The organism is Dyadobacter sandarakinus, assembly GCF_016894445.1.
Lineage (GTDB): Bacteria > Bacteroidota > Bacteroidia > Cytophagales > Spirosomataceae > Dyadobacter > Dyadobacter sandarakinus.
This window is the reverse complement of the sequence record NZ_CP056775.1, coordinates 5,265,001-5,380,343: the sequence shown is the minus strand read 5'-3', so window position 1 is coordinate 5,380,343 and position 115,343 is coordinate 5,265,001. Positions and strand designations below refer to the sequence as shown.

Sequence of the window (115,343 nt, the reverse complement as noted above, 5' to 3'; positions counted from 1 at the left end):
ATCCCGCTCTGCTTTCCGCTTCGATTCCTGTAACGAAACAACCTTGTTTTCTCTGGCTTCCTTAAATTCAGCCAGGGTTTTAACCAGTGTTTTCAGTTCTCCGTCAGTTTTCAGACGCTGGCTGTACTTATCTTTTACCTGCTCAATAATCTTTGGATTGACTTTGTTGGTCAGCTCGTACTTGGACGATGCAATCTGATCCCAGGGCAAAGCACTTGGCTGAGATCCTTCACCGTACTCATTTACCTTGAATGCAGTAGGAAGTTCCAGATCCGGCACAACACCTTTCAGCTGCGTACTGCTTCCATTAATCCGATAGAATTTCGCAACGGTAAGTTTAACCTGTCCAAGCTGATCCGTTTCTTTCGGCACCCACTGGTTCAGGTCGATCAAAGTCTGAACAGTACCTTTTCCATATGTTTGCTCACCTACGATCAAGCCTCTTTTATAATCCTGAATAGCTGCGGCAAATATCTCAGAAGCCGAAGCGCTGAAACGGTTCACCATGACGGCCATCGGTCCGTCGTAAGCGATGGTAGGATCATTATCAGACTGTACTTCAATCTCGCCCTGGCCCTCTTTTACCTGAACCACCGGACCGCGGTTGATAAACAATCCTGTCAATGATACCGCCTCGGTCAGTGACCCGCCTCCATTATTACGAAGGTCAATCACCACTCCGTCCACATTGGCCTGCTGCAACTCGCCGATCAGCTTTTGTACATCGCGGGTAGTGCTCGAAAATTCTTTTTCACGATGCTGTGCACCTTCAAAGTCACGGTAAAACAGGGGAATGTCGATCACCCCGATTTTGTAAGCTTTATTACCCGAATTGATGGATACAATCTCACTTTTTGCACGCTGCTCTTCCAGCTTGATCTTTTCCCTTACCAGCCGGTACTCTTTCGGAGCTGCTCCGGGCAATGCATCGGCCGAGATGACCTGCAAGCGTACCACAGTTGATTTCGGGCCTTTGATCAGCTTTACAGCATCGTCCACAAACCAGCCGACAATGTCAACCATTTTCCCTTCGTCACCCTGTGCAACCGCAACAATCTTGTCCTCTTTTTTAAGCTGTTTTCCTTTAAATGCAGGACCACCTGGAATTACCTCCACGATCTTGATGTAGTTATCCTCTTCCCTCAGAAGTGCTCCGATACCTTCCAGTGACTGACTCATTTCCTGCTTGAAACGGTCTGCGGAGGTAGGCGCCATGTAACTGGTGTGAGGGTCCATGGATTCCGCATAAGCATTCATGAACATCTGGAAAACCTGCTCGGTACGAATGCGGCCCAGCGCACGGTCACGGGTTTTGTAGCGGTCACGCAGCGTACTGATGACGGCTGTATCCGCTTTACCTGACAATTTCAGGTCCAGCGCCTCGCTTTTCAGGTACTTGCGCCAGGTATCATTAAGCTGGTTCGTATTGGTTGCCCACGCAGCTTTTTCACGGTCTGTATCCATAGACTCGTCTGCTGTAAAGTCAAATGGCTTGGGCTCTTTCAACAACGTCTGGATATACTCACTGCGCTCTTTGTAGCGCTTTCTGAATACATTGTACATCTGAAAGGGAACATCCAGCTCCTGGTTCAGCAGGTAGTCGTCAAAAGAATTTTTGTACTGGTCAAAATCCTTGATATCCGAGCTGAGATAGTACAGCTTGCCATGATCTATGGCATCAATGTACTTATCAAAGATCGCTGCCGAGAGCGAATCATTGAGTTTTGTCTTTCTGTAATGGTAGCCTGATAAAATACGCGTAGTCAATCCCTCAGCTTTGAACTGAGCCGGTATTGGCTTGATATCCTCATCCATTGAAACCTCCACGGCAGGGCGAAGCGCTGCTTGTTCGTGAACAGGGCCGCGCTGCCATCCAAGCAAAACAACCGGTATAAGAGTGATTAGGTACTTTTTCATTAGCTGAACGTTGCTATTTAACGATTTCTAATAGTTCGACCTCAAAAACCAAGGCTGAATAAGCGGGGATCTGAGGTCCTGCTGCCCGCTCGCCGTACGCCAGCTGATAAGGAATAAACAACTTCCATTTGGAACCTACCGGCATCAGCTGCAATGCTTCGGTCCATCCTTTAATCACACCATTCACAGGAAATTCCACCGGCTCTCCGCGATCTACCGAACTGTCAAAAACCGTTCCATTGGTAAGTGTTCCGTGGTAATGTGTTTTTACTTTATCCGTGGCAGCCGGTTTGGGGCCGTCACCGGTTTTGATTACCTGGTACTGCAGTCCGCTTTCGGTAGTCACCACACCAGGCTTCGTCTTATTTTCTTCCAAAAACTTTTCACCTTCTACCCGTACTACGGCACCTTTTTCCTCCATCATTTTCTGGAAATATCCTGCAATGAAACGGTTGGCATCCTCAGGGTTAAAAGCTGTCTTCTGCCCTTTAAGCGCCGCTGTAATGGTTTGGGTAAGCACATCGGTATTGATATCTGTAATTCCCTGAGAAGTTAACGAATTGGAAAAACTAACGCCGATTGCAGCACACAGGGAGTCAGCCTGGGTTTTGAGAACTGCCGGTCCCTGAGCAGTTTTAGTTGCTGAGCTTGTAGCGGTTTTTTTCACCGGAGTAGCTGGCTTCACTGTTTTTTTCGTAGTTTGAGCAATGCTTTGTCCTGATAGTGCTGCGATGAATAAAGCTGCAAAAATTGTTTTTCCTGATGTGAACATTAGACTGAGATGGTCGGTTAATTGATTCGTTTAACGTAAGTGATATTAACGAATTCAATTACAACAAAAACACAATTACTACCTAAAAAAGTTTTAGAAATGTTTGTCTGAATGCATGAACGGTAGTATGGAGTGGACGAAAACCAGCGGGTACGTCACCTTGGAAAAATCTAATTTTCAGCTGTATGTTTTAATTAATTTATACTTCAATAACCAAAATAAAGCCCTACCTTTGCGGCAGTTTTCGAAAAACTTACTACTATACTCTAAATAAGTTAATTATACTATGGTATCTGTCAGACCGGATGAAGTTTCGGCCATCCTGCGCGAACAACTTGCAGGCGCTCGATCAGAAGCAGAACTTGAAGAAGTAGGAACAGTCCTTCAGGTAGGTGACGGTGTCGCCCGTATTTACGGTCTTTCACAAGTACAGGCGGGTGAGCTGCTTGTGTTTGAAAACGGCCTTAAAGCACTCGCGTTGAACCTTGAAGAGGATAACGTCGGCGCCGTTTTGCTTGGGGACTTCAGTGATATTAAAGAAGGTGCAACTGTAAAACGCACCAAGGAAATCGCCTCTGTTAAAGTGGGTGACGGAATTATCGGTCGTGTTGTAAACACACTGGCTGAGCCGATCGACGGTAATGGTCCCCTTACAGGTGATCTTTATGAAATGCCGATCGAGCGTAAGGCACCCGGTGTGATTTTCCGCCAGCCTGTTACCGAGCCTCTTCAGACAGGTATCAAGGCGATTGATGCAATGATCCCTATCGGCCGTGGCCAGCGCGAGCTGATCATCGGTGACCGTCAGACAGGTAAAACTGCCGTGGCGATTGATACGATCATCAATCAGAGAGAGTATTTTGAAAAAGGTGAGCCGGTTTTCTGTATTTACGTAGCCTGCGGCCAGAAAGCTTCTACCATCAAGGGAATTGAAGGAACGCTTCGCAAGTACGGTGCCATGGATTACACGGTGATCGTTGCTGCGGGTGCTTCCGATCCTTCTCCAATGCAGTTTTATGCGCCATTTACAGGTGCTGCAATCGGTGAGTACTTCCGTGACACCGGCCGCCCTGCCCTGGTTATTTATGATGACCTTTCAAAACAAGCTGTATCCTACCGCGAAGTTTCCCTGCTGCTCCGCCGCCCGCCGGGTCGTGAGGCTTATCCGGGAGACGTGTTTTACCTGCACAGCCGCTTGCTGGAAAGAGCTGCGAAGGTGATCAATGACGATGCAATTGCTGCAACCATGAACGACCTTCCTCCTTCACTGGTAGGAAAAGTAAAAGGTGGTGGCTCACTGACAGCGCTTCCGATCATCGAGACACAGGCAGGTGACGTTTCGGCTTATATTCCTACGAACGTGATTTCAATCACTGACGGACAAATATTCCTGGAATCCAACCTGTTCAACTCAGGTATCCGTCCTGCTATCAACGTAGGTATTTCGGTATCCCGGGTGGGTGGTAATGCACAGATCAAATCCATGAAAAAGGTTTCAGGTACACTGAAACTGGATCAGGCGCAGTTCCGCGAGCTGGAAGCATTTGCAAAATTCGGATCTGACCTGGATGCTGCTACCAAGCTGGCTATTGACCGGGGTCGCCGCAACCAGGAAGTACTGAAACAGCCACAATATGCTCCTGTACCTGTTGAGATCCAGGTAGCAACGGTTTATGCATCTACCAAAGGATTGCTGGATACTGTGGATGTAAATAAGGTGAAAGAATTTGAAAAAGACTTTAACACCGTCATGGCAGGTCAACACAAGGAAACGCTGGCAGCCCTGCGTGCAGGCAAGCTCGACAACAGCGTAACCGACGTGATTGATAAAGTTGCCCGTGAAGTTGCTTCCAAATACCGTTAATCTGCGTTACGTATGGCAAGTTTAAAAGAAGTACGTAACCGGATCGTATCTGTCAACTCCACGCAGCAGATCACCAAAGCGATGAAAATGGTGGCTGCAGCCAAGTTGCGCAGGGCGCAGGATAACATCCTGCAGATGCGTCCTTACGCGCAGAAGCTGGGCGATATGCTTGCAACAGTCTCGTCGGGAGCTGAAACTGCGGCAGACAGTCCTCTGAAAACAGTAAGAGCGGTGGAAAAAGTGCTCATCGTTGTCGTGACATCTGATCGCGGTCTTTGCGGTGCTTTTAATACCAATATTGTGAAAGCAACCTTGCAGCTGATTGAGCTGAAATATGCCGCACAGGCCCGCAGAGGGAATGTGGAGATCTTTGCAATCGGTAAAAAAGGTGCAGAAGCTTTCGCACGCCGCGGATACACTGTCCACACAACGTATGCCGACCTTTTCGGAAGGCTGAGCTTTGTGGCTGTGAAGCAGGCGGCAGAAGAAATCATGAGAGATTTCTCCAGCGGTCGCTACGATGCTGTGGATGTTGTTTACAATGAGTTCAAAAACGTTGCTACTCAGATTATCCACGCTGATCCTTACCTGCCGATCGCACAGGAACAAAACGATGCAAAAACCAAAGGTCCGGAAGTGAACTACATTTTCGAGCCCGGTGAGGAACAGATTCTTGAAGAACTGATCCCGAAATCGTTGAAAATACAGTTGTACCGCGCAGTACTGGAATCAAATGCCTCTGAGCAGGGTGCCAGGATGACAGCTATGGATAAAGCAACTGAAAATGCGCAGGAGCTTTTGAAAGACCTCAAACTGGTTTATAACCGTACGCGTCAGGCTGCGATTACCAAGGAAATCCTTGAAATCGTAGGTGGAGCGGAAGCTTTGAAAAACTAATATTTGAAGTTTTAAGATCATACAAAACGAGCAGGAATCTCTCCTGCTCGTTTTTTTTATTTTACCAAAAAAAGGAAAATCCGCAATATTCACCCATTACGCAAGTTGAACTTTAAACAACTTAGACAACCTCATGATCCGGCCACGCCTTCTGACCTTACTCTTTTTACTGCTCTCTTCTGTTACATTCACCCAGGCCCAGACAATAGATGAAATTGTCAGCAAACATGTTGCTGCCATGGGCGGGGCCGATAAGCTTGCCAAGCTGCAAAGTGTCAAAATCAATGCGGAAATGGACGTGATGAACATGAAGGTGCCCATCCAGACTACGATCGTTCACAATAAGGGATTCAGGAGTGAAACCATCATACAAGGTATGACTATCGTGCAGGCTGTGAACAACACAGGTGGCTGGACGATCAATCCCATGACCGGCCAGACCAAGGCTACTGCCCTGCCCGAGGAAGCTGCGAAGTCCATGGTGGCCGAAACTGATCTGACCGGCCTGTACAACTACAAGCAAAAAGGTTATACACTGACACTGGACGGAGAAGAGGACCTTGCGGGAGCAAAGGTTTATAAGATAGGAATGACATTGAAAAGTGGTGTAAAAAGGGTCAACTATATTTCAAAAGACACTTTTTACATTCTCAAAATGGTAGTGCAGGCCAATATCAACGGGCAGGATATTATGTCTGAAAACAAGCAGTCGGACTTCCGGCAGGTGGACGGCATTTACTACCCCTTTACTTCCGAAGTAACTACCTCTGCGATGCCGGGGGCAACCATGGCGCTTAAGATCAGTTCACTCGAAGTAAATCCGAAGGTGGACGACAGTATTTTTCAGATGCCGCAGTAACATGATGATTTAAAATATAACTTCCCGGAGAAAATTTCTCCGGGATTTTTTTTGATTTAAGAAACTAATTCAGAAATTTACATGTATATACATTAAATGTATTTACATAAAAATTTACAGCACGATGGCAACTACAACTTGGGCGATTGACCCCACGCATTCCGAAATACAGTTTAAGGTAAAACACCTTGTGATTTCAACCGTAACCGGTTCATTCAAAAGCTTTCAGGGAACTGTGGAAGCAGATAATGAAGATTTTGACGGTGCTACTGTGAAGTTTGCTGCCGATGTGGCAAGCATTGATACCAATCAGACCCAACGTGATGAGCACCTCAAATCAGCCGACTTTTTTGACGCTGCTACGTACCCGCACCTGTCGTTTGAAGGTAAGCTGGCTAAAAAAAGCGGAGATGCCTATACTTTGAAAGGCGACCTGACAGTAAAACATATCACCAAACCATTTGAGTTTGATGTAGAGTACGGCGGTAACATGACCGACTTTTACGGCAACAACAAGTCAGGTTTTGAGATCGCAGGTAAAATTAACCGGAAGGAATTCGGCCTGGAATGGAGCGCGGTAACTGAGGCCGGCGGCGTGGTAGTAGGTGACGAAGTAAAACTGATCGCCAACGTGCAGGTAGTAAAACAATAAATATACGTAAACGCTCCTCTGACAGCGCGGATGTTTTCACACCGCGCTTTTTTTATGCATATCGTTTTCTTTTCCTTCAGAAATTGCAATCAATTAGAAAGTAAACCATAAGGGGAAAGCCGCTTTACATCGTCATAGATTTATATTCCGGTCCAAACAAAAGCTACATTGATCATTGAAACACGTGCCTATGCCCGCGCGGGATTGTTAGGCAACCCTTCTGATGGTTTTTTTGGAAAAACAATCTCCATTTCCGTAAGAAACTTCGGTGCGTCCATTTCCCTGTACGAGTCGCCCGAGCTGCATATCGAAGCCCAGCCACAGGATGTCAGTACATTCAAAAGCATATTTCACCTTCGTGACTCAGTAAGTATGCTTGGGTACAACGGAGGCATTCCGCTGATCAAGGCAGGCATCAAAAAGTTTGGTGACTACTGTGAAAACGAAGGTATCCGCCTTCCCAACCGCAACTTTACGGTCCGGTACCGCTCCTCGATTCCGCGGCAGGTGGGCATGTCAGGTTCCAGCGCGATCATCGTGGCTTTGTTCCGGGCATTGATGCAGTTTTACAAAGTGGAAATTCCACTGGAAATCCTGCCCCAGCTTGTGATGGTGACAGAAACGGAGGAGCTGGGCATTACAGCCGGCTTACAGGACCGCGTTATCCAATGTTACGAAGGCTGCGTGTATATGGATTTTGACAAAGAGATGATTCAGGAAAAAGGCCATGGCAGGTACGAGCGCATTGACCCTGCTTTACTCCCCAACCTGTATGTCGCCTACAATACCAATCTCAGCAAAGTATCCGGCAAGGTCCACAGCGACGTACGTACCCGCTATGACCGGGGTGAGCAGGAAGTAATGGATGTACTGAACCAGATCGCAGGAAAAGCTGAGCAGGGAAAACAAGCCCTTCTGGAAGGCAGGGCGCACGACCTACACCAGCTGATGAATGAAAACTTTGATCTCAGGTGCAAAATTTACAATGTGCCCGAATCCAATAAAAGGCTGATCAATGCAGCCCGCTCATGCGGCGCGTCGGCTAAGTTTGCCGGCTCAGGCGGTACGATTATCGGCATTTATCACAGTGACGACATGCTCAACCAGCTTTTTGTGGAACTCAAAAAGTATGGAGCCAGGGTTATCAAGCCGTTTGTGGTTTAGGCAGTCGGCAGTCGGCAGTTAGAGCAAAATAAACTATCAACAGATTCTTACTTATTCTTTCAAAATAGAAAAGGCCCGAAGCGAAAGCTGAAAGCCAAAAGTCACTCATGATTCGTAAAGCCGTAATACCCGCAGCAGGACTAGGAACCCGCTTTTTGCCCGCTACCAAGTCAATGCCCAAAGAAATGCTCCCCATCATCGACATTCCCACCATTCAGTATGTGGTACAGGAAGCTGTCGACTCGGGCATTGAAGATATTCTTATTATTTCCGGAAAGGGAAAACGAGCGATCGAGGACCACTTTGACCGGAATGTGGAGCTGGAAAGCCGGCTGGAAGAAAAGGAAGATCTGATGTGGTTTAATGAAATGCGGCGGCTTGCTGATATGGCCAATGTGCATTTTGTGCGCCAGAAAGAGGCAAATGGGCTGGGAGATGCCATTTACTATGCGCGCCACCATGTGGGCAACGAACCATTTGCCGTCCTGCTGGGGGATACGATCATGGATTCCGTGATCCCTGTCACGCAGCAGCTCATGGATACTTATGAGCAATATGGCGGGTCGGTGATTGCCGTTGAGCAGGTACCTGCCGATAAGGTTAACCGCTACGGAATTGTGGGTGGCAACGCACTCAGCGACTCGATTATGGAGCTGAGTACGCTTGTGGAAAAACCAGCGATTGACCTGGCACCGTCCAACCTTGCGATCGCAGGGCGATATGTACTTACGCCGGAAATATTCAGCACCATTGAGCAGACACCCAAGGGCAAAAACAATGAGATCCAGCTGACTGACTCTCTTTTGCTGCTTTTAAAAAGAGAAAACATTTACGCCCACCATATTGAAGGCAAACGTCATGATATCGGCGACAAGCTCGATTACCTGAAAACGACCGTAGAATTTGCATTAAAGAGAAAAGAATTTGCCGTACCATTCCGGCAGTTCCTGGACGAACTGCTTGCCAATACAAACCATTGACATCATGCAAAAGCAGATCCTGCTCACCGGCGCATCGGGCAATCTTGGTCAGGCAGTCGTCAGTAAACTTTTGGGGTTGGACTACGGACTGCATGTAAGTCTTCGTTCCGGCAGGGAAAGTATTTTTGCAGGACAAAAAAACATGCACACCTACCCTGCCGACCTTACGTCAGTTGCAGAGGCCGGCAATTTTGCGGCAGCTGCAATTGCTGCGGCTGGCACGATTCACGCAGGTGTTTTTCTGGCGGGCGGATACGCTGCCGGCAAGCTGGAAGATACTACCGATGAGGATATTACCAGCATGCTGAACATCAATTTCTTCACAGCATTTCACCTTATCAAACCACTGTTCGAACATTTCAAAGCGAGTGGCGGAGGGCAGTTTGTCCTGGTTGGAGCACGCCCTGCAATCGTAGCAGAGCAGGGAGCTTCGAGCTTTGCTTACGCTCTTTCCAAATCGCTGCTTTTCCAGACAGCTGAAATGATCAATGCTACGGGAGAAGAGCATGACATTACAGCTACGGTAATCGTGCCGAGCATCATTGATACGCCGGACAATCGCAGCGCCATGCCGGATGCAGATTTTTCCAAATGGATCCCGGCAGCGGACATGGCCGAGGCAATTGCATTTACATTGGGAGCAACCGGAAGTAAAATGCGCCAGACCATACTTAAGCTTTACAACAACGCCTGAGAGGCATCCTACGACCGGCGATATGTATTTCAAACACCTGCTTACGCTGGCAACAACCTTGATGCTCTGCGGTTTTAATGCGCCGGGCCAGGATATTTATGTAGCGACTTCGGGTAATGATGCCAATGCCGGTACCCTATCGGCACCTTTGAAAACACTTGCCGCAGCACTTGCCAGAGTGCGCGTGCGTAAGTCTGCAAACGTTACCATACAAATCAGGCAGGGAACTTACTACCTTAATGAACCCCTCGTCATCACACCTGAGGTGACGCACTCCAAAGTCGTCACGATTCGTAATTACCAGAATGAAAAGGTGGTACTGAGTGCCGGCAAACGCATTACTGCGATATGGAAACAATTCAGCGGGCCGATCTGGATGGCCCAAGTCGAAGCGGATGCATTTGAAATGCTGTTTGTAAACGGAAAACAGCAGCACCTGGCACGCTATCCCGATTATGACAGTACCGCGAGGGTTTTCAACGGTACTGCTGCGGATGCACTATCGCCGGCAATTACCAGCAGGTGGAAAAGCCCAGCCGGTGGGTACGTACATGCCCTGCACTCGGGAGAATGGGGCAGCTTTCATTACAAAATCAAAAGCATTACGAATGGTACACCGGAGCTGGAAGGTGGCTGGCAAAACAATCGTCCCTCGCCGATGCACCCGAAGGAGCGCTTTGTAGAAAATATTTTTGAAGAACTGAATGCGGCCGGAGAGTGGTTTTTTGATCAAAAGAAAAAAATCCTCTACCTGATCCCGGAACCCGGAACCGACCTTAACAAAGCTGTCATTGAAAGATCAGACCTGAAACACCTTGCCGAGCTCAGAGGCACCACCACACAGCCCGTCAGAAATGTTACGCTTGCCGGTTTACAGTTTATGCATACCAAGCGGACGATCATGGAGCATTATGAACCACTCCTGCGCAGTGACTGGATGATTTACCGCGGGGGTGCAATCGTTTTGGAAAATACAGAAAACTGCCTGGTAAAAAATGCGGCCCTGACAAACCTGGGCGGGAATGCGGTGATGTTTACCGGTAAAAATAAAAAGTCGGGCATCATAGGGTCACACATTTACCAGATCGGGTCAAGTGCAATTTGCTTTGTAGGCGACAGCTCAGCGGTGCGATCACCCGCATTCGGGTACGAGCAATTTATTCCGGTTGATCAGATAGATAGAACGCCCGGCCCTAAAAATGACCACTACCCGCTCCAATGCTTCGCCCGGGACAACCTGATCCACGACATCGGGCGTGTAGAAAAACAATGTACAGGCGTGCAGATCGAAATGGCTTCGGAAATCCGGGTGAGCCACAATACAATCTACCGCGTGCCCAGAGCCGGCATTAACATTGGTGACGGAGCGTGGGGCGGGCATGTTATTGAAAACAATGACGTGTTCGACACGGTACTTGAAACGGGTGATCATGGCGCATTCAACTCCTGGGGCCGCGACCGGTTCTGGCATCCCGACCGTAAGACCATGGACAGCCTCACTGCCCTGCATCCTGAGCTGATCCTGCTCGATGCACAAAAAACGGTCATAATCCGCAACAACCGGTTTCGCTGCGATCACGGCTGGGACATTGACCTGGACGATGGAAGCAGTAATTACCACATCTATAACAATGTATTACTCAGCGGCGGACTGAAATTCCGGGAGGGTTTTTACAGGACAGCAGAAAACAACATCCTGATTAACAACTCTTTCCATCCGCATGTATGGTTTAACAAAAGCGGCGATATATTCAGGAAGAACATTTTGATGCGTCCGTACTTTCCCATTTTGGTAAAACAATGGGGCAAAGAGGTAGATTATAATCTTTTTCCCAATGAAAATGACCTGAAAGCTGCGCAACTGAATGGTACCGACAGCCATAGCATAGCAGGCGATGCCGGCTTTATGGATTCTGAGCATGGAAATTACCAGGTCAGGCAGGGCAGCCCCGCATTGACCACAGGCTTTCAGAATTTCCCGATGAATGATTTCGGAACACGCATTGAAAGCTTAAAGAAGATTGCCGCGAAGGTGCAATACCCAGTACTGCTCAATGCGGAGCTGGAAAAGAACATGCACGAAATGACGTGGCTGGGCGTCAAAATCAGGAATGTGCAGGGCCTTGGCGACCGTTCGGCATTCGGGTTGCCCGATGAGAAAGGCATTGTAGTCATGGACGTTCCTGCACAAAGCCTTTTGTCCGCCAGCGGATTGCAGAACAATGATGTAATCATAACCGCCAATCAGGAAAAGGCGGATAACATTGTCAGGCTCGAGGGTATTCGCCAGCAAATTAACTGGACGGGCCGTATGGAGGTGGAAGTAATGCGCAACCAGCAGAAGATCCGGCTGACGCTCAACCTAAAATAATCAGAAAATACCCGGCGACTCGATCGCGGCAATCTTCACTTGCGTGATGGTACTACGCTGTCTTTTGAGAATGGTAAACTCGTAGTGTTTGGTTTTCAGCTTTTCTCCAACAGCAGGGATACGTCCGAACTTCCAGATGAGATATCCGGCCAGTGTTTCATATTCTTCGGCTTTTTCAATGTCGTGCGGCAGGCGGTCGTTAAGGTCGGTGATGGAGGCTGAACCCAGAACCGTGTAGGTTTTATCACCCTCATTTTTGATGACGGGTACTTCATTGTCGTACTCATCCTGGATTTCTCCTACGAGCTCTTCCAGAATGTCTTCCATCGTCACAATACCGTCTACACCGCCATATTCATCCACGATCACGGCCATTTGCTGGCGGCTCAGCTGAAAGTCGCGCAGCAATGCACCAATGGGTTTGGATGCGTGCACGGTGGAAATAGGCCTGACCAATTCCTGCAATTTGATCTCTTTCCCCTGCCGCATTTTAAGTAAAAGATCCTTTAAATGCAGCACACCCACAATCTGGTCCAGCGTATCCTCATAGACCGGAATGCGTGAGTACCCTTCCTCGATGATCTTTTCAAGCTTGGTTTCATTAAAATCATTGATATCAATCCCTACAATCTGCGGGCGCGGGATCATGATCTGCCGGGCAAGGCGCTCCGAAAAGTTGAATGCGTTTTTGATCAAATCATAATCCGCCGCCTCAATCATTCCGCTTTCCTTTTGCTGCTGTACAAGGTACCTGAGCTCGTCGCTGCTATGCACTTCGCTGCCGTGCGAAGGTGTGATACCGATGGTTTTCAGGATCACATTAGCTATGCCGTTAAGCAGCCAAACCACTGGCCGGAACACCAGGAAAAATCCGTGCAGGGGATAGGATAAGGCGAGTGTAGTCGATTCAGGCCGCTGGATTGCAATGGATTTGGGAGCCAGTTCTCCAAAGACAATGTGTAAAACCGTGATAATGGCAAATGCAGTGGGCAATGCAATCTGGTGTGCAAGTTCGGGGTCCAGGCTGATGCCTACCAGCTCCATGCCACTAATCAGTATTTTGGAAACGACCGGCTCACCGATCCAGCCGAGCCCTAAGCTGGCCAGTGTGATACCAAACTGGGTAGCTGCCAGATATCCGTCCAGGTTTGAGACAATCTGCTTGGAAAGTATGGCCATTTTGTTGCCCTCCTGTGCCTTTTGTTCCAGCTGTGATGCCCTGATTTTAACGATTGCAAATTCGGCAGCAACAAAAAAACCATTGAGAAGAACGAGAACGAGTGTAATAAGTACCTGTAAGGCCATTCAGATTGTGGATGTTTGGTAGTAAGTTCGATGTGCATTTTAGCAAAAATCCGTACCACTGAGAAATTAAAAGCATATTGCCTAACTTTCAAATACGAAAAGCGGCCATGCGGAGTTGCATAGGATGAGGGAAAAGGGCCTGTTTAAGGGGAGCTTCCCTACCAATGCTATCACAGGAGCAATCAACATGGAAGGTAGCCGCACAGCTTCCTGCAAGTATCAGCTGCCCGGCAGCTTGCCGGAGTGGCAAAATAGCTTTCCTTTTAGTAAGTTTACCAGAGACAGTAAAACTCAATTATGATACTTCGTTCCCCATCATCGGTATTACCAGGTTCTCTTGAAGCATTCCTTCAATGGGAGCCGCTTGACGGATTCAAATATGAATGGAATGACGGAGAAATTATCAGATTTGAGAAAATGAAGAAAAAACACCTGTTTCTTATCAGAAAATTGCAGCAACTGTTTTTTCGAACTTCTTCTTTTTCAAAAGGTGCTGCTTTGATTATGGAGCAGGATGTAATGCTTACCGGCATCCAATTGCGAAGACCGGACCTGGCTTTTTTCAGCGGTACTCAGATTGACAATTCCGAAAGTTCAAATCAGGAGCCTATACCTGAATTTGTTATTGAAGTAATCTCCCCCAATGATGATGCCGAGCAGGTTGAGGAAAAGCTGGCGGAGTACTTTTTAGCGGCAGTGCGTGTAGTTTGGCACATCTACCCTGAAAATGAGGTAGTATATGTTTATACATCTCGTAAGAATGTCAAGATTTGTACAGATTCTGATACCTGTTCTGCAGCACCCATAGTTCCGGATTTTGAAATTACAGTAGAACAGCTGTTTTCAAAAAACCCCAGCTAATGCATAAGAGCCTGCCATAACATTCCCTCAATTATTTATTTACCAAACCTATAATAAGGAATTACTAATCCCTTAGCATCAAATTACTTTCAATGCGTTCCAAAAAACTACTTAAAAATCCCTTTTTCCTTTTGGGTACTACCGCTATCGCAGTAGTATCCTGTATGAAAATGGCACCATCCGGGCCCACGAGCAAGACCAACAGCACCGCCCTGGTCGTGCGGGAAGATGCAGCAACCGGTAAAGCCCGCGCCAAAGAAATTCGTGAGAAAACCGTTGTAAAACTCGCTGATGGCCTCAAACTCGACCTTTGGGCATCCGACTCCCTGGCCCCCGACCCCGTAGCAATTGCCATGGACGATCAGGGACGTGTGTACCTCAACCGGACAAACCGCCAGAAAAATTCTGAATTTGACATCCGCGGACATCAGAACTGGATGACCGAATCCATCGGATTGCAGACCGTGGAAGACCGCCGCAAGTTTTTACATAAGACCTTTGCTCCCGAAAAAAGCACGGAAAATTCATGGCTTAAAGACCTTAATGGTGACGGCTCGCACGATTGGAAGGACCTTGCCGTCGAGAAGGACGAGGTCTGGCGCATTGAAGACACTGATAATGATGGTATTGCCGACGTATCCACGCGCATTCTGAACGACTTTTTTGATGAAGTAACCGATGTAGCGGGAGGCTTGCTGATACGGGCTCACGATGCATTCGTAACTATTGCTCCGGATGTATGGCGCTTGAAAGATACCAATGGTGACGGCGTACTGGACGAAAAAACCTCCATCAGCCACGGCTATGGTGTGCACATCGGATTCAGTGGTCACGGCATGTCCAATCCCATTGAAGGTCCGGATGGTAAAATATACTGGAACATTGGCGACATCGGCGCCAATATCACGACCGCAGACGGGAAGAAATACGAACATCCGAACTCGGGCATCATCGCCCGCGCCAATCCGGATGGCAGTGACTTTGAGATATTCGCACACGGACTCCGCAATACCCACGAGTTTGTTTTTGATGAGTACGGAAACCTGATCAGCTCCGACAACGATGGTGACCACCCCGGCGAGAGTGAAAGGCTCGTGCACGTGGTGGAAGGCTCCGATGCTGGCTGGCGTTCCAACTGGCAGTACGGAAAATATACCGACCCGAAAAACAACAGCTACAAGGTGTGGATGGACGAAAAATTGTTCAAACCCCGCTGGGAAGGTCAGGCAGCCTACATCATTCCTCCTATCCAGAACTTCCACAATGGTCCTACCGGTATGCAGTACAATCCGGGTACAGCTTTGGGCTCTGCCTGGAAAAACAAGTTTTTTCTGGTTGAATTCGTAGGGAACCCTGCGCGTTCGCCCATCTGGTCTTTCGGTCTGAAACCAAAAGGTGCCTCGTTTGTCGTGGACGGAGAAGAAAACATCCTGACCGGCATTTTGCCTACCGGTATTCGCTTCGGGCCGGACGGTGCATTGTATGTTGCCGACTGGATCAATGGCTGGGACACCAAAAATTATGGGCGCGTTTGGCGGCTTGATGTAACCGATGCCAAAAACGATCTTAAAGATGTTCGTGCAATCACCAAGCGCCTCATGCAGCTTGACTACGAAAAGCAGACCGACGACATGCTGCTGACATTGCTTTCCAATGCAGACATGCGCATTCGCCAGAAAGCGCAGTTTGAACTGGCAGCGCGCGGTGCGAAAGGCGCTCCTGTCCTGAGTAAAGCCATTGCACAAACTGGCAACCAGCTGGAACGTATCCATGGTATCTGGGGAATGGGCCAGCTTGCCCGTCAGGATAAGTCCTATGCCAATGTGCTGATGACCCTGCTGAAAGATTCGGATCAGGAAATCATTACGCAGGCAGTCAAAGTGCTGGGTGACGCGCGCATTGCAGAGGCTGGTCCGCTGCTTATCCCTTTGTTGTCGAGCAAAAATCCCCGTGTACAGTTTTACAGCGCGCAGGCGCTGGGCCGCATCAGCTACAAGGATGCCGTAAACCCGCTCCTGGATATGGTGAAAGCCAACCATGATGAAGATGTCTACCTGCGCCACGCCGCCGTGCTGGCATTGTCGCGCATCGGAGAGGTGGAACCCATTGCTGCACTGGCCAGCAATTCCGACAAATCATTGCGCCTGGCCGGAGTACTGGTTTTGAGAAGAATGAAAAATGAAAAGATCAGCCTCTTCTTACAGGACAAAGACGAGTACATTGTAACTGAGGCTGCGCGGGGCATCAATGATGACCTTTCGATTACGCCTGCATTGCCGGCTTTGGCAGCAGTATTGAAAGAAAAAAGGTTTACCTCTGAGCCGCTCATCCGCCGCGCTATTAATGCTGCACTGCGCGTAGGTACCGACGAGCAGATCGATAACCTGATTGCGTTTTCGCAGCGCGGCGATGTTGACAAGGAGCTTCGTGCAGAAGCCCTGGCAACATTGGGTACTTGGGCCAGTCCGTCCGTGATGGACCGTGTGGACGGCCGGTACCGCGGGCCTCTTGAGCATGATCCTGCCAGGTTGAAATCAAAAGTTCAGCCTATTATCAGCGGACTTCTTGCTGACAGTGATCCTGCCATACTGATAGCAGCAGCCCAGCTGCTGACCAGCCTGAACATTGCCGACAATAACGCTGCACTTTCCAAGATACTGGACTCCAGCAAAGATCCGAAAGTACGCGCAGCCATGCTGATTGCATTGAAGGACCTGAAATATGCAGACATGGAGACGGTAATGAAAAAAGGAATGACCGACTCCGACGCGGATGTGCGCACTGCTGCATTGGGTATGGTAGGGAGTGTCAATATGTCCAAATCAGCACTGGAAGATATTTCCAAGGCGATTTTCGAGAAGGGCAGCGTAAAAGAGCAGCAGCAGATGCTGAAAGTACTGGGCCGCATTCCGGTAGACAAAACAGAAGGTATCTTCAGTAACCTGATTGACGAGCTGTCTGCTAAAAAGCTGTCACCAAGCCTCGCCCTCGATCTTGGAGAAGCTGTGGATTCTACCAAATCAAGTACATTGATAGCCCGGCTTTCGCCCCTGCGGACTGCCGGTGCCACGGTTGCCGACTACCAGGATGCGCTGTACGGCGGCAATGCACAAGTGGGCCGCAGGTACTTTATGACGAGCTCAGCAGCAGAATGCGTCCGCTGTCACTCCATTGGCGGACAAGGCGGAGAAGTGGGTCCTAACTTATCCAACATTGGCAATGTACTTTCGCGTGAGCAGATTCTGCAGGCATTGATTGAGCCGAGCGCACGCCTTTCGCCCGGGTTCGGGATGGTGATGCTGACGTTGAAGGATGGTACCAGCGCTGCGGGTATCCTTAGTCAGGAAAATGAACACGAGCTGGTTCTGAAAACCTCGGAAGCCGAACCTCTCAAAATCGCCACATCACGCATTGCCAAACGCGAGAACGTACCATCCAGCATGCCACCGATGGGTAATATCATGACCAAGCGGGAAATCCGAGACGTTGTCGAATTCCTTTCCAATCAGAAAAAGAGATAAACCACACAGCATCAGTCCGGAGCCAGTCTCCGGACTTTTTTGCTTTAAGGCAAGAACTGACATACGTTTTGGAATGTATATATTTGAAAAAAGCGAAGCTGGAAGCTGTTTTCAACGATAAATTAGAAGCTTTTAACTAACACCATCCTAATCACACTATGGAACTGGACAAGAAAGAGGCGGAAGTGATTGGTAATGCCATACAATACTGGCAAGAATCCGCACGGATCAGCCCGGAGCTGGCCAAAGAGCTCAGAGGCAGCTACCAGCTCAAAAACTCCAACATGGACGCCGTAGCTGTGTACTCGCTCATTGCCGCCATATCCTGCGGACTGCTGGCATTCGGCGCGCTGGTTATTGATGAAAAATGGATTGAGCTGCTGCGAAAACGCTGGGGATTCTCGGAAACCGTCGTGGGAGTTGGATTTACTGCACTCGCCGGGTTGTTTGTTTACCTTGCAAAAAGACGCCAAAACCGCATTGGCGCAGCCCGCTCCGGTAGTGAAACCTATCACATTGCTATTGTGCTGGCCGTGGGTGTGGCAATTACTTACTGGACCAGAAGTCTGGGCGGCTTTGATGGCAACTATGCCCTGCCCCTGTTTATTGCTGCGGCTGCATATGGAGGCATTGCCATTTTCCTGCGCTCGACACTCCTGTGGACCGTGATGATTATCGCACTGGCGGGCTGGTGGGGTGCGCAAACCTACCTGTGGTCGCAGGGTGGCTATCGCTTTCTCGGCATGAACTACCCGCTGAGAATGACCTTCTTTGGGCTGGTAATCTGGGGATTGTCTGCATTGCTGGCTTACGTGCGTCCGCTGGCGTTTGTCAGGGAAGTCACCTACAACATCGGCATATTCCTGTTTTTACTGGCGGCCTGGACACTCTCCATCTTCGGCAACTACGACGACCTGGCCGGCTGGAAGGTTACACGACAAAGCCATTTCTGGTTTTGGGCAGCCAGTTTTACGCTGGTGCTGGCAGGACTTATTTTTTATGCATTCAAATACAAGCAGGATACCTTGCGTGACCTTTCTCTCGTGTTTTTCCTGCTCAACATTTATACACGCTACTTCGAATATTTCTGGGACCGTACCAACAGCGGCATTTTCTTTGCGCTGCTGGCACTCTCGTTCTGGTTTGTGGCGCGAAAAGCTGAAAAGTGGCGGCGGGCCGAGCAAGCAGCATCCGCTGGTACGCAATAGTTATTTTTTTATTTTTTACCAAAATGAAAAACCTCCGTCCTATCCGGGAAAATGAAAAAGAGCTGATCTATTTCCTGCTGGAACAACTGAATTTTGACCCGATTGATTACCCGTTCAATACCATGGTAGATGAGTATGAGGGTGGCAAGATGGGCAGTATAAGCCTGGGCGGCGACCCTAATTCGTATGCCGGGGATCTTATACAAGTTGAGTATGAAGACTCGGATGGTACCCCGGTGGTAATTACCCTCACTAAGGATACTCGTGATCAGCTGCTTGATCTTGATTTCTGGAAAACGGATTTCTCTAAATTATTGCTCTATCCTTCTCCTGACCAAGTCACCGTCATGAAAGTAGGTGACTAAATCGTCTCCTGGTAGTCGAGGTCCTTTCCGTAGGTTTCCTCCATTTTCCACCATGAAAGCAATGCAAGTGAAAAGCAGATGACGCCTATCGCCGAGCCAGCCTGCAATACACCCCAATGCGGTTTAAGGTATTGGAAGAGTGGCAGGGTGAGTAAGGTAGTAGCGCGGACATTGTTGGCCACTGAGGTTGTGACCGTAGCACGCAGGTTGGTACCAAACTGCTCGGCCGTGGTGGTCAGGAACATGGCGATGTACCCGATCGAGAAGCCCAGCCAGCCGTAGCAGGCATAAAGCAGAGCCGGTGTGGATATGCCTCCGAATAACAGCCATAATACTCCCGCCAGCGTCATCAGCATCATGATCAGAATAGCCTGCTTGCGTGATCGCAGCCACTGGCTCAGAATTCCACTGAAAAAATCGCCTGTTACAATGCCTATATAGGTGTACAGCACGCAGGTACTTGCCTGTACATCGGCAGGAAGCCCCAATGCTTTTGCAAATTCATTCCCGAAGGTTGCATAAATACCAATGACCATATAGGTTGGTAATCCAATACCCATACACCTGATGTACCGGAAAAATACGGACGACCGCGTAAAGATCGTCCACCAGGGAACTGCCCTGATCATGCGATTCTGCCGGCTTTTTTCAAACAATGCAGATTCCAGGACATTGATCCTGAGAATAAGCAGGATAATACCCATGCTGCCTCCTATAAAATAAGCCGTGCGCCAGTCTGTGAGCTTTACGGCAAAGAATGCTGCAACAGCACCCGCCAGTCCCACACTGGCTACGACGGAAGCACCGTAACCACGGAGTTCTTTGGGCAGTATTTCGGCAATAAGCGTGATGCCCGCACCCAATTCACCTGCCAGTCCCAGTCCGGCTATGAACCTGAGCATGGCATATGCATCCATATTATAGGTAAATCCGCAGGCAAGATTGGCCAGTGAGTACATCAGGATCGAACCGAAAAGCACCGATCTGCGCCCGAACTTGTCGCCCAGAATGCCCCACATGAATCCACCGATCAGCAAGCCCGCCTGCTGCCAGTTATAAATCTCCGCCCCGATGGTTGAAATCTGATCCTCGCTCAGTCCGAGATCTTGGAGGCTGGGCACACGGACGATGTTGAACAGCAGCAAATCATAAACATCCACGAAGTACCCAAGTGAGGCAACAATGACTGGTAACGTAAGAACCGCGCTGATTGTGGGTTTTTGTGCAGCAAGCATAGGTTTGTAAAAGCAATATTATTCTTCAAATGTCTTCTTTCTGGAAGATTTTACGGCCGAGCGCCGCTGTTTGGCCTGCATGCGTTCGAGCTGCGAGCCTAGGGTCGGCCTGGTAGGTCTACGAAGTTTCTGCACTTCAAATGCTTTGCGGATAAGTTGATCAAATTTGGCAATAACCTTATCGCGGTTGGCAAGCTGGGAGCGCTCGGTCTGGTGGTAGAGTATCAGTACCTTTTCATTGGTGAGCTTGCTGGCAAGTTTGCCGTAAAGTATTTCCTTTTCCGTTTCGCTTAACATGGCCGACGCAGGAATGTCAAACCGCAGCTCCACCTTCGTTTCTACCTTATTTACATTTTGCCCTCCTTTCCCGCCGCTCCGGGCTGTCTGGAAGGTTAATTCAGTGTGTAAAATTTCGGGATTGATCATCCGTCTGAAAATATTGTTAATATGTTGTTAACAGAAGCTAATGAGCTGTAAAGTTCGTTAAACCAAATACAAATCAATATGTCAAACTGTCGATTTTACCAACTGACAACCATTTAAATCTTATAGCCATGAACATACAACGGGCGCTTCGGATTTTCGGCTTATCTGTCATACTGCTGGCAGGAATTACCATTTCGGAGCGTGCTTCTGCACAACCGGGCGTGAACATCAGTTTCCAGACTTTTTACGACGACCTTTCTCCTTATGGCAGGTGGGTGCGCAACCCGCAGTTCGGATCGGTATGGGTGCCTGATGTTCCCTCGGGTTTTCAGCCCTACTCTACCAACGGATACTGGGAGGTAACCGAGTACGGCAATACCTGGGTTTCCGATTATGACTGGGGCTGGGCGCCTTTTCACTATGGCCGCTGGTCTTTTGATGACTATGTAGGCTGGTTTTGGGTACCGGATTATGAATGGGGACCGGCCTGGGTCAACTGGCGCTCGGGCGGCGGATACTATGGCTGGGCGCCGCTGGGTCCGGGGGTGAACATCAACGTTGCTGTCAATATTCCTTCCTTCTGGTGGGTATTTGTACCACAGCGATATATTACAAGCCCGAGGTGGAACTACTATTGCGCACCCCGCAACCGTGTTTCGCACTATTATAACCAGACCGTGATCATTAACAATTATTACCGGAGCAACAACCGGACCTATGTATACGGCCCGCGCCGTGACGAGATTGAGCGGGTTACCCGCCGGGATGTGCCCATACGCACCATTGATGCATCACCCCGTGGTCGCGGCAGGGTAATCGTTGCAGAGTCGGGAAGAGGTAACCAGCGCAATGACGCGGGATTTGGTGAAAGGGGTAATGACCGTTATGATAACCGCGGAAGAGTAGCTGAGAGCAACCGCACTGGCAGAGATGCCTATCCGAGCCCGGGCTACCGCAACGAACGCCCGGATTATGACCGGAGTGATCGCACCGGAAACGAGGCCAGCCGACGCGGGATCCCGTCCAATAACCGGTATGAGAGCCCATCCAACAATGACGGTGGCAATGACCGCTTCGGACGCGATCGTAGTCCGGCCCCTGACCGCGGCGGATTTGAAAACCGTAACAGTGAGCGCAGCCGCCCGTCGGAGCCGGCCCGGGAACAGCGGGCTCCCGTTTACACTCCTGAACGCAACAACAACCGTCAGGAACGCCGGAGTGAAGCTCCTCAGATGCGCGAAAACCGGCAGGAAAGATCGTCTGAGCCAAGAGGCAATGACCGGGGTAATGGCGGCGCACGTGAAAGCCAGGGACGCAGCTCGGGTGGTGCAACCGAACGCAGCAGCCGGTCGCCCCGGTAAGCATATGTGATTTTGATATTAAACCCGCCTGGAAAAGTAGTATTTTCCGGCGGGTTGTTTTGTATATATAGTGCCGGTATACTGCTGGCCGAGGCAACCAAAACCCGCAACCTTAAATGGAAATCCAGTTTGACATTGAATTCAAGGAGAGTGCCCCCAAGTACATGCAGATTATCAAGTCCCTCCTTCAGGCGATCAGTAAGGGAAAGCTGAAAAGAGGTGACAAAATACCGTCCATTAACCAGTTGAGTGAAGAATACTTGCTCTCGCGGGACACGGTGGAAAAGGCTTACAAGCACCTGATCAAGGATGGTGTACTGATCTCCGTGCGGGGAAAAGGATATTTTATCAATCGTGTGGACATTGAGACGAGCGTGCGTATTCTGCTTGTTTTCAATAAGATCAGTAATTATAAAAAGCAGATTTACAATGCATTGGTGGAAAACATAGGGCGCAATGTAAATGTGGACCTGCATATCCATCATTCCAATACCAATATTTTTAAAAACCTGATTAAAAACAGCCTTGGCGAGTACGACTACTACGTGATCATGCCGCATTTCTATGAAAAATCGGAAGAGGCTGTTGAAATCCTGAAAATGATCCCGCCCGAAAAGCTCATCCTGATCGACAAGGATGTGGAGCTGAACAGCAAAAAGCATTCATCGGTATACCAGAATTTTGAGAAGGACATTGTTTCAGCCCTGAATGAGGCCGTGGACCTGCTGAAAGTGTATAATAAGCTGATCCTTATTTTTCCAACCCTTATCCCCTACCCTAAGGAGATTATTAAAGGTTTCCGCATTTTTTGCATACAGCACGAGTTTCAGCATGAAATTATTTACGATTTCAATGAAAACAGTACGGTGGTACCGCGTACTGCATATATCGTGGTAGAGGAAAATGACCTGGTGAACCTGATCAAGAAATGCAGGGAGCAGCAGCTTGCAGTAGGAAAAGACGTGGGCATCATCTCCTATAATGAAACTCCTCTGAAAGAAATTCTGCTTGACGGCATTACCACCATCTCCACGGACCATGAGCAAATGGGCAAAACCGTAGCCGAGCTGATCAAGGAAAACAAGCGGGCGATTGTTAAAAATCCTTTTACCCTCATCAAAAGAAAATCGCTTTAAACAAAATGTTCAAAGCGATTAAGAAACAGACCTAACTAAATTATTGATTTTGATATCATAAACCCGTTGCCACGGTTATTTTGCCTCTCTCGTTCATCAGTTCCGAGCGCACACCGACCTGCCTGAACAGTCCGACAGGATCAATGGCCCCGCCGCTCTGGCGCATGGCCTCTCTTACCAGCGGGCGCACGTCCGTTCTGAATGCATTTTGTAAAATCTGCTGCGCAAGAACCACATCATTGACGCTCCTGGCTTGTTCCAGCTTTTTCCTGTCTACCAGCAAAGCCTCTGCATAGGAGATCAGAATCGCTTCCACAGATTGCAGCAGGTCTTCCAGGGGATCCTTCACATTGTGGCTCGCATCGATCATCCAGGCATAGCTGCTGCTGCCGCGATTGGCACGACGCATACCGTCTACCAGCTCCACGAAGATCAGAAAAAGCATATACGGACGGATGCTGCCCACTGTGAGGTCATCGTCGCCGTACTTGGAATCGTTGAAATGAAACCCGGCCAGACGCCCTTCCATCATCAGGGTAGCCACAATCTGCTCAATGTTTGCATTAGGCAGATGGTGGCCCAGATCCACCAGCACATCAGCCTTAGGACCCAGTTTCTGACAAAAAAGTAACGAACTACCCCAATCCTGAATAACGGTTGAGTAAAAGTTGGGCTCATATGCTTTGTACTCCACGTATACTTTCCAATCATCGGGAAGTGCGGCATATATTTCCTGCAGCGATTCCAGCGTATACTGAAATGCCTTGACAAAGCTGGACTGTCCCGGAAAGCAGGACCCGTCTGAAAGCCAGACAGACAATGCCTTGGAACCAAGCTGCTCGCCGTATTTTATAACTTCAATGTTATGGTTAACCGCCTGCTTTCGCACACCGGCATCCACGTGGGACAGTGAACCGAACTTGTAGGAAAGCTCCTGATTTTTCTGGTCCTGAAAAGTATTGGAATTGACTGCATCAAAAGTCAGCCCGAGTGACGATGCCAACTGGATGGTCTCCTTTGGCTGCTCGGGGATATCCCAGGGAATATGCAGGGAAATAGATCCGCTTGAACGATTAAGCGCATGCAGCAAGCCAACATCTTCAATCTTTTCTTCCAGAGAGCGTGGTTCACCTCCGCCGGAAAACCGTCCGAAACGCGTGCCTCCGGTACCCAAAGCCCAGCTGGGAATAGCTACCTGGAAGTCCTGCAGCGCTTTTACAACTTCATCCGCATAAATACCCTGCTCCCCGAGCAGCTCTTTGGTATATACGTACTGGTTGTTGTGACTGGACAGCAGGCCGTCATTATGCTGGTCAATCTGATATTGCTCGATCTTCATGGTTCAGGGGTTTAGCATGAAAAGGTTTTCCTTCCTGGTTACATTCCGGAAAACCTTTCACCCGGCAAATTGACTATTATCTTAAGAATGCCGCCGGAACGCCGCCATCCACGTTGATGACGTTTCCAGTGCTTTTGCTGAGCAATCCGCTCACAAAAATGTACACACCGTTGGCAATGTCTTCGGTATGGATCTCGGCATTCAGTACTGTTCTTTTAGCGTAGTAGGCAGGCAGCTCTTCCACTTTGATGCCATAGGCTTTGGCCCGGCCCGCAGCCCAGCCGCTCTCCCAGATTTTGCTTCCTGCAATCACAGCATCAGGGTTCACCACATTGACGCGGATCCTATCCGGGCCAAGTTCTGCTGCAAGCAGGCGTGTCATATGCTGCTGGGCAGCCTTGGCAGTACCGTAAGCCACATTATTAGGCCCCGATACGATACCGTTTTTACTTGCAATGTTAACAATATCACCTCCCAGGCCCTGCTGGCGCATGATGGCAACAGCTTCCTGCGAAACCAGGAACTGACCTTTTACCAAAACATCCTGCAAAATATCCCAATCCTTGATGGTGGTTTCGGCCAGCGGTTTTGAAATGGACAAGCCGGCGCAGTTGATGACGATATCCACTCCTCCGTATTTCAGCTTGGTTGCTTTCAAAGCCTCTTTGATCTGGTCTACTTCAAGAACATTGGCGATGGTTGTATCGGAGAAATCCTTGCCATATTTTGCATCAAACTCAGCTTTGGTCTCAGCAAGTGCATGCTGGTCAATGTCAGAAATAACTACGCAGGCACCCTCCTGGAGTAACTTGGCAGCGATGGCTTTGCCGATGCCGCCCGAGCCGCCGGTTACAAATGCAACCTTGCGGGACACGGATTTTTCTTTGGGCATTCTTTGCAGCTTGGCTTCTTCGAGCAGCCAGTATTCAATGTCAAATGCCTCCTGCTCAGGAAGGGATACATACGACGAGATTGCCTCTGCACCTTTCATTACATTGATGGCATTGATATAAAACTCGGCTGCTACGCGCGCTGTCTGCTTGTCTTTTGCAAAAGAGAACATCCCCACACCCGGCAAAAGGATGATCACAGGATTAGGGTCACGTACGGCAGGACTGTTGGAATGCCGGCAGCGATCATAGTATGCCTGGTAGTCAGCGCGATATGCCTCAAACTGAGGGCGGATTTTATCCAGGATTTCCTGTGGGGTGGCATCCAGCAGCTCAAATGGAAGATCCAGTACGAGCGGGCGGATCTTGGTACGCAGGAAGTGGTCGGGGCAGCTGGTACCCAGCGGCGCCAGCTTGTCCAGATCGTGACTGCCGATGAATTCGAGTACACGGGCATCATCCGTAAAGTGACCGATCATTGCCTGCTGCTCGGAAGCCAGTCCGCGGAGGTAAGGTGCCAGTTTACCGGCAATATCACTCCTGCGTTCTGCCGGCTCACTTTCCAAGCGCTGGCCGCCAAATACAGGCCGGGCTTTTCCGTAATTTTCCTGAAGGTACTCGGAAGCAGCCTCAATGGTATCCAGTGTATTGATGTATGATTCGTAGGCGGTATCACCCCAGGTAAACAGGCCGTGGCCGCCCAGTACGATGCCGCGAATGCCCGGATTTTCGTTCAGCGCCTGTTCAAGTTTCAGACCAAGGTCGAAACCCGGACGCTGCCAGGGTACCCACGCCAGCTCGCCTTTAAATAGTTCTCTGGTAATCGCTTCGCCGTCCTTTGATGCTGCAATGGCAATCAGAGCATCGGGGTGAAGGTGATCAATATGTTTAAAAGGAAGTAATCCGTGCAGTGGGGTATCAATGGAAGGTGCTTTGGATTTGAGATCATAAATGCAATGGTTGAAGAGCTCCACCATTTCGTCCTCAAACTGCAGTCCGCGGTATATGTTTTTAAGACTATGCAGCCGATCCACGTACAAGCCGGCCAATCCGCTGCGGGTGAGGGTACCAATATCGCCGCCTGAACCTTTGATCCACATTACCTCCACGGGGTTACCTGTGAGCGGGTCTTTTTCAATGGTCTTGCAGCTGGTATTCCCGCCGGCGTAGTTAGTGAGGCGCAAGTCGGCACCCAGCAGGTTTGAACGGTAAAGAAGAAGCGCTACCTGATCGTCCCCGAGCGAAGCCGCTTTCTCCTCATCCCATAAATAACTTACATACTTGTACTGGGTTTCTTTAATGCTGTCCATATTTCCGAGTTGATTTTTTATCTTTTCCGTGGTTGAGCGTATTATTCCTGAAAGACTTTTCCGCAGTGTGTGTTACTGCCTCAGGGTCTCACAAGATTAGAAAACTTCCCTATACGCACCGTCCTGCCGTATCCTGCATTTGAAATAAATGGAGAATAAATGTGAGATAAGGAAGTTGTAGAAATAAAAGCCTAATTCTGGATCAGAAGCTTTCTGGGAACGTTGCCAATCATTAGCGTATAAAGGCCCGCGGGTAGTCCGGAAATATCAAAAGTTTTTTTTGAAGACAAGGCCTTACGGGCAACTGCTGTACCATTGGAATGATAAATGCCGACAGCATGAGTATCCGTGTGACCGGAAATTGTTACCACTGAACTTGCCGGATTAGGGTAAATGGAAAGACCATACCCTGCATTCTTCACGGAAACCGTGCCCGAATATTGAAAACTTCCGTCATGATCAAGCTGTTTCAGGCGGTAGTAGGTCGTTCCGGACGGATCCTGATCCAGATACCGGTAGTGGTGGTTTTCTTCAGAGTCACCGTTACCATCGACAAAGCCGATTTTTTCAAAAATCTTTGCGTCACGGCTGCGCTCAATATCAAAGCCGGCATTGTCCAATTCGGCTGCGGTATGCCAGGTAAGGAGATTACCTGATGGAGATTCCCGCCCTGAAAATGATACGAGTGTAACTGGTAATGACTGCACCGTGTAGTCATAGCTCCGGAGCCTCAACTGAGGAACATTACTGTTGGTAATCTCAAGGCGGTAAGTACTGTTGAGTATATACGCAAAAAAATATTCAAACTCGGCAGTCTGGCCGGAGGCTTGCAGAACATTGTCCTTGAACCAATAATAGGTATTACCGGATTGACGAAAACTGTTGGGTACTTCCATAATACCCCCTGCTCCCGACGAGCCGGAGAGTGGCACAATGATCCGGGCATTAAAGATTTTCTGGGGACTATATACATCCAAAACCGGCAGATTTTGCGGCAATCCTGCAAATGAGAACTGGTTGTCGCTGATATTGATCGTTGCGCTGACCGCCAGCGTTGTAAGGTCCGGGACGGTGCCGCTCAATGCATTATCTGATAAATCAAGCAATTCCAGGTTTGTCAGATTGCCGAACGTCGCAGGGATACTTCCTACCAGGTTCCCGTGCCTGGCATATAACACTTTCAATGCTGCCAGGTTGCCGATCGCTGCCGGAAGCTGCCCCTGCATGTTTCCGAGCCGTAATTCTTCCAGGTTTACCAGCTTTCCGATATTACTATCCAGACCGTCCCGATATTTAATACCAGACAGCACCAGTTTTTTTAGCTTGGTAAATTGGTAAACGACTTTGGGAAAGGATATCTCAGGTGAACTCGGAAGCGGTTCCAGATTTGCCAGAATACAACTTTCCAGATTGACAAGACCACTCCATGCATCCGGAATTTCCCAGTAAGGGGTTATTTCCAGGATGCGCAGCTTCGTCAGCTTGCCGATAACACTTATATTTTCTTTGTCAAACGTATTACCGGACAGGTACAGCTCTTCAAGGTTGAGAAGGTTTCCCAGCTGCACCGGAATGTTGCCTTGCAACGGCATCAGTTCTGCTCCTGCACCCGTCATGTTCAAAACCCTCAGCTCGCTCAGGTTGCCGATTTCGGGCGGAATCACACCAAACAGATTGTTGATTGAGACATCCAGTGTTGTTACACGCCCGCCGGTACAGCCCACCCCTTCCCAGCCGCAAGGATTGTCGCCCGGCTTGCCCGGCACGTTCCAGCCGTTTTTGGCAAACCAGTCGTCACCATTATTCGCATTGTAAATCGCAGCCAGCGCCTGCCGGTCACCTTCCAGTGAGCCCTGGGCAAAAACAGCGCCTGAAAAAGCCTTCAGGAACAGGCACGCGAATACAATGAATTTCATGGCAGGTATGATTTAGGGTAATTATTTCCAGGTCAATCCCATATTCGCAAACATAAATGCATAAATATCAGCCTGCGTTTCAAGTGCCTTTTTCGTATTGCTGGCACCGTGACCGGAGTTGGTATCAATGCGTATGAGCAGCGGGTTGGTCGAGCTGGCTCCTGCTTTGGCCTGCAACTCGGCGGCGTATTTGAAAGAGTGAGCCGGTACTACGCGGTCGTCGTGGTCAGCGGTGGTGATGAGTGTTGCCGGGTACCGGCCACCCTCTTTGATGTTGTGCAAAGGTGAATATTTATAAATCGCCTTGAATTCTTCGGCATTGTCGCTGCTGCCATAGTCCGCGATCCAGTTCCAGCCAATGGTAAACTTGTGAAAACGCAGCATATCCATTACGCCCACGGCCGGAAATGCAACTTTAAACAATTCGGGACGCTGGTTCATCACGGCTCCCACGAGCAATCCTCCATTAGAGCCTCCCTGTACAGCCAGCTTTTCCGAAGAAGTGTATTTTTCTTTAATCAGGAACTCGGCAGCGGCAATAAAGTCATCAAACACATTCTGTTTTTTCAGCTTCATACCCTGCTCATGCCACTTCTCGCCATACTCACTGCCGCCACGCAGGTTGGCCTGCACAAACACACCACCCTGATCCAGGAAAGGAATGCGGGTCGGACTAAATGCAGGCGTGAGGCTGATGTTGAAACCTCCGTAGCCATACAGGATCGTGGGGTTGCTCCCATCCAGTTTCAGCCCTTTTTTGTAAGTGATAAATGCAGGCACTTTGGTACCGTCCTTGCTGGTATAAAAAACCTGTTTGGTCTCATAATTGTCGGGCCGGAAAGAAACTTCAGGTGCACGAAACACCACGCTCGACTTTTCGGCCAGGTCGTACCTGAAAATGGTAGGCGGGTAGGTGAAGCTTGTAAATGTGTAAAACACAAAAGTATCCTCTTTCTCTCCCCCAAAACCACCTGCCGACCCTAAGCCCGGCAGCTTCACTTCGTTTTCGAGCTTGCCTGCAAAATCATATACGTAAGCCCGGGTGGTCACATCCTTGGCATACGTCACAAACAGTTTACCACCCGCAGTACCACTGCCCTGCAAGGGCTCCGGTTTTTCCGGGATTATTGTTTTCCATTCCGCACCTACAGTATTATACAGCATGATTTTGCTGTTTGGTGCGTTTTCATTGGTTTCGATGAGGAAGTTGCCGGCCACGTTCTCGATCACGCCGTAGCTGAAATCGGTAATTTCCTTTACGATGGGGACAAACTTACTTTCGCCTTTTTTCAGCACCCAAAGTCCGTTGCCGTCCTTACCCTTACCCCTGTCACTAACGCTGAGTATGGCATACTGCTCATCTTCCGTGGTACCTACGGTATGGAAGCGCTGCGGATTGGCCTGGTCTTCAAAGATCAGCTTGTCGGCAGACTGGGGTGTGCCGATCTGGTGATAAAAAACCTGGTGATTTTCATTTTTGGCGGCCAGCGCACTGCCTTCCGGCTTGGGGTAGCTGCTGTAATAAAATCCATTACCCTGCCAGGCTGCACCCGATACCTTCACCCACTCTACTTTATCGGAAAGCATCTGGAGGGTTTTCATATCCATCACCTGGTACTCCTGCCAGTCGGACCCGCCCTTTGAAAAGCCCATCACTGCATGGTCTCCGCTTTTGGAAAGACTGAAAACCGTGAGCCGTGTAGTACCGTCAGCGGAGAGCTTATTAGGGTCAAGAACTACCTCCGGCTTGCCGTCGAGGCCCTTTTGCCGGTACAGTACAGACTGGTTCTGTAGGCCGTCATTCTTGTAAAAATAAAAGTACGCTCCCTTTTTCTGCGGCGCCGAGTACTTGGGATAGTTGTATGCTTTTTCAAGATCGCTGAAGATTTTCGCCTTGAATGAAATTTTGTCCAGATAACCGAAAGTGACCTCATTTTCTGCCTTCACCCAGGCTGCGGTTTCCTCGGAGCGGTCGTCTTCCAGCCAGCGGTACGGATCGGCGACTTTTACGCCATGATAATCATCAGTTTGTTCGGTTTTCCTGGTTTGCGGATATTTAATCTCCTGCGCAGAACCATCTGCCCCGATCAGCGTCGCAGCGATTACATTCATGAAAATCAGTTTTTTATACATAAAATATTATTTGATTACTTCCACTTCAAGTGCACTTGCTGCACCTGACTGGTGGTAAATCGTCTGTTTTGCAGTAATAAAATCGGCTTGTTCGGCCTTGTAAATGTTCTCTACGTACTTCTGAGGATTACGGTCAAAAAGCGGAAATGCGGTACTTTGCACCTGCACCATGATCCTGTGGCCTTTTTTGAAGGTATGCAGCACATCCTGTAATCTGAAATTGATATCGGTAACTTGCCCGGCTACAAGCGGCTCCGGTTTTTCAAAACTCTTGCGGAACCTGGCACGCATGATCTCGCTCCTCACCATTTGCTGGTAACCCGCCAGCACGGTACGCGGATTGGGCAGGTAGTCGTGGTTGGGCTCATTGTCAGGATAAACATCAATCAGCTTAACAAAAAAATCGGCATCGGTGCCAGTGGTGCTGATTTTCAGCAAAGCCGTGATTTCGCCTCCGAGCGTCATATCCTCTTTCAAAGGCTCCGTTTCAAAAACGAGCACATCAGGCCTGACAGCTGCAAAGCGCTGGTCTTCGGACATGTACTCAAAAGGCGTAAAACCCGCCATTTGCTTGTAATTGTCAGTATAAGGCACGGGCTTCATGGGGTCACTCACGTACTCGCTGGCTGAGGCGCTTTCTTTGGGCTGGGTAAAGTCGAGCTTTCCTTTTGCATGAAAATAGAGCTTGCGCTTTTCGGCAGAAGGCAGCGGCCATTTATCGTAGGTTTTCCATTGTTTTTTACCTGTATCAAACAGATAAGCCTCCGGCAAACCCGTCTTTCCGTCTCCTGCTTCTTTGAGAAAATGCCTGAAAAAAGTAGCCTCAATATTGTTCTGGTAAAAAGTAGCAATGCTGTCGCCGAAGTAAATGTCATTGTGCATTGTATGGCCAGTCTCCCGGCTCCATCTTCCATGCCCGAAAGGACCTACCACCAGGGTATTGTAAATGGAAGGGTTGTTCTTCTCAATGGTTTTGTAGGTATTCAGCGGCCCGTAAAGATCTTCGGCATCAAACCAGCCTCCAACCGTCATGAATGCATGTTTCAGTCCTTTCAGATGCGGAAGTATATCCCGTTTCTGCCAGAACTCGTCCTTGTTGGGATGGTTTACCGTTTCCTGCCAGAAGAAGTTTTTGGAGTAATACTTATCATAGTTTTTCAGCGGCCCCATTTTCATATTGAAAGTATAGCCATCAGGCTCAGGGTGTATCATTTCAGGCGCAAACCACGACTGGGTGGTAGGCTTTGGCGGCTTGATCCCGAAAACAGGGAACGTTGTATAATATGCCTGGGTAAACGCACCATTGTGGTGGAAATCGTCAAAAAAGAAGTCCGAAATAGGTGCCTGAGGTGAAGAAGCCTTTAAGGCAGGATGCTGGGCCAGCGCGCTGGCAGTAGTATAAAAGCCAGGATAGGAAATGCCCCACTGACCCACGCGGCCATTGTTTTCCGGAATGTTTTTGAGGAGCCATTCAATGGTATCGTACATGTCGGACGCCTCGTCCACGTCGGTTTTCGCTTTTTTATCATCAATGTGAGGCGTCATATTGGTCCATACGCCCTCACTCATATAGCGGCCGCGCACATCCTGGTACACAAAAATAAATTTGTCGCGCATCAGCGCCGGGCTCGGACCCAGGCGCGGCGGATACTTGTCGGCACCATAGGGTGCGACGCTGTAACACGTACGCTGCATCAGAAAAGGATACTTTTTTTCAGACGACGCATCTTTGGGCTTATATACAATGGTATGCAGCTTAATGCCGTCACGCACCGGGATATCATATTCGGCTTTTGTATAATTTTCGCGGATAAATGGTTCGTCGGACTGGGCTGCCGAAAACAATGAAATCAGCAGCAATACAGGCAGGAGGAAATGTTTGAGCATAAGAGACTATTTTCTTTTGTAGTAATTCAATGAAACACCGGCGGACTTTCCTTTTTCGCTCAGCGTATAAAAACCCGCGGCTGACTGGTCGAAGCAAACACTCTCCCCCTGCGGTTCCAGCTCCACCAGAAACTGGCGTACAGAAGGTTTCAGCAAGGTTTGTGCAATACTTTCATCCGCCTTTTTCTTCCAGTAATATACCGCAATGTAAGTGCGTACCAGGATTTCTGAACCATCGGGAGAAATGTCTGCGGACGTGGCAATGGCCACATCGGGAACATTGCCCATCTTTTCGGCGACGATTGTACCGTTGGTAGATTGCGGATAGGCAAGCCGGTACAGACCGGTAGTATTACTTTCTTTTGAAATAATCAGGATATCCCTGGTAGCAGGGTCTACCATTACAGCCTCCGCGTCGCGCAGACCATCGGGATAGCTAAATGTGATTTTGTCAGCAATACCAAATGCAGCCGTAGAATCGACGATTTCGGGTACGCGGTAGATGGTGTTGGTGGGCGTGACAGGACTGTTATTGTTGCCGGTGTCTCCTATATAAAGGTAATTTACCCCCTGAACCGGACCCGGCCCCATGGCTACATCTTCCCAGTCGTGGTTTTGCGCACCCGGAATGTTAAACGTTTTAATCCTTTTTCCGTCCGGACTGATCAGGTACAAGGCAGGAGGCGCGCCCGAATCCTGGTGTGTCCACAAAAAACCGGGCATACTTTTACTCGCCGCCAGACCAGACGCCTCGTCTACGATGCCGGGCTGGATGGGATACTTCCGGGCTTTGGTTTCAAAATCGGCGGGTGTTTCAACCGCAGGGTCAGGATCGGGACCACAGGCGCAGGTCAGGCAGAAAACCAGCAAATAGAAGAATAGACCAATCTGACTGCCCTGCTTTTTGTATAGGCTCATGAAAAACTCAGCATGTTAGATTTGCTAAAAATACGTAGTTTTGCGCCATTTATTATCAGGCGTTTTCACAATATCAGCATTAAAAAAGTTATATGTTACGTACACATACCTGTGGGGAGTTAAGCTTAAAAGATGTAAATCAAGAGGTTGTATTGTGTGGCTGGGTCCAGCGTGTGCGGGACAAAGGCGGTATGATATGGCTGGATTTGCGGGATCGCTACGGGCTTACCCAGCTTCTTTTTGAAGAGGGAAAAACTCCCGCGGAAGTACTCGACATAGCACGTTCGCTGGGGCGTGAATTTGTGATTTCTGCCAAAGGCGCCGTCATTGAGCGGCTATCCAAGAATGATAAAATCGCTACCGGCGATATAGAGATACGTGTCACGAAGTTGCAAATCCTGAATGCAGCCAAGCTGCCTCCTTTCCTGATCGAGGACGAAACGGATGGAGGGGACGATATCCGCATGAAATACAGGTACCTTGACCTTCGCAGAAATGCGGTGCGTAAAAACCTTCAGTTGCGCCACCAGGTTGCACGTCACACGCGTGCTTACCTTGACAATCTGGATTTTATCGAGGTAGAAACGCCAGTACTGATCAAATCAACTCCGGAAGGTGCACGGGACTTTGTGGTACCCAGCCGCATGAACCCGGGCGAGTTTTATGCATTGCCGCAGTCGCCGCAGACTTTCAAGCAGTTGCTGATGGTGGGCGGATTTGACCGTTATTATCAGATCGTGAAGTGTTTCAGGGATGAAGATCTCCGTGCCGACCGCCAGCCGGAATTTACGCAGATCGACTGTGAAATGTCATTTGTGACGCAGGAAGACATTCTGAACACGTTTGAAGGGCTGATCCGCAGTCTTTTTAAAGAAGTAAAAGGCATTACCCTGGATGAAGTGCCCCGCATGACCTATGCGGATGCCATGCGCCTGTATGGTTCCGACAAGCCTGATACCCGTTTTGCGATGCAGTTTGTGGAATTGAAAGGCCAGGAGCAGGATCTCACATCGGGCAAGGGTTTTGGTGTGTTTGATAATGCAGGCATGGTTGTGGGCATTGCGGCACCGGGTTGTGCCGAGTACACCCGCAAGCAGGTGGACGAGCTGACTGAATGGATGAAGCGCCCGCAGATTGGTTCCAAAGGGTTGGTATATGTACGCTACAATACCGATGGATCAGTGAAATCATCCGTTGACAAATTCTATTCGGAAGAAGACTTAAAAAAGTGGATTGTTGCATTCGATGCAAAGCCTGGCGACCTGATCCTGCTCGTGGCGGACAATGCCGACAAAGCACGCAAGCAGCTCAATGAGCTCCGGCTGGAAATGGGATCACGGTTGGGCCTTCGTAATCCGGACGATTATAAGGTACTCTGGGTGCTTGACTTCCCGCTGCTTGAATTTGGCGAGGCTGAAAACCGCTGGTTTGCGATGCACCACCCGTTTACAAGTCCAAAGCCAGAGGATATTGACCTGCTGGACACTAACCTGGGCCAGGTTCGCGCAAATGCTTATGATATGGTAATCAACGGAGTGGAAGTAGGCGGAGGGTCCGTGCGGATTTTTGCAAAAGAACTGCAGCAAAAAATGTTCGAAATCCTCGGATTTTCAGCGGAAGAAGCGCAGGAACAGTTTGGGTTTCTGATGAATGCATTTGAATTCGGGGCTCCTCCGCATGCCGGCATTGCCTTTGGATTTGACAGACTTTGTTCTATATTCGGCGGGGCAGACTCGATCCGGGACTTCATTGCTTTCCCGAAAAACAACTCGGGACGTGACGTCATGATCGACTCGCCTTCGCATATCTCGGACGGTCAGCTGAAAGAGCTTTCTATCCGGGTTGACCAGGCATAATCACGGGAATATCGCGGAACCGGACTTTCAACATGGAGTCGGTTCCGCAGTTTTTAAAAACCTTAACATATAACCCGACGATGTCCGGAAACGGTTATTGTCCTATGTAACTAACCACTACATGCATTACAGACCTTTTTTTGGACCACGTTGCAAGGGCTTTATTCTTATTCTGCTTTTTACGCTCAGCTTTGCTGCATTTGGCCAAAATACCAGTACTCAGCAACCTACCCAGCCGCAGACAACCACTACTCAGCCGCAGACAAATCCTCAGAACAACAATACAACCACGCCGACTGACCCTAACCAGGTATCCAATCAGCAGGCAGTAGAGTTTTACAATCGCGCGAAATCGGCAGGTATGACGGATATGGACATTGAGCGGGCTGCCTTGCAGCGCGGCTATACGCTTGATCAGATTTCGGCCATGCGAAAGCGTTTGCAGCAACCTAGCCAGCAAACCCAGCCTGCGACCACGACCAACCGCGGCGAGCAGGATGAAAGCCGCCAGCAAGGTAACCAGCAGGAGCTGGAAGCTGATATAAATCAGAAAGATTCCATTAAAACGGAGACAAACCGGACGCCGGATAAAACCTTCGGATCATCATTTTTTGCAAGGGCTTCAAACACTTTTGAACCCAACCTGCGGATTGCAACTCCGAGGAATTACATTCTGGGGCCTGATGACGAAATCATTGTTGATATCTACGGGAACTCGGTAGACAATTTCAGGATGAAGATCAGCCCGGAAGGTACTGTCAAAATGCTGAACCTTGCGCCGGTTTACGTGAATGGACTTACTATTGAGCAGGCCAGCGAAAGGATTGTAAACAGGTTACGTCAGGCATACTCCTCATTGAACAGGCCAGGGTCAGGCACTTACTCTTCGATTACGCTGGGCGGAGTCAGGAGCATTCGGGTAATGGTGACGGGTGAAGCATTGCAGCCCGGCTCTTACACGGTTTCGTCGCTGGCCACGGCCTTTAATGTACTTTCTATTTCGGGCGGTCCGGGCATCAATGGTTCCTACCGCAACATTGAAGTGATTCGTAATAACGGGGTGATCCGTAAAATAGATTTATACCGGTTCCTGGTAGATGCTGACCTGCGTGACAACATTGCACTGCAGGATCAGGATATCATTCTGATCAGACCGTTTGACAGCCGCGTGGAGTTGACCGGGGAGGTGAAGCGTCCGGGAATTTTTGAGGCAAAAACCGGTGAATCGGTGATGAGCCTCATTCGTTACGCCGGCGGATTTACACCTGAAGCATTTACCAAAAACATTACGTACCAGCGCAACACAGGCGCTAACTATGTGATCGGAACCCTGGACTCTGCTCAGATAGCAAGCTTTACGCCAAGAAACGGGGACGTAATTAATGTAAGGAAGATTCTCGACGTGGTAGCAAATCAGGTGGAAGTGCAAGGTGCTGTTGTTATTCCGGGTGCATACCCGCTGGAAGAACGCTGCAATACAGTTCTGAAACTGATTCAAATGGCGCAGGGACTAAGTCCAAGGGCATTTTTAAACCGCGCCATTCTTGAAAGACCTGCTACCGATGTTCAAACCAGCATTGTATCCATTGATCTGGGCAAGCTGGTGAAAGGAGAAATTGCTGACATTCCACTATTACCCGGAGATGTTCTGACGATCAAGTCGGTAGACGATCTGAAAGAGTTTGCATACCTCTCTGTTTCAGGGTCGGTCATGAACCCCGGTAACTATTATTATTATAAAGATATTACCATTGCAGACCTGATATTCCAGTCAGGAGGCTATACAGACGGCGGTATTCCCTACCGGATTGAAGTCTCGCGACGTGTTAAAAACGACACACTGGACCTGCCTACTGCGCAAAATGTCAGGATTTTTACGATAAACGTGGCCGAAAACCTGGTACTCAGTCCCGAAGATCAGAAGTTCAAGCTGCTGCCGCATGACATTGTCATTGTACGTAAGTCACCACGATACGAGGAGCAAAAGACTGTTACGATATTGGGTGAAGTAACCTACCCGGGTAACTACACAATCATTAACAATTTTGAACGCATTTCGGACCTTTTTCCCAAAGCAGGAGGAATCAAAAAGGAGGCATACCTGGCAGGCGCTCGTTTTTACCGGTCGCGGGAGCTGATTGCGGTAGATATTGAGGCTGTACTGAACAAACCGTCACTGGCATCAAACCTTTTGCTGCTGAACGGAGACACACTGATTATCCCTATGCGTTCAGAGACGGTCAGAATACAGGGAGGTGTTCATAATCCGTCGGTGATGAACTTTGACGGTCAGTTCAGTTTCAACGATTATATTTCCCAGGCGGGTGGTTTCAATGAGTACGGATGGAAAAAACGGGTTTATGTTTCCTATCCGAACGGCCGGACACACAGAACCAAAAATTTCCTGTTTTTCCATAAATACCCGAAGGTAGAGCCCGGATCGGTAGTGACAATTCCTATCAAAATCCAGGAGCCTCAGCGGGAAAGAACGCCCGGCGAGCGCGTAGCCTTGTTTTCATTCATAGCCTCTCTTGCCAGTACCATTACACTGGCAGTCATCACTTTAAGCCGCAACAACTAATAACTATGACAACGTTGCCGACAGAAGACGCGAGGGCTAAAAGTGGGAGTAATGTGCTTGAAGTGGGATTTGCAGATATCATCCTGTTTGTCCGGCGATATATCAGGCTATTCTTTATTATTGCTGTAGTTTCAGGTATACTAGGATTCGGGCTGAGTTTTTTCGTAACAAAAATGTTTGAATCCCGTATTGTCGTACTCCCTGAGTATGGTACGAGCAGGAGAAGTTCTTTTGCATTTCTCGCAGCGGGATTGAATTCAGATGGTGCAGAAAAGCTGCTGCCGGAGTTATATCCTACTATTCTTCAAAGTTCTCCGTTTGGCGCATTTGTGCTGAAGCAGCCGGTTAAGGATCAGCAGAATCATAGTTATCCGAGTCTGGAAGCTTTTTTGAACAGAAATGCTAAAGAAAAATCTCCCGGCTTTTTGAGCAGGATATTTTCAGGTTCAAAGAAGGAAGCACCGAAAGCTTTTAACAGATTATCGTACACCGATGTGCTTTCTTATTCGCCGGAGGAACAAAGTAATATCGCCAGAGCAATTTCTCTTTTCAACTCCACTGTTGATCAAAAAACGGGTATCATACAGATTAGTGCTGAAACGGAAGATCCATTTGTATCTGCTATCATCGTTGAGATTGCCAAACGCTATCTGATGCAATATGTTGAAGATTACCGGACGACCAAGGAGACGCAGAATGTCAAGATGCTTAATGAACGCGTCAGGGAAGCAAAAAAGAGGTTAGGTAATGCAGAGCTGGCGTTGCAAAGCTATCGTGACCGGAATAGAAACACGTTTTCCAATGTGGCGCGCATCGAAGAACAAAGGTTACAAGCAGAATATGTACTTTCAGAATCGTTGTACAGCTCGTTAGTTCAAAAGTTTGAGCAGGCAAAAATCAGTGTGAAGGATGAAAAGCCGGTATTTAAAGTGTTGGAACCAGCAAAAGTTCCTCTCGCAAAGAGCAGCCCGAAAAGGTTCAGATATGGCGCCATCACTGCAATCGTGAGCGTATTCATTACCCTGATTTATGTTTTGATTAAGAAAGAAAGGATTATTGACCACCTCACGGGCACTTACAGGCAGCAAGACTGAGAGCCCCTACTCAACGGATTACACTGAAAATTACCACACTATGATATACACACATGTTATTTTCTGCACAGTTAACCAGGCTGAAATCCGACATTAGAAGCCCCCTGGTGCAAAATGTATTTTGGCTGGCTTTTGACAAAGCCCTCAGAATTATTATCGGATTACTGGTCGGAATATGGGTTGCCAGGTACCTTGGTCCCGCGCAATGGGGAAAGCTGAATTACATCCTCGCGATAATTGGCATTCTTATTCCGCTATGTAATTTGGGAATGGATGGATTTTTAGTCAAGTCCATTGTTCAAAACCCCCAGGCCCGCAATGAGCTGCTGGGCACAGCATTCGTTTCCCGCATCGCGATCTTGCCTATTGCCTTTGGAGCCGCTTCGCTTTTTCTGTTTGCATCCGGGGCTGTTTTTGATGATTTCCTATTATTTGTATTACTCTCGTGTAACTTCCTGATTGCACCCTTTGACCTGATCGACATTGAATTTCAGGCCAGACTACAATCCAGGTTGACCGTCATCTCCAAAAACACGGCCTACATCATAGGTGCGGCTGGCAAAATTTACCTGATCACAAGCCATAAACCCCTATTCTGGTTTGCTGCTATCATGGGGCTGGAAACGCTGCTTTCGTATGCTTTTCTGGTTTTCATTTATCAAAAACGGTACAACCTGCGTGATTGGAAATTCAGTTCTGCCATCGTAAACGACTTCGTACGTACCTGCTGGCCGTTTGTAATCTCCAATGTCGCTATTATCCTTTATATGCGTGTCGATCAGCTGATGATTGAACAACTGTCTGGCACGCGCGAGCTTGGCTTGTTCAGTTCGGTGGTGAGGCTGAGCGAATTATTCTTATTCATCCCGGTTGCGGTGTGCAGCAGTTATATGCCCACCCTGATAAACCATCAAAAGGAGGCAAACAATGCCAAATTTCTCTCTGGCATACAAACGCTGATGAACTGGATGACACGAATCTCACTTGGCTCTGCCATCGTAGTAAGCCTGTTTGCTGATCAGATTATCCATTTGCTGTTTGGTCCCGAGTTCAATGGTGCATCCGATGTACTTATCATCTATATCTGGTCCATTATCCCTGTGTACCTGGGAGTTGCCGCTTCGCAGTACCTGATTATCGAGAATCTGCAGAAGTATAGCTTATTCAAAACACTCTCAGGATTGATCATGAATATCGTGCTCAATCTGTTGCTGATTCCTTGGTACGGCGCCAAGGGAGCTGCAATCGCAACAGTAATCTCCTACTCCGTTTCTGCGATTTTAAGTAATGCATTTTTCAATGCGACCAGGCTGGTTTTCCGATATCAGCTCGACAGTTTTTCAATGCTTTTTAAAGTGACAAAATAATCCGATCAAACATCTAAAAAGCTATGCACATCAACCATTTCCGTTATCTTCTTTCAAGAAAAACTTCCTATGCCCAACATGGAGAAGATATGCTGCTTGTCTCGTTTTTTAACTACAAACGAGGCGGATTTTACATTGATGTAGGCGCGCATCATCCATTCAGGTTTTCCAACACTTATTTATTTTATAAAATGGGATGGAGCGGCATCAACATTGATGCGAAGCCTGGTACCAAGGAACTCTTTGACTTTTTCCGGCCCAGAGATATCAATCTGGAGACAGGGATTGCGCAACAGAATGGCAGTATGACTTACTACATGTTTGATGAGCCCGCCCTGAACGGTTTTTCAAAAGAACTTTCTTTTGGGAGGGACAAGCAAACGAGCTATAAAATTACCGGATCAACAGACATCCCGGTGCAGCGGCTCGATGGCATTCTTGAAACACACCTCCGTGCAGAAACTCCCATTGACTTCCTGACAGTTGATGTGGAAGGGCTTGACCTTGAAGTATTATCCAGCAACAACTGGCTTAAATTCCGTCCGAAGATGGTTGTTGCCGAAGATGTGAACCTGGATGTTGAAAAACTGAGCGATTCGGGGATTTATAACTTCCTGCGGTCAAAGGACTATGTCATGGTTGGAAAAACGCTGACAAGCCTGATTTTCAAAGACCCGAGGTAACCCTGCCAGCCCTCACACGCCTACCTTTTTTTACACACTATATATGTACAAGATGTATGTACAAAACCCTCTCCCCTGTTCTTTTCATTGTATTTAACCGGCCTGACGTAACTGCTCTTGTTTTTGACAAAATCAGGGCCGTACGGCCACAAAGGCTTTATATAGCAGCTGATGGTCCGCGACCTGATAGGGAAGAAGATGTTTATTTATGCCAGCAAACCCGGGAGCTGATAAATGTTGACTGGGATTGTAAAGTTTATATGCTGTACCAGCAACACAATCTTGGATGCAAGGCTGCTGTCAGCGGAGCGATCAAGTGGTTTTTTTCCAATGAACCGGAAGGTATCATTCTGGAAGACGATTGTCTGCCCAATGAAAGCTTTTTCAGGTTCTGCGACCTGCTTTTGGAAAAATACCGCTTTGATACGCGGATCGTACATATCAGCGGTGCATGCCTTGGTCATGAAAAGAAGTTCGGCCGGGCCAGCTACTACTTTTCAAAAATTACCAATATCTGGGGTTGGGCATCATGGAGACGTGCCTGGCAGAACTACGATGAGAACCTCATGCTTCTGGAAAACTTCCTGAAAGATGACCTTTTCAAATATGTGTATGAAAACAAGGCGGTCACAAACAGGCTTATAGAGTCACTGCACCAGGTTCATACCATGCAGCTGAACACCTGGGACGTGCAATATGCCTTTCTTAACTTCTGGAACAACGGATTATGCATCAATCCCAATTTCAACATGGTGAGTAACATTGGATTTGGTCATCTGGGAACGCATACCAAGGACAGTACGAGCAAGTTTGCAAACTTACCTCTGGAAGAAATAGGCCAGCTTGTGCATCCTGACTTCTTTGTTCCGATTGTGGAGGCTGATTATTACGTCTACAAGAAGGAATTACCAACCATTGCTGAACGGGTCAGTAACAAGCTGAAAAGGTTATTAGGTCTTGCCTTACTCTGATGGATAGCCGACTTTTCCTATTTTTACATGATATTGACAATGTTTTCGTGAGAATTTGGCTCCTGCTGAGTTCCACGTACCTACATAAACAGCAATTCATGCGACAAGGCAGTATTCTAAGTACGGTTAAAACTAAAATTCGTAATCCGGTTTTTCTTAACATATTCTGGCTTTCATTCGACAAGGTTTTCAAGCTGGTAGTTGGCCTTGTTGTAGGTATCTGGGTAGCAAGGTATCTGGGGCCGACTCAATGGGGAGAACTGAACTTTGTCAATGCATTTGTGACCATTATGATTGCCATCGCAAAGCTGGGTCTGGATGGCTTTCTGGTAAAAGAATTCCTTCAACATCCGGAAGACAAAAACGCAATACTAGGTACCAGCTTCACTACCCGATTACTAATCAGCCCCATACTGATCATTGCAGTTGCTTTATACTTCTATTACAGCGGGCTCGACACACACTATTACTGGCTACTGGCATTTTTGTCCCTGAACGTCCTGATCACACCTTTCGACCTGATCGATCTTGATTTTCAATCCAAGCTGCAATCCAAGTTAACGGTGATATCCAAAAACGTCGCCTACGTTCTTGGTGCATTTGTGAGGGTATATTTTCTGATTGCCGGCAAATCACTGATCTGGTTTGCCGCTGCCATGGGTATTGAGGCGGTTCTCTCCTACTTTCTTCTGACCTTGTTTTATCAGAAGGAGAATAACATTTTTGCCTGGAAGTTCAGTTTCAACTTAGTCAAGCGGCTTCTGTCCAAGGGCTGGCCTTTTACCATTGCCAGTCTTGCCATTGTGATTTACATCCGTATCGACCAGATTATGGTGGGTTCTATGGTTGGGGAAGAGGAGCTCGGCCTGTTTAGCTCTGCAATCAAGATCTCTGATATTTTCACCTTTTTACCCATGGCCGTAGCAGGGAGCTACCTGCCTTCGTTAATGGCAGCCAGAAGCAGAAGCTGGGATGAGTTTATCACAAAAATGCAGAACTTCCTTAACTGGATGGCCAGGATTTCCATCCTAACTGCCCTACTGATTTCACTATTTTCCGATGTGATTATCAGACAGCTTTACGGGGAAGAATATATGCTGGCGAGCCCAATTCTGATTATCCATATCTGGTCACTGGTACCCATATTTCTAGGCGTATCTACAACTCAGTACTTGGTTATCGAAAATCTGCAGAAGTTTAGCCTGTACCGGACATTGATCGGCCTGGTTACAAATCTGTCCCTTAATTTCATTATGATACCTGCATACGGAGCATACGGAGCAGCGATCGCGGCCACCATTTCGCAGCTGGTGGCATCGGTATTCAGCATGTCTCTTTTTCCTAAAACAAGAAAACTGTTTGGAATGCAGATGAAGAGCGTGCTGATGATTTTCAGATTCAGTTAAGAAACTGCAATGGGGATAATCATGCTAAAACAAAATGCTTTAAGTGCTCAGTTTCCGGAGGCAACATTCAGGCCGGCATTCCCGACAACTCTGTTGTTCTCTCCCAACTACATATATTTACTTCAACGTTAACTAACCAAACTGGTGGCTCCTGGGTCTGACAGGAAGCAAGCCGCTTTTATTATACAATGGATCATGATTATGCTCCGGTACTTGTTTTTGTTTACCGGCGTCCTCAACAGACGCTGCAAACCCTTGAGGCTTTATCCAGGAACATGCTTGCAAGCGAGTCGGTGCTATACATTTATGCCGATGGCCCTGGAAACGTGCAGGATGATGCGGAAAAAAAAGGCATAGAAGAGGTACGGCGTGTGATCCGGAAGGAAAAATGGTGCGCGGAAGTAAACATCATTGAAAGCAAAACCAATAAGGGACTGGCAACATCTATTATCGACGGTGTTACGGAACAGGTCGGCAGGCACGGGAAGGTTATTGTTCTGGAAGATGATCTCGTCACCAGCAGGGGCTTTCTAAGGTATGCCAATGATGCCCTCGACAAATATCAATTTGAAGAGAAAGTAATGCAGATATCCGGATACCAGTTTCCTATTGATGATCAGGAGGAGGGCCAGTCACTTTTTATGGATCTTACTACTTCATGGGGATGGGCAACCTGGAAGCGGGCCTGGGAAAAGTTTGATAAGACAGCATCAGGATATGAACAACTGAAATCAGACCGGGGGCTTGCTTCTAAGTTCGATATCAACGGCACCTATCCCTATTCCGATATGCTGATTGATCAGATGGAAAAAACAAATATCAACTCCTGGGCGATCAGATGGTGGTGGTCTGTTTTTGTAAATCAGGGGATTACGTTATTTCCGGACAAAAGTCTCGTCAAGAACATAGGATTCGGACCGGAAGCATCGCATACGAAAGGAGCTAATCCTTTTTTTGATAATAATTTTAATCCGGATTACGAAGTTACTGCCTTTCCCGCCGACGTTGCTGTTGACCAGGGAAAGATGCAGGCACTTGAAGCCATGCTGACACATGTAAAGAGCACTTCACAAAGGCACGCATCCCCAATGTATAAGCTGATCAGAAAGATGAAGCAGATCCTGGAAAAACTTACTACTAAAACCTCCTGACATTGGCACTCAAATCTTTGTTCAAAAAAGCCTTACGACAGTTTTACGACCCGTCAGCTGCTGCGTTAAAGGCATTTGTAAGGGTGGGTGACCGATCAGACATCAAGGGTGCATCCATACAAATACGTGACCAAAGCAGGAAAGAAGTTCGTCTGGAAGTAGGAACAGACAGCATTTTGAATGGTTCTTACGTTTTTGAACGCGGAAGTGGTACCATCAGGATCGGTAACCGGGTATTTATTGGAGGCTCAACCTTCATCTGCGTTGATGCCATTGAAATCGGAGATGACGTTATGATATCCTGGGGATGTACGATTGTTGACAACAACTCGCATTCCCTGGTTTCAGCCGATCGGCAAAACGATGTTCTTGATTGGAAAAAAGGTTTAGACGAAAATAAGACAGGCTTTTATAAAGACTGGAAAAATGTAGCGTCAAAGCCGGTCATCATTAGAGACAAAGCCTGGATCGGATTCAATGCAATTATATTAAAAGGAGTTACCATCGGCCAGGGAGCAGTAATAGCAGCCGGAAGTGTAGTTACCAAAGACATTCCGGACTTTGCAGTTGCCGGCGGAAATCCTGCGCGGATAATTAAATATACAACATGAACTGGCACGATACCATACTATCAATCAGGCAGCAACCCAAGTATGCCGACCTTGTGAGACTGGCCTACTTTGATGCAGACCTTCAACTGAATGTAACGCGTTTTGGCGAGAGTGAGGAGTTTAGCGAAACGTTAAAGCTGCTGAGCACTTATGCACCAAATGCAAAAACGATACTCGACATTGGAGCGGGGAATGGGATCAGCTCGATTAATCTTGCGCTCAAAGGATATACGGTAACCGTCGTGGAACCTGACCCAAGTGATACCGTCGGAGCCAATGCGATCCGGATACTGCAGAATGCCTATCAGCTGGACAATATGCAGATTCATGAGAACTATGCGGAAGAAATAGGCTTCCAGTCAGGCAGTTTTGATGTGGTGTATGTACGGCAGGCGATGCATCATGCCTACGAATTAAAAAAGTTTGTCTCCGAATGTGCCCGGGTATTGAAGCCCGGGGGTATTCTGCTCACTGTCAGGGATCATGTGATCTATAATGAAAGTGACAAAAAGTGGTTTTTAGAAATGCATCCATTGCACAAGTTCTACGGGGGTGAAAATGCATTTACCACCGATGAGTACAAAAATGCAATGAAGGAAGCAGGCCTTCAGCTGGAAAAAGAGCTCCGGTTTTACGATTCGCCTGTTAATTATTTCCCTATTACAACGGAAAGTGTACTTGGCTTTCAGGAAAACCGCCAGCAGTTTTATAAATCAACACTGCGCAAGAAAATCGGTTTTCTGGCCGATATACCAGGCGCTGCGTTCCTGTACGGACTGAAAATAGGTGACTCAATCTTCGATGAAAAGAATATTCCGGGGCGCATGTATAGCTACATATCCCGGAAAATTTAAGACGCTCATCCTGGTAAGTTTAAGCAAACGAACAATATAATGCGAATACTGGTAATAGGTTCATATGGTTTTATCGGAAAAAGTCTTGCCCGCTTTATTCAGGAAAAAGAAGGCTATGAACTGCACGAATGTGATGTAGTAGCCGAATACGGGAAGGCTAACTATCACATCATCGATGCCACCAATGCTGACTATCACAGTATTTTCCAGAGTATCCAGTTTGATGCCTGCATCAACTGCTCCGGTGCAGCAAGCGTGCCGGACTCCATCCTGCATCCCCTGCGCGACTTTACCCTGAACACATATAATGTTTTCAAATTACTTGATGCGATCAGGCTGTATCAACCCGGATGCAGGTTCATCAATCTTTCAAGTGCGGCGGTCTATGGCAATCCTCAGGAACTTCCAATTGTCGAAACCTTTGCTCCTGCCCCAATCAGCCCCTATGGCATTCACAAGATGCAGGCTGAGCAGATTTGCAGTATGTTTCATGAACAATACAAGATACCTACCTGCTCTTTAAGAATATTTTCTGCCTATGGCCCCGGCTTGAAGAAGCAACTTTTCTGGGACTTGGCAGAGAAAGCAAAAAAGTCGGATTCGATAATGCTTTTTGGCACAGGCAATGAAACGCGCGACTTTATTTACATCGACGATGTGGTACAAGCCATTTTTTGTTGTTTAAATGCAGCCAGATGCATGGGTGAGCACATTAATGTCGCAAATGGAGAGGCCATCACCATTCATACGGCTGTTAATACGCTCCTGCAGTTTTTCACGGTCACCAAATCTTTTGAATTCAATGGGTCCGTCAAAGCCGGAGACCCGCTTTACTGGGAGGCAGATGTCTCACTTTTGAAGTCAATGGGGTATCGTCCTGCATTCAGCCTTCAGGACGGCCTTAAAAATTATTACACATGGATCAGCAAGCTATAGCAAGAAAGTCAATCGGATTACTTTTCCTCTCAGATTATGAAAAATGGTCTGGCGGGATGATTTACATCTTAAATATCGTACGGGCACTTAATACCCTGGAAGATGCACTTAAACCAAAGCTGGTGATCATTCATGGACCTACCAGCCCGATAGAGGATCTTTTTGCCACTCAATATCCTTATCTGGACCTTATTCCCGCAGATCTGAATCCTTCGTTTGCGAAAAAAGCATTTAACAAGATCAGAAAAATAGTTACGGGTAAATCCATTTATTATCATCAGTTACCCGAAACCGTATATCCATACAATGAAAGTATCTGCCTGGGTAAGAAGCCGTATTACTGGATACCGGACTTTCAGGAGTGGTACCTTCCTGAGATGTTTCCTGATGAGGAAGTAAAGTCCAGGAAACACAATCAGCTGGTGATATCTAAAAGCGGCAGCACCGTCGTTTTCAGCAGTGAAAGTGCCAGGAAGGATTTCGTGAAGTTTTTCCCAAAGCATACATGTAATCTGAAGTTGCTGAGATTTGCATCCGCACTCCCTCCTTTTTCGCATGTGGATCTTGCGGGTTTGAAATCAAAGTATGGTATTGACCGGCCGTTTTTTATGTCGCCCAACCAGTTCTGGAAACATAAAAACCACATCGTGATCCTCAAAGCCATCAAGGCACTTAGCAAAGAAAACCTGGACTTTCAGGTGGTGTTTACCGGAAGTGAAAACGATTACAGGAACAAGGATTACTTTCAGACGCTCAAAACTTACATTACCGAGAATGGTCTGGAAAGGTGGATCAGGTTCCTGGGCTTTATTCCCAGGGCAGATCAGCTGGTGCTCATGTCCAATGCAATTTCAATCATTCAGCCTTCCTTGTTTGAAGGATGGAGCACCGTGGTGGAAGATACCAAAGCGCTGAGCCAGTTTATTTTGCTGAGCGACATTGATGTTCATAAAGAACAGATCCAGCAAAACTGCATGTTTTTTCCGGCCCATTCCGACACGGAGCTTGCAACCAGAATGAGAGAGCTGCTGGTCAGCGGCGCTCCCCGGAAAGAGATTGATTACAATAGCAACATTTACAACTTTGGCAAAGATATCCTTGATGTGCTGGCCTGATAGCCAAATGTCGCTTGCTAACTTACAAGGATACACCCGATACAAATGAAAGACCACCTGTATCCCAGAATTTCAATCATCACTGTAGTTTATAATGCGATTGAAACCCTGGAACATACGATTAAAAGCGTTTTGTCGCAGACTTATGGCAACATCGAATATATTATTATCGACGCCTGCTCTACGGATGGATCAAGTGAACTGATTCAGTCATACCCGGATCGCATCGCATTGCATATCAGGGAAAAGGATAATGGTATTTATGATGCCATGAACAAGGGACTGGATCATGCCACGGGAGACTGGGCCTATTTCCTGGGAGCAGATGACCTGCTGCTTACTCCAACCGTGATTGAAGAACTGGTGATGTATTTTAAAACACCTGAGTCGGTGTACTATGGCAATACTTATCTGAAAGGAAGTAACAAAATATATCAGGGTAAAATAAACCTGATGCGCTTCTCACTCTGTAACATCTCTCACCAGGCGATCTTCTATCCAAAGTCTGTTTTCAGGACCAAGAGGTATAATACGCGGTATAAGTACTTTGCCGATCACGTTTACAACCTTGAAATATATGCACAGGATCCTGCCAGGTTTGTGTACATTCCCGTACTGATTTCAGTATATAATGATCAGGGACGAAGTTCGACGTTGTCCGATGACCATTATGCAGAAGATATTGTGGCAATTATGAATCGTCAGTTTGGACCGGCACTTGCTGGCTATGTCTGGCTGAGAAGGCGAATTTCAGGATTAAAAAAATCGATACAAGGTGAGAGCTAGTGAACTTTTCTCTTTGTTATTTGACAATCTGCAACTATTCACCATTGTATATGGAGCATTCCTGCTTTTATATTTTGTGGTGTATAAAAAGGCTTACTGGGGCATTCTTGATCCTATGTTCCTCACGGTCATCAATTTTGCAGGAGGAGCATTTTGTGTCTGGCTGCTGTGGTATATGGACACCCTTAAACCGGAGTATGGGCTATCGTTCATTTATACAGAAATTGCGATCCTGGCAGGAATGATTGTCTCTCACCAGTTACCTGTTTTGAAGGTATATAATGACAAAATACCTGAGTTCAAACCAGATGAGCAGGTGGGCACGGACGAATTTGAGGTCTTTGTTTTCCTGGTATGCTGCTTTTATATCGTATTCGAAATTGTATCACTTGCCACAGTAGGGCTTGTTATTGTAAGCGATAGTGAAAGCCATGTTACCGCTTTCAGTGATCATAGTGTGTTACGGGTGTTCATATCTTCATTCCGCAGTCTGGCGATTGTAAGTCTGTTTTATAAAAGGATTGTCAGAGGAAAAAAATGGAACATGCTGGAAGTCCTGACGCTGATGCTTCTCCTTGTGGGAGTACTTAGCAGCGGCGCCAAGGGGGCAATTGTGATCTTCATCCATTCCTACTTCATTCTAACTTTTCCGATGATCAGGACGGGGAAAATGCAAAAAATCAAACTTTCTCTGCCTGTTATTCTGCTGATTGCCAGTTTTCCGGTGGCAGTGCTGATTATAAAGGTAGGTGCCGGGGCTGAAAGTGCATTGCAGCAGCTGTACCTCAGGTTTATGTCCAGCGGAGATGTATTTTTATTAGGGTACTACGAAAATGTGATGAATTCGATTACAGAAACCTCATTTTTCAAGTATGCCTTTTACCCGGGATGGGGTACCGTACTTAAAAATCTTGGCTTCGACATTACGCCGCCCCGCCTCATTGGCAGTGATATTTTTGAATACTATACGAATATGACGAGTGGAGGCGGGCCCAATGCCAGGCACAATTTTATAGCCTATTATTTCTTCGGTTTGTATGGGGGAATCGGATATTCGTTCTGTGTGGGCCTCTTTGTAGGATACATGCGAAACATATACAAGTACGTACACCCTTTCAAAATGAGCTATGCAACTTATCTGTTTTTTGCATTGATCGCTTTGAAAGTCCCAACATTGATCGACGATATCAACGTTTACAGCAACTTCATCTTCTGGACGATTTTATTTTTGTTTGTCTGCTATATACTTGCCAAAGTCATCTTTCTGATCCTGCAAAATGCACACAGGAACAAAGTGACACTTGCTCCTCCGACATCGTAGTTACAACTGACTCCGTACATCACGATCTCGTGCCCAGGCCCATGCTGTGAAATGGACTGAAAAATATTTTAACACGCCCAGATAAAAGGACTGCTTATGGCCATCACAATAACGACCACTACCGGATTACATAAAAAGTACCTGCTCGACCGGTCCAATGCAATTTATCCGGCATTTGTGGACAACATGCCTTATGAATCATGGAGTTTGACTGAGAAATTTGAGTACTTCCAGCTTAAAGCCACAGGAGGAACCGATATCAAATGGGCCCTGGCAGGTGGTCAGCTACCTCCGGGACTGAAGTTGAGCGCTGATGGAAAAATCACGGGTACGCCTACCAGAGAAGGGGATTTTAATTTCACAGTGAAGGCTACTTCCGGAAATGATTCAGTGACCAAAGCATTAGGGCTTACCGCGCATCCATACCGCGCCAAATGGCATGCTGAGGCAAAGTTTGGTGCCTTTCTGACCTTTGGACCATATCAATATCCAATCCGGTACACGAAGGAAGGCATTGCAGAATTTGAAGCAGAGGCAGTAAAGTTTAATGCAAAACAATGGGCCGCTCAACTCAAAGCGATGGGCGCGAAAATACTGAACTACTCTGCCTTTTCCACTGACTCAATCAGGATGTGGCCGAGTAAAACACCTACACAGAAGGAGTTAAAGACGAAAAGAAATTATCTCCAGGAACTGATTGATGCGTGCCATGAACAGGATATAAAGGTCATGGTGTACTTCTCGGCAGACAGTATTTATAATGATCCTGTGGATGAAAATGGCAAGAAAATTCCTGGTAAAAGCGGAGTGAATGCCGACCCAAGTGACAAATCGGGCTGGGGACCCCGTAATACCGGGCTTGTCACAGAGCTCTCCCTGATGAACATTGATGGGTTTTGGTTTGATGTTGGCGCTAGTGACCCTGCATTGTATCCCAAAGGTGCTATTGAACCCGATTTTTTTCGATGGAAGATCAATGCGCCGATCATGCGTCATAACAATCCCTGGCACATCATCGGTGTTAATCCCGGCACTGCCGCAATGGGTAACCTCTGGCAATACCCGCTGATCGATTACACTATTTTTGAAGGCCGGGCCTACACGCTTCTGGAAACGACCCTGGTGGATGGATTCCGGCCCAAAACAAAGAAGAAGATGTCGGCCGAAGCACTGAACCTGCTAGACACTATCTATACGATCAAGAAAAAGTCGGAAATGGAAGATACCCAGTTCAAACCGGCCGAAATGATCATCAGAAGCATCAAAAGAAACTGGGCGGCGGGTGCAACTTTCATACTCAACTGGCCTACCCTTCCGGACGGTACAATGATACCTCCGGTTTATAAAGATGTGCTGAAAACAATAGGTGATTTTGTAAAAGCAAACCGGGGCAAGGCAACACCACCGCCAACTGCCGTCGCCGCTAATGCCAGGCAAGCTGCACCAACAGCGACCAGGAATTCACTGACCAGTTTCATTAAATCTCCCGTAAGTGGTGACAGCCCGGCAAAAGAAGCAAATGATTACTACCGCGGGATGGTGTTCGTTGTTGGTGACAAACCATTGCAATTGTACCAGGTAGGCAGAAAAGGCACAAAACCAGGCGCTGACAAGAATCTGATTATCAAGAAATACTGGAATAACTATCCGGTACTCAGCGAAACCTTTAAAGGAGATTCAAAGACTTTTGTCAATGGGTACCAATACACTGATCTGGATCCGATACAACTGGATGCCGGCATGGTATACTACATTGGTATTCAGGAAAATGAGCGGGAAGACTATGCATCCAGTACCTTCGACCAATTGCCCAAGACGGAGCATATCCGTATTACGGGTAATATGATTCTGAATGCAAATGGTGACATTACACCTGTCAAGAAAGATAACTTCGGTCAGATCATTGATTTAAAATTCAAGGTTCTTCCAAGTAAAACAGGTGACATCGCCCTTGGAAAACCTATCAACTTCCAATCTCACGTGCCGCCTTACAAGGAACTTGGGCCCAATGCGGTAGTGCTCTATGCATTCAATATGAATGATGGGGATCCAGACTCGGCGGGTGGTGCTTCCGGTGATTACCAATGGGTTTCCGCCATTGATCTCTTATATGTCCGCAAGATCACCAAAGTGGTCGTGAAGTTTCACAGACAAGGATTTGCCACAGAAATGAAGCTCACTACGGGGCTTACCAAGAATCAATTCAATGAGACTGCCGTGATCAAGGATAATGAGAGCAAAACAATTACCTATCACATCAAACCTACCGAAGCCCAGTTTGTACACCTCTGGATCGTAAAGCCCGACGGACCAAACCAAAAAGGCAGCGGCGTTACGATAGCAAGTATTGAAGTTTATTAAAACGAATTATTCTCCGGAAGAGAGCAGATGATGAGCGGTCATTTGCTCTCTTTTTTTATGTACCTGTATGGTATTTGATCCAAAATATTTGCAAAATTTAATGTAAGCATATGCCCCGGAGCTATATGATGTCTTTGTAGTAGAATACAGGCAAAGCAAATATTCTCACGGCACAATCTCCATTGTCACGTAAAAATATTTCTATTTTACATTAAAACTTATTTGTAAAAATCTGCGTTATTCATGCGGTTTGTCTGACAGGATCTTAAAGACTTGTGTGCTATATGACTAAACATTCGATCAGCAGCAAAATGATTAAACTCTTCTAAAATGCCATATTTAGATACATACACTGAGAAACTTACCGCACATACCGCAGCCCACCTGCTCCGGAGGGCTACTTTTGGCCCTACGAAGCAGGAAATTGTAGACTTTACCGGACTGACACCAGCCGCAGCGATTTCCAGGTTGATGGACAATGTTGCCGTAACGCTCAATCCTGCTCCCCCGGTAGACTACGATGAATCAAAACCGACCGCGGGTCAGCCTTTTCTGAATCTCACCTACGACAATGCACGCCAGAATACCTTTAACGTATACATACGCTACTGGTGGGTTGGACTGATGTGCGAGCAAAATGGCAAGCCTTCCGTTTTAGAAAAGCTTACTGCTTTCTGGCAAAATCACTTTGTGGTCAGCCAGGGCATTGTCGGGGATTACCGTAAATCGTACAAATTCCTGACGCTGCTGAGAACAGAAGGCCTGAAAAGCTTTCGCGACCTGATCATTGCCATGACGAAGGATCCCGGAATGCTGGTTTTTCAAAATGGAAACGTGAATCAGGCCGGGAACCCCAACGAGAATTATGCGCGGGAGCTGCAGGAGCTTTTTGTTGTTGGACAAAAGAACTTTGCAGGTGAGCTGAATTATACCGAAGATGATGTAAAGGCCGCTGCCAAAGTTCTTACAGGATGGGTGGTAAGTACGCAGCCAAACAGTTTCGGAGCCAGCTTTGACCCTGCCCGGCATGATACAACCAACAAGAAGTTTTCAGACTATTATGGTGCCAAAACCATCACCGGCCGTAGCGGAGCAACCGCCGGTGATACGGAACTTGGCGAGCTGATTGATATGCTTCTGGCTCACCAGGAGGCGCCAAGGCACATTGTTCGCAAGCTTTACCGGTGGTATGTCAATCCGGAAGTCACCCAGGAAATGGAAACCAACGTGATTGTCCCACTGGCCACCTACTTTGTACAGCAGAATTTCAGCATTCAGAAAGTACTGGAAAAGCTTTTTACCAGTCAGATATTTTATGACCAGAAAAACATTGGCGCCATCGTCAAATCTCCCACGGAGTTTGCGATCGGTATGGTCCGGTTTTTCGGTCAGCGCATTCCGGATCGCACTACCGACTATGTTGCATTCCGGAAGCTGATGGAGTTTGTGCACTGGAACATGGCCGGCCTGCAGCTCGACCTGCTTAACCAGCCGCTTGTTTTTGGTTCAATTCCTTATTATCAGACAGGGTATTCAAAAAACTGGATCAATGGAAATACGCTGGGGATCCGGGGCACGCAGATCGACAAATTTGTGCATCCCTACATTGAAATTGCACCCGGCGACCTCATAGGCATCGACTTTCTTGCCTGGGCAAGAGCATTGCAGCCCAACTTTTCCGATGTGGCCGGAACGCCCTCGATCACTGCGGACTACTTCTTTGAAGAAATGTCGAGAAACCTTTTTGTGTTTCCATTAAACGATGCACAAAGGAACTTCCTGATCGACACAATCATGATGAAAAGCCTGCCTCGAAATACTTTCGTGGGTGAGATGAACCGGTACCGTACCGACCCCTCAAACATCAACAATCAGAATGCAGTAAAGTGGAGAGGCCAGCTGGTGATGCGGTATATGATGAGAATGGCCGAGTACCATATTTTTTAAACAACACTATGAAAAGAAGAGAATTTATAGCCGCCGCTGCTTCGTCCATGATCCTGCCGCTGACCGTTAATGGTCTGGGTGTGAAAAGTTTTAACGAAAATTCTTCGCTTGTAAAATCCATTATAAAAACCAATGCGGCAGTATCAGACCGTATTCTCGTCATCATTTATCTCAATGGCGGCAACGATGGTCTTAATACTGTTATTCCGCTGGATCAGTATTCCAAATACTACAACCTCCGGAGCAACATTGCAATCCCGGAAAGTAACGTGCTGAAACTTTCGGGCAATCTGAAAACGGGTCTCCACCCGTCGATGACCGGCATGCGGGACATGTATAATGACGGAAAGCTGGCGATTGTCCATTCCGTATCCTACCCCAATCCCAATCAGTCGCACGTCAGGTCTACGGATATTCTGATGACCGGCGTGAGTGCCGATAAATACTCAGAAACAGGCTGGGCGGCGAGGTACCTCGAAAACAGATTTCCGGGATTTCCTGCCAACTACCCGAATGCACAAATGTCTGATCCGCTGGCCATTCAGATCGGGTATGTGGATACGACTACGCTGAAAGGTTCTGTGCAGCCGATGAATGTCTCTTTTGAAGATCCCGTCAAGTTTTATCAGATGATGGGACAGCTGGGAAGTGTATCCTCCGAGGGGCTCCCCTGCTGCGATGCGGGTGAGCTGATCCAGTTTATAAAGCAGCAGCAGGTACTTTCAATCGGGTATTCTTCGCGGATTAAGCAGGCTGCGGATACCGGCAAGACGCTCGCTACTTACCCGACTGCCTCTGCCACCAATGATTTGTCGGAACAGTTGAAAATCGTAGCCAAGCTCATTCATGGCGGGCTACAGTCCAAGATTTACTTTGTAGAAATGGGTGGATTTGATACCCACGCCGGACAGGTTGGAACCACTCCGCTGGAAGGTATGCACGCGGTGCTGCTTAAGAAAATGTCTGACGCCATTGCCGCATTCCAGAATGACCTGAAACTGCAGGGAACCGAAGATAAAGTGATCGGAATGACATTTTCAGACTTTGGAAGACGGGCTACCTCCAATACTTCCAAGGGTACCGACCATGGTATTGCGGCACCTATGTTTGTGTTCGGAACCAATATCAAACGCCAGGGCGTAGGGACTAACCCGGATCTGACGAGCGATATGGAGCCACCTACCACAACCTCGGGTAATAAAAATCAGGATATCAAAATGCAGATCGATTTCAGAAGGATTTACACCGATATTCTGACGGATTGGTTTGGAGTAACCACTGCCACTACGAATGCCGTCATGTTCGGCAACCATAAAACAACCTCAATTTTCTCCAATGTGATCGAAAGTACAGGCTCGGGTTCCTGGCCCGACCGTGGTATCTGGACTGCCGGCAGCATGCCTGCGACCAGTGATTATGTCAGGATCAAGGCAGGGCACATTGTGGATGTGGGCCAGGATCTTACGGTCAGGAACATTCACGTTGAAAAAGGAGGTGAGTTGCGGCTCCTGGGAAATTACAATATTGTAACCACCGGCTGACCTGGTTGAAATTCATTTTACTTACAAATAATTTCATCCTGCTTTCCGGCCTTTACTGATGGTAGCAAAAGGCTTTAGGTGCAGAAAACCGGTAAATCAACGCATCTTTTACAAATAGCGTCATAAACTACCATTCGGTCAGGCAAGTGGCCAGCAGATAAACGATTCTCTATTTACCTTTTCATTTCAGCTATTGGCCGGTATATTTGAAGGCCCGATGCAATAGAGATCACCAATTTCTACAAAATTGTTTGCTTTTACTGAGCAAGCCCTGACCTCTTCCGGCATCGGAAGAGGTTTTGATTTTGGGGAGTGTCACATTGCATTGGTCAATCAGATATTAAACAATACTTTTATCGGTCAGTACCGTATGTGCTGCCTGACAGCAGGTTCCATGCAGATACACCCAGGTTCGGTATGGAAGTGCTGATATACTTAGAAGGAAAATTGAATTGAGTTTATGGGAGTTCCCAAAAAGCTGGCAGTCATTGGATTTAGCGGATTGAGCGGTGCCACTCAGGTTGGTATAAACTATGTAAAAGGCATTGAGATTCCGCAAGAAGACATTGTGTTCATATTTCATGGGAAAACAGCTGGCGTAACACCGTCTTACCTGGATGAACTTAATGCTTTGAAGGTCGAAACCTGCTTCGTCCGGAAAAAATCCGGACTGGTTGATCTGGAATCGCAAATCGGCATTTACCGCCAACTGCAGCACTACAAGCCCGAAAACGTTCTGGTAGTATCTGCATCTCCGTTTATAGGAATTTCGGCCTACAAACTTGCTAATTCAAAAGCCACGATCGTGGTCGTGGAACAGCATCCGCTGAATCTGATTTCATTTAAAGAATACGTGCATGCCTATGCAGCCCTGGCATTTTACGATCACGTAGTTCCTGCCTCACGCACCTATGCCGACGGATACATCAAATCCATGAAGCCGCTTTCCAGCATTTTTGGCAAAAAGATCAGGGTCATCCCAAATGGGCTTGACGTTCCTCTGAGCAGTACTCCGGCAACCCACCAGGAGATTGCGCTAAATACGGTTACGCTTGGAATGGCTGCAAGGTTTGACGATGTCAAGGATTACGACACGGTGATCCGCGCACTTCACATGCTCAACACAACCCATACCGGAACCAGGTATGTGTTCAAAATGGCTGGTGACGGCCCCAACCGGGCGAGAACCGAAAACCTGGTAAGGGAACTGGGCCAGGAAAGTAATGCTGAATTTTTAGGATTGATCAACAAGCCCGAAATGGAAGCGTTTTATAACAGCGTCGATATTTACATACAATCCAGCAAAGGAGAAGCAATGAGCTTTTCTATGATGGAGGCGATGGGTCATGGCAAGGTGTTCCTGGGAACCAGCGTCCGCGGAGTAGAGGAATTTATTGTAAACGGAGAAAATGGCCTTCACTTCCGCTGCGGAGATCCGGCGGATCTTGTACAAAAAATCTCATTCATATACGAGAATCCGGCTATCGCTGAAAAACTATCGAAAGGTGCCAGGGCATACTATGACAAATTTTTCAGTTTGTCTGCGATGGTCCGCGAATATTCCAGCCTCATGAGCTGGACGAAACTGGAAGGGCAATCTAAAAGCATTTAAATCAGGTCATTTGAAAAAAAAGCTCCTCTACATTCTCCATGACATTCACATTGGCGGAGTAGAAGTCGCCTTACTTTCCGCAATTCCGGAACTTCACCGTCAGTTCAACCTGAAAGTACTGGTACTGGGAAAGGTGGACCAGAAGATGATTGCCCATTTCAGCGAGGAGGAAAAATCCTGTTTTCACGCTTTTCCTTCGCCCCTTCTTCACTATCCGGCAGCCATTTTCCGAATGGTTTCCTTTGCACTTCAGTTTAAACCCGACGTAATGATATGCTCGCTATGGCGGGCTTCCATGATCGGGATCATTGTCAAGCGGCTCAGGAAACAGGTTACTTTCATCTCCTTTGTTCATAATACTACATTCTTCCACCGGCTGGATGCTTATTTTACAAAATCGGCAATCTGCCTGGCTGATACCATTTTTACAGATTCTGCTGCTGTTTCAGCGTTTGTCAAAGCGAAGTTCAACCCGAACACCGAGGTCACAACCATTTCTTTTATCACAAACAAATCGCCTGTTGTAAATCTTCATCAGTTGTTTGATAAAAACGAACTACGCTTTATTTATCTGGGACGAATCCATCGGACCAAGAACATTCCCCTCGCAATCGATACCATTGACTATCTGCGAAGTAAAGGCCTGAATGCATCTTTGGACATTTACGGCAGAAATGACGGAGCTTTGGACGAGGTTTTGGCACATATCAGGCATTGCAGCCTGGAATCCGTGATTGCTTTTAAAGGAGAACTGGTACCTGCAGAGAAACAGGAGGTGATCAAAACATATCAGTTTTTAATCCAGCTGAGTGACGCTGAGGGAATGGCGATGAGCGTAGCAGAGGCCATGCAAAACGGACTGGTATGCTTTGTGACGCCGGTGGGAGAGATCCCCAATTATGCAACTGACGGTGTGAGTGCCATTTTTGCCGATATTTCAACAACCGACACCTTTGCCCGGTCATTAGAGAAATTGCTTGCAACCTGCCAGGACCCGAAAAGTTATCAGGTGCTTTCAGATGTGGCATTTACCGCTTTCAGCCATGTTCAAACCTATTCGGAATCATTGACGGCTGCAATTGAGGCTTTTACTTTAACAACACCCAAAAGCCGGGCTTGAAGGTACGTCAATAAGCTGCTAAATTACCTGAATGAAAATACTACATATCATCACACTGGCAGAAATCGGCGGGGCTCAGTCCGTAGTAAATAATCTGGTAGCAGAAGCCCTGCGCGACGGCAACCAGGTTATGGTCGCATCATCCGAAAAGGGTGGATTGTGGGATATTTTGCCACCTGATGCGGAGCGCTGGAAAATCAGGGACCTGCAACGCGAGGTTAGCCTGTTGAAGGATATGCGCGTTATGGCAAGCCTGCGAAAAGCGAATCGCGCATTCAGGCCCGACATTATTCACCTGCATTCTTCCAAAATCGGTGTACTGGGGCGCCTTTGTCTTCCTGCATCCAAAATTATTTATACCGTTCACGGTTTTGATTCGGTAAGACATGCCAACCGGAAATTTCTCTTTTTGGAAAAGTTGCTGCAAAACAAGGCCCGGCATATTGTTGGTGTAAGCCGCTATGACCACGTCAATATGCTTGCAGAAGGCATTAGTACAAACGTGTGTGCCATTGCGAACGGCATTGCTGATCATACCATTGCTGCCTATGATACCAACGTTTTGGACAAAGCCAAAGACGTGATTCTTTCCAAACCGGGTTTCAGAATCATGTGCATTGCCCGTGTTTCGCCTCAAAAGAACTTTCCTCTTTTTTTAGAAATTGCAAGACAGCTTTCAGATGAACCCGTCAATTTTTTCTGGATCGGCAATAAAGAAAAGATGACAGGCCTGCCTGATAATGTATTTTGCCTCGGTGAAATAAATGATGCGCACCGCCTGCTTCCGCTGGCAGATCTTTTTCTGCTGCCTACCCGTTACGAAGGCCTGCCTGTTTCTATTCTGGAAGCCTTGTGCTATGGAGTGCCCGTTATTGCCTCGGATGTTGGTGGCATCAGCGAGATTCTGAATGGTCAGAACGGCACAGCTGTCAGCAGCGATGCGGAAAGTTTTATCAGGGAAATCAAACGGTATATGAACAATGACCAACTGCTTGCAAATGCCAGAAAAGAAGCCAGAAGGTCGTACGAGGAAAACTTTACAATTAACCTGATGTACAAGGCATACAAGGCATTGTATTAAGGCTGCAACTTGCATTTTACGGCTAAGTTGCTAATAAAGCAGTAAGGTTACGCTTTAAAGCTACCGTTTGATCATCAAACCCAGCCACCTGAAAACTGAGTATTTTACAAACAAACTTTTCTGACTTTCTTGAATTTCGAAAGTAAGAGGAGAGCAGCGCTACCAGGACTTTACGGACGTATTCAGGGGTTTGTAAGCTGCCTTGTTAATCATCTAATGTGGGGTTGTCAGGATTAACATTGAAAAAAGTGCTATATTGATGCGCAAATCAACTCACGCAGGTCGGAATATTGATCGAGCGGCTCCTCTATAAAAGAAAATTTTGTTTGTTATCTGCTTCTTATGAATTTATAAGTCAATTAGTTGAGCAAGCAAAATCACCCTGACATACACCGGAAGAAAGACTCCTTGGTAAAGTGATATTTTAAGGACGCTAATATTATATTTTATATTATAGAAGTTTATTTATAAACTTGTGATCGGGCAGAAGATTAGCTTTTTTCGGTTAAGTTCTATTTACCAAATACACACATATGGGCAACACTTACGTATCTGATCGCAGGTATATTCACCGGCTTTTAAGTAAAACTGCAACGTCAGAGGAAGTTTTGATCGTTACCAGCTACGATTACTTTTTGCAGAAGTATGACCTTGCAGCACTTCTCAAACGATACAAAGAGGTTATCCTCATCCCCCATTCCGATAACGACGACTACCTTCTCAACCATACCGTACGTCCACTGCTGGACAAGTTTGAAAAGATACACCTTGTTACCAATCCGCAGTACGATCGTCGGAACCGCGTTATATATGAACTTGTAATACGCAAGAACAAGTCAATCCGGATCACAACTGTTTATGACTTTTGCGAGAAGTATCTTAAAAAGGTCTACATCCCGGACAACATTTCGGAGATCAATCCTAACCTGCTGGTGATCCCGGTATTCGGCCGCAGAATCCGCTACCCCAAGAAGATCATCGATATTACGATCTCGATCATACTTTTCCTGCTTACTTTCCCGGTCTGGATATTCAGTTTTTTCCGGATCAAATTTCAGTCTCCCGGCCCCGTATTTTATTACCAGGAACGCGTAGGAATGGATAGAAAGCCATTTTACTGCATCAAATTTCGTTCAATGGGTCTGGATGCTGAGGCAAATGGTGCTTCTTTCTCGAAGAAAAATGACTCCCGGACCTTTTCTTATGGCTCTTACATGCGGCAGACGCGCATCGACGAGTTGCCGCAGATCATCAATATATTCCGTCGTGACCTGTCCCTGATTGGTCCGAGACCTGAGCGTCAGGTGTTCACGGAGACCTTTGACGAATTGATTCCCTACTACAATTACCGGCACAACATCAAACCCGGCATTACCGGCTATGCACAGGTAATGTACTCGTACGGAGCAGGGATTTACGATGCAAGGCACAAGCTGATGTACGACCTTTATTACATCAGGAACTGGAGTCTCTTCCTGGAACTTAAGATCATTTTCCTTACAGCATTTGTCATCTTTGGCAAAAGAGGCCGCTGAAAATTCCCGTACACTATCAACTATTTGGTATGAGGAGCTTTACTCTACTGTTACTGCTATACGTAACAAGTACTGCAGGCTCCTTTTCTCAGGACTCTACCTTTACTTTTCAGGGACGGATTACGGCTGCGGCTTCCTCGGCCAACACTCCGCTGTGGCTCCATGCCAATCAGTATGGTAGTGTTCCTTATGAAGGCTCATTTCTCTCAGCACAGCTTGCGGCACACAAAGTCTACAATCCCGGAAACCCCCGTTTTTTTCAATGGTCCGGCGGGTTTGAAATGATCGCAAATGCCGGTAAAAAGTCCTCTGCATTCTTTACTGATGTATTCTTAGCAGGGAAAATCGGTAACGTTGAAGTTGGGATCGGGCAAAAGAAAAATCAGGTTGGTCTTACAGATACACTTCTCACCAGCGGCTCACTGGCCTTGTCTGCCAATGCACGGCCATATCCCAGAATATGGATTGCGAGCGCGGGCTTCATGAATCTCATTCCCGGAAATGACTTTATCAGCTTCAATTTCGCGTACTCAGATGGTTTGCTGGGAAGTGCGGACATTAACTTTGGAAATGTCACGCACGTCCCGGCCACATACCTGCACCACAAAATGCTGTACCTGAAACTTGGTGGAGCACATCAAAGACTGAACTTGTATGGCGGCTTCAACCATCAGGCAATGTGGGGAGGAGAAGACCTCATATTTTCTGACGGACTTAAAAAGCCGGAAGCTTACAAATATGTTGTTTTTGGAAAACCCTGGGCCCACAGCCGCGTTGGAAATCATTTTGGCACCATTGATCTGGGAGCAGAATGGAAGGGTGAGAGCTGGACGCTCTTTTTATACAGGCAGAGCATTTATGAAGATGGTTCACTCATTGACCTGTCCAACATTGCGGACGGACTAGCAGGAATCCGCCTGAAGAGTATCAGGAAGCAGGCTAACCAGGGCCTGCACCTCAATGCCATTCTCCTTGAATACGCTTACACCAAAAATCAGGGCGGCGCCATCTTTGACTTCAACACCGGCACCTTCGGCCGGGACAATTATTACAACCATTATATCTACAACCAGGGGTGGTCCTTCCGGGGCAGAACGCTCGGAACTCCGCTGATTGCTCCCCAGGCTTCCATGCGGGATGATCTGAAAATTCCCATTATATCGTACACCTCCAATAACAGGGTTAGTGCTTTTCACGCCGGGGCTGATCTTTCGTGGCAAGATCTGAATGTTACATTAAAGGGCACTTTTTCCAATAATATCGGGCTGTACAAAGCCCCTTTTGAATCGCCTGTTAACCAGGCAAGCTTGTTTATTCAGGCGGAACTGCCTGTAAACATCTTAGGGCGCTCGCATGTGTCCGTTGTTTTTGCAGGTGACTACGGTAAGCTCTTTCCAGCCAGTCAGGCAATTATGATCGGCTGGCGAAGAGCAGGATATTTCAGATAGAATCAATAACTTACATCAACGCGCCGTCCATTTCAACGTCTGCTTACTTTTAGATGCGAATCTGCCTCATACTGGTACTCTGCGTCACACTCAACACCTACGCACAGGATTCAACGTTATACTTCAATGCCTCGGTTATGCTTTCCGGTGCAAGCGGGCAAACACCCTTCTGGGTGTATGCCAATCAGTACGGAAGTGTTCCCCGGGATGGCAACTTCGGGCTGGCAAAAGCAGGACTTTACAAAATTTACAATCCCAATAACCCACGTACCTTTCAGTGGATCGGCGGTGTGGAGGCAGTGGGGAGCTATGGACGTAAATACGACAACTTGTTTGTGTCCGATGCCTATCTCGGTGCAAAAGTCGGTGCTGTGGAAATACTTGCAGGACAAAAAAGCATGATCGCCGGACTTACGGATACCCTCATGAGCTCAGGATCACTCGCCGTTTCAGGCAATGCAAGACCAATTCCACGCATACAAATCGCTATTCCCGAATATTTGCCACTCTACATTACAGATGGACTTTTAGCCATTAAAGCTTCCTACTCCGACGGTTATCTGGGCAGCAGCAGAATCAACTATGGTAGTGTCAGGCAGGTAGACCGCACTTATTTTCACCAGAAAACCCTTTACCTGCGTTTTGGTAAAAACATAGACCGATGGAAAGGTTACCTGGGCTTTAATCATCAGGTCATCTGGGGAGGTGAAAAAGACATTATGCCTTTGTACAATATGCCTGGCTCCAAAGCTTACTGGTACATGGCCACCGGTAAAACATTCGAGCACCGCAAAGTTGGAAATCATTTTGGCACCATTGATCTGGGCGGTGAATGGAAGGGTAAAAAATGGGAATACTTTGTATACCGGCAGAACATCTATGAAACGGGTTCTCTTTTTCGGGTTATTAACCTGAAAGATGGTCTGAATGGGCTTCGTATACGTAAGTCAGGCAAGACAGGTGCCGAATCGTCCCGGCTAGATGTACGCAGCCTGTTGATAGAAGTTGTGGTAACTGAAAGCCAGCAAAACGGATCGCCAGCCGGTGGGTTGGCCATTTATGAAAAGGGTAACTATTACAACCATTACATTTACCGGAACGGATGGTCGTACAAAGGACAGGGTATGGGCACACCCCTGGCGCCAGCAGCAGGCATAACCCGGAGCGACCTTCCCCGTAACACTGGTGAATTCACCAATAATAATCGCTTTTTGGCATTTCACACCGGGGTAGAAGCCATCTGGCACCACACACTGATCCGATTCAAAGGCACCTATTCACGTAACTCGGGCACATTCCTGAGTCCCTTTGAAGATGTAAAACAGCAACTTTCATTGGCACTGTCGGCCGAAAAAAGTTTTAAAAAACTGAGAGGGGTAAGCATTTATTCAACGATATCGTCCGATATTGGCAGGCTATATTCCAATTCATCCGGCATATTGGTTGGTTTACGAAAAAATGGTTTTCTGGACTAAGAGCCCGTACTATTTTACACAAACACTGCCAGCAGTCAAAAAAACGACAAATGCGGCTAATACTCATCGTTATAAATAGGATGAAAAGCTTGAAGGCATCTCTATGAAATTTTTATTCTTCCTTTTTTCACTGCTTCCTCTGGCCAGTATCTGTCAGTCTGTACCCGATCAGGAAATAACTGCTTACTCCGATTCGGTAACGAACTATATAGAGGTGAGCGGTATGGGAAGCACAGGCAGCAGGACCCCCTTCTGGATGCAGGCCAACCAGTTCGGTACCGTACCGCGTGATGGTTCGGCCGGAACGATGCGGGCAGGATTGGAAGCATACCAGTCCCTTTCACCCCGGAATACCTGGCGGGCTGGCATTGGGGTTGAAGCAGTCGCTAATTTTTCACAAAACACAAAAGTGCTGCTTCCTCAAATCCATGGTACGCTGAGATTCAAAAACTGGGAGCTTTTTGTAGGAAGAAAAAAACAGGCGCTCGGCCTGGCGGATTCCACCATCGGATCGGGATCCTATCCCTGGTCCGGCAATGCATTGCCAATCCCGAAAATCCAGCTGGGAACTACCAGGTTTGTCGCAGTACCTTTTACAAATGGCTGGATTTCGTTTAATGCTTTCTATTCAGACGGACTTTTTGAAAAAGGCAGGCCGGTCACCAGCAAGCTCAAATTTCACCAAAAAGCACTATACGCCAGGATCGGGAAAGTAGATTCCAGGGTTAAATTATATGGTGGATTCAACCACCAGGTACAATGGGGCGGCAGGTCGCCCTACTTAACTGGCCAGAGCGGAGATATGCCGCACGGTTTCAAAAACTACATAGCAGCAGTTTTCGGGACAATTGGCGGTAAAGGGGATGACATCACCTACTTCGATAGTACCAGCCGCATCGGCAATCACCTCGGCTCGCTGGACCTGGCTATGGAAATTGAAACTTACAGTACCAGCATTTTCCTGTACCGCCAGTTTATCTATGAAGATGGCTCGCTGTTTTACTTCACCACAGTAGCTGACGGATTGAGCGGCGTACGTATCCGGAGAAAAAATTCATACGGAGCAGGCTTTGAAGTGACAGAAGGTGTGGTGGAAGTATTGTATACCAAAAACCAGGGGGGGAATGTATTTGTGCTCACAGAGGGAAAGCTCCGCGGCCGTGACGATTATTTCAATAATCAGCAGGTGCTCGACGGATGGTCGTACTACGATCGCACCATTGGAAGTCCGTTTATCCCGCCTACTTCTCAAACTAAGTGGAAATGGCCGAATTTTGCCAACAACTTTACCAGTAACAACCGGGTGTTCATGCTGCATGCCGGATTAAAAGGTACACTCTTAAGGCGGATCAACTGGTATACCAAGCTCTCATACACCAGCAATGCAGGCACTTATGCCGAGCCTTTCCATGGAACTCCTACGCAGTTTTCAGGTATTCTGGGCCTTCAGACCAGGATCAATGCATTGGGTGGAATGACGCTCAAAGGTGCTTACGCCGCTGATTTTGGTGAACTCTATCCCAATATGCAGGGCTTCACGCTGGGAATTCGTAAGGATTTTCCTTTTTGATAACAATCAAAGATTACTCCTGATCTCAGCAGCCAGGCTAGCAAGTTCTTCCTGTGACACCTTGATTTTTTTACTAAAATCTGCATCGTCCATGCTGTTCAGCGGCAGCAGGTGCACATGTGCATGAGGCACTTCCAATCCTACCACGCTGATGCCGATGCGAATGCAGGGTACTGTCTTCTGCAAGGCAGGTACCAGTGTTTTGGCAAATAGAAAAAGGCGCGAATAAACATCATCTTCCAAATCAAATATATAATCCACCTCCTTTTTAGGAATCACCAAAGTGTGCCCGGCAGCAATCGGAAATGCGTCAAGAAAAGCCAGGAACTCGTCATTTTCAGCAATCTTATGGCTGGGAATCTCCCCGTTGACGATTTTAGAAAATATGGAAGCCATATTGTTTTAGTGGTTAATGCGTTTGTTTAAAGCACCGGAGCCTTGCTGCATGTTAACTTTCAAGGCAGATAAGTAATTGAATTCTTAAAAGTACTTAATATTGCGATCCAAAACTTTTAACAACCAAGACATGATTTCAACAAAATGGCAGGCTTTTGGCAAAGCGGCGATGGCTGCCCTGGTTTCTCTGACGTTAACATCAAACGATGCGGAAGCCCAGAAAGGTAAGTGGGTCACCCTGTTTGACGGCAAATCTCTCAATGGATGGCACAGCTGGCAGTCGGATAAAGTAATGCCTCAATGGAAGATTGAAGATGGCGCTATCGTGCTGGCAGAAAAAGGAGGCAAAGATCTGGTTACGGACAAAGAGTACGGCGATTTCGAGCTTGAACTGGAATGGAAGATCGCCGAAGGAGGAAACAGCGGGATTATTTACCACGTGATTGAAGATAAAAAATACTGCTGCCCCTACTCTACCGGTCCCGAAATCCAGATCCTGGATGACCAGAAACACCCGGATGCAAAAGCTGGAAAAGCAGGAAATCACAAATCTGCATCCTTGTACGACATGATCCCGGCATCTGACTTTACAGTTACAAAACCAGCCGGCCAATGGAACAAAGCCAAAGTAGTGATCAAAGGAGGCAAGGGCGAAAGCTGGCTGAACGGCAAAAAGCTGGTCGAGTTCCCTACGCAGGGCGAAGCGTGGAACAAGCTGGTTGCTGACAGCAAATTCAAAACCTGGGAGGGCTTTGGGGCATCTTCCAAAGGTAAAATTGCATTGCAGGATCACGGCGACAAAGTATCGTTCCGCAACATCCGCATTCGCGAACTATAAGGAAATATCCAGTTGACTGGCCCAGTACTCGCGGCTGTAAACCCGCCGGAAAGGCCAGTTCTTCTGTCGTAAAAGGAGAGGCAGGTAAGCGTGAGGTTCCTTGGCCGATTTACTATGAAAGTAGAGATCGTCGTCCGTAAGAATCAGACCCTTATAGGCCTCTCCTTCTTTTATGGTCAGATCTCCAAAAGGCAGCTCTTTCTGCCATGTCGGCTGCCGGCCTTCGAGCTTGTTTTTCAATAGCCAGTCTGAGCGCAGTGTACCTGCATGCATCGGCCGAGGCTCATATTTCCCTTCCGAAACTTCCCATGCATATTCAAGATATGCTTTCAGCATTTTAGGACCGGGATTGGCCGTGTGCTCGGTTTGCAGCTGCGATGGCCACAGGCTCGTCACAAAAAAGATGCGTTCCCGTGCCCGCGTCACAGCCACGTTCAAACGGTTTTCGCCTCCCTGCATATTCAGGCTGCCAAATTGCATGGATATACGACCTTTCTCGTCGGGCGCATAGGCCGTCGAAAAGATGATAATATCCCGCTCATCGCCTTGTACGTTCTCTATATTCTTGACGAAAAGATCTTTAACAACCAAAGCTTCTTTCTCCAAAGCTTCCTGTATGGCCTGCTGCTGGTAAAAGTTGAAGGTCACTACGCCCACACTTTTCCCTAACCCGCTCAGGGTTCGCAACACTTCCACTACTTTTTCCACCTCGGCTGCATTGGTGCTGGACTTCCAGCTGCCTTCGGTTTTAAGGTACTGTATACCCGGCTGACGCTCATTGATGCGATGGAAGTCAGGAAGAAGCTTTAAAGAGTTTTTGTAAAAATGCCGGTTTGAAAAGTCGATCAGATCAAGAGAAAGGCTGCGATAATGCCCTGTAAGCTGGTATTGTGCCAGCGACTGTCCCGCCAGGTCCAGCAGCGACTCCACTTCCATGGCAGGCTGGTAGTCGTCTTCATCGGTTTTTTCCTCAAAACGAACCCGGTAAATGTCGCTTGGGGCAAGCTGCTTGCTGTCGCCCGCTACGACGATCTGCATGCCCCGGAAAGCTGCCGGAAGGCCATACTCAGCATAACATTGGGAAGCTTCGTCAAAAATGACAAGGTCAAAAATTCCTTCTTTCAACGGGAAAATAGCCGATACCGACTCCGGGGATGCCATCCAGCAAGGTACCAGTGAAAAGACTTCTTCGGTATAGTTCTCAACGAGCTTCCTTACCGGCCAGATCTTGCGCTTCTTGGTTACCTGGTGCCCTAGCTCTCGATAGGTAATGCGATTTCCGAGCCTGTTTTTTTCCAGATCTTCGTAAGTAGCCTCTTTCAGCTTAATACCCGTAATGTCCGAGCTTAGCTTTTGTTTGGCACTGATACTTTCCTGCAACTGCTCCTCCCACTGCTTCATTTTCAGGGAAGTTACTGCACGCAGGTCGGGGTACCTGGTTTCAATGTGTTCAATCCAGGCAAGCCGGACACTATTTTCAAAAAGTGATAATTGTACATCCACATCAACCAGCCCGCGCTTAGTGCTCTCACCTTGCACTTTTTGGACAACAGACTGTTCCGTAGGATTCATTTCATTCCAAAGCCTGTCCATATCAGCGATGGAGTCGAAATCGGTGCGGAGTGCATCCAGTAAAAGCTGGCTGTAAGCTGCCGGCTCACTGACAAGCTGCCCGATCTGAGCAGGTAAAAGATAAGGCAGCATGATGGTTTCAAACTTCTCCCATCCCTCAGCCCAGGCGATGAGCATACCCAGCCTCTGCCTGAATATATCCATACTTTCCTGCGCAAGGCTTATTAAGACTTGCAGCCAGGGTTCAAAGGCAGCGCGGGAGGCAGCATCCGCAGCAAACTCCACATGCCTGAAAAAAGCCAGGTATGCTTCTGCTGAAATCCCGTCGCCAGAAGCGTTTTCATGATAACCCAGCAATGGATTTTCGAGCCAGGATTCTACCTGCTGGCGATTTTTGAGCCTCACTTCCAGTGTTTGAAGATCTTCGGGAGCCAGCGTGAGGTGATTGGCCTGACATACCTCTTCCACTTCCTTTTTTTCCTTGGAAAAAACATTCCAGATCAGTCCGCTTACCATAGAGCTTTTCGCATCCATGGTTTTTTTTAAAATGCCCCGGAATGCTGCCAGCTCGCCTTTTTGCAGCGACAATTCAATTCCATGCTCGCTGATGAAACCTTCGAGCTCATCCGTAGTCTGCCGGATCAATGCCAGCCGTGCAGGGTTTTCGCGCGGGGTATTGACATAATTTTTAAACAAAGCATAAACTGCCGGCTCTGCAACAAGCTCCTCAATATCCCTGAGCCTTTCAAGCACTTCGGCCCGGTTGCTCAGGTACTCCATTTTAAAAACAGTACCTGCTGCATTTTCAAACCGTGTACGCTGCTTTTCAAAAACCTGCGGCCACTCGGTGAGCATGTTTTCCATGTTGCGCAGGTCTTGTATGCCAAATGCCGCAAAGCTCCTGCGGCTGGCCCATGCATGGCGCGGATGGACGTGCACGCAGTAGCGCAGGTAAGTTTTGAGTCTTCTTGAAAAATCATCCAGGCGGTCGGGCCGGAAACTACGGTACTCGTCACGAAGCGAAATGTACGGAGCTGCCGGACTGCTGGTAAGGTACAGTTCCTTAATGCTTGTGCCGCATTCGTTTTCGTCAAACAATGCTTTCCGAAATGCATTGAGGTCCCCTACTACTTTATCAATGGTCCGGCTTTCTTTTGCAAATTCCCTTTCCAGGAACACAGCGTCCAGACTGTAATTCTGCTTTCGGTATTCTTCCACGCGCTCAATCTGGGCAGCGAGCTGCTGATACAGCTGTGAGCGGTCATTTTTCACATCATGCACCAAACCCACAAAATGCCGCATGCCAATGGAATCAAGCCGCTGGTACACGACGTCGAGCGCAGCGCGTTTCTGGCAAACAAGCAAAACCCGCTTGCCGCGGGAAGCAAAATCGGCCATCAGGTTGCAGATCAGCTGCGACTTCCCGCTGCCCGGCGGTCCCTGCACAACTACCGAGTTGCCGCCTTTAACAGCCTGGATAATCTCCTCCTGTGATTCATCAATTGAAAATGGCGTAAGCAGATCCTCCTCCCTGGTCTGTACAGGCTGAGCAGCGGTGTTTGCACCGGACGTATCCTCCGGCTCTGTTCCCGCAAGCAATGGAATACCGGTCACTGAATCCAGGTTTTCGAGCAGCCAGTTATAATCGGGTACCAGGTGGGATCCAGCCTGCGGAAAAATACCAAGTACTGCTTCCGGCTGCAATTTCAGCTCTCCGTTTTTCTCCGAAACCTGCATTTCAGCACTTCGGGAAGCCTTGAAAGCATCGAGCTTTTCTTCAAAAAGCGCCTGATTGAAATTGATCCGGAATGCAGTTTCTTTCAGCCACTCGTAGAGCTGGGTTTTAAATTCAAGAAAATCTTTGGGAAAATCTTCAAATGACTTTTCAAGAACCTCCTCACTGATCTGCGCCTCATTGAAATAGGCGTAGGCAAGCGCAAAGCTCTGATTGAGCATGATTCCGCTATCCTCCCGTTCCAAAAGGCACCATTGTTCCTTTTCAATGCGGAGTGTAACCGGAAAAAACAGCAGAGGCGCATGAATGGGTGTTCCGTCCGCCAGTTTACCTTTTACAAAAGGATAGCCGACATACAAGTCGCGCGAGCCGCGCTCTTCCTCGATAAAGCGCTCGGTACGCGCTATTTTCCGGAGCCGCTTACTTACGTCATTAACCTTTTCATAGCGGGGATCCTGTACATCGCAAAGTGGAACCTTGGCCTTCCGCTGCACCATCTGCCTGACAATTTCAACAGAAGGTTTTCCCAGCAGAAAATCAGTTTCCTGTAAATCCAGGAACTGCTCCGCAGATAAATGGCCCAGCAACAATGACTTGTTGCGTGTACTAAGATTGGTAAGTCTTTTGAGATAAGCTTTAAGAACGCGTTCCATAGTTGTTTAACGTTCCCGGCGACTACCTCAATGCTTTGGCTGGTTCCTTCTTTTTCTCGGGGAAGACCACGGAAGCCAGGATGCTGATAGCCAATATGCCGAGTATCACATAAAGCGAGTACACTGTCTGGAAACCTACAGATTCGAGGTATACATGCGCCAGCATTTTTGCACCGATAAACACCAGCAGTACGCCCAGCCCATATTTCAGGAAGCGGAAAAGGCCCATGATGTTGCTCAGGAAGAAGAACATGGAGCGCAGCCCCATGATGGCAAAAATGTTGGAGAAGAAAACAACGTAAGGATCTTTCGTCACCGAAAATACGGCTGGAACGGAGTCCACCGCAAAAATCAGATCGGTAAATTCGACGATCAGTACCACCACGAAAAGCGGTGTGAGCATCCATTTACCATTACGTTTTACCGCAAAATGTTCCCGCACATACCTCGGGAACACGGGTAAGTATTTGGAAGCAAACTTGACAACCGGATGTTTGGCAGGATCAATTTTCTCTTCCTCGCCTCCTTCAAAGAATATTTTCCCTCCCTGATACACCAGCAGCAGGCCAAATATGTAAACGATCCAGTCGAAACGCTGAATGAGCGCGGAGCCTACGAAAATGAAAACAAAGCGCATGATAATGGCCCCCAGCACGCCCCAGAAAAGTACTTTTTTATAGTAAATAGGCCGTACCCCGAAAGACGAGAAGATCAGGATAATGACAAAAATATTATCAACAGATAGCGCATATTCAAGCAGGTAGCCGGTAATAAATTCCAGCGACATATTTTTCCGGTATACACCCAGACTTCCTTCGAAGTCATTGGGTATGAGCTTCAAATGAGGCGCATACTTATCCTTGATCTGTTCCAGATGCGCATAGTTATCAACCCCGTGCACAAGGTCACCATGCGTTTTGATCACAAAATAAAACACGATCGCCAGCGCAACCCAGGCGGTAGTCCAGGCAGCTGCTTCTCCAAACTTGACGACGTGATCCTTTTTATTAAAGACGCCCAAGTCCAGGAGCAGCATAATGCTGATGACCAAAATAAACCCTGCAAAAAAGATGAATTCGCTGGAAAACATGAATGACTATCCTATAAGGTGAGTATAAAAACGGGACTACAAATTCCATGCTCGGAAACCGGCCCGGATGGTACTGCAAACCGTGGTAAACAAAGGTAAGGAAAATATAAAGTGCGGAAATGAAATGGTAGAAGCGGTTTTTGGGCGGGATTGACATACCTTGATTTCCAATTTCTTACCAAAAAATTAAGTTTTTTTCTCAAATATTTTCAGCAAAAACTTGCGTCAGATAGGGTGCCTTTATACATTTGCACCACCATAAACCAAACGGTTATGCGAAAGTAGCTCAGCTGGTAGAGCGCGACCTTGCCAAGGTCGAGGTCGCGGGTTCGAACCCCGTCTTTCGCTCAGAGGACAGAAGCACCGGCAACGGTGCTTTTTTCTCTTAAAGGCCTTCCGAATTTCCGGCCAGGCCGGGATGGTGGAACTGGTAGACACGCAGGACTTAAAATCCTGTGGGCCGAAACGCCCGTACGGGTTCGATTCCCGTTCCCGGTACCACTTTCAGCAATTAGTGAAAGCAGCTTTTACAGGCTGCTTTTTTCTTTGGCGCAGGCGTACTGCCCGCCTCCGGTATTACATCATACATCAGAGCCTTCCTTTACCCGATTTTTTTATAAATTGATTTTCAAATGCATGTGACAGGTACCTCCGCAAGCGCCGGAAATATGCATGGGGACAAAATGCCTGACGCTATAAACGCTTGAAAAAATACCTTCTGCTGACTCTTCTCCTTTACCTGGCCTGCCGTGCCAGCGCCCAGGTGCCCGTGGGTGACAGTACTACGATCCTGATCGGGAATGTAACGGTTGAAGGGAATCACCGCACCCGCACCAGCATTATCCTGCGGGAAATGGCGATCAAAGCCGGCGACACGCTCACCAGCGCTGCCTTGCCGGAAAACCTGGAAGTTGATCGCCGCAAGATCATCAATACCAATCTTTTTGTTACTGTAGACCTGCTGACGCAGCCCAATGCCGATTCCTCCCGGACCGATATCCGGGTGGTGGTTAAGGAGCGCTGGTATTTCATCATGCTGCCCGTGTTCCAGCTGGCCGACCGGAATTTCAATGAATGGTGGTATGACCGCAAACGTGACCTTTCGCGCACCATTTATGGTGTGTACCTGAGCTACGGCAATGTATCCGGCCGGGCCGATAAGCTCCGGTTTATTGCCGAATTCGGCTTTATACCCAAGTTTGAAGTAGCCTACACCCTGCCTTACCTGGACAAAGCACAAAAAACAGGGATTACCATTGGTACATCCTATTCGGTAAACAAGACGACAGCTTTCCGGACCTGGAACGACAAGCTGGATTACCTGTCGAGCGAGGCCATCAACCGCAATCGGTTTTATACCTATGTCAGCATCACGCGCAGGAACAAATACTATACTTTCCACACCGCAGACCTTCGGTGGAGCTACACGGGTATTTCCGATACGATTGCAACATTAAACCCCAATTACCTGCGTGACAGCCGCAGAAGCCAGCGCTATTTCCAGCTTACGTATTCCTTCAGTTACGACAAGCGCGACAATTTCCAGTATGCACTCCAAGGGCAAAGCCTGGGATTACAGGTATCAAAAATGGGTCTTTTGCCCACAGACGATGTGGACATGCTGTACTTTTACGGGTCTTACCGGAAATACCTGAAACTATCCGGAAGGTGGTATATGAATACAGGACTGCGTGGCCGGATTTCTTTTCCCGCCCGCCAGCCTTATCTGCAGACGGTCGGACTGGGTTACCGCAATGACCTGGTGCGTGGCTATGAGCTGTATGTCGTGGACGGTCAGCGCTATGTACTGACCAAAAACGAAATCAAGTACAAGCTGTTTTCATTCCAGAAACAGCTTTCATTTATTCCTGTAAAACAATTCAATACGATCCCGCTGGCTGCATACCTTAATTTTTTTGCAGATGCAGGTTATGTGAAAAACCATTATCCCGAGCTGAGCAATACAAAACTGGGTAATTCCATGCTCTATGGAGGCGGCACAGGACTGGACGTCGTCACCTTCTATAATATTCTTGCAAGATTTAACCTGAGTCTTAATGGAAAAGGGGAACGCAGGTTCTTTTTTAACATTGTGCGGGAATTCTGACCTGACTATGGCGGAGACAAAATATAGCTAAATTGCGCCCCAGCGCGCCGTTTGATCCGGCCGGCATAAGATTTTAACATTGACAACAACTACATGATTGAAATTTTTACGCACATGAATTACCTGAAAATGGCCCTCCCTGCCGCACTTGCCGGCATGATGATAGCCGGTTGCAATACCCAGACAAAAGAAGAAACCGAACAAACTGCGACGGACTCCGCAGTGGTGCAAACGCCTGCTCCTTCAACCCTGAACAGCAACCAGTCAGAGCTACTGCAGACCATCCTCGGGCCCCGTGAGGAAGGTGATGGTACAGCGGTACTGCGCGGTATTGCTTTTGGTGATCCTGTAAGCAAGGTGAAAAAGACTGAGCAATTTGAGCTGTTTGAGGACAGTACCAGTCACGTGGGCTTCACCTCTGAGACTGCCCAGCTCGAAACCATTGATGTGCAGTATCATCTTGACAACCAGAAAAAAGTGTCGAAAATTACGGTAGATGTGTACCTGAACAGCGCTGATGCCACAAAACAACTCTGGGAGGCCGGGAAAAGCTACTTTACTGAGAAAGGAAAGCTCTTGAAGAACGAACCCAAAAAAGTAAGCTGGACCAATAAAAATGCCAGAATCATGATGGAAGATGTATCTGAAGGAAAGGATTATGGTCTGAAATTCCAGTTTACACCCGCCAACAAAACCGAACTTGCCGCTAATTAATCTTATGAAAAAACAACTCGCGTTTCTCTTCACACTTTTCCTGCTTTGCTCTGCTGTCTCTTTCGGACAGAAAAAATCAAAGAAAGACGACCTGGTTACCATTGAAACCAATATGGGCACCATGCGCGTGATTTTGTTTGATGAAGCCCCCAAGCACAAAGCTAATTTTCTGAAACTCACCAAAGACAAGTTCTACAATGACCTGCTTTTTCACCGGGTGATTGAAGACTTTATGATTCAGGGCGGAGACCCGAACTCGCGTAATGCCAAGCCCGACGATATGCTGGGAAAAGGCGATAACGGATACAAAATCCCCGCAGAGTTTAATGCAAAGCTATTTCACCAAAAAGGTGCACTTGCCGCCGCCCGGGACAACAATCCTGCCAAAGAATCCAGCGGATGCCAGTTTTATATTGTAGAAGGCCGTACGTGGAGCAAAACCGACTTGGATAAGCAGGCTGCCCGCGCTGCTCGTAAATTAACCGATGAACAGAAGAAAGTTTACGAAACTGTAGGCGGCACCCCGCACCTCGACGGCTCGTATACTGTGTTCGGTCAGGTGGTAGACGGTATTGATGTGATTGACAAAATAGCATCTGTCTCCAAAGACGAGCGTGACCGCCCTGAGAAGGATGTATCTATGAAAGTGTCTGTCAAAAGCATGAAGAAAAAGAAAATTACCAGAAAATACGGCTGGAAATACGAAGCCTGAGCATTTTGAAAAAGCAAAAGATTCTGATTACGGGCTCCAATGGTTTGCTGGGCCAGAAACTCGTGCAGCTGCTCGCCGCAGATCCGGAAGTGGAAACCATTGCCACAGCATCAGGAACCAACCGCCTTCCTTTTCAGGAAAATTACCAGTTTATGGAAATGGATATTACCGATCCGTTCCGGGTAGAGGAAGTAATCGGGCATGTGCGTCCGGATGTTGTAATCCACGGGGCCGCAATGACGAACGTCGATCAGTGTGAACTGGAAAAAGAGGCCTGCTGGAAAGCCAATGTAAAAGGTACCGAGCACATAGTCCATGCATGTGGCAGGTACGGCGCATTTCTGCTGCATGTGTCCACAGACTTTATTTTTGACGGAAGTGCCGGACCTTATGCAGAGACGGACGAACCCAATCCTGTAAATTTTTATGGATGGAGCAAGCTGGCTGCCGAGAAGGCTGTCATGCATGCAGGCATTTCATGGGCAATTGCGCGCACGGTGCTCGTGTATGGGGTTGCACATGATATGAGCAGGAGCAACATTATTCTTTGGGTTAAAAAATCGCTGGAAGCGCGTAAACCGATCCAGGTAGTTACGGACCAGCTGCGCACGCCTACCCTGGCCGAAGACCTGGCCATCGGTTGCCAGCTCATTGCACGTGGGAAAGCAGAAGGCATATTTCATATTTCAGGAAAAGACTTCCTGACCCCATATGAAATGGCAATAATGACCGCAGACTATTTCAATCTCGATAAATCGCTGATTTCGCCTACCGATGCAGGCGCCTTTACGCAGCCTGCCCGGCGCCCGCCCAGGACGGGTTTCGAGCTGACCAGGTCGCGGGAGGTACTGGGGTACGAGCCACGCACATTCCGGGAGGGAATTGCATTGCTCGCTACCCAGTTAAATTCCTGACTCAATCAGCTTAGTACAGCTTTTGGTAATACTCACGCGCCATACGGTCGGAGTTGAATGCTTCATGTACATCGTTCATGCTGTTCAGCACCATTTGCATCCACTTGCTGCGGTCGTAGTAGTAGGTCGGAATTACGGATGTTTCCAGCTTTTCAAGCAGGTTATCACAGTCCTGCTTGTTGATATCCTCCCCTTTGGCCACGGGCAGTATAAATGAATTTTCACTATCCTTTGCAAATTCGCAGATCCAGCCGTCGAACGTAGACAGGTTCAGGGAAGCATTCATGGCGGCTGTCATTCCGCTGGTACCGGAGGCTTCGCGGGTTACAATCGGATTATTGAGCCAAACATCGGAACCATCTTTAAGCAACTTTGAAAGCGCAAGCTCATAGCCTGTCAGTACGGCCATATTAGGAAAATAGTGGCTGAGGTAGTATAAATGATTGAAAGTACCTACTGCGCCTTCATCTTTCGGGTAAGGCTTACCGGCCCAGATCACCTGCACCGGACGGTCTTTGTCGTTCATCAGCCGGGTAAACCGTTCTATATCCCACACCAGCATGTCCGGGCGCTTGTAAGCTGCAAACCGGCGAGCCCATACAATGGTCAGTACATCCGGATCAAACAGCTTTCCGCATTGGTCAGCCACTGTCTTGAAAAGCAATGTTTTAAGCTCCCGCTTGCGGGCGACAATTGCATCCGTATTCTTTTCGACTCTTGCCTGTTCGAGCTGCTTGTCAGTCCAGTAGGTATTATTTTGTGCATTGGTAATATGACCTATTTCCGCAATATCAGCATGGGCCTTCCACATATTCCGCGATACTTCGCCATGCAGGCGCGACACTCCATTAGCCTTACGGCTTAGCCTGAGTGCAGCCAGGGTATGGTTAAAAATATCATCTTTCATCCCGCTGATCTTTCGTATGGTATCCAGGTTCAATCCGGAGAAAAACCCAAGCTTTTGCAGGAAAGTAACCTCATGCTTTTCATTACCGGCTTCTTCCGGGGTATGTGTTGTAAAAACAACCCTTTTGCGGACTTCAGGTACACTTTTGTATTTTTTAAAAAGATAAAAAGCCGCTGAAACTGCATGGGCTTCATTGAAATGGTATACTTCCGGCTCGTACTCCAGTACTTCGAGCAACTTGGCTCCGCCTATACCCAGCACCATGCATTGGGCAACTTTCAAGGCAGCATCTGCATCGTATAAATGGTAGCTGATACTGCGGGTTTCTTCGTCATTTCCATCCGTATCTGTGGTGAGCAGGAACAGTGGCGCCGACTGGAAAATGTCGGGTGCCAGGTAATAGGCTGCCACCCACACGTCTTTTTCCAGTACCCTGATCTGAAAACGGATTTTAGTATCGGTCAGATAGGAATACATTTTCTCCCTGAACTCAGGACGCATACTGCCGTCGGTATCACGTTCCTGGTCGTAGTAACCCTGCTTCCAGAGCATACCGATCCCAATCAGATTTTGTTTTAATGCATAAACGCTGCGCATGTGCGACCCTGCCAGAAAGCCCAGGCCGCCCGAATAGATCTTTAACGCCTGATCGACGGCGAATTCCATGGAGAAGTAAGCAACTGATTTCTTAAACTGAGGATCCGGACTGAACGGATGTTGGTATGGGAGCGAAAATGTAGCTGGTAACATTCAGGAGTTTTTTAGTGAGATAACTTACCGAAGGTCTAAAAATTATGCCATCAAAACGCAAGAAGCCCGGACGGACTTTATCCGGCCGGGCAGTCAACGATGAGTAAAACAATGCGGATCAGTTTCCGAACAATCTGGCCCAAAAACCTTTTGCCTTCGTTTTTGTTTGTTCCAGCTTCTCAGAGGCACTTTCTCTAAGTTCTCCGATCTCCCCGGATGCCTTTGCTTTCAGCTCGGCAGCTTTGGCCTGGGCTTCTGCAAGTTTTTCAGCTGCTATTTCTTTTACGTCTTCAAAAGCTTCTGCTGCATCCTCACGCAGGTCTTCAAACTGCTCAGTGGCAGCTTCTTTCAGGTCGGCATACTTGTCAGCAGCCGCATCTTTAAAGTCCTCGAATTTGTCTGCTGCGGTTTCCCTGGCATCTTCAATCCGGTTTGCGGCTTTTTCCGTCAGTCCGGCACCGGCTGCCTGCGCCTTCCCGCTTTGTGCCGCTACCGTGTCGCCCGCCTCCGATGCTTTTTCCACAATCCTGTCCTTGATTCCGGCAGCCTCCGCTTTCAGGTCCCCGGCAGCTTTGGTAGCGTCTTCTTTAAATGCTTCCGCTTTATCGGCTACATGGGCCTTTACTTCTTTTGTTTTTTCCTCCGCGGCCGCAGCAGCTCCGGAAACGTCGGCTTTCACAGCTGCTGCTTTATCAGCAACTGTATCCTTTATATCCTCTGTTTTTTCTTCTAAAGTAGCGGATACGGCAACTGCTTCTTCCTTTGTTTCAGCTGTTTTTTCTTCTATCAAATCTCTGGTATCAGCTGCCTTGTCCTCCAAGGCAGCCTGTATGTCCGATACCTTCTCAGTGGTTTCGGCTTTTACTTCCTCAACTTTGTCTTCTGCAGCATACAATGCATGGTCCTTCACCTCTGATGCCTCTTCCACAATCTCGTCCTTTGCATTTGCAGCGGTTACTTTCAGCTCCTCTGTTTTACTTTCCAGTGATGCTTCTGCATTTTCTGGTACGGGTTTGTCGTTTTCGGCCATTTGAAATTCCGGTTTAAAGGTGAAACAATGCAAGCAGGTTGATTTCGAAAGCTACAAAGGAGTTGGCACGGTTGCAAGCGTGATTGGTCTATTTACACTACTCTAACCTCCTTACCATCAAATTTTTAACCAATTCATAAAAAGGTTCCGGCTGCATAGTGCGCCAATTGTTGAGATGCAGTGTACCGCCGAAGTTGATGTAGTAGTCGAGCCTGAATTTTTTCCATTGCTCTTCCACATGCTCCCGAAAATTTACGGCTGCAATCCAGCCGTCTTCGATGTCGTCAAACCACTCGGCATAGTAGTCGTCCTCGCCCCCGTGAAAGTCAAGCAGGTTTTCGCCCAGCAGTATGAATTTGTTGATTCCCTGCTCTACAAGCGGATCTATCACCTGGCGTTTCAGGAACATGATATCATTGTGCAGCGCATCGTTCCATTCCCCGAAAAGCTCGATAATGGTGAACTGCCGGCTGTAATCCACAAAGAGGATCTTTACATACAAGGTTTCCGAGCCGATTTCGTCCCAGAGCGGGTGTATATAGTACCCGTAAATGGCATTTTCGTAGTAGTCGAGGTTGTACGTCCTTCCAAAAAACGGGGAGCGTTCATCGTGACTGGCCACGTAGTGCTTTTCCCAGTTATAATATGGCTCTATTTCCTGCATATCGCCCAGATGTTGATGGTAGAAGTAAAAAAAGAAAGGTCTGAACAGTTGCCAGAACCGTCCAGACCTTTTAAAATATTATACCGGAACCGGCTTACAGTTCGCGGATCCAGATATTGCGGAAGCTGGTTGTATTGTTGTGGTCCTGCAGCTTGATCGGTCCTTTACCATGCGGCTCGATCGTCGGCTGACCAACGTAGGGCGTAGTACCCTGGATCATCGTGTGATTTTGTACCAAAACACCATTGTGGATCACCGTAATGTACGGCGGGATGAGCATCTGGCCATCTTTATTGAAATGCGGCGCTGTGTAAACAACATCGTAAGTCTGCCACTCACCCGGGCCTACGGCAGCATTCACCAGCGGCATGGTCTGCTTGTAGATCGAGCCGGCCTGACCATTGGAGTAAGTAGGGTTATTGTAGCTGTCAAGTACCTGCAGTTCGTACACTCCCTGCATGAAAATACCGCTGTTACCACGTCCCTGGCCATTACCGTCCACTTTGGCAGGCGTACGCCATTCAATATGCAGCTGGTAGTCACCAAAAGTCTGCTTCGTCTGAATATCACCTGATTTCGGAGCTACGGTGAGGATACCATCCGCCACAGTCCAGGGCGCTGTCGCCTTGCCGTCTTTGCCGGAAACCCATGCATCCAGGTTTTTACCATCAAACAAAACGATTGCATCAGAAGGGGCCGTAAAACCCGATGCCGCAGTAGAGCTTTTACCAGGCGTTACAACACGAGGTACAGGGCTCCACAGTTCGCTGGACTCCGGTGTTTGCTTTGCGGGCTGCAACTGTGCATGTGCTGCAAATGCGCTAGCCAGGCTTAACGCGGTAAAAATTAACTTTTTCATTTGAAATGTTACTGTTTAAGTCTAGTAATGCATTGATATAATATCAAAATACAACAATAAGGAAAAAGCATTAACTAATACGATTCTCACCTAAACAAATGCAATTTTCACAAATCTTATAACGTAATTTGCACCGCCTTCACCCAGAAGGTGCTGGTTCATAATCTCAAACAGACCAAGTTTCTGCAAGTATGTTTAAATTCAACAGTTCTTTGTTACAACTCGCTTGTGGCATTGCTGCTATGCTTGTGCATACAGCTTACGCTCAGCAGCCTATCCCTCTGAACGATCTCAGTGCGTTTACAACCAAGTCCGACAACTGGAAGATCGTCGGCAGTGCCTCCGCCGACATCGGCAAGGAAAATGCCCTCACCACAACACCCGGCAAAGGTGTGCTGGCCTGCATCCATGAAAAGGGAAAGTACGGCAACCAGTACGAGCTGATCTCGAACTTCAAGCATGGTGACCTGGATATCGAGCTGGACTTTATGCTGGCCAAAGGTTCCAACTCGGGAATCTACCTTCAGGGAAACTATGAAGTACAGCTTTTTGACAGCTGGGGTAAAAAATCAGCCAAGTACAATGACTGTGGCGGTATTTACGAGCGCTGGAACGATGCCAAGCCGGAAGGTGAAAAAGGGTATGAAGGCTATGCACCACGCTATAATGTGGCTAAAGCGCCTGGTTTGTGGCAGCATATCAAAATTTCCTACCAGGCTCCGCGCTTCGACGCGGCCGGAAAGAAGGTATCCAATGCCGTGTTCCTTTCTGTGGTGCTCAATGGTATGACCATACACGAAAATGTGGAAGTAAGCGGCCCTACCCGCGGCTCACTTACCGCAGAGGATGTAGCCATGGGCCCGATCCGCATACAGGGTGATCACGGTTCGCTGGCGATCAAAAACATAATGATCAACAACTTTGACAAGCAGCCTGGTACATTGTCCGATCTGACTTACAAGACGTATTACGGTGCACTTTCGGAAACAGAAGATCTCTCCAAGCTGACTCCCGCAGAGAGCGGCAAGGCTGACCAGCTGAGCTGGGAAATCCTGAAAGACAACAACAACTATTCTTACGTATATACCGGTCATTACAATACGGTAACCCCGGGTAAGTACAATTTCCGCATGCAGGCTTCAGGCAATTCCTACCTGAAAATAGACGGCAAGTACATTATCCAGCCTGAATGGAAAAGCAATACTGATTTCAGGGAAGCATCCGCTGAGCTGAAACCCGGCGACCATACCATTGAGGTTTTCAACAATAAAAAAGACGGATGGATGCGCCCTGTACTGGGTTTGTGGATCGATGGTCCGGGTTTCAGGGAAGTTGCATACCATACCAAAAGCTCGGCTATGGCAGGTGGTTCCACGGATCCTATTCTGATCACCGCTAATAACAATACGATTACCCGCAGCTTTATGGATTTCCGTAAAGGTGAAAAAGCAAAACGCACGCGCGTGGTACACGCAGTATCCGTAGGAAGTCCCACAAACCTGCACTATACCTACGATCTGGACAAAGGAACGATCCTTCAGGTATGGCGGGGTGAATTCCTCGATGCGACACCTATGTGGCACGACCGTGGCGACGGCTCATCCCGTCCCCGTGGCAGCGTTACCCTGCTTGGCGATGATATGTTCCTGGGCAAATCAGGCAGCAAAGCCAAATGGGCAACCGACACTACCGGCAGCGGCTACCGTCCCAAAGGGTATGTAGTGGACGATGCAGATGTTCCTACTTTCCAGTACCAAGCTTTCGGCTCTAATATCACTGACTATATATCGGTGGTGAATAACCAGTACTTTGAACGCATTGTGCGGGTCAACAATCCGGTGAAAGACCTGGTGGCACGCCTCGCTGATGGCGACAAGATCGAGAAAGTGGCAGACGGCCTGTACGCCATCGATGACAAGTCATACTACATCCAGCTGTCCGACAAAAACGTGAAACCCGAAATCAGAAGCACCAATGGTTTGCAGGAACTGCTGGTACCTGTGAGCAACGGCGAAGTGAAGTATTCTATCCTGTTCTGATTTTAATCTCTTTTGTATAAAATGAAAAAATTTGCCCGAATAGCATTGGCTTTCCTGGCGGCTGTATCTTCCCTCAAAGCTCAGGAATCGCCAAAAGAAGAAGATTTTTATAAAATCATTACCCCGCCCATTCCCGAAGGTATCATCCTGGAAGTAGGTGGACTGACTACCCTGCCCAATGGGTCACTCGGCATTTCGACGCGCCGGGGTGAAATATGGCTCGTGGACAATCCTACCAGCCGCACGCCGTACTTCCGCAAGTTTGCGAGCGGCCTGCACGAAATCCTGGGTCTGGCCTATAAAGATGGTGCATTGTACTGTGCACAGCGCGGCGAGCTCACCAAGCTGGTTGACAAAAACGGCGATGGTAAAGCCGATGTTTATGAAACGGTATATGCATGGCCACTGTCCGGTCACTATCACGAGTACTCCTTCGGCCCTAAGCTGGCGCCGGATGGCAGCTTTTTTGTGAGCGGAAACGTTGCATTTGGTGATGAAGAATGGTGGAGAGGCGAAAGCCGGGTACCCGGCCGTGGCTGGATTTTCCACATCACCAATGATGGCAAGTATGAGCCCTATGCAACCGGGGTACGCTCCCCAGCCGGTATCAGCATGCTGAACGGCGAGCTGTTTTATACTGACAACCAGGGCGACTGGATGGGAACCGGTGCTATTTTCCAGGTGAAAAAAGGAGGCTTCATGGGCCACCCTGCGGGATTGCGCTGGGCCGGACTGCCAAATTCTCCTGTAAAACTTACCGAAAAACAATTCTTTGCCGAGCGTGACAATCGTCAGGAAAAAGATGCAAACGGACGTGCGATCAAGCCTGAAAATACCAGGAATGAGGAGCCTCAGTTTCTTTACCAGCTGAAACAGAAATATGACATGGTACAGCTGCCGGCAGTATGGCTGCCCTACGGTGTACATGGTGTATCTACTTCCGAGCTGATCCTGGATGAAACAAAAGGCGGTTTTGGTCCTTTTACCGGACAGGTTTTTGTGGGTGACCAGGGACAAAGCAATATCATGCGGATTGTACTTGAAAAAGTAAAAGGTGAATACCAGGGCGCCAGTATCGGATTCCGCAGCGGATTCCAGTCGGGTGTGCTGAGAATGGCCTTTGATAAAGACGGCTCTATGTTTGTAGGTGAAACCAACCGTGGCTGGGGCTCGGCAGGAGATGCCAACCAGGGCTTACAGAGACTGGTATGGAATGGCAAAATGCCGTTTGAAATGTATACCGTAAAGGCTCAGCCGGATGGTTTTGAGATCGAATTCACAATGCCTGTTGACCGCAAGTCGGCAGAAGACCTGGATTCCTACAAAGTAAGCAGCTACCTGTACAAGCACTATCCCGTGTACGGCAGCCCGCAGATCAACATGCAGGATGTGAAGATCACCGGTGTAAAAGTATCTGACGACAACAAAAAGGTACGTATCGTACTTGATGGAATGCGCCAGTACTATGTACATAAAATTCAGCTGGAAGGCGTGCGCTCAGCTACCAACAGCTGGTCGCTGGTACATACCGATGCTTACTATACGCTGAACAATATCCCTGATGGCGAAAAGCTGAAAGTATCGGAGCTGAAAACCACCCGCTCAGGCAATGCAGCTGTGGGCGCCGCTTCCACAGGCTCTACTGCCGCACCTGAAAAGGAGCACGTATCCCCTGACGGAAAAGGCAAGCCTGCTGCCGGCAAGGCGGTAGCTTCCAAAACCCCTACCTGGGCGGAAGTAAAACCACTTCTGGAAAAAAATACCTGCCTGGCCTGCCATGCCGCTGAGAAGAAGGTAGTAGGTCCGTCTTACACGGATGTTGCCAAAAGGAAGTATACCAACGAGAAAATCGTAGAGCTGATATACGCTCCCAAGCCTGAAAACTGGCCTGATTATGCAACGCCGATGCCTCCTATGCCGCAGGTTTCAAAAGGTGATGCTGAAAAGATCGCAGCCTGGATCAACTCGCTGGCTAAGTAAGCACTCCCTAGTTTTCATACCTGAAAAAACAAGGCCGCCCTCTAAGAAAGGGCGGCTTTTTCGTTTAGGTTCAGCCCGTTATACTCTGGAAAATGCTGTATATTCACATTAATAATCCAGCCGCCCGGCAAGGATCGGCACACACCAGCGTTATTTGCTTTTACCATATTGCTCGTTCCCTATGTCATCTTTACGCGACCCGTTCTTCTTCAAGTCAGTAAAGGGTAAAATTATTCTTGGCTTTGTCATTGCATGCATTGCACTGGGAGCGTCCTGGGTGATCAGTAACCTGGCATTCAAAAATATGCTTACCCAGCTGGAAGTGATTGGCACACCCAATGAAAAGCTCCGGCTGGTCAACAACATCTTCAAGAACATTCTTCAGCTTGACCAGCTTCAGAATACGCGCTCGATCAAGGGTGATGAGATCAAGGAGGAGGTACTGCGCCAGTCGGCGCGCCTGGCAGCAACGCTTGATACCCTCAGCCAGCTCAGTGTTGAGGATCCCGTGCAGATCATCAGGCTGGATTCAATGAAAAAGATCCTGGTACTGCGGGAGCGGATTTATGACAGCTATGTAAGAGAGCGTTCCAAGCTGGTGAGCAATAAGGACCTTTCCGACGAGGTCAAGAACATTTCGGGCCTGATTACCACCACCAAGGGCAAGCCTGACAGTACGATTGTCAAAACCGAAAAACGGACGACCACGACCACCGTATATACCGAAACGCAGGATACTACATCCCAGCAAAAAGCAGCAGTACAGAAGAAAGGGTTTTTCGGGCGGGTATTTGGTTCAAAGAAAAACAAAAAGATACCTGTGGAGCCGGCCAAGGTCATTCAGAAGCAGGAAGTGAATGTGCAGGTGGATACGATTAAGGTAGTGAAGGAAGACAGTACCATTGAAAAAGTGGAAGAGGCTGTCAGCGCTATTGAAAAATCGCAGAAGATACGCACAACGAGCTTTGTAGACCGTGAACAGGAGCTTGCCGATGCCGGCAACACGCTGGTGCGCCAGCTGCTCCGGGTTATGCAGGAGGTAGAGGGCGACGTACTTGCGCAGTACAACCTCGAAAGCGGGCAATCCAAGTCGCTGGTAACTTCCACAGTAGACAACCTAGAATGGGTCATGCTGGGTTTCTTCTTGCTTACCGGCATGCTGGCTTACCTGATTTTTATGGACATCACCCGGAGCAATGGGTACCGGCGCGAGCTCGTGGAGGCCAAAGAGGAGGCCGAATTTCACAGCATGGCCAAGCAGCGTTTTTTGTCCAACATGAGCCACGAAATCCGTACGCCGCTGCAATCTATTATCGGGTACACCGAAGCACTCCTCAAAGATCCCAAACCCAAACGGCAGGACCTGGAAACGTTGCATTCGGCCTCTGAGCATTTGCTTTATCTGGTGAATGAAGTGCTTGATTACAGCCGCATTATTTCTGATCGCTTCACCTTCGAGGAGCGCACGTTTGCAGTTTCACCCATGCTCAACGAGGTAATCAAAATGCTGACTCCGACGGCTTCGGCCAAAGGATTGAGACTGATCTTTGAAAACAAACTGCCCGCCGGACTTTACCTCAAGGGCGACCCCTTCCGCATCCGGCAGATTCTGTACAACTTGCTCACCAATGCCATTAAGTTTACAGAAAATGGTGAAGTTTCCCTCAAAGTGACGGGCGTCGAAACAAAAAGTACCATGATCATCGAGTACCAGATTGCCGATACCGGTATCGGATTGTCGGAAGATCAGGTACAGAAGGTGTTTAACCAGTTTGAACAGGCCGATCCTTCCATTTCACGCCGCTATGGCGGTACTGGCTTGGGACTCAGTATTGTAAAAGCATTGGTGGAAGGTATGCAGGGCAACATCCGGGTGAAGAGCATACCCGATGAGGGCACGACTTTTTTCGTCAGCACGAGCATGAAAAAAGCGGACAAAACTGAAATGGAAACTCCTGAGGCTCCGGAACGTAGCTATCACATCGCCGGCAAGGTATGGCTGGTAGACGACGACGCATTTATCCTCAAATGGTGCTCGTCGGTACTGGACCTGAACGGTGTGCCGCATACTGCGTTTTCTTCGGCAGAGGAAGTACTGAACCGTCCGTGGGATCCGAATGTCAAATTTGTACTCACCGACCTCCGCATGTCAGGAATGAATGGAGCTGAGCTCGTAAAACGCCTGCGCAAGTCCGCAGCTGAGGATGTAAAGTTTTATGTACTCACCGCCCAGGCTTTGCCCGAAGAGCGTGAAAACTTGCTTAAAATGGGCTTTGACGGTTTCCTGATGAAGCCTTTCCATTCCAGGGAATTGCTCGAACTGCTCGAACTCGCATCCGATGGGCAGGTTATTAATCCCTATACTGATCTCGACTTTACAGCCTTGAACGAGATGACATTTGGTGATGATAACCTCATGCGCGAAATTTTGGAAGAGTTTGTAAAAGACTGCCGTATAGACATCATTGCACTTAACGAAAGCCTAGAAAACAATGAACTTACCAGGGTACAGGAACTGATGCACCGCATGGCAGGCCGCACAGGACAAATCGGGGCCCGGCAGCTTTCTGCGGATTTCAGGTCAAATGAAATTGCATTGAGAAACAATCCCGGCACAGTGTCCACAGAGGATATGAAGCAACTTGTGCAGTTTGCCAACGAAGTAATCGAGCAGGTAGGCGAACGTGCCCTGGCCTACTCGATGTGATACTTTTCAATTTTATAGTAGAGTGTTTTGCGGTCGATGTTGAGCAACTTGGCCGCTTTGCTTTTATTGTAACGAACCTCCTGCAGTACTTTCTCGATCATTTCCTTTTCATGCGTTTCCTGCAACGCTTTCAGGTCGGAGCCGGAGGGTTTCTGCTGCTCTTCCATCACGGTGATCATCTCGGCAGGTAATGCATGAATGGTCGCTACCTCTTCCTTGGACAGCAATACCAGCCTTTTGATGACATTATTCAGTTCGCGCAGGTTGCCGGGCCAGTCGTAGCGGTTAAAAATTTCCAGTACTTCTCTGGAAAGCTCTTTCACATTACGGTCAAGCTCTTCATTGGCTTTGTTTACAAAATGCTGGATAAATATGCTGAGATCCTCTCCTCGCCTGCGCAAAGGCGGAACTTCTATTTTGAACTCATTGAGGCGGTGATAAAGGTCTTCACGAAAATCGCCATTCGCCGAGCTTGTAATCAGATCTTCGTTGGTGGCCGCAATAAGGCGTACATCCACTTTCACCTGCTGGGTGCTTCCGATAGGCACGATAATGCGCTCCTGCAATGCACGCAGCAATTTGATCTGCACATCATAGCCCAGGTTACCAATTTCGTCCAGGAAAAGCGTACCTCCGTCTGCCGCTTCAAATTGGCCGATCTTATCCTGCAATGCACCTGTAAATGCCCCTTTTTTATGCCCGAACAATTCACTGGCAGCCAGCTCTTTGGATAATGAACCGCAGTCGATTGCTACGAAAGGACCATTGGCGCGCTTGCTGAGGCGGTGAATGGACTTGGCTACATGTTCCTTCCCGGTACCGCTTTCACCCTGAATGATCACGGACATATCCGTGGGGGCCACCAGCCGCACATATTCATAAAGCTGCTTGGAAAGCTTGCTTTTACCTTCGATATATTCAAGATTCTGACTCTTGTCGGATTTGGAGCCTGTCTTGCTTTTGGGCGATGCCTTTGTATCCGCATCGTGCTGCTCACTGCTTTTATTCAATGCTTCCCGCAGTACCATCAGCAGTTCTTCAGGATTGACGGGCTTTGTAATGTAGTCGAATGCACCTGTTTGCATGGCACTCACCGCAGTCCGGATATCGTGAAAGCTTGTCATGATAAAAGCAGCCGTACGATTGCCTTCACTCCGCAGGGTTTTCAGAAAGTCCAGCGAATTGCCGTCGGGCAGGCGGTAGTCGAGCATGAGTACTTCAAAAGGCCCATCGGTGTCATTTTTTGCCAATACTTCCCTCGCTTCCCGGATGCTTGAACACGCTTTTACCTGATGACCATGTTTGCCCAGAAAATTGGTGAGCAATTTTGAAAATGTATTATCGTCTTCTACAAGCAGCAGGTTAGCCATGGGGTTTTCAATCTTTGCGGAAACAGAAAAAGTTTACGTACACTTAAACGTAAAATTATAAAAACAAACGCCAAAAAGCCGGAGATTTCTCCGGCTTTTCATATAACTGCCTTAAAACCTGGGTTGAAGCACCCTAATCCACTTTTTTGCCGAATTTGTCGATATTGGCGGTCATAGACTCCTCCCCTTTCTTCAGGTTTATTTCAAAATACTGAGAATTGTCCTCCCTGGTAATCAGGAATGCGCTGGTTACCTGCCAGCCCGCGTAGGCGTCGCTGGTGAGTGTCGACTTTACAGCTTCGGGCAGATCGTCGGGGCGGACTGCCACCTTATCCTGCATAATGCATGGCAGGGAATTGGGAGAGGTACCCGCATACAGGCTGGCCTGAAAGCCTGTGAGTCCCAGCATGAGGGCCAGTATTGTTTTCTTGATCATGTTCGTAGTAGTTGGCGATATCGGCAATTATACCATAATAATGCCACAGACCAAGATAATTCGTAATAAACTGACGTACAAGCTTTGTAAGCGGAAGCGCAACTTCACTGGCAAAATGATGTTACGGGAGTCCTACAAAGTGTTGAAATAAACGACAGCATTCAATGGAATAATCCAAAAAGAGCAGCCGGACAAACACAATTAAATTTGCAAAATTTTGCCGGCTGATGAACATCATCCCGAAAACCTGTATATATTTGATGTAGAAATATATCTTAATGTATTTATAGAAGTAATGCTATAAATTACGGTATACTTTCAGTCACTATACACGCAAAGAATTGGAAATAACATACCCTTTACTCAACGTTATTTAAAAAAAATCGATTAGTCTGAAAAGCATTTAGAGCCTGAAATGGGCTCTTTTTGCGTTTAAATAGCATTTGTCCACTTTCTTGATTTCCTTTTTTTCACATTCGTTTGATCTGAAGTAATTCAAAGGGCGTAGATCTGTCAACTTACCACCCAAAGGTGGAAAATTCACTTACTAACCTTTGTCTGCATTATGAACAAACTTAAAACCAAGGGAAACAATCCCGGCCATGATGAAGAAAAAAATACAACCGTGAACCGCCGGTTGTTCCTGCGCTCGGCAGGTCTGGCCACTTCCATGGGTACCATCATCCTGAGCGCATGTAACGACGACGATCCGGATCCGATGATCCCTGGTACCGGCGACACGGTAGACCTGGGTTCAGGAGATATAGGCGTGCTGAACTATGCCTATGCGCTGGAACAACTTGAAGCGGCATTTTACACACAGGTAATTGCAACTCCTTATGCAGGAATGACTGATGCTGAAAAGACTATTCTGACGGACATCCGCGATCACGAGATTATCCACCGTGACTTTTTCAAAACTGCATTGGGCAGCAAAGCGATTAAAGGCCTTACCCCCAACTTCTCAACCATTGATTTCACCAAGAGAGATGCCGTGCTGGGTGCCGCCAAGCTTTTTGAAGATACCGGCGTAGCAGCTTACAATGGTGCAGGCAGGCTGATCAAGGATACAGGTTACCTCCTGCTGGCAGGTAAGATCGTATCTGTGGAAGCGAGGCATGCAGCTGTGATCCGCGACCTGATCAATCCAAAATCAGCTGATTTTGCGGGTGACGATGTGGTAAATGCTGACGGGTTTGACAAAGCCGTACCGCCTGCAGACATTCTGGCTGCTGTAAAAGCGTATGTGAAAGACAGCGTTACCGGCGCTAACGTAGGCAAATAATTTCAACATTAACCTGATCGAAACAATGGATATTTTCAAAATCATAGATGAGTTTCAAAAAATCGACGGCGATGCAGCCGGTCGTCTGGAACATGCTTCACGCCGCTTTTTCATGAACCGTGTAAGCCGGAAGCTTGCCGCCGCAGCAGTACCCGTTGCATTTGCCACGATTGTCAACAAAGCATATGCCCAGTCGGCGAAGGCTATAGATGTACTCAACTATGCCCTCACGCTGGAATACCTGGAAGACGAATTTTACAAAGCAGGAAATGCAGCCGCAAACCTGATTCCGGCTTCCGATAAAGCGATTTTTACCCAGATCGGAAAACACGAAACTGCCCACGTGGCATTTCTGGTAAAAGCATTGGGCGCCAAAGCAATTGCCAAGCCTTCATTTGATTTTACCTACAAAGGAAATTTCGGAACCGTATTTACAGATTATAAAACATTCGTAACTGTATCCAGCGCATTGGAAGATACCGGTGTACGGGCCTATAAAGGTCAGGCTGGCGAGCTGATTGCCGATCCGCAGATCCTTGAATACGCATTGCAGGTCCACTCTGTGGAAGCACGCCACGCAGCAGTTGCACGCAGGCTTGCCGCAACTGTAACCGGTAATGCTGCAATGAAAGGCTGGATTACGCTTAACCAGGGTGCAGTAGCTCCTATTTATGCAGGAGAACAAAATACAACCCAGGGTGGCGTAGACATCAAGGGCCTTGCATCCAAGTCCGATGCAGCCGTTACCGAAGCATTTGACGAACCGCTTACCATGGAACAGGTTCTCGCCATAGCAGGTCCGTTTATAAAAGCATAGCAGTAAATCCCCTCTGTCAGAAGTTCACTAAGTGGTTGACGCTCAACGTTACTACTATCAAAACACACTATTTTGGTCCCGAAGGCTGCCCGGAAAGGCAGCCTTCTTTGTTTAATTACATGCCAAAAGCGCATCGCAGTAGCAAAGAGTAAGCAGTTGTTTATGTATTTTTGATCATTGTTCAAACCTATTCCTGCCCGATATGCATTCCGGATCCGACCGAAGGGATTTTCTAAAAAAGAGTAGTCTGATTGCCCTTGCAGCTGCATGGGGCAGCCATATCGTTTATGCAGACCATATGCCCGCAGACTATACGCCGCTGCTCTTTGATGAGGCAGATGCATTGAGAGGTAAGCATGCGGGAATGATCGTGCAGGGTGACAAGCCCTGGAATGTGGAGGCACCCGTCCACCTGTTCGATGACAAGGTAACCCCTCTCGAAAAGATGTTTATCCGGAACAACGGACTGGTACCGGAAAAGGTGGATGTGGCAAACTGGAAAATTACCATCGACGGTGAGTCTGTCAAAGAACCTAAAACCTACTCCCTGGAAGAACTGAAAAGTAAATTCAGGCAACATACTTACCAGCTGGTACTTGAATGCGGCGGAAACGGCCGCTCCGGCTACCAGCCCCAGACATCGGGGAACCAGTGGGGACAGGGCGCGGTGCATTGCGCACAATGGACCGGCGTAAGGCTGAAAGACATTCTGAATGATGTAGGTATTAAAAATGATGCGGTGTACATCGGCTATCACGGTGCCGACCTTCACCTGAGCCGCGATCCGAAAAAAGAAGCTATTTCAAGAGGAGTACCCATTGCCAAAGCGATGGAAGACGAGACACTGCTTGCCTGGCAGCTCAATGGAAAAGATCTTCCTGAATTTCACGGCTACCCGCTGCGGCTCGTGATTGGTGGCTGGCCGGCATCAGTTTCGGGCAAATGGATCAAGGGCATCAGTGTCCGTAACAAGGTTCACGATGGTGCGAAAATGGAAGGGCACAGCTACCGGATTCCCAAAAACCCGATCGCTCCGGGCGAGGATATTCCGCAAACGGAGGAATACTTCAGGATCATTGAATCAATGCCGGTGAAGTCACTGATCACCTATCCGAAAACCGGTGCCATCATCAGCTCGGGAGCGGAACTTGCCTTGCGTGGTCATGCCTGGGCAGGTGACCGTGCTGTGAAGAAAGTAGAGGTATCTACCGACTTTGGTACAACCTGGAAGCCATGCAGGCTGGAAGCTCCTACCAACCGGCTTGCCTGGCAGCATTGGAACGCAAAGGTTAATTTTCCGGTAAAAGGATATTACGAAGTATGGGTCCGCGCGACGGACGACCACGGTAATGCACAGCCTATGGTAATTCCGTCCTGGAATCCGGGAGGGTATCTCAACAACGCCTGCGAGCGGATTGCAGTTAAAGTAGGATGACAAAAATGAAGATAAACGTTCTTAAGACTGTATTTGTACTGCTGGCTGGTGTTATGCTTGCTGCGTACACACGCCCGGCCACGCAGCCGCCGGACCATACGTACATGCGCATGGATACGACAAAAAAAGATACAGAAACCGGCCTGGTTATGGATCAGAGCCTGTACCTGGTCAAAGCACAATGTACCCAATGCCACTCTTCCAAGCTCATCGTACAAAACAGGTTTACGCGTGATGGCTGGAAACAAAAAATCCGCTGGATGCAGGCCAATCATAACCTCTGGGATTTGGGTGAAACCGAAAAGCCTGTCCTTGATTACCTCGAAAAGCATTATGGACCTACAACTGCACATGCACGCCGGGCTCCACTAAAAGATATTAAATGGTACAAACTGGAATCTGTCCAGCCTCAGTAAACTCATCGCATGACGTCCCGATTTTCTTATTTCAATAAAGCGTTCTTTTTTCTTTTCGCATTTACAGTTTTAGCATTTACCTCCTTTGCGCAAACTTCCCCGAAAGTATCTATACCGGTATTTAAAGGAGATATTTTACCAAACCCGCTCAAAGCCGAGGTCATCGGTATACAGGATGGGGACACGATTGAGCTCAAACTCATTTTTAATGGCCGCAAGGCCGGGCACCGTACCGGCAAACCCCTCAGGATCCGTTTTCAGCATATCAATACGCCGGAGCGCGGCAGGCCTTACTACAAGGTAGCCAAGGAGTTCACATCGGCAAAGTGCTTCCGTAAAGTAGTGCGGATCCGGCATCAGGGTGAGTTTGATAAATATGGGCGCCTGATCGGGGAGATCATTCTCGCTGACGGTACCAACCTGAACAAGCAGCTCGTTAAGAACGGACTTGCGGTGCATTTCAAGAAGTACTCGTCCGATGCGGAATATGCACGGATTGAACGTGAAGCACAAAAGCAGAAACTTGCGATTTGGAGCTTGCCAGGCGCTGGGTCAGCCCGGTTTTAATTGCTAATCACAAGATTTTACAATGGGAAATCAGGCTGCGTTTTATCAGCTTATTTACGGAAACGAAATGTTGTTCAGGGTGGCCGGCGAAACACCGCAGCAACCCGCACCGCGGAAGGAACCGGATACGCAGCCTGCGCCCGAAGTGCCGGTGAAAACCATTGCTCCGCCTGAGCCTGTGCAGCCGGTCATTCTGTTTCCTGAGCTCAGGCATAAGGTGCTGGTAATGGTGGATGAGCCGGCTCACGCCGAACTGCTGCCGGAAGAGGCTGCATTGCTGGACAATGTATTGAAAGCTGTAGGTTACTCCAATGCCACGGCTGACTTATTGAATTACAAGTTCCTGCCCGGGCACGATGCCCGTGCCGTACTTTCCGGCAGGACAACCAACTACTTCATTACCTTCGGGGTACCACTGATCCGGCTGCATATTGATCTGATGCTGGTGCCCTACACTCCGAAGCTGGTGGAAGGTATCTGGTTCCTGCTGGCCGATCCGCTGGTAGTGGTGGGAGCAGACAAGAATCTGAAGAAAAAACTTTGGCAGGCGCTCCAACTGATGTTCAAACCCAGCTAAAAATCAGTAGGTTACCTTTTTTAGAAGCCGATCATCACAATAATCTGGTAATTAAGTGTGTTTTCATGGATAATCGAGGGCTAATCCATGAAAAACTATGTCCAAACTGACTGAATACATTTCGGGCTGGTTCCGTAAATCAGAAACAGACGAGCATCAGTACTACGATGACGAGCCTGAAAACCCTGCCCCGCCCCTCAACGCAAAACCTGCTCCCATTTCCGTGGCATCGTTGCCAGTGGCTGACATCAATGCTGCTGATGTACCTGCAAGTCCGGTAACTGCTGTACCGGAGCGCATGGAAATCCCGGTTCCCTACTGGCTGGAAGACGAGGACACACTCCGGGATGAAGGCGTGCTCTTTGGCCTTTCCGAGTCTGACCCGAATGAAAAAACGGATATCATCCACAAGTACTTTTCCAACCTTACTGCCGGTTACAATGCTGACATAGAGCAGCATAATGAGCGCATTCAGGAGTTGAACCTTTTTATCGGACAAAAAAATAACCGCCTCGAAAACTTACAGGAAAAGTTAAAAAACCCGGCAGAACCATCCAGGAAGGAACACCAGTTACCCAGAACGCTCATCGGTATAACCCTGTGCGTGGCAATGTGTGTCGGTAATTTCTTCCTGATCCGCGAGTCGCTCCGGCCGGTATTTGCAGATAACTCCTGGATCGCGCTGGGCGTGTTCCTGGCCGGAATGTTCAGCCTGTTCGGGCGTATCTCCCTGTTTCATGATACGGATTTGAAAGTGACCTGGAAATCACTGCTGGAAGAAACCGGGCTGCCTTTTGCGGCTGCATTGTTTGTATTTGCGCAGGTGGTTTCCTACCAAAGCTGGTGGCAGGCCTCGGCATTGTTTGTGTTTGTATTCTTCCTTTTTCTGTTTGCGGGCAAACTGCTGCTCAGCAACATCACCGTGCTCCGCAACGATCTTCAGTCATGGATGAACATTCGCCAAAACCGGCAGGATGCCAGTGATAACCAGTATGCTTGGGAAGATGAATGTAAAATCCTGGAAGAAGAAGTGGATGAGCTTCGCGTGAAGAAGTGGCAGGTAGTGCGCGAACTGAGCACAGCCGAAACGGAACGTGATCGTCTTTATGCAAAAAGGGATATGCTGATCAAATTGTTTGAGAGTGAATTTTACCTGGCCCGCAGGATGAAAGGTGAGCTCACCACCCGCCAGCTGAACCTGATCCGGAAAGGTACCCAGTAGTTTTCTACATTTTTTATAACATTATAAGCAATCATTCAGGCTCATCCCATACAGCTCATGAACGAACCCAATTCAAACACCGGCGATTTTCAGCAAGGCTACAACAGCGGCATGGAAGGCATTGACCGCCAGGTATACGAATCCTATGTATCCAGCAATGTCCAGCATAACTGGTTACAGGAAAGGCTGGAAGAAAGTAAAAGCGAACTGGCAGCTGTTAAGCTCAGCAGACAGGAAGTCGCACAGCAATATAAAACGGTGTACGACAGCCTTCAGACCGAGACGATGAAGGTGGACAATACTGCCAGGCAGCTGAAAGAACTGGAAGACCAGGTAGCTGACATGGATGCCACTTCGGCTGAACTGAAAGAAAAACGGAGTGACAAAGCCCCCTCCTACTCGCTTGTTGCGGGCCTCATCTTTCTGGCCGCGGGTATTTCATTCATTGCAGGTGATCTGATCATTTCGCATGAGATTGTTGCCTATGCATTGAATATCAGGAATTCCAATGAAGCCTGGGCTTTTGCAATCGGGCTGGCCATGCTGTCGATCCTCCTCAAACCGGCTTATGACCGTCTCGTAGAAGAACCCTACCATAAAAATGAATCGCCCAAAGCCCGGTCACGCTATGCAGGTTTTAAGCTGGTACTCTCCGTCTTTGCCATTGTTACGCTGGTGGTACTGGGATGGTTCCGGTATGAAGCATACCGTACCGACAAGCTCAAAGAAGCAATTAATAAGTCGGTCAAAAATTTGCAGCTGAATGCCGTGGACCCGCTGACCGGTGCTCCGGTCAACAGTTCCGAACTGACCAACAAGATCGAGCAGGCGCTCCGGAACTCGGACCAGCTGAACCTCGACCTGGTGAACAGCCCCTGGGCTTTGCTGTCATTTATCCTCAGCGGCGTACTCTTTGCGATTGCCGGGGCAGTTTCACTTGGTATGGCATTGCCGGTACTGCAGGGCTTCTGGTACCGCTGGCTGCAGATTGATCCCAAATTATGGCGGTTGCGACGCACCAGGAAACGAATGATCCGTCAGATTGAACCTGTCCGGGAGACTTTAACGCGGCATCTGGCCCAGCAAAGCATATTACAAAATGATCTTGCACTCCTGCCTTCCGCAGAGGATCTTAAGAAAGAAGAAGCCGGCATCCGCACCCATATCGCAGCACTTGAAGAACAATGCAGGCAGGCACTCACTGATGCCAGGATTCAGTCCTTTGGCGACGGCTATGCACACGGGCAGGTGAGCCGCGAAGTAATGGGCCGGGAGGAGTATGATGCCTGGCGAAATGGTCACCTTTCGGTATCCAATCTTGCATTACGGGCCAAGTCCAATGCCGGTGCAGACCGCGCTGTGACAAGGACAGCCGGCAGCGGCATGCGGCCGCACCAGGCCATCCGCAAGGCGATCACCGACCGTTTTGACGAAAACAACTTATAATTACTTTATTAACTTAGGGCGCCGAAAATTGCATATGATGATTGAAACGCCCCGACTCAGAATAATTCCCTGCGACGATTCCCTGTATGAAGCGATACGTATGGGCAACAATACACTGGCACGCGTAATGGGTGTAAATGTTCCTAAAAAATGGACTGAGTTCCGGGATACATTTACACCCTCTTACCACCGCTGGAAAGCCCATCCTCCTTTGCGCGACTGGTGGGTATATCTCGTTATTCACACCTCCGATAACATGCTGATCGGCTCCTGTGGCTACAAAGGAGAGCCCGACGGCAACGGAATGGTGGAAATCGGCTACGAAATTATGGCCTCACACCGCCAGAAAGGCCTCGGCAAAGAAATTGCAAAGGGACTTGTAGATCACGCATTCCGGCAGAGCATTGTCAAAAAAATAACAGCGCATACGCTCCGCGAAGAAAACCCGTCTGTAAAGATTCTGGAAGGTCTGGGCTTTGTACAGACAGACAATGTAAATGATCCGGAAGATGGCCTGCTTTGGCGCTGGGAGCTGCTCAGAAAGTAGCTGATATAGCTTCGGATGCATCATGCAGCAGCCTTGTCAAACGAAAATATTTGCATTTGAGAAATAAAGTTTTGTCTTTAATTAGCTATCTTAATTTCTCCTAATGCAATATTCCAAGACCCTTTGCACATAACTGTCATGATTTCCACACCCGAAAATACATTTCCCTGGCTCCGGCATTATCCCGAAGGTATACCCGCAGAAATCAATCCCGACGCATATACATCGCTGCTGGAAATGATGGAAAACAGCTTCCGCCAGTATGCAGACCAGCCGGCCTATACCAACATGGGCAAGGCCATTACCTTCGAAAAACTGGATCAGCTTACACAGGATTTTGCTGCTTATCTCCAAAGTATCGGTCTGTCAAAGGGTGACCGTATTGCCATTCAAATGCCCAATCTGCTGCAATATCCCGTAGCGATGCTGGGCGCACTCCGGGCGGGACTGGTCATTGTGAATACCAATCCCCTGTACACCCCGCGTGAAATGCAGCACCAGTTCAGGGACTCCGGGGTAAAGGCGATTGTAATCCTGGCCAACTTTGCTTCCAACCTGCAGAAGGTACTTGCCGAAACACAGATCCAGCACGTCATTATTACTGAAATAGGCGATCTGCTTGGTTTTCCCAAGAAACTGATTGTCAATACGGTGGTCAGGTACATTAAGAAAATGGTCCCTTCCTACCAGATTGCAGGCATGACCTCTTTTACCAATGCACTGGAACTTGGATCACAGCTTACCTACCATCGCCCCAATATATCCGGGCTCGACATTGCATTTGTTCAGTATACGGGAGGCACGACGGGCATTTCCAAAGGTGCACTGCTTACGCACAGAAACCTGATTGCCAATGTGGAAGGTATTACGGAGTGGCTGCATTCGAAGCTGCGGATATCTCCGCCCACCGGTCAGCTCACCATGGTAGGAGCCTTGCCGCTGTATCATGTTTTTGCATTAACAATCAACGGGCTCTGTGGTGTCAAATGGGGCGCGCTGAATTTGCTGATCACCAATCCCAAGGATATACCCGGTTTTATCAAAGAGCTCAAAAAACACAGGTTCCATATTTTCCCGGGGCTGAATACACTTTTCAATGGCTTGCTGAACAATGAGGATTTTACCAAAGTAAACTTCCGGGAGCTCAAAATAACCATTGCAGGCGGCATGGCCCTGCAGAAAGTAGTGGCCGACAGGTGGCAAAGGCTGACGGGCTGTCCGCTGGTGGAAGGCTATGGCCTGTCCGAAACGTCTCCCGTACTATCCGTGAATCCATTGGACGGAAAACACAGGCAGGGTACCATCGGGCTTCCTTTTCCGAGTACTGAAATGCGTATTCTCAAAGACGACGATACCTGGGCCACGCCGGGTGAGCGGGGTGAAATTTGTGCCCGCGGGCCACAGATCATGCTGGGATACTATAACCGTCCGGATGAAACTGCCAAGGTGATCTTTGAAGACAGCAGCGGCCGGTGGTTCAAGACAGGTGATATCGGCATTGAGGATGAAGACGGTTTTTTCAAAATCGTGGACCGGAAAAAGGATATGATCCTGGTGTCGGGCTTCAATGTTTATCCCAATGAAATTGAGGACGTCATGTCGCGGTGCCCGGGCGTGCTGGAGGTTGCCTGCATAGGTATCCCCGACGAGCGTTCGGGTGAGGCTGTGAAGCTGTACGTAGTACGCAAGGATCCTGCACTTACCGAGGAAGATGTTAAATCGTACTGCAAAGAAAACCTGACTGCCTACAAGCGCCCGCGTCTGATTGAGTTCAGGCAGGAGCTTCCCAAAACCAATGTAGGCAAAATATTGCGCCGGGCCCTGCGGGAAGAAGCAGCGGGGACAGCCTCTGAAAAGGCGTAATGAAATGATCATGGCCGGAAAACCGGATTGGAAGCTGGTTTATGTATATTTAGCCGAAACAAATTCTCAACGAAAGCCAATTTTATGAACCTTTACCGGAAAACGCTCGTACTGGTACACGGCCATGGGGTCGACGACGCGATCTGGGACAACCTGGATGCTTCGCTGAATGAAGACTTTACAATCGTCAGACCCAACATATCGCTTTTTACATTTTGTCAGACAATCGATGACTATGCCGACGAGCTGCATCGCTTTCTGACCAATGCCAATATCACCCGGTTTACGCTTGTAGGACACTCCATGGGCGGTTATATTGCCCTCGCATTTGCTGAAAAATATCCGGAATTTCTGGAAGGCTTCTGCCTTTTTCATTCCACAGCTTACGCCGATACCGATGCCAAGAAAGAGCAGCGTAACCAGACCATCGAACTTCTGAAAACGCATGGTACTGCTGCATTTGTGCAGAAAACAGGTGCCAATATGTACGGTGACCGATTCAAGGAACTCTTTCCTGCCAAAGTCGAGGCACACGTTGAAAAATATGGGCAGCTGCCAGCGGAAGCACTGATCGCGGGCCTTGCAGCCATGCGCGACCGGCCTGACCGTACTGCGGTACTTGCATCCCTGCCCTTCCCGGTTTTGTTTATTGTGGGCATGCAGGACAAGGTGCTTGATTTTGAAAGTGTGATAACCCTTACCGAATATCCCCGAAAAAGCTACCCGTTCATCCTGGCCGAAGCCGGTCATATGGGCATGGTGGAGCGGCCTGATGCCACTTCGCGGATGATCAGCTGGTATATGGGTAAAATTTAGAATTTACCGGATCGAAAACGGGGCAGGGTACGTTACCTAATCTGACCTGATATTTATTATGCAAATATTTACCCTGCCTTTCCGCAGTCGCCTGCTCAACCTGCTTGTACTATGCAGCCTGGTGCTGCTTCATGCGTGTAGCAGCGACGACGATCCTGTCACGCCGGTGGAAGAAAACCAGCACCTGATACAAAGTACCGTGATTACCGAACTTTCAAAAGAGCAGGTGCTCAATGAGGCAAACGGAGTAAGTCCTTTGCTGGGCGTATATATCAAAAATGGCATTAAAGTTTACCGCATTACGTACAAAACCAAGAACACGGACGGTGCTGATGTAACTGCCTCAGGTGCATTGATACTACCCAACACGACTCAGCCTGCATCCATGATCAGTGTGCAGCATGGTACCATACGTGAAGATGCCTCCGCTCCTTCCAACTTTAACGATGGCTCTGAAGCGGCTAGTTTTGGGGCATTGTTCGGAGCGATGGGATACATTATTGCCTATCCGGACTATATCGGGTATGGCGCTTCCAAAGACCTGCCGCATACCTATGAGCAGCGCGAGGGACTTTCCACCGCCTGCCTGGACATGCTCAGGGCTGCTAAGGAATTCCTGAAAGACCAGAGTGCGGTTAAATGGGATGAAAAGCTTTATATAGCCGGATATTCCGAAGGTGGGTATGCGACGATGTCATTGCAAAAGAAAATCGAGGAAGAAGCTGCGTCGGAATTCAACCTGCGTGCATCCAGCTGCGGTGCAGGTGCTTATGACAAAACCGCTTTCATGAAATACATCGTCAATGAAACAACAGACGGCATAGCTTCATCGAACTCCCTGTATCTGTGGGTACTGCTGACTTACGACCGCATTTACAAGCTCAATAAGCCAACCTCTTACTACTTCAAAGAACCTTTTGCAACCCGTATTGCACAGTCAGGGATTAATGTCAGCATTAATCAAAGCTTTGACACAATCCTGACAGACACATTTAAAAAGAGCCTTGTTGACGGAACAGACAAAGGTTTTCTGGATGCGATAGCGGACAATAATGTTTACAACTGGAAACCCAACACACCTACGCGCCTCTACCATGGCGATGCTGACCGAACGGTATTCTACTTTAATTCGGTAAATGCATACAATGCTATGAAAGCCAAAGGGGCGCCCGACGTGCAGCTGGTTACCGTGCCCAATGGTACGCATGCATCGTCGATTACTGCGTTTCTCATAGGTACGCTCACATTTTTCACTTCTACGAAATAAATAATTGCATTGGAATGTCCTCACTGCTTGATCTGGTCGGCAACACGCCGCTGGTTGAATTGAGAAAAATAAACCCGAACCCGCGCGTCACCATTTTTGGAAAGCTGGAAGGAAATAATCCCGGCGGCAGCGTGAAGGACCGGGCGGCCCACAGTATGATCAAAGGTGCGCTGGAGCGTGGAGAGATCAGGCCGGGAATGAAGCTTATTGAAGCTACCAGCGGGAACACAGGAATTGCGCTGGCCATGATCGCCAGGCTGTTTGACCTGGATATAGAGCTGATCATGCCGCAAAACTCAACCCGGGAACGGGTGCTGACCATGGAAGCTTACGGCGCGACAGTCGTACTCGCCGAAACCATGGAGGGAGCCCGGGATCTGGCCGATGAAAAAGCCGCGGCCGGCGGGTATTTTATGCTCAACCAGTTTGCCAATGATGATAACTGGAAAGCCCACTACCGGAATACCGGACCTGAAATTTACCGGGATACCGATCAGAAAGTCACTCATTTTGTATCATCCATGGGAACTACCGGAACCATCATGGGTGTGTCGCGGTACCTGAAAGAACAGGATCCGGGCATTCAGATCGTTGGCTGCCAGCCCACGGACGGATCGAGTATTCCGGGCATCCGCAAGTGGCCGCAGGAGTACCTGCCAAAGATATTCGACCGTGAAAGAGTGGATCGTGTGATGGAGGTGACGCAGGATAATGCAGTACTTACAACACGCAGGCTGGCGAGAGAAGAAGCTATATTTGCCGGAATGAGCAGCGGGGGAGCAGCCTGGGCGGCTCTCGAACTTGCCAAAGAGCTCGACGAGGGTATAATCGTTTTTATTGTATGCGACCGGGGCGACCGGTACTTGTCCACTGATTTATTCGGATAAAAAAAGAAAGGCTGCCTTAACCCGGCAGCCTTTCTTTTTAGAACCATGAAGCACCCAGTTCTCTGAATGGCCAGGGAATAGCAACAAGAATGATAATCAGTGCCAGTGCGTAAAAGTACAGCACGGTACGGTGCTTGTCGGGCCCGTCCAGCTTCTTGGACCGGATACGTCCGAGTGTGATCAGCACGATAGCAATGAGCATCATGAATATGTGCTCAATGGAATAAAAGCGGTAGATCTTTTCGCTGATCATCTTGAAATCCACTTTCGGGCTCATAACATACAGGATCAGACCAATGAGCAGCTGTGTGTGGGTGGCGATCATGGCGAAGAGGTATACCTTGGCATCCTTCCGCTTTCCATTTTGCCAGTTGGAATATGCTGCAAAAATGGCTGCTATCAGCAGGGCCAGTACAACATACCGGAGACCGGAATGCGCCCGTACAAGAATATTCATGATAAAAACAGGTTACGGTGAATAAGTACGCAAATGTAAGATGCAATCCAGCAGCACCCAAATAAAGCTGCGGGGTCATACACTTTGACAAGGGTGAACTTTCTACGACTTTTGTGGCTTTTTTACAAAATCAAAATCAAAGAATGATCATCTACAATATCACCGTCAATATCAGCTATGCTGCCGAGAAGAACTGGCTGCACTACATGAAGCAGGAGCACCTGCCCGCGATTATGGCCACGGGCCTGCCGGTAGATGCCCGCGTACTCCGGCTGCTGACGGAGATCGAAAACGAAGGAAGTACCTATACCTCTCAGTTTACATTCCGAACCATGGAAGATTTCCTGGCTTATCAGACTGGTTTTCAGTCAGAATTCCAGGAGCGCCATCATGCTATTTTCAATGGTCAGTACGTATCTTTCAGGACCTTACTGGAGGAAGCTTAAACATGCATTTTGTCCGTTTCGCAGGCAAAGTATTTAGATTCAAAACACAGTTACTGCTTGACATTAACTGAATATTTCCCTTTATTTAATTAACCATTAAGTTGATCACGGAAGCCCGGAAGACCCGGCCCGGACCTGCCGAGTGGGCGAATGTGGCGGCCGGCAATGAAGGGCACGGTAATTTGATGGTGAACTGGAAATATGTTTTACTCTAAAACAATGTGCTTATGAGACTGCAGATGCAAGCAATTCATTTTGATGCTGATCCTAAATTGCTGAACTTCATTCAGCAAAAATTAGATAAACTGGACACGTTCTATGACCGGATTACCAGTGGAGAAGTATTCCTTAAGCTCAATAAAGGCGATAATGCCAAGCTCCATACCAAGTTGCTTGAAATTAAGCTGTATGTGCCCGGCGGCACGATGTTCGTGAGGGAACAGGGAAGTACGTTTGAGGAAGCTACCGACCTGGCAATTGATACGCTTAAAATGCAGGTGAAGAAGTTTAAAGACAAGCGCAGCAATGCGCGCGTTCCGAAAGTGGTGGAAGGTGGAGAAATTCAGGATGGCGTGATAACACTCTCGGGAGAAAACGAAGAATAGAATTTTAAGATACACCCATGCAGGAGCTGCCCGGAGATGGGCAGCTCCTTTTGTTTTAGCGCATTGTTGCTTTGCTTTGCAGCACATTTGCCACCTAAAACATTCACCATGGATATTGCACCCGTAGTCGACAGCAGGTTTGAACATCAGTTCCGGTTTACTCAGGAAGAAGTGGAACGGTTCGCGGCCCTGACCGGCGATGACAACCCCATCCACCTAGATGCTGCTTATGCAGCCACCACGAACTTCAAAAAGCCAATTATACACGGTATGCTGGGCGCTACTGTTTTTACAAAAGTGCTGGGAACACAGTTTCCGGGGCACGGCTCCGTGTACCTGAAGCAGACCCTGGAATTCCTGCGCCCCATGTTTGTGGAAACGGATTATACGGCCGTATTCACGATCAGATCCGTGAATGCGGACAAGCATGTAGCCGAGATTGAGACAGAAATTGTGGATAGTACCACAAAAAAGGCTGTAACCCGTGGTGTAGCCACGATGATCAATAAAGAAAAGTTCTGAAGAACAAACGCCCGGACTGATAGTCCGGGCGTTCTGAATTTCGTGGTGTGCATCCGATTACTCGCCGTCGTTCTTTTTGTTCTGAACTTCTGAGCGGATATCCTGAGCAAGTGTTTTCAAGTCCTGCATACCCTTACGAACACGTGTGCCGGCAGCTTGATTACCTTTATTATAAAACTTGTCGAAGTCACTTTCCAAGGAAAGCACTAATTCCTTAACTTCATCAAATCGTGCCATGTTTTTCTTTGTTTTTTAGTTAAAATGCCTCTACTGCGTCAAAACGCATGTTTTGACCGAAATTTAGTAATTAAAAGTATTTTCACAACCCAAAAAACAAAAAAAAACAACTCTAAAATACAATTAGTCGATTGCAAACATTTAACTCTCTGGTAACAAGTAAGTTACTTCTATATTAAACGAGAAGAAACTGGTATAAAAAAAGGAGGACTTTTTCTAAAAAGTCCTCCAAATAAGCAGAATAGCCATTTTTGTTATTCTACAACTTCCTGAACATCCTCTGCCTGATAAACGCGGTTCTTAAGTTTTTCTGCCAACGTGGTAAATGCATTCAATGTATATTCCACATCGTCCAGCGTGTGCGCAGCAGTAGGAATAATCCGCAGCATGATCTGACCTTTCGGCACTACAGGGTACACCACAATCGAGCAGAACACACCCATGTTTTCACGCAGATCGCGCACCATTCTTGTTACCTCCGGCACCCCGCCTTCGCTGTGCAGGAACACAGGCGTCACGGGCGACTCGGTTTCCCCGATATTGAATCCGCGGCTTCGAAGGCCATCCTGCATGGCTTTGACGTTCTCCCATAGTTTTTCCCGCAACTCCGGCATGGCTTTCAGCATTTCCAGACGCTTGCGGCAACCTTCCACATACGGCATCGGCAACGCTTTGGCGTATGTCTGAGAGCGCATGTTGTATTTGAGGAACATAATAATCTCGGGATCATCGGAAGCGATAAATGCCCCGATCGCCGCCATTGATTTGGCAAACGTCGAGAAGTAAAGATCAATCTCACCCTGCACGCCCAGCATTTCACCTACACCGGCACCCGTAGCGCCAAGCGTACCAAAGCCGTGTGCATCGTCTACAAGCAGGCGGAAGTCATATTTCTTTTTCAGCTCAACGATGGCTTTCAGGTCACCGATCTTGCCCGACATTCCAAAAACACCTTCCGTAATCACAAGCACGCCACCTCCTTTTTCGGAAGCTACCTTTGTCGCCCGGATCAGGTTTTTTTCAAGACTGGCTACATCGTTGTGATTAAACTTGTAGTACTCGCCCATTTTGGCCTTATGCAGGCGGATACCATCGATCAGGCAGGCATGCGACTCTGCATCATACACGATCACATCGCGGTGGTCGCAGATGCATTCAATGGCCGACATGACGCCCTGATACCCGTAATTGAGCAGGAATGCATCCTTCTTGCCCACAAACTCGGCCAGTTCTTTTTCAAATACTTCATGCAGGGACGAATTGCCAGACATCATTCTGGCTCCCATCGGATAAGCAAGGCCCCATTGGGCCGCTGCCTCGGCATCCGCTTTCCTTACTTCGGGATGGTTGGCAAGTCCCAGGTAATTGTTCAGGCTCCAGTTCAACACCTCGCGGCCCATAAACCTCATTCTTGGTCCCAATTCGCCTTCCAGCATTGGAAATGAAAAGTAATGGTGGCTGTTCAACATCTTAGCCGGATTTCCAATCGGGCCTGAGTTACTGCGCAATTTCTCGAATATATCCACTCTCAATTGAATTTATGTGGGTAAACAGAACAAGTGTTAAAATGTAAGGTAAATGCAAAAATAAAAAAAATACCTTTAACTGTAACGACAGCCGGCATACCGGAGTATGCAGCAGAGGGTGCTTCGACCGGTTCACGCCCGATAAAAGGCTTGCAAAGCTGCCCAAAAATGCGTACTTTTGCGGTCTTATTTTTGAATTGGAGGGTTCTGTAAAATTTATCGAATCCCGAGTGCTTTTACAAGTAATCCCGAGGATAAATTTTCTTTCATAAATAGGCGCCAGGGCAGTTGGTTTAGTGAATATATGCTGTTTCAGAACCGGGAAAAAGGCGCTTCCGATCCGACCTATAAGAGTTTAGTTTTGTCACACAGCTAAAGAATATCACAGAACATTCAGCTATGAAGCTATCAGAATTTAAGTTTGATCTTCCTCAGAGTCTTATTGCACTTCATCCTTCCGACCGCGGCGAATCCCGCCTGATGGTCGTTCACCGCAAAACAGGAGAAATAGAACATAAAACATTTGCCGACCTGATCCAGTATTTTGACGACGGGGACGTAATGGCGATCAATGATACGAAGGTTTTTCCGGCACGGCTTTACGGCCAGAAAGAAAAAACCGGCGCAAAGATCGAAGTGTTTCTGCTGCGTGAGCTGAACCGTGAAATGCGCCTCTGGGATGTGCTTGTTGATCCGGCCAGGAAAATCCGCGTGGGCAACAAGCTGTACTTTGGCGACAGCGACCTGGTGGCTGAGGTGATTGATAACACAACCAGCCGCGGCCGTACCATTCGCTTTTTGTATGATGGCGACAATGATGCCTTCATGAAGCTGGTAGACGAGCTGGGCGAAACGCCGCTTCCTCCGGAAATTATCTCCCGCAGAAAAGTAGAAAATGCTGACAGAGAGCGTTTTCAAACCATTTTTGCAGAACATGTGGGAGCCGTAGCTGCCCCAACTGCCGGGATGCACTTTACCAAGGCATTGATGAAACGCCTTGAAATCAAGGGTATCAATTTCGCGCCGATCACCCTGCACGTCGGGCTTGGAACCTTCCGTACGGTGGATGTGGAAGACCTGACCAAACACAAGACAGATTCTGAAAACTACCGCATCACACAAAAAAGCGCAGAGGTGGTCAATACAGCTATTGATGGTAAAAAACGGGTTTGTGCCGTAGGTACTACCTCTTTGAAGGCCATTGAATCGTCGGTTTCGGCGAGCGGTCATCTTAAAGCAGTAGAAGGCTGGACGGACAAGTTTGTTTTTCCCCCCTACGATTTCAAAATAGCAAACGCATTGCTTTCCAACTTCCAGCTTCCCGAATCAATCCTGCTGATGGCAGCCTGCGCATTTGGAGGTTTTGACCTGGTCATGAAAGCCTACGAGATCGCTATTAAAGAGAAGTATAAATTCTTCACCTACGGCGACGCGATGCTGATTATCTAACCGAATATTTCTAGAAAGAGTGGTCATTTATGGTCTGGGACATTGTCCTGATTCGTAGATGACCATTTTTCATTTAAAGCACATCATGGAGGAATTTGTTATTATCGTTGCCGGAGGGAGCGGAAGTCGTATGGGCAGTACTATTCCGAAGCAGTTTCTGCCCGTTCATGATCTTCCCGTGCTGATGCATACCCTGCGTGCATTCCGGCAGTACAATAATGCACTCAACATCATTCTGGTTCTTCCAGAAGCGCATTTCGCATATTGGGAGACCCTCTGCCAAGAATACAGCTTTAATGAAAAATATACCCTCATTGCAGGGGGAGAGACCCGGTTTCATTCGGTAAAAAACGGGCTGCAAAGTATCCATTCAGACCATGCTCTGGTGGCAGTACATGACGGTGTCAGGCCTGTAATCAGTAAAACAATTATTGCAAACGGTTTTCGGGAAGCAGCACTGCATGGAACTGCGGTGACCAGTGTGCCGCTGAAAGATTCTATCAGGGTACTGGATGCAAATGGTGTGAGCCAGGCAATGGACAGGGCTCAATGCAGGCTTGTACAAACACCCCAGACTTTCCGGATTGACTGGATGCGAAATGCATTTAATGCGCCCTACCAGGCTGCATTTACCGATTGTGCCAGTGTTCTGGAATCTGCGGGTTACCCGATCCACCTGATTGACGGAGCCTACGAAAATATCAAAATTACTACACCGGAGGATCTGGTGTGGGCTAAGGCTCACCTGAACCCTGCTGGCTAAAATGTAAATAGTGGATATTGTTTTAATTTCATGGAAAAACGACTACCTGTTTCCATGAAAATAGATGATATTCTTCAAATAAGACTTGCTAATCAGCAGATTGCCCGAACCACCTTCCAGTCACCGGCTGAGGTGGTATCTTGGATGCTGGCTATGCAGGCACAGGACTTTGCAGGTGCTAAATGGTCGGTTGCCCTGCGGCTGCCGGCTTGCCGGGAGCAGGATGTTGACGATGCGATTGCAGCTCGAACCATCATCCGGACCTGGCCTATGCGGGGTACACTGCATCTTCTGGCCGCTGATGATGCGCGGTGGATGCTAAAACTTCTGGCACCCCGGATGATTGCAAGGGCCGCCGGCCGCTACCGTCAGCTCGAACTGACAGAGAAGGTTTTCTCCGACAGCATAGACGCACTATCTGCCGCCATGGACGGTAGAAAGGTACTGACACGGAGCGAGGTTTACCAAGTCCTTGAAAAAAGCGGTATTTCAACAAGTGGACAGCGTGGTATCCATATCATTGGTCATCTCTCACAAACACGCGTGCTTTGCCATGGACCTCACCAGGAAAAACAACCTGCCTACGTGCTGATGGATGATTGGTTGCCGGCTACGAAGGACATAGCGGGCGAGGAAGCGCTGGCAACACTGGCACTGCGATATTTTACAAGTCACGGACCAGCTACCATCCAGGATTTTATCTGGTGGACCGGGCTTACAGTGAAAGAAGCCCGGCTGGCCCTGCATCTTGTCACACAAGAACTCGAAAGCATAGCAGTGGATGACCAGACCTTTTGGATGGGTCAACTGGTGCCGGCAGCGTCGGGAAATGCTGTATACATGTTCCCGGGCTTTGACGAGTATATGCTGGGTTATACCAACCGGGGGCTGATGGTACCCGGTGAACATCTAGCTGAAATCGTCCCCGGAAATAATGGGATGTTTATGCCGACCATTGTAATCAACGGGCAGGTTGCCGGTACCTGGCGGCGTACGATCAGAAAAGATACAGTGATCATCGAGCCTAAACTGTTCAAAGCAATCAGTTCTGCAAATAGGAAGCTGCTGATATCCGCTGCTCAAAAATATGGCAGCTATCTTGACAAAAAAGTAGTTATGGCTGCGCAGGATTAATGCAGCCACTGGTCGAACCAGGCAAATGCATCCTTCTGCATTGCCTGATCAAACTTGTGAGGACCGTCGTAGTACCGGGTCTGGTACTGATCTGCTGCACCGGCTTTTTTGTAAACATCCTTTAATATGCCGTCTGCCCGCTTCATTTCTTTGAGTGAATACAGCTCATCCTGATTATTGTTAAGTACCATGGTAGGAAGTGGTACCCGCAACCCTAAAATTTCAGGAAATTCGAGGTATTTGGGGAGCAGCGGGGTGTAGGTCATCCAGGTATGGGTAAAAGACTTGTACAATATCAAATCCTCCCAGGTAGTCATAAAGCCCACACAGACTGCGCATTTAACACGATTGTCCAGTCCGGCAAGGTATACAGTCCGCAGGCCGCCGCCCGACAAGCCGCCACAACCCAGACGCTCAGGATCCACCTCCGGCCTTTTACTCAAAATATCCAGTGCGACCTGATCTTCGGTCAGGAAAACACCCGGCCAGGTAGTTCCGGCGCTGAACAGCGACTTGGACATCACATGCTCATGCTCCGATGCCCAGGCATTATAAGCTTCAATCTGAGCGTGATCCTCAGCGTTTTCATCTGTCTTTTTTGAGGTATCCAGATCCCCGGATAAGCCGGTCACATCTTCATAGAACACCCTCCTGCTGCCAAATGCAAAGGTATCGTGCACCAGCACCACATATCCTCTTTTGGCAACCTCATTTGCCCATGCTTTTCCGTCGTAATCCGTTTCCTGGTGTTCTTTGAGCAGCGGATGCTGATCGTCGCCGGTTTTCACGATTTTACGAAACCCGAAGTATTTTTTAGCGGCATGATCATGCAGGGCCAGTATTCCGGGCAGCGGCCTGGCAGCACCTTGTGGCTTTAACAATACTGCCCGGGTAGCTCTGCCATAAGGCAGTTGCCACGACAACTCTTCAATGTCAAGACCATCGTAGGTATACCTGCGCTCTACCTTTACTGCAGGAACTGATCCTCTTGGAGGAGCAGAGATACATTCGACTGCCTTTTGCATGGCATCTTTCCGCCACGACTCCACATCTTTCCTTGCCGGATCACGAAATGACAAGGCAGGAACCTCCTTCATAAGTGACACGGCCCAGCTGCCATAATTTCCAATAATGCTCTTTTCGGGTGCCATGAATGTAGCCGGCTTTTCTTGTTTGGAATGGATTAAAAATAGAGCAGGCTGCTTCGCCGGCAGGAACGGAATGGATGCCAGGCTAATGGAAGATTTGACAAATACCCTCCTGCTGATCCCACTGAAAGGCGGAGTACCAGGCGTTTGTTCCATGATTACACTTTGATGAATATTTTTCTTTTGTATAAAAAATACATCACCAGCCAAACCAGTACAAACCCGCCCAATGCATTGAATACCTCGTGCCACTGATTGGGCATATACTTGTAAAAACCGCTAAAAAGCATGGCAGAAGACGCATTGAAATCTATAAACCGTACCGCGAGATAGATAAACAGGGAGTTCATGCCGATCACCCGAAAGAAAAATGCCCATTTTTGCGCGCCACATACATCGATAATCCAGTAAAAAAGCGCCAGTATGGTAAAAGCCATTCCGCCCGTGAGCATGATAAATGAGCTTGACCAAAGGTGTTTGTTAATTGGAAAAATAATGCTCCATAGCAATCCTGCCGCAATGCAGGTAATGCCTGTAATACATAGGCTGATCACTTTTGAAGTACCTGATTTTGCAGCGAGCAACATTTGTCCCGCAAGTATACCTGCCAACGTGAGGCAAATGGCCGGGAATTGCGTAAGCAAGGCGAGTTCGTCATAGGTACCCTGTTTTAATTTGCCCGGCATGAAATTACGATCAACCCAGCCTACCAAGTTACCTTCAAAGGACAGGTCACCCGCACCAAAGCCGGGCACAGGGATCAGGATCAATGCGAGATAGTACAAAACCAGGGTTGCCAGTATCAACCCAATGATCTCCTGTTTACTGAACTTCATGTACACCACTGCACCTATAAACGTCGCTAGTCCTATGCGCCCCAAGACACTGCCGTATCGGATATGTGCGGGATCAAAAATATCAATAGGTGCATTCTTATCCAGTATCCCCAATGCAATCAGTATGAGCATCCGCTTGCATGTTTTCCATCTGATTTGTGCGGGTGAAAGCCCTTTTGCGAGCGCACTGTTGATACTATATGGCAGAGAGACACCCGCCAGAAAGAGGAATAAAGGGAAAATAAAATCAAAGAAAGTAAAGCCATGCCACTCCGGATGCTCAAACTGCGCCGCCAGGATGTCTACGGCCTCGATGCCCGTTTTACCTCCCAACAGAAAGATAAATGCGCCCCCTCCGGAAATCATCAGCATGTCAAAGCCACGAAGGGCATCGATGGAAGCCAATCGCACCGGCTTGCCGGTTTGCTCAGCTTTGTTTACAGGAACAACAGTATGAGTTTCCAAATTCCAGCGTTTACAATTGCTTCATTTCAAGACCTTCAAGCAGGCTGGCTGAACTTTTGTCAAGATAAAAGTGGCAGTCGGGATGCAGTTGCAGAATACTGGCAGGAAAAAGATTACTTACTTCGTTTTCTAATGAATTCTTGACCGCAATCGCTTTTCTCAGGTCAGGGACGGAGCAAATAATATGCTTGGACTTCATGATTTGCCGGATCGACATGCTTATTGCCTGCAAAGGAACATCGTCCAGGGATGCAAACCAGCCTTCGCCCATTTGCTGGCGCCGGCAAGGCTCGTCGAGGTTGACGACAATATAAGGTTCCTCGGTGTCGAAATCGGCAGGGGGATCATTGAAAGCCAGGTGCCCGTTTTCTCCGATGCCAACCAGGGCAAGATCGATCGGGTGCCGGCTGATGGATCTGCTTAATGATTGCAGCTCGCTATTTACGTCTCCTTCCCCATTGATCAGGTAACTGGCTTTTAGCTCAGGCAGCCTGGCAAGAAATCGCTCTTTCAGGTACTTTCTGAAACTGGCCGGGTGGCTCACCGGCAATCCGATATATTCGTCCAGGTGAAACATAGTCACTTTGGACCAATCAATGCCATGTTCCTGAACAAGCTGATTCAATGTTTCAAACTGGCTGGTTCCGGTAGCTACAATAATATTGGCATATCCTTGTTCTTCAATGCATTGTCTTAATATTCCTGCTGCTGTTGATCCTGCCGACCGGCCAAGTTCGGCAGCGGTTTCTGCAATTTCTGTTTTCATTCGTGTAAATGATAGTTGTGTCCGATTCATGATTTTACCCCGGTATTGCCTCCTTTGGTCAATGCGATATCAATGGGCTGATTGGTCTTCCAGGCACCGGAAGTAAAGTCGGGTATATTAATACTGTTTGAACGATTCGCCACTGACCACTCGGAAAGAGGTGCAATAACGCTCCATGAAGCCGCGTCGTAAACATCCTGGTCGAGCGGCAGGCCATTTCGCAGACAATCGATCAGGCGCCAGTCCATGAGAAAGTCCATTCCTCCATGACCGCCCACCTTTTTGGCCAGCTCCCCTACTTTCTTTACAATTTCGGGTTGGTACTGCTTTTCAAGTGCTTTATACTCTTCCTCAGAAACCCACTCATGGCCATGCGAAATCCTTCCCCGTTCGTCTTTACCTTCAAGCGGATACTTCTGAGCCGAACCCTTTGTACCGCTAATAGCATGAATACGTGAATAGGGGCGAGGTGAAGATACATCGTGCTGAAGCATGATCGTTTTGCCCTTACTGGTGCGGATGGTTGTTGTATTAATATTACCGCGCATGGGTTTAGTAGCATAAGGCTTGAATTCGGGATCCTTAGCAGCCATTTCCCTCGCCTTTTCTCCCAGCATGAAGTCATTACTTGCCATGGAAACAAGGTAGTCCATCTTATCACCTCTATTAACATTCAAGATCTGCGCAACAGGACCTAAGCCGTGAGTGGGATACAAGTTGCCGTTACGCTGGTTTTCTTTCAATCGCCAGAGATCATATCGTTTCGTTTTGTCAAAAAAAGAATCCAGAATGTCATGAATATAGGCTCCTTCCGCATGGATTACTTCACCAAAGTATCCCTGACGGGCCATGTTCAAAGTAAGGAGCTCAAAAAAGTCGTAACAGCAGTTCTCAAGCATCATGCAATGCTTTTTTGTTTTTTCAGACGTTTTTACAAGCTTCCAACAATCATCTACGGTAGTGGCAGCAGGAATTTCAACAGCTACATGCTTGCCTTGTTCCATTGCATAAACGGCCATAGGTGTATGCAGGCTCCATGGTGTACAGATGTAAACAAGATCTATATCATCACGCTGACATACTTTCTTCCATTCGTCCTGACTGCCGGAGTATAGCTGAGGTTTATGGGCGGTGTTCTGGAAAGTTTTGGCGGCCTCTGTCACATTGTCCTTACGTATATCGCACAATGCTTTTACATCAACATTGTCCAAATGAACAATACGCTTGATGGCACCGCCGCCACGGTTACCAAGACCAATGTAAGCAATCCGGACTGTATCAATCTTTGGTGCTGCATATCCGGACATGTTGAATGCTGGCGCCGCAGGAGCTTCCTGGGAGTTTTCGGTCCAGCTATGCTTTACGCCGGGCATCATACCCGATGTAATAACACCCAGTCCCGATAGTTTTAAAAATTGCCTTTTGTCCATTTTCTTTAATGAGTTTAGGAAATTAGTAAGGATAGAATATGTCGCATCAGCCACATAAAATTTCCTTATTGACAATTTTACACGAATAAAGTAGACGTAAAAAGGATTAGAGAAGAAATATGAGCGATAACGTTCTCGAAAAGAATGGAAGAGCTGACGAACATGTACTGGCTTCGTTCGATAGAGTCATTTGACTTAGAAGCGATCTAAGACATTGTTTGAAGTATTGCAGTAATCTGCTATTTTGAATGCTGGTGAATGGTATTGACCTGCTTACCCACGCTGCCCTAAAGCAAAAAAGACCATCTTTTGAGGGATGGTCTTATGGATAATGATTGTGGCGGCTACCTACTTTACCGGGTTTGATCCAGGTATCATCGGCGGTACGGGGCTTAACTTCTCTGTTCGGGATGGGAAGAGGTGTACACCCGTCCAATAGCCACCAACAAGCTCTTTGAGTTCAATGATTGAATGATTGAATTTCGAATGATTGAATAATGCTTTATTCTCTCATTGGGTCACCGCAGCGGCGGGCCGT

At 48.0% G+C, this 115,343-nt stretch carries 92 protein-coding genes, 2 tRNA genes and 1 rRNA gene (1 of these 95 running past the window's edge); 67 read left to right on the top strand and 28 right to left on the bottom strand.

The window, feature by feature from the left end; translation table 11 throughout:
* Together HWI92_RS22210 and bamJ are read right to left on the bottom strand one after the other, a co-directional pair.
* Positions 1-1,917 carry the 5' portion of a carboxy terminal-processing peptidase gene (locus tag HWI92_RS22210; protein ID WP_204659392.1) on the bottom strand. The gene continues 207 nt to the left of window position 1, outside the view, so only the first 1,917 of its 2,124 coding nucleotides appear in the window; it begins with the start codon at positions 1,915-1,917; its stop codon lies beyond the left edge, outside the window.
* A 13-nt stretch (positions 1,918-1,930) separates the two neighbouring features.
* Entirely contained in the window at positions 1,931-2,689 is a 759-nt protein-coding gene (gene bamJ / locus HWI92_RS22205) for a BamJ family beta-barrel-assembly machinery protein (RefSeq protein ID WP_204659390.1), read from the bottom strand.
* Between the two features lie 286 nt (positions 2,690-2,975).
* Between bamJ and atpA the strand changes: the two genes are divergently transcribed.
* The 8 genes from atpA (at position 2,976) to HWI92_RS22165 (ending at position 12,170) form a co-directional block, all read left to right on the top strand.
* Positions 2,976-4,553 (top strand): F0F1 ATP synthase subunit alpha, encoded by a 1,578-nt coding sequence (gene atpA, locus HWI92_RS22200; protein ID WP_204659388.1) that lies wholly within the window; start codon positions 2,976-2,978, stop codon positions 4,551-4,553.
* Between the two features lie 12 nt (positions 4,554-4,565).
* Positions 4,566-5,450 (top strand): ATP synthase F1 subunit gamma, encoded by an 885-nt coding sequence (gene atpG, locus HWI92_RS22195; RefSeq protein ID WP_204659386.1) that lies wholly within the window; start codon positions 4,566-4,568, stop codon positions 5,448-5,450.
* A gap of 133 nt (positions 5,451-5,583) precedes the next feature.
* Positions 5,584-6,309: an outer membrane lipoprotein-sorting protein gene (locus HWI92_RS22190; protein ID WP_204659384.1), complete on the top strand. Its 726-nt coding sequence runs from the start codon at positions 5,584-5,586 to the stop codon at positions 6,307-6,309.
* Between the two features lie 124 nt (positions 6,310-6,433).
* Positions 6,434-6,961: a YceI family protein gene (locus HWI92_RS22185; protein ID WP_204659382.1), complete on the top strand. Its 528-nt coding sequence runs from the start codon at positions 6,434-6,436 to the stop codon at positions 6,959-6,961.
* Positions 6,962-7,129: 168 nt separating this feature from the next.
* Positions 7,130-8,125, top strand: coding sequence for a mevalonate kinase family protein (locus HWI92_RS22180; RefSeq protein ID WP_204659380.1), 996 nt, complete (start codon positions 7,130-7,132; stop codon positions 8,123-8,125).
* A gap of 107 nt (positions 8,126-8,232) precedes the next feature.
* A complete protein-coding gene (gene galU, locus HWI92_RS22175) occupies positions 8,233-9,105 on the top strand; it encodes a UTP--glucose-1-phosphate uridylyltransferase GalU (RefSeq protein ID WP_204659378.1) in 873 nt (290 codons plus the stop codon).
* 4 nt (positions 9,106-9,109) lie between these two features.
* A complete protein-coding gene (locus tag HWI92_RS22170; protein ID WP_204659376.1) occupies positions 9,110-9,799 on the top strand; it encodes an SDR family NAD(P)-dependent oxidoreductase in 690 nt (229 codons plus the stop codon).
* A 22-nt stretch (positions 9,800-9,821) separates the two neighbouring features.
* On the top strand, positions 9,822-12,170 hold the full coding sequence (locus HWI92_RS22165; protein WP_204659374.1) for a PDZ domain-containing protein: 2,349 nt from the start codon (positions 9,822-9,824) through the stop codon (positions 12,168-12,170).
* Here HWI92_RS22165 and HWI92_RS22160 read toward each other — a convergent pair whose 3' ends face one another.
* On the bottom strand, positions 12,171-13,475 hold the full coding sequence (locus HWI92_RS22160) for a hemolysin family protein (RefSeq protein WP_204659372.1): 1,305 nt from the start codon (positions 13,473-13,475) through the stop codon (positions 12,171-12,173). It abuts the gene before it with no gap.
* Positions 13,476-13,772: 297 nt separating this feature from the next.
* On the opposite strand from HWI92_RS22160, the gene HWI92_RS22155 reads away from it, so the two are divergent.
* The 4 genes from HWI92_RS22155 (at position 13,773) to HWI92_RS22140 (ending at position 19,430) form a co-directional block, all read left to right on the top strand.
* The gene (locus HWI92_RS22155) at positions 13,773-14,336 is read left to right on the top strand and encodes a Uma2 family endonuclease (RefSeq protein WP_204659370.1); all 564 of its coding nucleotides are present in this window, start codon (positions 13,773-13,775) and stop codon (positions 14,334-14,336) included.
* 92 nt (positions 14,337-14,428) lie between these two features.
* Positions 14,429-17,857 (top strand): DUF7133 domain-containing protein, encoded by a 3,429-nt coding sequence (locus HWI92_RS22150; protein ID WP_204659368.1) that lies wholly within the window; start codon positions 14,429-14,431, stop codon positions 17,855-17,857.
* 158 nt (positions 17,858-18,015) lie between these two features.
* Positions 18,016-19,065 (top strand): hypothetical protein, encoded by a 1,050-nt coding sequence (locus HWI92_RS22145; protein WP_204659366.1) that lies wholly within the window; start codon positions 18,016-18,018, stop codon positions 19,063-19,065.
* Between the two features lie 23 nt (positions 19,066-19,088).
* Entirely contained in the window at positions 19,089-19,430 is a 342-nt protein-coding gene (locus HWI92_RS22140; protein WP_204659364.1) for a DUF6984 family protein, read from the top strand.
* Here HWI92_RS22140 and HWI92_RS22135 read toward each other — a convergent pair.
* Together HWI92_RS22135 and arfB are read right to left on the bottom strand one after the other, a co-directional pair.
* A complete protein-coding gene (locus tag HWI92_RS22135) occupies positions 19,427-20,665 on the bottom strand; it encodes an MFS transporter (protein ID WP_204659362.1) in 1,239 nt (412 codons plus the stop codon). The two genes, HWI92_RS22140 and HWI92_RS22135, sit on opposite strands and share 4 nt — an antisense overlap.
* A gap of 18 nt (positions 20,666-20,683) precedes the next feature.
* Positions 20,684-21,091: an alternative ribosome rescue aminoacyl-tRNA hydrolase ArfB gene (arfB, locus tag HWI92_RS22130; RefSeq protein WP_204659359.1), complete on the bottom strand. Its 408-nt coding sequence runs from the start codon at positions 21,089-21,091 to the stop codon at positions 20,684-20,686.
* A gap of 128 nt (positions 21,092-21,219) precedes the next feature.
* Between arfB and HWI92_RS22125 the strand changes: the two genes are divergently transcribed.
* Together HWI92_RS22125 and HWI92_RS22120 are read left to right on the top strand one after the other, a co-directional pair.
* The gene (locus tag HWI92_RS22125; RefSeq protein ID WP_204659357.1) at positions 21,220-22,452 is read left to right on the top strand and encodes a DUF6600 domain-containing protein; all 1,233 of its coding nucleotides are present in this window, start codon (positions 21,220-21,222) and stop codon (positions 22,450-22,452) included.
* 116 nt (positions 22,453-22,568) lie between these two features.
* Positions 22,569-23,588, top strand: coding sequence for a GntR family transcriptional regulator (locus HWI92_RS22120; RefSeq protein WP_204659355.1), 1,020 nt, complete (start codon positions 22,569-22,571; stop codon positions 23,586-23,588).
* 55 nt (positions 23,589-23,643) lie between these two features.
* On the opposite strand, the gene HWI92_RS22115 is transcribed toward HWI92_RS22120, so the two are convergent.
* From HWI92_RS22115 to HWI92_RS22090, 6 genes are all read right to left on the bottom strand, one after another.
* Positions 23,644-24,927, bottom strand: coding sequence for a sugar isomerase (locus tag HWI92_RS22115; RefSeq protein WP_204659353.1), 1,284 nt, complete (start codon positions 24,925-24,927; stop codon positions 23,644-23,646).
* Positions 24,928-25,003: 76 nt separating this feature from the next.
* Complete coding sequence (locus tag HWI92_RS22110) at positions 25,004-27,127, bottom strand: bifunctional aldolase/short-chain dehydrogenase (protein WP_204659351.1); 2,124 nt, start codon at positions 27,125-27,127, stop codon at positions 25,004-25,006.
* Positions 27,128-27,318: 191 nt separating this feature from the next.
* The gene (locus HWI92_RS22105) at positions 27,319-29,043 is read right to left on the bottom strand and encodes a T9SS type A sorting domain-containing protein (RefSeq protein WP_204659349.1); all 1,725 of its coding nucleotides are present in this window, start codon (positions 29,041-29,043) and stop codon (positions 27,319-27,321) included.
* Positions 29,044-29,064: 21 nt separating this feature from the next.
* Positions 29,065-31,155, bottom strand: a complete 2,091-nt coding sequence (locus HWI92_RS22100) for a prolyl oligopeptidase family serine peptidase (RefSeq protein WP_204659347.1) — start codon at positions 31,153-31,155, stop codon at positions 29,065-29,067.
* A gap of 27 nt (positions 31,156-31,182) precedes the next feature.
* Complete coding sequence (locus HWI92_RS22095; RefSeq protein WP_204659345.1) at positions 31,183-33,063, bottom strand: CocE/NonD family hydrolase; 1,881 nt, start codon at positions 33,061-33,063, stop codon at positions 31,183-31,185.
* A 6-nt stretch (positions 33,064-33,069) separates the two neighbouring features.
* Entirely contained in the window at positions 33,070-33,981 is a 912-nt protein-coding gene (locus HWI92_RS22090) for a YjiK family protein (RefSeq protein ID WP_204659343.1), read from the bottom strand.
* A 92-nt stretch (positions 33,982-34,073) separates the two neighbouring features.
* On the opposite strand from HWI92_RS22090, the gene aspS reads away from it, so the two are divergent.
* From aspS to HWI92_RS21970, 24 genes are all read left to right on the top strand, one after another.
* Positions 34,074-35,837, top strand: a complete 1,764-nt coding sequence (gene aspS / locus HWI92_RS22085) for an aspartate--tRNA ligase (RefSeq protein WP_204659341.1) — start codon at positions 34,074-34,076, stop codon at positions 35,835-35,837.
* A gap of 121 nt (positions 35,838-35,958) precedes the next feature.
* On the top strand, positions 35,959-38,418 hold the full coding sequence (locus tag HWI92_RS22080; protein WP_204659339.1) for an SLBB domain-containing protein: 2,460 nt from the start codon (positions 35,959-35,961) through the stop codon (positions 38,416-38,418).
* Between the two features lie 5 nt (positions 38,419-38,423).
* Positions 38,424-39,512 (top strand): hypothetical protein, encoded by a 1,089-nt coding sequence (locus HWI92_RS22075; RefSeq protein ID WP_204659337.1) that lies wholly within the window; start codon positions 38,424-38,426, stop codon positions 39,510-39,512.
* A gap of 107 nt (positions 39,513-39,619) precedes the next feature.
* Positions 39,620-40,879, top strand: a complete 1,260-nt coding sequence (locus tag HWI92_RS22070) for a flippase (protein WP_229248473.1) — start codon at positions 39,620-39,622, stop codon at positions 40,877-40,879.
* A gap of 23 nt (positions 40,880-40,902) precedes the next feature.
* A complete protein-coding gene (locus tag HWI92_RS22065) occupies positions 40,903-41,562 on the top strand; it encodes an FkbM family methyltransferase (protein WP_204659333.1) in 660 nt (219 codons plus the stop codon).
* A 260-nt stretch (positions 41,563-41,822) separates the two neighbouring features.
* On the top strand, positions 41,823-42,533 hold the full coding sequence (locus tag HWI92_RS22060; protein ID WP_229248471.1) for a nucleotide-diphospho-sugar transferase: 711 nt from the start codon (positions 41,823-41,825) through the stop codon (positions 42,531-42,533).
* 98 nt (positions 42,534-42,631) lie between these two features.
* Complete coding sequence (locus tag HWI92_RS22055) at positions 42,632-43,939, top strand: flippase (RefSeq protein WP_204659329.1); 1,308 nt, start codon at positions 42,632-42,634, stop codon at positions 43,937-43,939.
* Positions 43,940-44,127: 188 nt separating this feature from the next.
* Positions 44,128-45,090 (top strand): hypothetical protein, encoded by a 963-nt coding sequence (locus tag HWI92_RS22050; RefSeq protein ID WP_204659327.1) that lies wholly within the window; start codon positions 44,128-44,130, stop codon positions 45,088-45,090.
* A gap of 2 nt (positions 45,091-45,092) precedes the next feature.
* Positions 45,093-45,701: an acyltransferase gene (locus tag HWI92_RS25510; protein ID WP_204659325.1), complete on the top strand. Its 609-nt coding sequence runs from the start codon at positions 45,093-45,095 to the stop codon at positions 45,699-45,701.
* Entirely contained in the window at positions 45,698-46,555 is an 858-nt protein-coding gene (locus HWI92_RS22040; protein ID WP_204659323.1) for a class I SAM-dependent methyltransferase, read from the top strand. The genes HWI92_RS25510 and HWI92_RS22040 overlap by 4 nt, the downstream gene beginning before the upstream one ends.
* A 39-nt stretch (positions 46,556-46,594) precedes the next feature.
* Positions 46,595-47,491, top strand: coding sequence for an NAD-dependent epimerase/dehydratase family protein (locus HWI92_RS22035; protein ID WP_204659321.1), 897 nt, complete (start codon positions 46,595-46,597; stop codon positions 47,489-47,491).
* Positions 47,473-48,606 (top strand): glycosyltransferase, encoded by a 1,134-nt coding sequence (locus tag HWI92_RS22030; protein WP_204659320.1) that lies wholly within the window; start codon positions 47,473-47,475, stop codon positions 48,604-48,606. The genes HWI92_RS22035 and HWI92_RS22030 overlap by 19 nt, the downstream gene beginning before the upstream one ends.
* Positions 48,607-48,651: 45 nt before the next feature.
* Positions 48,652-49,392: a glycosyltransferase family 2 protein gene (locus HWI92_RS22025; RefSeq protein ID WP_204659318.1), complete on the top strand. Its 741-nt coding sequence runs from the start codon at positions 48,652-48,654 to the stop codon at positions 49,390-49,392.
* The gene (locus HWI92_RS22020; RefSeq protein WP_204659316.1) at positions 49,382-50,713 is read left to right on the top strand and encodes a hypothetical protein; all 1,332 of its coding nucleotides are present in this window, start codon (positions 49,382-49,384) and stop codon (positions 50,711-50,713) included. Before HWI92_RS22025 ends, HWI92_RS22020 begins: the two co-directional genes overlap by 11 nt.
* Before the next feature lie 96 nt (positions 50,714-50,809).
* A complete protein-coding gene (locus HWI92_RS22015; RefSeq protein ID WP_204659313.1) occupies positions 50,810-53,074 on the top strand; it encodes an alpha-L-fucosidase in 2,265 nt (754 codons plus the stop codon).
* A 330-nt stretch (positions 53,075-53,404) separates the two neighbouring features.
* A complete protein-coding gene (locus tag HWI92_RS22010; protein ID WP_204659311.1) occupies positions 53,405-55,021 on the top strand; it encodes a DUF1800 domain-containing protein in 1,617 nt (538 codons plus the stop codon).
* 8 nt (positions 55,022-55,029) lie between these two features.
* The gene (locus HWI92_RS22005; RefSeq protein WP_204659309.1) at positions 55,030-56,562 is read left to right on the top strand and encodes a DUF1501 domain-containing protein; all 1,533 of its coding nucleotides are present in this window, start codon (positions 55,030-55,032) and stop codon (positions 56,560-56,562) included.
* Between the two features lie 460 nt (positions 56,563-57,022).
* Positions 57,023-58,174, top strand: a complete 1,152-nt coding sequence (locus HWI92_RS22000; protein WP_204659307.1) for a glycosyltransferase family 4 protein — start codon at positions 57,023-57,025, stop codon at positions 58,172-58,174.
* A gap of 10 nt (positions 58,175-58,184) precedes the next feature.
* On the top strand, positions 58,185-59,294 hold the full coding sequence (locus HWI92_RS21995) for a glycosyltransferase family 4 protein (protein ID WP_204659305.1): 1,110 nt from the start codon (positions 58,185-58,187) through the stop codon (positions 59,292-59,294).
* 31 nt (positions 59,295-59,325) lie between these two features.
* Complete coding sequence (locus HWI92_RS21990) at positions 59,326-60,375, top strand: glycosyltransferase (protein WP_204659303.1); 1,050 nt, start codon at positions 59,326-59,328, stop codon at positions 60,373-60,375.
* Between the two features lie 533 nt (positions 60,376-60,908).
* On the top strand, positions 60,909-61,910 hold the full coding sequence (locus HWI92_RS21985; protein WP_204659301.1) for a sugar transferase: 1,002 nt from the start codon (positions 60,909-60,911) through the stop codon (positions 61,908-61,910).
* A 29-nt stretch (positions 61,911-61,939) separates the two neighbouring features.
* Positions 61,940-63,358 (top strand): capsule assembly Wzi family protein, encoded by a 1,419-nt coding sequence (locus HWI92_RS21980; protein WP_204659299.1) that lies wholly within the window; start codon positions 61,940-61,942, stop codon positions 63,356-63,358.
* A gap of 53 nt (positions 63,359-63,411) precedes the next feature.
* A complete protein-coding gene (locus HWI92_RS21975; protein ID WP_229248469.1) occupies positions 63,412-64,833 on the top strand; it encodes a capsule assembly Wzi family protein in 1,422 nt (473 codons plus the stop codon).
* 103 nt (positions 64,834-64,936) lie between these two features.
* Positions 64,937-66,403 (top strand): capsule assembly Wzi family protein, encoded by a 1,467-nt coding sequence (locus HWI92_RS21970; protein ID WP_229248467.1) that lies wholly within the window; start codon positions 64,937-64,939, stop codon positions 66,401-66,403.
* A gap of 6 nt (positions 66,404-66,409) precedes the next feature.
* Here the strand turns inward: HWI92_RS21970 and HWI92_RS21965 are convergent, their stop codons facing one another.
* A complete protein-coding gene (locus tag HWI92_RS21965; RefSeq protein ID WP_204659297.1) occupies positions 66,410-66,799 on the bottom strand; it encodes an HIT family protein in 390 nt (129 codons plus the stop codon).
* 130 nt (positions 66,800-66,929) lie between these two features.
* Here HWI92_RS21965 and HWI92_RS21960 point away from each other — a divergent pair, with 130 nt between their 5' ends.
* A complete protein-coding gene (locus HWI92_RS21960) occupies positions 66,930-67,637 on the top strand; it encodes a 3-keto-disaccharide hydrolase (protein WP_204659295.1) in 708 nt (235 codons plus the stop codon).
* Here the strand turns inward: HWI92_RS21960 and HWI92_RS21955 are convergent.
* Together HWI92_RS21955 and HWI92_RS21950 are read right to left on the bottom strand one after the other, a co-directional pair.
* Positions 67,632-71,597 carry an AAA domain-containing protein gene (locus HWI92_RS21955; RefSeq protein WP_204659293.1) on the bottom strand — a complete coding sequence of 1,322 codons (3,966 nt, stop codon included), beginning with the start codon at positions 71,595-71,597 and terminating at the stop codon, positions 67,632-67,634. The two genes, HWI92_RS21960 and HWI92_RS21955, sit on opposite strands and share 6 nt — an antisense overlap.
* A gap of 22 nt (positions 71,598-71,619) precedes the next feature.
* A complete protein-coding gene (locus tag HWI92_RS21950) occupies positions 71,620-72,687 on the bottom strand; it encodes a TerC/Alx family metal homeostasis membrane protein (protein WP_204659291.1) in 1,068 nt (355 codons plus the stop codon).
* A gap of 275 nt (positions 72,688-72,962) precedes the next feature.
* Between HWI92_RS21950 and HWI92_RS21945 the strand changes: the two genes are divergently transcribed.
* From HWI92_RS21945 to HWI92_RS21920, 6 genes are all read left to right on the top strand, one after another.
* A tRNA-Gly gene (locus HWI92_RS21945) sits at positions 72,963-73,035 on the top strand.
* A 64-nt stretch (positions 73,036-73,099) separates the two neighbouring features.
* Positions 73,100-73,188 (top strand) — tRNA-Leu (locus HWI92_RS21940).
* Positions 73,189-73,390: 202 nt separating this feature from the next.
* Entirely contained in the window at positions 73,391-74,794 is a 1,404-nt protein-coding gene (locus HWI92_RS21935; protein ID WP_229248464.1) for a BamA/TamA family outer membrane protein, read from the top strand.
* Positions 74,795-74,887: 93 nt separating this feature from the next.
* Positions 74,888-75,508, top strand: a complete 621-nt coding sequence (locus HWI92_RS21930) for a hypothetical protein (protein ID WP_229248456.1) — start codon at positions 74,888-74,890, stop codon at positions 75,506-75,508.
* A 4-nt stretch (positions 75,509-75,512) separates the two neighbouring features.
* A complete protein-coding gene (locus tag HWI92_RS21925) occupies positions 75,513-76,220 on the top strand; it encodes a peptidylprolyl isomerase (protein ID WP_204659283.1) in 708 nt (235 codons plus the stop codon).
* Between the two features lie 5 nt (positions 76,221-76,225).
* Positions 76,226-77,134, top strand: a complete 909-nt coding sequence (locus HWI92_RS21920; RefSeq protein ID WP_204659270.1) for an SDR family oxidoreductase — start codon at positions 76,226-76,228, stop codon at positions 77,132-77,134.
* Between the two features lie 10 nt (positions 77,135-77,144).
* On the opposite strand, the gene glgP is transcribed toward HWI92_RS21920, so the two are convergent.
* From glgP to HWI92_RS21900, 4 genes are all read right to left on the bottom strand, one after another.
* Positions 77,145-78,791, bottom strand: coding sequence for an alpha-glucan family phosphorylase (gene glgP / locus HWI92_RS21915; protein WP_204659268.1), 1,647 nt, complete (start codon positions 78,789-78,791; stop codon positions 77,145-77,147).
* A 118-nt stretch (positions 78,792-78,909) separates the two neighbouring features.
* A complete protein-coding gene (locus HWI92_RS21910; RefSeq protein ID WP_204659266.1) occupies positions 78,910-79,821 on the bottom strand; it encodes a hypothetical protein in 912 nt (303 codons plus the stop codon).
* 97 nt (positions 79,822-79,918) lie between these two features.
* Positions 79,919-80,485, bottom strand: coding sequence for a hypothetical protein (locus HWI92_RS21905; RefSeq protein ID WP_204659264.1), 567 nt, complete (start codon positions 80,483-80,485; stop codon positions 79,919-79,921).
* 94 nt (positions 80,486-80,579) lie between these two features.
* A complete protein-coding gene (locus HWI92_RS21900; RefSeq protein WP_204659262.1) occupies positions 80,580-81,344 on the bottom strand; it encodes a 3-keto-disaccharide hydrolase in 765 nt (254 codons plus the stop codon).
* A 212-nt stretch (positions 81,345-81,556) separates the two neighbouring features.
* Between HWI92_RS21900 and HWI92_RS21895 the strand changes: the two genes are divergently transcribed.
* The 3 genes from HWI92_RS21895 to HWI92_RS21885 all read left to right on the top strand — a co-directional run bounded on the left by HWI92_RS21895 (position 81,557) and on the right by HWI92_RS21885 (position 88,070).
* On the top strand, positions 81,557-83,383 hold the full coding sequence (locus HWI92_RS21895) for a 3-keto-disaccharide hydrolase (protein WP_229248454.1): 1,827 nt from the start codon (positions 81,557-81,559) through the stop codon (positions 83,381-83,383).
* A 21-nt stretch (positions 83,384-83,404) separates the two neighbouring features.
* Positions 83,405-85,363, top strand: a complete 1,959-nt coding sequence (locus HWI92_RS21890) for a c-type cytochrome (protein WP_204659260.1) — start codon at positions 83,405-83,407, stop codon at positions 85,361-85,363.
* Between the two features lie 181 nt (positions 85,364-85,544).
* Positions 85,545-88,070 carry an ATP-binding protein gene (locus HWI92_RS21885; RefSeq protein WP_204659258.1) on the top strand — a complete coding sequence of 842 codons (2,526 nt, stop codon included), beginning with the start codon at positions 85,545-85,547 and terminating at the stop codon, positions 88,068-88,070.
* On the opposite strand, the gene HWI92_RS21880 is transcribed toward HWI92_RS21885, so the two are convergent.
* Together HWI92_RS21880 and HWI92_RS21875 are read right to left on the bottom strand one after the other, a co-directional pair.
* A complete protein-coding gene (locus HWI92_RS21880) occupies positions 88,058-89,440 on the bottom strand; it encodes a sigma-54-dependent transcriptional regulator (RefSeq protein ID WP_204659256.1) in 1,383 nt (460 codons plus the stop codon). The genes HWI92_RS21885 and HWI92_RS21880 overlap by 13 nt on opposite strands.
* A 133-nt stretch (positions 89,441-89,573) precedes the next feature.
* Positions 89,574-89,876: a hypothetical protein gene (locus HWI92_RS21875; RefSeq protein WP_204659254.1), complete on the bottom strand. Its 303-nt coding sequence runs from the start codon at positions 89,874-89,876 to the stop codon at positions 89,574-89,576.
* Positions 89,877-90,441: 565 nt separating this feature from the next.
* Between HWI92_RS21875 and HWI92_RS21870 the strand changes: the two genes are divergently transcribed.
* The 13 genes from HWI92_RS21870 (at position 90,442) to cysM (ending at position 103,021) form a co-directional block, all read left to right on the top strand.
* The gene (locus HWI92_RS21870) at positions 90,442-91,161 is read left to right on the top strand and encodes a ferritin-like domain-containing protein (RefSeq protein WP_204659252.1); all 720 of its coding nucleotides are present in this window, start codon (positions 90,442-90,444) and stop codon (positions 91,159-91,161) included.
* Between the two features lie 25 nt (positions 91,162-91,186).
* Entirely contained in the window at positions 91,187-91,978 is a 792-nt protein-coding gene (locus HWI92_RS21865) for a ferritin-like domain-containing protein (RefSeq protein ID WP_204659250.1), read from the top strand.
* 202 nt (positions 91,979-92,180) lie between these two features.
* Complete coding sequence (locus HWI92_RS21860) at positions 92,181-93,413, top strand: sulfite oxidase (protein ID WP_204659248.1); 1,233 nt, start codon at positions 92,181-92,183, stop codon at positions 93,411-93,413.
* Between the two features lie 53 nt (positions 93,414-93,466).
* The gene (locus HWI92_RS21855; protein WP_229249425.1) at positions 93,467-93,829 is read left to right on the top strand and encodes a hypothetical protein; all 363 of its coding nucleotides are present in this window, start codon (positions 93,467-93,469) and stop codon (positions 93,827-93,829) included.
* A gap of 9 nt (positions 93,830-93,838) precedes the next feature.
* Positions 93,839-94,396 carry a thermonuclease family protein gene (locus HWI92_RS21850; protein ID WP_204659246.1) on the top strand — a complete coding sequence of 186 codons (558 nt, stop codon included), beginning with the start codon at positions 93,839-93,841 and terminating at the stop codon, positions 94,394-94,396.
* A 22-nt stretch (positions 94,397-94,418) separates the two neighbouring features.
* Positions 94,419-94,973: a hypothetical protein gene (locus tag HWI92_RS21845; RefSeq protein ID WP_204659244.1), complete on the top strand. Its 555-nt coding sequence runs from the start codon at positions 94,419-94,421 to the stop codon at positions 94,971-94,973.
* A gap of 97 nt (positions 94,974-95,070) precedes the next feature.
* Complete coding sequence (locus HWI92_RS21840; RefSeq protein ID WP_204659242.1) at positions 95,071-96,195, top strand: hypothetical protein; 1,125 nt, start codon at positions 95,071-95,073, stop codon at positions 96,193-96,195.
* A 57-nt stretch (positions 96,196-96,252) separates the two neighbouring features.
* Positions 96,253-97,641, top strand: a complete 1,389-nt coding sequence (locus HWI92_RS21835) for a hypothetical protein (protein WP_204659240.1) — start codon at positions 96,253-96,255, stop codon at positions 97,639-97,641.
* Between the two features lie 34 nt (positions 97,642-97,675).
* The gene (locus tag HWI92_RS21830) at positions 97,676-98,188 is read left to right on the top strand and encodes a GNAT family N-acetyltransferase (RefSeq protein WP_229248452.1); all 513 of its coding nucleotides are present in this window, start codon (positions 97,676-97,678) and stop codon (positions 98,186-98,188) included.
* Positions 98,189-98,326: 138 nt separating this feature from the next.
* The gene (locus HWI92_RS21825; protein WP_204659238.1) at positions 98,327-100,051 is read left to right on the top strand and encodes an AMP-binding protein; all 1,725 of its coding nucleotides are present in this window, start codon (positions 98,327-98,329) and stop codon (positions 100,049-100,051) included.
* Positions 100,052-100,135: 84 nt separating this feature from the next.
* Positions 100,136-100,867, top strand: a complete 732-nt coding sequence (locus tag HWI92_RS21820; protein WP_204659235.1) for an alpha/beta fold hydrolase — start codon at positions 100,136-100,138, stop codon at positions 100,865-100,867.
* 58 nt (positions 100,868-100,925) lie between these two features.
* A complete protein-coding gene (locus tag HWI92_RS21815; protein WP_204659233.1) occupies positions 100,926-102,134 on the top strand; it encodes an alpha/beta hydrolase family protein in 1,209 nt (402 codons plus the stop codon).
* 14 nt (positions 102,135-102,148) lie between these two features.
* On the top strand, positions 102,149-103,021 hold the full coding sequence (cysM, locus tag HWI92_RS21810) for a cysteine synthase CysM (RefSeq protein ID WP_204659231.1): 873 nt from the start codon (positions 102,149-102,151) through the stop codon (positions 103,019-103,021).
* Positions 103,022-103,058: 37 nt separating this feature from the next.
* On the opposite strand, the gene HWI92_RS21805 is transcribed toward cysM, so the two are convergent.
* Positions 103,059-103,478, bottom strand: coding sequence for a cytochrome B (locus HWI92_RS21805; protein WP_204659229.1), 420 nt, complete (start codon positions 103,476-103,478; stop codon positions 103,059-103,061).
* A gap of 143 nt (positions 103,479-103,621) precedes the next feature.
* Here HWI92_RS21805 and HWI92_RS21800 point away from each other — a divergent pair, with 143 nt between their 5' ends.
* The 3 genes from HWI92_RS21800 (at position 103,622) to HWI92_RS21790 (ending at position 105,051) form a co-directional block, all read left to right on the top strand.
* Entirely contained in the window at positions 103,622-103,924 is a 303-nt protein-coding gene (locus HWI92_RS21800) for a DUF4286 family protein (protein ID WP_204659227.1), read from the top strand.
* A gap of 227 nt (positions 103,925-104,151) precedes the next feature.
* Positions 104,152-104,529, top strand: a complete 378-nt coding sequence (locus HWI92_RS21795) for an HPF/RaiA family ribosome-associated protein (RefSeq protein ID WP_204659225.1) — start codon at positions 104,152-104,154, stop codon at positions 104,527-104,529.
* A gap of 108 nt (positions 104,530-104,637) precedes the next feature.
* Positions 104,638-105,051: a MaoC family dehydratase gene (locus HWI92_RS21790; protein WP_204659223.1), complete on the top strand. Its 414-nt coding sequence runs from the start codon at positions 104,638-104,640 to the stop codon at positions 105,049-105,051.
* A gap of 57 nt (positions 105,052-105,108) precedes the next feature.
* On the opposite strand, the gene HWI92_RS21785 is transcribed toward HWI92_RS21790, so the two are convergent.
* Positions 105,109-105,288 carry a BF3379 family histone-like protein gene (locus tag HWI92_RS21785; RefSeq protein ID WP_204659221.1) on the bottom strand — a complete coding sequence of 60 codons (180 nt, stop codon included), beginning with the start codon at positions 105,286-105,288 and terminating at the stop codon, positions 105,109-105,111.
* Between the two features lie 254 nt (positions 105,289-105,542).
* On the bottom strand, positions 105,543-106,814 hold the full coding sequence (locus HWI92_RS21780; RefSeq protein WP_204659219.1) for an aminotransferase class I/II-fold pyridoxal phosphate-dependent enzyme: 1,272 nt from the start codon (positions 106,812-106,814) through the stop codon (positions 105,543-105,545).
* A gap of 399 nt (positions 106,815-107,213) precedes the next feature.
* Between HWI92_RS21780 and queA the strand changes: the two genes are divergently transcribed.
* The 3 genes from queA (at position 107,214) to HWI92_RS21765 (ending at position 110,160) form a co-directional block, all read left to right on the top strand.
* Positions 107,214-108,263, top strand: a complete 1,050-nt coding sequence (queA, locus tag HWI92_RS21775; protein WP_204659217.1) for a tRNA preQ1(34) S-adenosylmethionine ribosyltransferase-isomerase QueA — start codon at positions 107,214-107,216, stop codon at positions 108,261-108,263.
* A gap of 85 nt (positions 108,264-108,348) precedes the next feature.
* Positions 108,349-109,026 (top strand): 2-C-methyl-D-erythritol 4-phosphate cytidylyltransferase, encoded by a 678-nt coding sequence (locus HWI92_RS21770; RefSeq protein WP_204659215.1) that lies wholly within the window; start codon positions 108,349-108,351, stop codon positions 109,024-109,026.
* 30 nt (positions 109,027-109,056) lie between these two features.
* On the top strand, positions 109,057-110,160 hold the full coding sequence (locus HWI92_RS21765; protein ID WP_204659213.1) for a winged helix DNA-binding domain-containing protein: 1,104 nt from the start codon (positions 109,057-109,059) through the stop codon (positions 110,158-110,160).
* On the opposite strand, the gene HWI92_RS21760 is transcribed toward HWI92_RS21765, so the two are convergent.
* The 5 genes from HWI92_RS21760 to rrf form a co-directional block, all read right to left on the bottom strand.
* Positions 110,157-111,464 carry a dienelactone hydrolase family protein gene (locus HWI92_RS21760; protein WP_204659211.1) on the bottom strand — a complete coding sequence of 436 codons (1,308 nt, stop codon included), beginning with the start codon at positions 111,462-111,464 and terminating at the stop codon, positions 110,157-110,159. The genes HWI92_RS21765 and HWI92_RS21760 overlap by 4 nt on opposite strands.
* Before the next feature lie 2 nt (positions 111,465-111,466).
* Positions 111,467-112,609, bottom strand: coding sequence for an acyltransferase family protein (locus HWI92_RS21755; RefSeq protein ID WP_229248450.1), 1,143 nt, complete (start codon positions 112,607-112,609; stop codon positions 111,467-111,469).
* A gap of 10 nt (positions 112,610-112,619) precedes the next feature.
* Positions 112,620-113,375 (bottom strand): glucosamine-6-phosphate deaminase, encoded by a 756-nt coding sequence (locus tag HWI92_RS21750; RefSeq protein ID WP_204659209.1) that lies wholly within the window; start codon positions 113,373-113,375, stop codon positions 112,620-112,622.
* A gap of 26 nt (positions 113,376-113,401) precedes the next feature.
* On the bottom strand, positions 113,402-114,805 hold the full coding sequence (locus HWI92_RS21745) for a Gfo/Idh/MocA family protein (protein ID WP_204659207.1): 1,404 nt from the start codon (positions 114,803-114,805) through the stop codon (positions 113,402-113,404).
* A gap of 335 nt (positions 114,806-115,140) precedes the next feature.
* Positions 115,141-115,252: ribosomal RNA gene (gene rrf / locus HWI92_RS21740) — 5S ribosomal RNA — on the bottom strand.
* Between the last annotated feature and the right edge of the window lie 91 nt (positions 115,253-115,343).

Coding starts and splice junctions, on each gene's coding strand:
- bamJ (WP_204659390.1), bottom strand. CDS start 2,689: ATGTTCACATCAGGAAAAACAATTTTTGCAGCTTTATTCATCGCAGCA.
- atpA (WP_204659388.1), top strand. CDS start 2,976: ATGGTATCTGTCAGACCGGATGAAGTTTCGGCCATCCTGCGCGAACAA.
- atpG (WP_204659386.1), top strand. CDS start 4,566: ATGGCAAGTTTAAAAGAAGTACGTAACCGGATCGTATCTGTCAACTCC.
- HWI92_RS22190 (WP_204659384.1), top strand. CDS start 5,584: ATGATCCGGCCACGCCTTCTGACCTTACTCTTTTTACTGCTCTCTTCT.
- HWI92_RS22185 (WP_204659382.1), top strand. CDS start 6,434: ATGGCAACTACAACTTGGGCGATTGACCCCACGCATTCCGAAATACAG.
- galU (WP_204659378.1), top strand. CDS start 8,233: ATGATTCGTAAAGCCGTAATACCCGCAGCAGGACTAGGAACCCGCTTT.
- HWI92_RS22170 (WP_204659376.1), top strand. CDS start 9,110: ATGCAAAAGCAGATCCTGCTCACCGGCGCATCGGGCAATCTTGGTCAG.
- HWI92_RS22165 (WP_204659374.1), top strand. CDS start 9,822: ATGTATTTCAAACACCTGCTTACGCTGGCAACAACCTTGATGCTCTGC.
- HWI92_RS22160 (WP_204659372.1), bottom strand. CDS start 13,475: ATGGCCTTACAGGTACTTATTACACTCGTTCTCGTTCTTCTCAATGGT.
- HWI92_RS22155 (WP_204659370.1), top strand. CDS start 13,773: ATGATACTTCGTTCCCCATCATCGGTATTACCAGGTTCTCTTGAAGCA.
- HWI92_RS22150 (WP_204659368.1), top strand. CDS start 14,429: ATGCGTTCCAAAAAACTACTTAAAAATCCCTTTTTCCTTTTGGGTACT.
- HWI92_RS22145 (WP_204659366.1), top strand. CDS start 18,016: ATGGAACTGGACAAGAAAGAGGCGGAAGTGATTGGTAATGCCATACAA.
- HWI92_RS22140 (WP_204659364.1), top strand. CDS start 19,089: ATGAAAAACCTCCGTCCTATCCGGGAAAATGAAAAAGAGCTGATCTAT.
- HWI92_RS22135 (WP_204659362.1), bottom strand. CDS start 20,665: ATGCTTGCTGCACAAAAACCCACAATCAGCGCGGTTCTTACGTTACCA.
- arfB (WP_204659359.1), bottom strand. CDS start 21,091: ATGATCAATCCCGAAATTTTACACACTGAATTAACCTTCCAGACAGCC.
- HWI92_RS22125 (WP_204659357.1), top strand. CDS start 21,220: ATGAACATACAACGGGCGCTTCGGATTTTCGGCTTATCTGTCATACTG.
- HWI92_RS22120 (WP_204659355.1), top strand. CDS start 22,569: ATGGAAATCCAGTTTGACATTGAATTCAAGGAGAGTGCCCCCAAGTAC.
- HWI92_RS22115 (WP_204659353.1), bottom strand. CDS start 24,927: ATGAAGATCGAGCAATATCAGATTGACCAGCATAATGACGGCCTGCTG.
- HWI92_RS22110 (WP_204659351.1), bottom strand. CDS start 27,127: ATGGACAGCATTAAAGAAACCCAGTACAAGTATGTAAGTTATTTATGG.
- HWI92_RS22105 (WP_204659349.1), bottom strand. CDS start 29,043: ATGAAATTCATTGTATTCGCGTGCCTGTTCCTGAAGGCTTTTTCAGGC.
- HWI92_RS22100 (WP_204659347.1), bottom strand. CDS start 31,155: ATGAATGTAATCGCTGCGACGCTGATCGGGGCAGATGGTTCTGCGCAG.
- HWI92_RS22095 (WP_204659345.1), bottom strand. CDS start 33,063: ATGCTCAAACATTTCCTCCTGCCTGTATTGCTGCTGATTTCATTGTTT.
- HWI92_RS22090 (WP_204659343.1), bottom strand. CDS start 33,981: ATGAGCCTATACAAAAAGCAGGGCAGTCAGATTGGTCTATTCTTCTAT.
- aspS (WP_204659341.1), top strand. CDS start 34,074: ATGTTACGTACACATACCTGTGGGGAGTTAAGCTTAAAAGATGTAAAT.
- HWI92_RS22080 (WP_204659339.1), top strand. CDS start 35,959: ATGCATTACAGACCTTTTTTTGGACCACGTTGCAAGGGCTTTATTCTT.
- HWI92_RS22075 (WP_204659337.1), top strand. CDS start 38,424: ATGACAACGTTGCCGACAGAAGACGCGAGGGCTAAAAGTGGGAGTAAT.
- HWI92_RS22065 (WP_204659333.1), top strand. CDS start 40,903: ATGCACATCAACCATTTCCGTTATCTTCTTTCAAGAAAAACTTCCTAT.
- HWI92_RS22060 (WP_229248471.1), top strand. CDS start 41,823: ATGCTGTACCAGCAACACAATCTTGGATGCAAGGCTGCTGTCAGCGGA.
- HWI92_RS22055 (WP_204659329.1), top strand. CDS start 42,632: ATGCGACAAGGCAGTATTCTAAGTACGGTTAAAACTAAAATTCGTAAT.
- HWI92_RS22050 (WP_204659327.1), top strand. CDS start 44,128: ATGGATCATGATTATGCTCCGGTACTTGTTTTTGTTTACCGGCGTCCT.
- HWI92_RS22040 (WP_204659323.1), top strand. CDS start 45,698: ATGAACTGGCACGATACCATACTATCAATCAGGCAGCAACCCAAGTAT.
- HWI92_RS22035 (WP_204659321.1), top strand. CDS start 46,595: ATGCGAATACTGGTAATAGGTTCATATGGTTTTATCGGAAAAAGTCTT.
- HWI92_RS22030 (WP_204659320.1), top strand. CDS start 47,473: ATGGATCAGCAAGCTATAGCAAGAAAGTCAATCGGATTACTTTTCCTC.
- HWI92_RS22025 (WP_204659318.1), top strand. CDS start 48,652: ATGAAAGACCACCTGTATCCCAGAATTTCAATCATCACTGTAGTTTAT.
- HWI92_RS22015 (WP_204659313.1), top strand. CDS start 50,810: ATGGCCATCACAATAACGACCACTACCGGATTACATAAAAAGTACCTG.
- HWI92_RS22010 (WP_204659311.1), top strand. CDS start 53,405: ATGCCATATTTAGATACATACACTGAGAAACTTACCGCACATACCGCA.
- HWI92_RS22005 (WP_204659309.1), top strand. CDS start 55,030: ATGAAAAGAAGAGAATTTATAGCCGCCGCTGCTTCGTCCATGATCCTG.
- HWI92_RS22000 (WP_204659307.1), top strand. CDS start 57,023: ATGGGAGTTCCCAAAAAGCTGGCAGTCATTGGATTTAGCGGATTGAGC.
- HWI92_RS21990 (WP_204659303.1), top strand. CDS start 59,326: ATGAAAATACTACATATCATCACACTGGCAGAAATCGGCGGGGCTCAG.
- HWI92_RS21985 (WP_204659301.1), top strand. CDS start 60,909: ATGGGCAACACTTACGTATCTGATCGCAGGTATATTCACCGGCTTTTA.
- HWI92_RS21980 (WP_204659299.1), top strand. CDS start 61,940: ATGAGGAGCTTTACTCTACTGTTACTGCTATACGTAACAAGTACTGCA.
- HWI92_RS21975 (WP_229248469.1), top strand. CDS start 63,412: ATGCGAATCTGCCTCATACTGGTACTCTGCGTCACACTCAACACCTAC.
- HWI92_RS21970 (WP_229248467.1), top strand. CDS start 64,937: ATGAAATTTTTATTCTTCCTTTTTTCACTGCTTCCTCTGGCCAGTATC.
- HWI92_RS21965 (WP_204659297.1), bottom strand. CDS start 66,799: ATGGCTTCCATATTTTCTAAAATCGTCAACGGGGAGATTCCCAGCCAT.
- HWI92_RS21960 (WP_204659295.1), top strand. CDS start 66,930: ATGATTTCAACAAAATGGCAGGCTTTTGGCAAAGCGGCGATGGCTGCC.
- HWI92_RS21955 (WP_204659293.1), bottom strand. CDS start 71,597: ATGGAACGCGTTCTTAAAGCTTATCTCAAAAGACTTACCAATCTTAGT.
- HWI92_RS21950 (WP_204659291.1), bottom strand. CDS start 72,687: ATGTTTTCCAGCGAATTCATCTTTTTTGCAGGGTTTATTTTGGTCATC.
- HWI92_RS21930 (WP_229248456.1), top strand. CDS start 74,888: ATGATTGAAATTTTTACGCACATGAATTACCTGAAAATGGCCCTCCCT.
- HWI92_RS21925 (WP_204659283.1), top strand. CDS start 75,513: ATGAAAAAACAACTCGCGTTTCTCTTCACACTTTTCCTGCTTTGCTCT.
- glgP (WP_204659268.1), bottom strand. CDS start 78,791: ATGTTACCAGCTACATTTTCGCTCCCATACCAACATCCGTTCAGTCCG.
- HWI92_RS21910 (WP_204659266.1), bottom strand. CDS start 79,821: ATGGCCGAAAACGACAAACCCGTACCAGAAAATGCAGAAGCATCACTG.
- HWI92_RS21905 (WP_204659264.1), bottom strand. CDS start 80,485: ATGCAGGAAATAGAGCCATATTATAACTGGGAAAAGCACTACGTGGCC.
- HWI92_RS21900 (WP_204659262.1), bottom strand. CDS start 81,344: ATGAAAAAGTTAATTTTTACCGCGTTAAGCCTGGCTAGCGCATTTGCA.
- HWI92_RS21890 (WP_204659260.1), top strand. CDS start 83,405: ATGAAAAAATTTGCCCGAATAGCATTGGCTTTCCTGGCGGCTGTATCT.
- HWI92_RS21885 (WP_204659258.1), top strand. CDS start 85,545: ATGTCATCTTTACGCGACCCGTTCTTCTTCAAGTCAGTAAAGGGTAAA.
- HWI92_RS21880 (WP_204659256.1), bottom strand. CDS start 89,440: ATGGCTAACCTGCTGCTTGTAGAAGACGATAATACATTTTCAAAATTG.
- HWI92_RS21875 (WP_204659254.1), bottom strand. CDS start 89,876: ATGATCAAGAAAACAATACTGGCCCTCATGCTGGGACTCACAGGCTTT.
- HWI92_RS21870 (WP_204659252.1), top strand. CDS start 90,442: ATGAACAAACTTAAAACCAAGGGAAACAATCCCGGCCATGATGAAGAA.
- HWI92_RS21865 (WP_204659250.1), top strand. CDS start 91,187: ATGGATATTTTCAAAATCATAGATGAGTTTCAAAAAATCGACGGCGAT.
- HWI92_RS21860 (WP_204659248.1), top strand. CDS start 92,181: ATGCATTCCGGATCCGACCGAAGGGATTTTCTAAAAAAGAGTAGTCTG.
- HWI92_RS21855 (WP_229249425.1), top strand. CDS start 93,467: ATGCTTGCTGCGTACACACGCCCGGCCACGCAGCCGCCGGACCATACG.
- HWI92_RS21850 (WP_204659246.1), top strand. CDS start 93,839: ATGACGTCCCGATTTTCTTATTTCAATAAAGCGTTCTTTTTTCTTTTC.
- HWI92_RS21845 (WP_204659244.1), top strand. CDS start 94,419: ATGGGAAATCAGGCTGCGTTTTATCAGCTTATTTACGGAAACGAAATG.
- HWI92_RS21840 (WP_204659242.1), top strand. CDS start 95,071: ATGTCCAAACTGACTGAATACATTTCGGGCTGGTTCCGTAAATCAGAA.
- HWI92_RS21835 (WP_204659240.1), top strand. CDS start 96,253: ATGAACGAACCCAATTCAAACACCGGCGATTTTCAGCAAGGCTACAAC.
- HWI92_RS21830 (WP_229248452.1), top strand. CDS start 97,676: ATGATGATTGAAACGCCCCGACTCAGAATAATTCCCTGCGACGATTCC.
- HWI92_RS21825 (WP_204659238.1), top strand. CDS start 98,327: ATGATTTCCACACCCGAAAATACATTTCCCTGGCTCCGGCATTATCCC.
- HWI92_RS21820 (WP_204659235.1), top strand. CDS start 100,136: ATGAACCTTTACCGGAAAACGCTCGTACTGGTACACGGCCATGGGGTC.
- HWI92_RS21815 (WP_204659233.1), top strand. CDS start 100,926: ATGCAAATATTTACCCTGCCTTTCCGCAGTCGCCTGCTCAACCTGCTT.
- cysM (WP_204659231.1), top strand. CDS start 102,149: ATGTCCTCACTGCTTGATCTGGTCGGCAACACGCCGCTGGTTGAATTG.
- HWI92_RS21805 (WP_204659229.1), bottom strand. CDS start 103,478: ATGAATATTCTTGTACGGGCGCATTCCGGTCTCCGGTATGTTGTACTG.
- HWI92_RS21800 (WP_204659227.1), top strand. CDS start 103,622: ATGATCATCTACAATATCACCGTCAATATCAGCTATGCTGCCGAGAAG.
- HWI92_RS21795 (WP_204659225.1), top strand. CDS start 104,152: ATGAGACTGCAGATGCAAGCAATTCATTTTGATGCTGATCCTAAATTG.
- HWI92_RS21790 (WP_204659223.1), top strand. CDS start 104,638: ATGGATATTGCACCCGTAGTCGACAGCAGGTTTGAACATCAGTTCCGG.
- HWI92_RS21785 (WP_204659221.1), bottom strand. CDS start 105,288: ATGGCACGATTTGATGAAGTTAAGGAATTAGTGCTTTCCTTGGAAAGT.
- queA (WP_204659217.1), top strand. CDS start 107,214: ATGAAGCTATCAGAATTTAAGTTTGATCTTCCTCAGAGTCTTATTGCA.
- HWI92_RS21770 (WP_204659215.1), top strand. CDS start 108,349: ATGGAGGAATTTGTTATTATCGTTGCCGGAGGGAGCGGAAGTCGTATG.
- HWI92_RS21765 (WP_204659213.1), top strand. CDS start 109,057: ATGGAAAAACGACTACCTGTTTCCATGAAAATAGATGATATTCTTCAA.
- HWI92_RS21760 (WP_204659211.1), bottom strand. CDS start 111,464: ATGGAACAAACGCCTGGTACTCCGCCTTTCAGTGGGATCAGCAGGAGG.
- HWI92_RS21750 (WP_204659209.1), bottom strand. CDS start 113,375: ATGAAAACAGAAATTGCAGAAACCGCTGCCGAACTTGGCCGGTCGGCA.
- HWI92_RS21745 (WP_204659207.1), bottom strand. CDS start 114,805: ATGGACAAAAGGCAATTTTTAAAACTATCGGGACTGGGTGTTATTACA.